Here is a 115,343-nt window from a genome sequence, read left to right as displayed (position 1 = left end):
TTACGGCAATATTGGTCGTTATGCACTAGAAGCTGTTCAAGCCGCTGATGATTTCGAATTAGTCGGAATTGTACGTCGTAATACCCAAGATATTCCAGCAGAATTAGCCGGATATAACGTGGTTGATGACATCGAAAAATTAGATGGCGTGGATGTTGCGTTACTTTGTTCCCCTACACGTGCTATCGGAACTTTAGCAGAGAAAATCTTAAGCCTAGGGATTAATACCGTAGATAGCTTCGATGTGCACTCTGATATCGTGGCATTAAAACACCAGCTTGATAGCGTCGCGAAGAAGCATAACAGTGTGTCAATTGTATCGGCAGGCTGGGATCCGGGTTCAGACTCCATCATGCGTACGCTGATGTTAGCAATGGCACCAAAAGGGGTGACTTACACTAACTTTGGCCCAGGTATGAGTATGGGGCATAGCGTTGCTGCGAAAGCGGTTGATGGCGTGAAAGATGCACTTTCCGTCACCATTCCTCTAGGCACTGGCGTTCATCGCCGTATGGTGTATGTTGAGCTGGAAGCGGGTGCAAAGTTTGATGATGTGGTGCGCGCAATCAAGCAAGATAGTTATTTCTCTTCCGATGAAACGCATATTCGCCAAGTGGATAGCATTGATGCATTAAAAGATGTGGGACACGGCGTTCAAATGACCCATAAAGGGGTTTCTGGTGCGACACACAATCAGTTATTCGAATACTCAATGCGTATCAATAACCCTGCATTAACGTCGCAGTTTATGGTATCTGCCGCACGTGCAACCATGAAACAGCCTGCGGGGGCGTATACCGTCATTGAAATTCCACCGGTGAATTTCCTGCAAGGTGATTTAGACAGCTTAATCGCTAAGCTGGTTTAATTTTCAAATAGCGTTAATCACTGATTAATGGTACGCAGCATAATGAATAGCATTGTGACAGCGTGCCATTTTCTCTCCTCGTTTTTTATTTTATTCCCCTTCAGAATAACGCCATTATTTAGGATTGGTTCGACACCAGCATAGAAGAGTGTCAACGGAGAAATAGAATGGAAACACCCAAGGAAAAGAAACCGGTTACGAATAAAAATAGAGGGCGCCAATCCTCATCAGCAAGTTTTTTCCCTAAGAAGAAAGCGGTAAAAAGCGTTAAAGAGACCCACAATTCATTTAGCGTCGTTCGTGCTTTTTCGAAAATGATCAATTATGGTTTTTCAATATTCTATGTGGGTTTTATTATTTCGGTTTGGTTTTTCCCTGAAAATTACAGTGTAGAGATTATTTATAACCTCACGCTGATCCTTATATTCGAATTTATTCTGGTGCACTCCGGTGTATTTATGTCGGTATTTAAGAATTTTTTTGTGATATTAGGATTTGCCTTGGTTTATGGTCTTTTTGCGCTGGCCATTAATATGTCAGTGCTGGGAGATTCTCCCGTCATTTTATATCTCTACAGTGCGACAGTGGTAAACCGAATGCTGTTTGGATTAACTAGCCGAACCGACCAAGAGCGCCAAGAAAATATGGGTTATTCCGCTTTAATGGCAATGAACTTTATGTTCAGTATCTTTACTGCGCTGTTGTTATCGTGGATGGTGCCGTATGGTGGGCTAACGCCAGCGTATCTGGAATCCATTCATTATTTAGACTCTATCGGTACGGGTGGGGAGTTTCCTGAAAAGCCGCATGTGGCGTTTGCGTTTGGCGTGCTCTATTTTTCGTTGCCTGTTGTCTTGCCTGCGTTATTTGGGCTACTGAGTTTACGCAAAAAGAAAAAAGCCCAAATGGCCGATGTGGACGGTCAATAGGTTGGATAGCCAATAAGTTGAATAATAAATAAAAAGAAAAACGCCTACCGAAGTAGGCGTCCTGGTGTTGGCAAAAATAAAGTAAAACAAAAAATACAGAATGAAAACTAGCGAGTTATTGATTTAAATTGCTGTGTGGTCTCTTTCAATGCCACTTCTGTCGGTAAACGTTCCATGGAACTTGCACCGTAGAAGCCGTGGCAGTCTGGGCAGTGCGCTAAAATATATTCTGCATCTTCAGGGGTGGCGATAGGGCCACCGTGGCACAGAATAATCACATCATCACGCACAGATTTTGCGGCTTTCGCCCAATCATTGATAAGTTCAACGCAATCCGCCAGTGTAACAGCGGTTTCCGCGCCGATGTTGCCGCCAGTGGTCAGTCCCATGTGTGGCACAATAATATCTGCACCTGCTTGTGCCATTGCAATGGCATCTTCACGGCTAAAGACGTATGGCGTGGTTAATAACCCTTTTTCATGGGCCATGCGGATCATATCGACTTCTAAACCGTAACCCATGCCTGTTTCTTCTAAATTGGCACGGAAGTTACCGTCAATCAGTCCGACGGTTGGGAAGTTTTGCACCCCAGCAAAGCCAGTCGCCTTGATATCATCAAGGAATTTATCGAACTGACAGAATGGGTCGGTACCATTAACCCCCGCGAGTACAGGGGTGTGCTTCACGACAGGGAGAACTTCTTTTGCCATATCCATCACGATTTCGTTGGCATTACCATAAGCCAGCAGACCGGCGAGAGAGCCACGACCTGCCATACGGTAACGACCTGAATTATAAATAACGATTAAGTCGATGCCACCGGCTTCTTCACATTTAGCGGACAGACCAGTACCTGCGCCACCGCCAATGATGGGTTCTCCACGAGCAATCATCTCTCTGAAATTTTTCAGTAAGTCTTCGCGGTTATGTTTCATTGATGAGCCTCTACTTGTTTACTATTTCCTGGTGTAATTCAATAATCTGCTCACAGAATTCAGGGGAATTAATGTGATGCGGGCTTAATATTAATTGTCGTTTTTCTGTTGTGACTAAGTGCTGTGTTAATGCGTCGATAAAGGCTTGGTCTGCCTGCGGATCCCAAAATGGTGCGCCGTCGATGTCTAATGCGGAAAAACCGGCTGTTGGGATAATAAAGCGAATTTCACCCTCACAAGCATTCAGCTTTTCTGCTATCCAATGTCCCATCTGACGGTTTTCTTCTACGGTCGTTCTCATCAGTGTGACTTGGGCATTATGGTGATAAAACTGTCTGTCTTTATACTGTTCTGGCACGGTGGAAGGGCGACCAAAGTTCACCATATCCAACGCACCGCAAGATAATACGCAAGGTGTTTGAGTTCGCGCGATGGCACCAAAGCGGTCTTCATCGCAAGCCAATACGCCACCAAATAGGTAGTCGCACACTTCCGTGGTGGTGATATCCAAAACGGAATCTAATAAGCGGCTATCAATCAATTTTTCCATGGCTTTGCCGCCACTTCCCGTTGCATGGAACACTAGGCAATCATGGTCATGTTCTAATTTTGCTGTCAATTGCTGGACGCAAGGGGTGGTGACACCAAACATGGTCAAGGCAATGGCGGGTTTATTTTCAGCGGTATCGGCTTCACCGTTATCAAACCAGACAGCACCGGCAATTTGGTTGGCTGCATTTTTCAGGACTTTACGTGAAATGACATTGAGTCCAGAAACATCCGTGACGGAGTACATCATGGCGATATCACTTGCGCCGATATACCCGGAAATATCGCCCGAGGCCATGGTGGAGACCATAAGTTTTGGCACACCGACAGGTAAAATTTGCATTGCTGGTGTAATCAGTGCCGTACCCCCTGAGCCGCCTAGCCCAAGTATTGCGGCGACGTCAGTTTGTGCAGCAAGATAGAGGCTGAAGGCTTGCGCCATCGCCTCTATCGCTTTCCCGCGATCTCCGCAGAAAATGGCGCCAGTACCTTGAGGGTGGAAACTGGCAACCATTTCGGCGGTGACATCAGCATTTTTTTCTAATAATGATGGCTGAGTACTCAAATCAACGGTACGTACAGCAAGCCCTGCATTTTTAATTAAGTCACTGACATAAAAAAGTTCAGCGCTTTTGGTGTCTAGGGTGCTTGCGACATAAATAAAACCCTGATGCTTTGGCATAGAAAAATCCTTTGGTTTTTATGTAACTTTGTTTGGTTACTTAATATGTGTAGGGTATGTTGAATTTTCCATCTCAATGAGACTATAGTATCATTTACGATAAGTCAATAATGAGACTGTAGTCTCATTATTTGGCGCTATCTGCTTGGATGTTTAGAAGATGATTTGTATCTTATTGATTAAACATTATAAATAGAGTGGTTATCATAAAATAGTTAAAACAGATTAATGGTTTTTGTCCATGAATATTTAAATATAATGATTTACCGTGCTGTATTTATAGCGTAATTTCGAGAGCGAACACACAACATACTCGTCAGATGATTAAGAATGCTTATCGGAAAATATGTACTGTGAAAGATATTGTCTACACTCATAGAAAGGCGATTTTAAGGATAAAGACATGCCACTGAGCCATCTCATGCCAGATTACAAAGGAACGCGCAAACGTACCTATAATTTACTCGTGTCAACGGCAGTTGATCTATTTGAAAAAGGGGCAATGCCGTCAGTGTCTGAGTTAGCGATGGAGGCGGGCGTTTCGCGTGCGACTGCTTATCGTTATTTTCCAACACAAAGTGACCTGATTGCCGCGACAGTGAATGTTAGCCTTGGTCCTATTTTGACGTGGAAACCGCAAAGCGAAAAAACAGAAGAGCGGATCGATGAGCTGTTACGTTATGCGTTCCCGCGTATGTTTGCTCACGAAGGGGTTTTGCGTGCAGCGTTACAAACATCACTTCAACAGTGGGCGCTTGGGCGTTCATCACCTTCACCGGAACCCGAAGAGAAACGATTAGAGCGTGGTAATCGTAAAGATATTTTGGTGATGGTCACATCACCGATGAAATCTGATTTCCCGGATGAAGTCATTGATAAAGTCATCAAAGCGTTTTCCGTGATCTACGGATCGGAAATTTTCTTGGTATTAAAAGATATCTGGAAATTGGATAACGATCAGGTAACAGAAATCGCACAATGGATGGCAAAAGCGATTATTAATCAAGCGACTGCGGATAAGCAGCAGATTGAAAAACCATAAACATTAACCCCCTCTCAAATTCACCTAATATCCTCCTGTCTATAGGGGGATTTTATGTACCTCATAGGATTATCGGTTAAACCTTCACGAAAAACAGACATGATGAACATTTCAGCATTCTTAGCCTTATGATATTGAATGATTGTGATATAACTTAATCTCATAATTAATTATATCAATGGTTACTGTCCGATGATAAAGCTGATAAAAATGAGTGTTGGGATCATTCTTTGTGCCATTATTGGCGGTGCACTCACTTATATCGGCATTCCCTTAGCATTGATGTTTGGCCCTATTATCGCCATTATCATTTTTCATCGTTTTGGCTTCTCATTCCCTATCCCTAAACATACCATTACTTTTGTTCAAGTGACGCTCGGAACCTCTGTGGGCTTGATGTTTAATCAAGTGTCGCTGAAGGATGCAGATAACTTATTGCTACTGTTATTGATGCTGGTGGTCTGTTTGGCCGTGCAGTTTTCATTTAGCTTTTTCTGGTTTCACCGCAAGGTCGGGTGGACAAAACAGGAAGCGATGTTGGGCTCGGTACCGGGAGCAATGGCCGCTATCCTTGCTTTAACGGATCACACCCATACTCCGCCGCAAAAAATTGTTATCTCCCATACTATCCGTTTGATTATCCTTATTTTATTGGCAGGATTGGTGGTGGGAAGTGAGGGCGATCCTCAGCCGTTAATTGAATGGCCTACGTTAACGCTCAAATCCACGTCCTGGTTATTGGTGATAGTGACGGTGGGGGTGGTGGTTGGGATGTTTTTGCAACGCCTGCGAGTACCGGCGCCTTTTATGTTAACGTCCCTCGGGGCGGCAACGTTAATTCAAGGTTGGATTGATGTTCAGCTCCATTTCCCATTGATGCTGACTGAGCTGAGCATGGTTTTAATTGGGATGAATATCGGAAATCATTTCATTGTATTCCCGCTATCCGCGCTGATAAAAAATATCTACTCTTCAGCTCAAGTGGTGATCATCAATATTATTTTGACCTTTTTGATCACGGTGTTTGCTGCGTGGATCACGGGGTATGATATTGCGGTGTTATTGTTGGCTTGGGCTCCGGGAAGTATGGAAGCGATGACTTTCGCAGCAATAACGATGAATTTAGATGCGGGCTTTGTCATGTCGAACCATATTATTCGGATGGTGATTATCCAAACGATTCCATCGATAGTTTTGTTTTGGCAGGAGCGAAAAGGGAAGAAAGAGGGATAAGAAGGAAACATGTATCGATGTGGGTTATAAGGGGCATCGACATGTTTCCGCAGAGATTTCAGGCTTATTTTACGTAAGCAAATAGCCCTAAAGAGTCTCTCGCCAAAGATTGACATTTAAACTCTTGGGTCAGTGGAATACTTTTTAAATCATCGTAGCTTTCTTTATTTAGTTTGCTCATTTTATCGGAGTTGTAGTTTCCCAAATCCCACTTATTACTTTTCGCAAAGTAAACAATGGCGCGTTCAATTTCTCTGTCAGGAATTTGGGAATAGCCGCAATCATATTTTAAATAAATAAATACAGCGGTCAGATCAGCGAGGTCTTCAGCTTCATTGGTAGAGAGTGCTTTGGCGGTATTGGTTAGCCCCAAAAGCATCATTAAGCATGACATCAATATAAATTTTTGCATTCGATATTCATCTGGTTTTTATGTCAAGTAACATTAGCATAAGAACATACTCGCATTACATCAAGTTGCCTGATTTCTTTATGGCTACGATGTACTCTATAGAGACTAAGTACTTTAGATTATTTTGTGTATAGATTCGTTAGTCAATTCTAACTTTCTTAAATCTATGTAATAAACCCATATTAGATCCATGGGTTTATTGACCTTCCTGTAAGGGGAAGCTTTATCATTCCAAACATTAAACCACGTTTTGCTTGGCAAGGGCAATTTCAGACTTGTCATACCGTGCTCACTGATTGTTGATTTTGATAAATAAAAGGAAGGTTATCTATGTTACGTCGTGATTTTCTGAAGCTGAGTGCTATCGCTTATGCCGCGAGCGCACTGCCAGTTTGGAGCCGCATGGCTGTTGCTGCGGGGAATTATCCCTCATTGGCTATTCCACCACTTGTAGAACCGGATGCACAAGGGAATATTCAAATCGCCATCAAGCAAGGTATTTCACAGTTTGTACCGGGCAAGAAAACCACAACGTGGGGATATAATGGTGATTTATTGGGACCCGCACTTAGCCTGAAAAATGGGCAGTCAGTTAACATTAATATCACCAACCAATTGCCCGAAGAGACAACCGTACACTGGCATGGTCTGGAAATTTCCGGTGAGCAAGATGGTGGACCTCAAGCAATTATCGCACCCGGTGCTAGCCGTAAAGTCAATTTCACTCTCAATCAACCTGAAGCCACTTGCTGGTTCCATCCTCATACTCACGGAAAAACAGGTTACCAAGTGGCGATGGGATTAGCGGGATTAGTGCTTGTTAAAGATGAAGATAGCCAAAAACATGGCTTACCGAGCGAGTGGGGTGTCGATGATATTCCCGTTATTCTGCAAGATAAGCGCTTAAAAGATGACGGACAAATTGATTATCAATTAGGCGTCATGAGTGCTGCCGTGGGCTGGTTTGGGGATATGATGCTGACCAATGGAGCGGTTTATCCTAAACATGTTGCACCGAAAGGCTGGATCCGCCTGCGGTTATTAAACGGTTGTAACGCACGTAGTTTGAACGTATCGACCAGTGATGGACGAAAAATGTATGTGGTGGGCAGTGATGGTGGATTGCTGGCTGAACCTATCGCATTAACTGAATTGCCGATTTTAATGGGTGAACGCTTTGAAGTATTGATTGATGCCTCAGATGGACGTTCCTTTGACCTTGTCACTTTACCTGTTGGGCAAATGGGCATGACCATCGCGCCATTTGATCAGCCACTGCCTGTTTTACGCATTGAAACTACTTTGAGTACGGGAGCTGGAAAATTACCTGAGCAATTAGCAACGATTGCTGCCATTCCTTCACTGACGGGGCTAAATCGCCGTAAATTCCATTTGATGATGGATATGCGCTTGGATATGCAAGGCATGATGATGCTGCGCGAAAAATATGGTCCGCAGGCGATGGGAAGCATGGGAGGTCATGGTGGTATGATGGGGAATATGGATCATTCCAATATGAATGGTGGCAATATGGGGAGTGGAAACATGAACCATGGCAATATGAATAACAGCAATATGGGTCATGGAAGTATGGATCATAGTAATATGGATCATAGTAATATGGCTGGCAGCATGCAAAACAGTGGCGGTCATTGCGGTATGGGCACGGGGGATCTGGATATTCATAATGCGAACACCATCAATGGACAGGTTTTCTCAATGACCCATCCTGCGTTTAATGCGCCGCTAAATCAGCAAGAGGTATGGGTGATTTCAGGGCGTGGCGATATGATGCTGCACCCATTCCATGTTCACGGAACGCGTTTTAGGATCCTCAAAGAAAATGGTCGTCCAGTTGAACCGCATCGCCAAGGTTGGAAAGATATTGTGAAAGTAGAAGGACAAGTGAGCGAAGTCTTAGTGGAATTTAAGCATACTGCGACGCCACAGCACCCTTATATGGCACATTGTCACCTACTGGAGCATGAAGATACCGGCATGATGATGGGCTTTACCGTAGGCTAAGGTTATCGAAACTGGCAGTGGCGATGTGGTCACTGCCATTTGTTTTGTCGTCGCGTCTTTGTGTGGCTTATGTTAAAATTACGCGCTTTCCTTTCCCATATATGCGTAATAGATGATGAAACATACTCTGGATGTAATGATCTCTGAAGAAGAGATTGCTCAAAGAATCAGTGAATTAGCAGACAGCATTAGTGCTCATTACCAAGAAAAACAAGGTGATTTAGTGCTGGTTGGTCTGTTAAAAGGCTCTTTCATTTTTATGGCGGATCTGTGCCGTAAAATCACCGTACCTCATGAAGTTGATTTCATGACCGTATCAAGCTACGGCAATGCAATGACATCAAGCCGTGATGTGAAAATCGTGAAAGACTTAGATGAAGATATTCGCGGTAAGCATGTGCTGATTGTGGAAGATATCATTGACTCAGGCAACACCTTAAATAAAGTCCGTGAGATTTTTGGCCTGCGTGAGCCTGCATCTGTCGCAATTTGTACTCTGTTGGATAAGCCTTCTCGCCGTGAAGTGGATGTACCGGTTGAGTGGATTGGTTATTCAATCGAAGATAAATTCGTTGTCGGTTATGGTATCGACTACGCGCAGCAGTATCGCCACCTGCCGTACATTGGGCATGTCACTCTGCTGGAAGAGTAAGTTTTTTAAACTGTATTCTTAGCAATAAAAAGAGCAGCCTAGGCTGCTCTTTTGCTATCTTATTTTCGAAAAAATTATTTTTTCTGTGTGAGCTTAGAGATAGCCTCACGATAACCTAACTCTAACTTCTCACGGCTATCTGAGGTAATGTGTAAGTCGTGTAAGCGACCATTATTGATACCGTAAACCCAGCCGTGGATCATGATTTTCTGACCACGTTTCCATGCGGATTGCATAATAGTGGAGTGACCTAAGTTATACACTTGCTCAACCACGTTTAATTCGCAAAGACGATCTAAGCGTTCGCACGGTTTTAGTTCACCTAACATAGAGCTATGGCGATACCAGATATCTCGAATGTGTAATAACCAGTTATTGATCAGGCCCAATTCGGTGTTATCCACCGCTGCTTCAATACCACCACATCCATAGTGACCACAGATAATAATGTGCTCGACTTCCAGAACATCAACCGCATACTGAATAACTGATAAACAGTTTAAGTCCGTATGGATAACTAAGTTCGCCACATTACGGTGAACGAAGAGATCCCCAGGGGCTGCGTTGATCAGCTTTTCGGCAGGCACTCGACTGTCTGAGCAGCCGATCCATAGAAATCTTGGTTTTTGAGCTTTTGATAATTCTTTAAAGAATTCAGGATCTTTTTCTTTTACAGACGCTGACCATGCTTCGTTATTAGCAAACAGCTCTTCAATTTTTCTCATCATGACTTATAGCCTAGTTGTGTGACTTTGCGATAAAATCTTATACAGCATTTATTGATTAAATAATAATTAGTTATACTAATTTCACATCTATGATGAACCACTCATTTATACATGACAACCCTCATTAAGGGGGATGTTGAATAATATATTGTTAAATTATTATCACTTTTCTGCATAACATCCGACAGGAAAAAGTGGCATCATTAATCTATATTGCCTCCAAACAGCCCCAAGAATAAAGGTATTTTTAATATATGACTTACGCACTCGAACTATCGCAGCTGACCAAAACCTATGCAGGTGGCGTGAAAGCGTTGCGTGGCATTGATTTAAGCGTGGAAGATGGTGATTTCTATGCCTTACTTGGACCGAATGGTGCAGGAAAATCAACAACGATTGGTATTATTAGCTCACTGGTCAACAAAACCAGTGGCTCAGTAAAAGTGTTTGGCTATGACTTAGATAAGCAAGTTGTCTTGGCTAAACAGCAACTTGGATTAGTGCCTCAAGAGTTCAACTTTAACCCGTTTGAAACAGTCTTACAGATCGTTTTAAACCAAGCAGGTTATTATGGTGTTCCTCGTCATGTGGCAAACCAGCGTGCTGAGCAATATCTTACTCAGTTAGATTTGTGGGAAAAACGTAATGAGCGTGCACGTAATTTATCTGGTGGGATGAAACGCCGCTTGATGATAGCTCGCGCTTTGATGCATCAACCAAAACTGTTGATCCTCGATGAACCGACAGCCGGTGTTGATATTGAGTTGCGTCGTTCTATGTGGACGTTCCTGAAAAAGCTGAATGCACAGGGTACTACCATTATTTTGACCACTCACTATCTGGAAGAAGCGGAAATGCTGTGCCGTAATATCGGGATTATTCAGCATGGTGAGCTGGTGGAAAATACCAGCATGAAGCAGCTTTTAAGCCAGCTAGAGTCAGAAACCTTTATTTTCGATTTGATGCCAAAGAGCCCAATTCCAAGCTTAACGGGGTATGAATCCCGCTTAGTGGATACGTCAACTCTCGAAGTTGATGTGAAACGTGAGCAAGGGCTCAATGGGGTCTTCAGTCAGTTAAGTGACCAAGGAATTCAAATTTTGAGTATGCGCAATAAGGCTAACCGCCTTGAAGAGCTGTTTGTCAGCTTAGTGAAAAAAGATAATCAAGTTTCAGAGCAGGAAGGTGCGCAATGATCTCGCTATATTGGGTTGCCCTAAAAACGATTTGGATCAAAGAGGTCACTCGCTTTGGTCGTATCTGGGTGCAAACATTGCTGCCACCTGTAATCACGATGTCGCTCTATTTTGTGATTTTCGGTAACTTAATTGGTTCCCGAATTGGTGATATGGGCGGCGTAGATTACATGCAGTTTATCGTCCCTGGCCTTATTATGATGGCGGTGATCACTAACTCATACTCTAACGTCTGCTCGTCATTCTTTGGGTCTAAATTCCAGAAAAATATTGAAGAACTATTAGTTGCTCCCGTACCGACTCACGTGATTATTGCCGGTTTTGTTGGCGGTGGGGTTGCACGTGGGATTTTAGTCGGATTCTTGGTGACTATTGTATCTCTGTTCTTTATCCCATTGCAGGTTCATTCATGGTCAATGGTGGTGATCACGCTGTTATTAACGGCGATTGTGTTCTCCCTTGCAGGTCTGTTAAATGCGATTTTTGCCAAAACCTTCGATGATATCAGCATTGTTCCAACCTTCGTTTTAACGCCACTGACCTATCTAGGTGGGGTGTTCTATTCACTATCTTTACTGCCGCCATTCTGGCAAGCGGTTTCTAAGCTCAACCCGATTGTGTATATGATAAGCGGTTTTAGATATGGCTTTTTAGGCATTGCGGATGTGTCTATCGTCGTGACTTTGAGCGTATTAATGGTGTTTTTAATTATCTTCTATGCTTTGACATGGTATTTAATTGAACAAGGTCGCGGATTAAGAAGTTAACCTAGCAAATAGGTTGCGTTGAGGGTGAAATGGGACTTTTCGCCTAATATATAAAGAGGGAAAATCACGCGTTTATCCCTCTTTATATGTCACTTTAAATGCCTCTAATAGGGGCTTTCTATATTAAATTAAGCCACTTGAACAGGCACGGCTTTAGCAATGCGGCTCATTGTGTTGTTCGCATCAAAGTAAGCCACTTTGGGTTGATGTTGGCGGGCCTCTTCATCAGGTAACATACCGTAAGTGCAAATAATCAACTTATCGCCAACCGCAGCGCGACGTGCCGCAGCACCATTCACAGAGATAATTTTAGAACCGCGTTCCCCTGCAATCGCATAGGTTGAAAAACGTTCGCCATTATCCACATTATAAATATCGATAGCTTCGTATTCTAAAATGCCAACGGCATCTAAGAAATCCTGATCGATAGCGCAAGAGCCTTCATAGTGGAGGTCTGCTTGGGTGACAGTGGCACGGTGGAGCTTACCTAGTAGCATTTTTCTTTGCATTTCTTCTTCCTCATTCAAGCCACAGCGTTGTTGGCTGCGCGCTCTTGCCCTAGTCACATACTTATGTATGCTCCTAGGGTCGCGTTTACTTGCCGCCTAGCTGTGACATGAATGAGTTTGAATAAATCTCAGGTTATTTTTTCTCATTCAAGCTCAGCGTTGTTAGCTGCGTAATCATATTTATTCTTACTCATTGTATGCCACAGCGTTGTTGGTACGTTCTCTTACTACCTGGCTGTGACATCAATGATGTTTAAATTAGTTAAGCGATATCGAGCGGTAACTCGACTTGCAGATTGTCGATTAAACGGGTTTGACCTAGCCATGCAGCCATTAAAATCACGGCGCGGCGGCTGGAAACCGTCAGTTCACCGAGGTTATCGGCATCGCGAATAAAGAGCTCGTCAGGGGTAAATCCTGCTTGGCGCAAAGACTCTTCCATTTCACCAATTAAACGGGTTGCTGCCGCGGGAGAGTCCGTGAGCTTCTCACCTGCTTTTTGCATAATCGCAAACAGCTGAGGGGCGATTTTTAGCTCATCGGCAGACAAATTATTATTGCGTGAACTCAGGGCTAAGCCATTCTTAGCGCGAACGATAGGGACACCGACAACCTGAATATCGAAAGAAAGGTCAGTGACCAATTTACGGACTAACTGAAGCTGCTGATAATCTTTTTCACCAAATAATGCAATATCAGGCTGCACGAGATTAAATAGCTTGGTCAGCACTGTCGCAACGCCACGGAAATGCCCTGGACGGCTAGCGCCTTCTAACATGGTAGAAATTTCAGGTACTTCAACGTAACTTTGGTTGTCCATACCTTCAGGGTAAAACTCGGCGGCAGACGGTGCGAAAACTAAATCAACACTTTTACGTTTCAGTTTTTCGCAATCTTCCTGCAAGGTACGAGGGTAATTGGCTAAATCGGATTGACGGTCAAACTGCATTGGATTGACAAAAATACTGGCAATGACAATGTCGGCTTGCTGTTTAGCCTGGTCAATCAGTGTCAGGTGTCCATCATGTAAATTGCCCATCGTTGGGACAAACGCAATACGTTTGCCTTCTTGTTTCCAGCGACGAATTTCACGGCGCAAGATTGGCGATGTTTCAACGATCCGCATACTTCCCATCCTTATCGTTATATTTCATACAGAATTACGAAAATGAGTGAGCGTCACTCGGGTAAATTTCTTGCTCAACTTCTTGAATATAGAGGCTAATTGCATCGTGAATATTGCCCGCTTCAGCCAGAAAGTTTTTGGCAAACTTCGGTGGTTTCGCGGTGATCCCTAACGCATCGTGCATCACCAGAATTTGCCCGTCAGTGCCATTACCCGCACCAATTCCAATGACTGGCAACAGTAATTCTTCAGACACTTGGTTCGCAAGGGATGTCGGTACACACTCAAGAACCAGCAGCTGAATACCTGCATTCTCGAGGGCAATTGCATCTTTGATAAGCTGATTGGCGCTAACTTCATCACGACCTTGGACTTTATAGCCTCCAAGGACATTCACCGCTTGTGGGGTTAAGCCTAAGTGGCCGCAGACTGGTACGGAGCGTTCACACAGCATTTTGACGGTTTCACATAGCCAGCTGCCACCTTCGATTTTCACCATATTCGCGCCAGCTTGCATCAAAATAGCGGCATTGGCACAGGCTTGCTCCGGTGTGGCATAACTCATAAAAGGCATGTCGGCGATGATGAATGCGTTAGGGGCGCCTTTACGTACGCAGCGAGTGTGATAGGCGATCTGCTCGATGGTCACTGGTAGGGTGCTGGTTTCGCCTTGGATAGTCATACCTAAAGAGTCACCAACCAGCATCACTTGGATACCTTGCTCAGCAAACAGTTGAGCAAAACTGGCATCGTAGGCCGTAATGGTCGCGAATTTGTGTTTCTCTTTTTTATATTGACACAAATCAGCGAGAGTAATGGGTTTCATTAAAATAACCTCCGGAAATGATTTCTCTTATGACCATACCTGAACGAGGTTAAACACATTAGGAATTTATTCCCAAAGCATTAGGCCATTTTGAGGGACGTGTGTAAGTCTTTCTGACAGTTTTTCACCATCGGGAAAAATCAGGGAAGGGGTAATATCACTGAGCGGATAAAGCATAAACTCACGCTCTTTTAGCCCATAATGTGGAACAGTTAAGCGCTCGGTGTGGATCTCTCGATTGCCAAACAACATGATATCGAGATCTAATGTTCTCGGCCCCCAGCGCTCATCTTTGCGAACGCGCCCTAAATCTAATTCAATTTTCTGGGTGTAATTGAGTAATTCTTCAGGTTCGAGTTCAGTTTCCAGCAAAACTGCCAGATTGAGATAATCAGGTTGATCCTGTGGACCGAGGGGTTTAGTTCGATAAATAGAGGAAGTGCTCACAACGCGAGTGCTTGGAATCGCATCTAATGCGGCAATTGCTTGTTGTGCTTGCTTCAGTGGCTCGCCTAAGTTGCTGCCAATGGCAATGTACACTTGCTCCATCTCTTTATCTCTCTATCTTAATCTCTCTATGGTGATCGCAACGACCGCTTAAGCCGCTGCGATTGAACCGTTATGATTTATTCGGTTTTCTATTACCGGATTGTGATGAACGATGAGGGCGCTGGCGGCGGCGAGTTGGCGCACTACCGAGTTCCGAGATCATTTCACGTTGTTTCTGGGCATTGGCTTGTTGGAAGTCATTCCACCATAAAGCGAGTTCTTGTAGCTCATTACGGTGTTCTACATTGGCTCTAAGCTCTAATAAATCAAAGGCAGCACGGAATTTCGGGTGCTCCATCAATTTATTAGCACGACGCCCTTGGCGACGTGGTAAGCGTAATTGCAACATCCAGATATCACGCATGGTGGTGGTGATGCGTTTTGGTATTGCAATAGAGCGGCACTGTTCATCCAATACATCGTTCATTGCTAGCGCAAAGGCATCATAGTAAGCGAGACCGCCTTCTTGTGATAGTTTCTCCGCGTGCTCAGTGACGGGATACCATAACATGGTTGCAAATAAAAATGCAGGGTTGACGCGCTTATCATTTTTTAGTCTGAAGTCAGTGTTTTTTAACACCTGTTCAATGACTTTTTCCATTGGTGAGTCACCATTCTCAGTGAAGCGGCTCGCAATCACTGGGAACAGTTGTTCAAACAGATGATACTGATTCAGCATTTTATAGGTGGCGTAACCATAACCTGCTTGAAGTAATTTTAATGACTCTTCAAACAGTCGCGCAGAAGGGATTTCACGCAGCAATGGCGCTAAGCGATGAATGGGCTCTGCAGTATTTGGCTCGATACGCATATTTAGCTTACAGGCGAAACGCACGGCGCGGATCATACGAACTGGATCTTCACGGTAGCGAGTTTCTGGGTCGCCAATCAGACGAATAACGCCATCTTTTAAGTCTTGTAATCCATTGACGTAATCGCGTACGGAGAAATCATCAATGTTGTAATATAGGCTATTGACAGTAAAGTCGCGGCGGATAGCATCTTCTTCAATGGAACCGAAAATATTGTCGCGAAGCAGCATGCCATTTTGCGCTTGAGATGACAGGTTTTTATCATCGACTTCTTGGTCGTGGTGACCTCGGAAGGTGGCGACTTCAATAATTTCTGGGCCAAACATAATGTGCGCAAGGCGGAATCGGCGACCAACCAGTCGGCAATTACGAAATAGCTTGCGAATTTGTTCTGGGGTTGCATTGGTGGTGATATCGAAATCTTTTGGCTTTTGGCCTAATAATAAATCACGTACACCACCGCCAACTAAATAGGCTTCATAGCCATTTTTATTAAGGCGGTACAATACTTTCAGTGCATTTTCACTAATGTCATCACGCGAGATTATGTGTTGAGCGCGTGGAATAACGGTAATCGATTCTTGTTTCGTCACGGATGTTCGCTTCTGTGTTTGAGCATCGGAACGTTTAGAGGGACGAACCGCTTTCTTTGTGTGTCTCGTATTCTGGTCATGTCTAGTATTCTGCTCATGCCGAGTTTTCCTCTCAGATTTTTTCTCTGATGCAGAAGGAGTGACTGGCCTTTCACCGGCTGCCTGTGTGTCTCGCGCACCACGCTTTGGCATCGATTCCTGTTCTGCGGACGATGCTGGTTCATTGCGAGATAAAATGTTGCGGCAGAAATTTGCTACTCGGTTAAAAATAGTACACCTCGATGTCATTACATAGATTCATTAAACAAAATAAGCGGCTAATCATAGCTCACTGAAGTTTCTTTGAGAATGGTTAAACGAATAAAAGTCATGGCTAATTATTTTTTATATCAATTAACTCAGTGAATATTATACAAATTGTAGCTTTTTGCGCGAGACGCAAACGATAACAAATGTAGAGAAAATGAGAGAAATAAAGATGAGGAAAAGGGGAGTTTAAACATTTTTGAGGGTGCGAATCCTTATAACGGCGCAGGGTTAATGCGCCGTTGAGGACTCCCAAAACAACAATTAGCCAGCCATCTGCTTTTCGCGGATCTCTGCTAATGTTTTACAGTCGATGCACAAATCTGCTGTTGGACGCGCTTCCAAACGACGGATGCCAATTTCCACACCACAAGATTCGCAGTAGCCAAAATCTTCATCTTCAACTTTCTTCAGCGTCTTTTCGATCTTCTTGATCAATTTACGTTCGCGGTCGCGGTTACGTAACTCGAGGCTGAATTCCTCTTCCTGAGCGGCTCTATCAACGGGGTCTGGAAAGTTAGCTGCCTCATCTTGCATATGAGTAACAGTCCGGTCCACTTCATCTCTGAGTTGATTGCGCCATGCTTCGAGAATGAGCTTAAAATGCGCCAATTGGGCTTCGTTCATGTACTCTTCGCCAGCCTTCTCATGATAGGGCTCAACCCCGGCAATGGCGAGAATGCTTAAGGACGATGTCTTACGTTTTTGCCCTTCTTGCATAATGCTTCTCCTACACACGCAAATTTTACAAAAACCCCAAGGGGGAAAATTTAAGGTCGCTATAAATATCAGAAGACAGCCGTCTTGGCAATCGTTCATGTGATGAGTTTTGTAACGCTGTGAGGACAAGCGTGTTTCTTCCCTTCACTAGCACTCCTAACTCGATGACCTTGTTTAAATATCGACTAATCTAAAATGACTTAGTCGGGGTGAAGCGAATTGATGTCCCTATTTGCATTTTTTGTTTAGATATATCCACTTGATAACACAGAACTTCGACGCCATTGGCTATAGCTTGTTCTAACAACGCTGCATATTGAGAGTCAATATGTGCAGCAGCGGATACTACGTGGATACCGCTATGTAAAATGACAAACATAAGTATGGCGCGTTTTCCTTCTTTCGCAATCAAAGTCAGCTCTCTAAGGTGTTTTTGACCTCGGATTGTCTGAGTATCAGGGAAATAGCCATGGTTGTTTTCCAGCAAAGTCACTGATTTTACTTCAATAAAACAATCAGCTAAGCCCTCTTGAGTGAGTAAAAAATCAATTCGACTGTTTTCACTGCCATACTTCACTTCAGGGGTCACTATACTGTAGTCAGATAATTCTGGAATATGCTTTTTTGCCAACGCTTCTGCCACTAATTGATTTGCTCGCAGCGTATTAATACAAATTAGATGGTTGTTTTTGGTTTGTGTTAACTCCCAGCTGTACGGATATTTTCGTTTTGGATTATCCGAGGTGGAGTACCACACGGTATCCCCAGGAGTTGCACAGCCTGTCATCGCCCCAGTGTTTGCGCAGTGTATCGTCATTTCCTCACCCTCGGGGGTGACGACATCCGCTAAAAAACGTTTATAGCGTTTAATTAAGATGGCTGATTTTAAAGGGGGGATAAATTCCATGTATTCTCCGTTTACCGCGTTGTTCGTGACATAACATAGCACCATGCTATAGATGGGCTTGGATAATAGACAGTATTAATGCGTCATATTCGTTAATGCGACAATTTGTTAATGCTACAATGCTTCTCATAGAAAGTTAAACCTCATGGAGTTACCCCTTAGTGTTCCCTATCTTAGAAGTAAGTGATGACTTACTCGCTGCTCTAGCGAAATCCTCTCAAGTTCTGTTGCATGCGCCGACAGGGGCTGGGAAATCCACGGTATTGCCGCTAGAAATCCTCAAAAGTGAGCAGATAGAAGGGCGAATTATTATGTTAGAGCCGCGGCGTATTGCAGCGCGTTCAGTCGCCACTCGCTTAGCGCAGCAGTTAGGGGAATCGGTAGGGGAAACTATTGGTTTACGTATGCGCTCAGAAAGCAAAGTGAGTGCTAAAACGCGTTTAGAAGTGGTGACGGACGGTGTGCTGACTCGCCAATTACAGAATGACCCGATGCTTGAAGGTGTCGGATTGGTCATTCTGGATGAATTTCATGAGCGTAATTTGCAGGCCGATTTAGGGTTAGCGCTGTTATTGGATTCTCAGCAAGCACTGCGGGACGACTTAAAAATTCTACTAATGTCCGCTACGCTGGATGATCAAGGGCTTAGCCAGTTATTTCCTGATGCGCCAGTGATCAGTTCACAAGGGCGGGCATTCCCTGTTCAACGGGAATATAAGCCCATCAATCCGAATAAACCGTTTCATCAAGAAGTCGCGAGCGCGGTTTGGCAGCTGATGCAGCAACAAGCTGGCTCTTTGTTACTCTTTTTACCGGGTGTAGGCGAAATTGAGCGGACGAAAAGCCAGTTAGAAGGGTTAGTGACTGACGATGTGATGTTGTGCCCAATGTATGGCGCGCTATCAATTCAAGCCCAGCAACACGCGATTCTGCCTGCCCCTGAAGGAAAACGTAAGGTCGTGCTGGCGACCAACATTGCGGAAACCAGCCTCACCATCGAGGGGATCCGTTTAGTGGTGGATAGTGGTTTTGAGCGAGTGGGACAATTTAACCCGCGAAGTGGGCTTACAAAGCTCATTAAAAAACGCATTAGCCAAGCCTCAATGACTCAACGGGCGGGACGGGCTGGGCGCTTAGAAGCGGGTGTATGCTGGCACCTCATGAGTGCAGAACAAGCTGAACGTGCAGCGCAATTTAGTGACGCGGAAATTAACAATAGTGACTTAAGCGGATTATGGTTAGCGCTCCTTCAATGGGGCTGTCACGATATTTCTCAACTCCAATGGTTAGATGTTCCCCCTGAGGCGGCATTATCGGCAGCGAAAACCCTGTTATTCAAATTGGGTGTCACCGATGCCCAAGGGAAACTCACGTCGATGGGCAGTAAAATGGCGGGAACGGGGACGTCGGTGCGTACGGCGGCGATGCTGTATCACGCGCAGCAAATTCAAAATAAATCCGTTATTCAACTTGCTGCATTATTAACAGCAATTATTGAAGAGCCTCCCCGCGGCGAAGTGATTGACCTACATACCCATTTAGAACGTCCGACGGATAACTGGTGCAAACGGGCATCTATCTTAAGTGGTGACAAGGTTACCCATTCTTTAGGAAAAACCGCAGGGCTGATTAGTGAGTGGTTACCAACATTACTTGCCGCAGGGTTTCCAGACTACATAGCGAAATCCCGAGACCATCAAACTCGTTATCAATTAGCCTGCGGGTTAGGGGCAACACTGAATGATAATGACCCACTAATGGGCAATACATGGCTGATGGTAGCGGCATTATGGCAGTCAGAAACCTCGGCAGATGCGCGTATTTCCTTGGCATATCCTATTGAAATTGAAAAGCTTCAACAGGACTGCCCGCATCTTTTTAGCACTCAAGAGACGGTGGAATGGGATGAGCTGCGGGGGAGCTTGCTGGCATGGCGGCGCTTACAATGTGGGCAGTTAGTCGTGAAATCTCAACGGCTGACTAATCCAGAACCGGAAGAGATTAAAAAAGCGCTGGTTTACTGGCTTCAGCAAAATGGTTTGCAACAGTTAAATTGGCAAGAAAATACCCTACAGTTGCGCATTCGTTGTGAATTAGCGGCGCGTTATTTTCCTGACTCGCCATTGCCTGCAATGGATGATGAGACTTTACTCGAGACGCTTGATGAATGGTTAGCCCCTTATCTTAATGGCGTGACAAGCAAGAAAAAGCTGCAAGAAATTGATTTAATGAATTTATTATTGAATCGATTGGATTGGCAGCAACGCCAATGGCTCGACAGCACTTTCCCTATGAGCTATGTCGCCCCTTCTGGGAGCGAGGTAAGTATTCACTACGCGCTAGACAAGCCTCCGGTGGTTGAAATTCGCCTGCAAGAAGTGTTTGGTGAAAAAGCCAATCCAACCGTGGCAAATGGCAAAGTGACATTAACATTATCATTGCTTTCACCGGCAAGGCGCCCTATTCAGATAACTCAAGATCTCGGTGCATTTTGGCAAGGGAGCTATAAAGAGGTACAAAAAGAGATGAAAGGGCGTTATCCAAAACATCCTTGGCCAGATGACCCTGCGAATGCCGAACCAACGCGACAAACAAAAAAAGCGATGATGAGTGCGAAATAACCTAATTTTGTGCTCTAATAACGGGCTGTAAATTAGGCAATGGCGCCCAATAGACAGCGTAAGGAAGTGTAATTAGGAGCTTTCTTCCGTGAAATTCTTTGAATTATGAGCCAAAATTAGCCTTATGTTACATCTACGCATCTGTAATTGTGCTTACGCACATGTCGTTATGTTTGCGCATACATAGTTAGATTTTAATGCCTATTTAGGTATAGGAGATATGGAGCGACCATGTCCGGTAAAGATTTTGAACCCATTGGCAGACGTAAAAGACGCGCTGCTGAGAAATCGTCATCCTCTTCACGCCGCCGTAGACGCCGCGATGATTATGATGAAGATCTGTATGATGACGAAGATATTGATGATGAATATCTTGATGATGAAGACGATGAAGAAGAGCAAATGACCAAAAAAGGCTCAAAAAAGAACAAACCTCGCAAGAGTAAATGGCGCTGGTTTTGGCTGCTAGTTAAATTAATGCTGGTACTCGCCGTGATACTGGCGGCTTACGGTTTTTACCTAAACCAACAAATTAAAGAGCGCCTTGATGGTAAGGTGTGGGACTTGCCTGCGGCAGTATACGGACGCATGGTAAACCTTGAGCCGGGTATGGATTACAGCCAAGCTGAAATGACCAACCTGCTTGAAGGGATGCAGTACCGTAAAGTCAGCAAAATCACCACATCCGGTGAGTTTGTGGTGAAAGGCAATACCATTGAAATTTTGCGTCGTCCATTTAATTTCCCAGACCAAAAAGAGGGGCAAGTCCTCGCGCGTCTGGTGTTTGAGAATGGCATGTTGAGCAAGATTGAAAATATTGAAAATGGGCGCTCGTTCGGTTTCTTCCGTTTAGATCCGAAACTGATCACCATGATGCAATCTGCGAATAATGAACAGCGTTTAGTGCTGCCAATGGCGGATTTTCCTGAATCCTTGGTGAAAATCCTCCTCGAAACGGAAGATAGAAACTTTTATGAGCATGATGGTGTTAGCTTATATTCTATCGGTCGTGCGGTGGTGGCGAACGTCACCGCGGGTCGCTCCGTGCAGGGGGGAAGTACCTTAACGCAGCAGTTGGTGAAAAACCTATTTTTAACCAACGAAAGAACCCTGAAACGTAAAGCTAACGAAGCCTTTATGGCATTGATTTTAGACTACAACTACAGCAAAGAACGCATTCTTGAGCTGTATTTGAATGAGGTCTATTTAGGGCAAAATGGTAATGACGAAATTCGTGGCTTCCCGCTGGCGAGTTTGTATTACTTTGGCCGACCAATCAATGAGTTAAGTTTTGACCAACAAGCATTGCTGGTGGGAATGGTGCAAGGTGCATCGACCTTTAACCCGTGGACTAAGCCACAAAATGCGATTAAACGCCGTAACATTGTGCTTAAAATCCTCGAAACCCGCGGTGTTATCGACAATGAGATGTACCAAGTTCTGAGCGCTCGACCACTCGGTGTGAAAAACAAAGAAGGGTTAGTCGCATCTCAACCCGCATTTATGCAGATGGTACGACAAGAGCTGAGTGAGAAGCTTGGGGATAAAGTTAAAGATCTCTCTGGTGCGAAAATCTTTACTACCTTAGATCCTGTGGCGCAAACGGCGGCGGAAAACGCGGTCGAGTTCGGTGTGGCTGATTTACGTAAAGCACGTAAATTGGATGATATCGAAGGTGCCATGGTGGTGGTTGACCGTATTAATGGCGAAGTGCGTGCAATGGTCGGTGGCTCTGATCCACAATTCTCAGGCTTTAACCGAGCGTTGAATGCTCGTCGTAGCATTGGTTCTTTAGCAAAACCACCAGTTTATTTAACGGCATTAAGTGAGCCAGACCGCTTCCGTTTAAATACGTGGCTATCCGATGAACCACTGACCATCAAAGTCGGTAATCAAAGCTGGAGCCCACGAAACTATAGCCGTAATTTTAACGGTCGTATGATGCTGGTGGATGCGCTTGCGAAATCACAAAATATTCCAACCGTAAACTTAGGAATGGAAATTGGTCTTGACCAAGTGATGAACACCTTTATCCGTTTAGGTGCGCCAGAAAGTGCGATGGAAAAAGTCCCTGCGATGTTGTTAGGTGCGGTGAACTTAACGCCAGCTGAAGTGGCGCAAGTGTACCAAACCATTGGTGGCGAAGGTAATCGTGCAAAATTATCTGCATTACGTTCAGTGATTGATGGTGATGGCAAAGAGCTGTATCAAAGTTATCCATCCGCAGAGCGTGCCGTACCATCTCAAGCCGCTTATTTGACCCTGTTCGGTATGCAGCAAGTGGTACAGCAAGGTACTGGACGTGTATTACTGAATAAATATGGTAAATACAATCTGGCGGGTAAAACGGGTACCACGAACGACCTGCGTGATAGCTGGTACGCGGGTATCGACGGTAAGGAAGTGGCTATAGTCTGGGTCGGTCGTGATAACAACGGACCAACACAGTTAACAGGCTCGACAGGGGCATTGCGTGTTTATCAGCGCTATTTAGATAACCAAACGCCACTGACACTTATCAACCGAGCGCCAGAAGGGATAACCGACATGCGCGTCATGATGGATGGCCAATTTAGCTGCTCTGATTTAGGTGGCGGTAGAATGTTGCCAGTCTGGACAGAAGATCCGCAAAGCCTATGCCAAGGATCAGCATCGCAAGATCCGGTGTGGAATTTGAATGGGAATGGTGAGGCGCCACAAGAAGATGGAGCTGCTCCTGACTGGGTTAAGGATATGTTTGGCGATTCTCCGTCATCCCGCACGCCGTAGCGTTGTTGGCTTCACTCGGATACTCGGGTCACATACTTTTGTATGCTCCCCGAGATATCCTAGTTTGCCGCCTAGCTACAGCGCACGGGATTTAGGAGAATATTGAGTTTGATTGAAGAAGAAAACAGATCAAAAATATATTCAGAAAAATAGATAAAAAATAGGCGCCGTCTTTTGTAGATGGCGCCTATTTTTTTGAGCGGATTATTGCGGGGATTATTCGGCTTTGATTTTTGCCAGTGCAATTTCCGCAGCATCGATGGTGCGCTGGATATCTTCATCGCTGTGGGCGACAGACATAAAGCCCGCTTCGAATGCGGATGGCGCTAAATAAACGCCTTCTTCTAACATGTAGTGGAAGAATTTCTTAAAGCGAGTCACGTCGCATTTCATCACGTCTTGGTAGCAAGTCACAGACTCAGCGTCAGTGAAGAACAGGCCAAACATCCCACCCACATGGTTAATGACCATAGGCACGCCTTGCTCTTTAGAAACACGGGCTAAGCCACGCGCCAGCTTATCCGTGAGTTCCGTTAAGCGTGCATGAACCCCCGGTTGAGAGACTTCATTTAAGCAAGCTAAACCCGCCGCCATAGCAACAGGGTTACCAGAAAGTGTGCCTGCTTGGTAAACCGGGCCGATTGGCGCTAATTTTTCCATCACTTCATAGCGACCGCCAAAAGCGCCCACTGGCATACCGCCACCGATGATTTTACCTAAACAGGTTAAATCCGGTTGTACGTTGTAATGATCTTGAGCGCCGCCGAGTGCAACACGGAAGCCTGTCATGACTTCATCGATGATCAGTAGTGCATTGAATTCATCACATAATGCACGCAGACCCGGCAGGAATTCTGCGGTTGGTGGAACGCAGTTCATGTTGCCCGCGACAGGTTCAACAATCACACATGCCACTTCTTCAGGGTAGTTTTCGAAAGCTTGGCGTACAGAGGCTAAATCGTTGTATGTGCAAGTTAATGTATGCTTAACGAAATCTTCAGGTACGCCCGGAGAGTTAGGCTCACCCATGGTCAGTGCACCGGAACCGGCTTTTACTAATAGGCAGTCAGCGTGACCGTGGTAGCAACCTTCGAACTTAATAATTTTATCGCGACCTGTATAACCACGAGCAAGGCGGATCGCGCTCATGGTGGCTTCAGTACCGGAGTTAACCATACGGATCATATCGATAGATGGCACTAACTCACACACCAGTTTTGCCATTTCCACTTCAGCAGCCGTTGGCGCACCAAAGCTTAAGCCTTTATTGACAGCTTTAATCACCGCATCGCGGATAGCCGGATGGTTGTGACCCAATACCATTGGACCCCAAGAACCCACATAGTCAATGTAAGCTTTGCCATCGACATCATAAATGTAAGCGCCATCAGCGCGTTCGATAAATAACGGAGTACCACCCACACCATTAAAGGCGCGAACAGGGGAGTTAACACCGCCAGGGATCAGCTGTTGGGCTTCATTATATAATTCTTCGGAATGGTGCATTACAGGGCTCCTGAAAAGAGACTAAATAAAAAGTTGCCGCTATTCTAAAGCACAAGGGCGATTAAACCAATGCTATCAATCACAATGATGGATCAATCATAAAGATGAATAGTAACTCTGTGCTCAATTGTGTAACAACACTTGAACCAATGAGTCAGGTGACGGATAATTGAGAAATTGATCTAAGTAGGCTTTGCCTTACCTATGAATTTACCGGTCACCGGTCTGGAGTAATAAATGAGTGATGATGTAGCTCTGCCTCTGCAATTTACCGATGCAGCTGCAACCAAAGTAAAAGACTTAGTTGCCGATGAAAATAACCCAAATCTGCGTCTGCGCGTCTATATTACGGGCGGTGGTTGCAGCGGCTTCCAATATGGTTTTACCTTTGATGACCAAATCAACGAAGGGGATATGACCATTGAAAAACAAGGCGTTGCACTAGTTGTAGACCCAATGAGCCTGCAATATTTAGTGGGTGGAAGTGTGGATTATACGGAAGGGCTGGAAGGGTCACGCTTTATTGTGACCAACCCAAATGCTAAGTCTACATGTGGGTGTGGTTCGTCCTTCAGCATCTAAAATCTTTCGTTATATTTTGCGCTGTGGCGGTGTTGGCTTCGTTCAGCTACTCGGGTCACATACTTATGTATGCTCCCCGAGATATCCTCACTTGCCGCCTAGCCACAGCACAAACTATTTAGAAAGATTCTTTCGTGATATTCAATTCTTAACTTCTTAACTTCTTAACTTCTTAACTTCTTAACTTCTTAACTTCTTAACTTCTTGTCTTAGTTTGGTAATGCGTTTAGCTGGTTGCATAGCTGCTCGGTGGCATTGATGATGCGAGGGCCGGCGCGGTGGAACCAATCCTCATTTAAGCGAATGATAGGGACATTGAGTTGAGTGCCCCAGAAAGCTTTGACGGCATTTTCTTGCTCTGGTGAGCCAGTCATGATGATGGCATCGGGCTTGCGGGTAAGAACTTGCTCACGGCTGACTTGAGGCCATTGGACAGCGCTGTTTTCAAAAACATTCTGAGCACCGCAAGTCTTAACCACATCATTTTGAAGGGTATGATTACCAGCACTAAATAATGGCTGAGTGCCGAGTTGGATAAATAATTGCTTAGGTTTCTTATTAGTATCTAATTTATCTTTTTGTATCTTTAGCGCGCTGCGCATTTGGCTGATATTTTTCTCTGCTACTTCAGGACGAGGGCTGTATTGTGCAAGTTCCTCCAATGAGCCGATAACGCCATCAATGCTTTGCGGATCAAAATAGACAATTGGAATCCCCAACGACGCCAGTTGATCTAATGGTCTCTGTGGGTTACCGCCTCGCCACGCTAAAATCAAATCCGGCTTTAAGGCAATAATTCGCTCCACATTTAACCCTTGCCAATCCGCAACTTGCTCAAGCTTTTTGGCAGAGTCGGGATAATCGGAATAGGCGCTCACGGCAACTAAGCTATCTCCCAATCCCACGGCATAAGCCAGTTCAGTATTCGCTGGCGATAAACTAATGACTCGGGATTTGGGGGCGGCGAATGCACTATTGATTAGGGTTAATAAAAATAGAAAACCAATCAGTGAGTGCATGAGTTTGGTCGTTAGATTCATAGCATTACTTCACAAAGAGGTATTAGAAAAGGCATAAATGAAGGTCAGTTATGCCTTAGAAAGTGATAAATAAATTACGCTAATGCTGTGACAATCGCAGCAACCATCAGGGATGATTGACGTGCAGCGACAGGTAAGAACTCGTCAAAGCTAGTGTGAGACTCTTTGTCTGCTACATCTGAAATTGCGCGAACCACCACAAAAGGTACTTTAAACTGGTAGCAAACATGACCGATAGCAGCGGCTTCCATTTCAACGGCAGCAACGTTCGGGAAGGTGGCTTTGATGCGCGCTAAAGGCTCTGCACCATTGATGAATGCATCACCACTGCAAATCAAACCACGCACCGCATTCATATCTAAGGCTTTGACACATGCTTCGGTCGTTTCAATGAGTTTTGCATCGGCAATAAATGCAGGTGGGCACTGTGCCATTTGACCGGGTTCATAGCCAAATGCGGTGACATCCGCATCGTGATAACGTACTTCTGTAGAGACAACAATATCCCCAACATTTAAACGAGGATCTAAACCACCCGCTGACCCTGTGTTGATCACTACATCTGGTTTACAGTGTTCTAACAGTAAAGTAGTACCGATTGCCGCAGCGACTTTACCGATGCCTGATTTTAATAAGGCAACATCAACGCCGTTCATTTTTCCAGTGTAAATTTCACAGCCAGCAAGGCTCAATGTTTGGCAACCTTCAATTTTTTCGCGCAGGGTCGCAACTTCTTGCTCCATCGCACCTATGATACCGATTTTCATTATGTCATACTCACTGTTGATTAATTAGACACTTATGTCGTAGATGGCTAAAGTGTAACATCGAAAGGTGGGTTTTCCTCTGCCTTTTCTTTGGGGATTTAGGAATAAAATGGTAAGGCGCAGAGGCTAGCATGGCGGGAAAAGAGATTAATTTTGTTAAAAAGCTGAGTTTCCAACGTAACTATATGAGTAGCGGGAAAAATCAAAGAGTCTCACCCGATGATGAAGATGCCGTAAATCGTCTATTTGAAAGTGACCGTGGGCGGATTATTAATTCGGCAGCCATTCGTCGTTTACAACAGAAAACCCAAGTTTTTCCCCTTGAACAAAACTCCGCCGTACGCAGCCGTTTAACCCATTCTCTTGAAGTTCAACAAGTCGGGCGCTACATCAGCAAAACGGTGTTGGGTGAATTGAAAAAGAAAAAATTGCTTGATGAATATGGGTTAACCGACCGTTGCGATGCCTTTGAGAGCCTCGTAGAAATGGCGTGTTTGATGCATGACATTGGCAACCCGCCGTTTGGGCATTTCGGTGAAGCAGCTATTCAACGCTGGTTTAGTAAATTATTAGCGCCAGACTATTTGTTCACGCCTGAGTCTGAAGACCCATGTAAAATTAAAGCGTTACAATTGACTGGTAATGAAAAGCAGGATCTATTTCGTCGTCAGCTTAAGCGTGATTTATGCTCGTTTGAAGGGAACGCTCAAGGGCTACGCATGGCGCATCGCCTGCTCAAATTGAATTTAACCTACGCCCAAATTGGTTCTATTTTGAAATACACTCGCGGCGCTTATGACCTTGAGCCGATCCCGCCAGAGTTTGATTATTTAATGAAAAAACCGGGTTATTACTGGTCTGAAGCGGATTTTGTCAGCGAGTTAACTAAAAAGTTGGAAATGACTAAATATTGCCGTTTTCCGCTCTCCTATATTATGGAAGCGGCGGATGATATTTCTTACTGTATTGCGGATTTAGACGATGCAGCAGAAAAGGGCATTTATACCGTTGAGCAACTAATTGAGTACCTAAAAGCAGAGTGGGGTGAGGTAAAATCAGGGGATCTCTTCGACCAAACTATTTTGCGGGCATTCAATAATATCAGCGATAACCACACGAGGCGCATTCAGCAAGATCAGTTTTTCATGTATTTACGCGTCAATATTACGGGAAAGCTTGCACATTACAGTGCTCAACGCTTTATTCAAAACCTACCTGAAATTTATCACGGTAGCTTTAACAGCGCGTTACTTGAAGATAAAAGCCAAGAGCATCGCCTATTAAAAGCTTTAAAAACAGTGGCGTTTAAGCATGTGTTTAATCACCATGAAGTGGAAGAACTAGAGCTACAAGGCTACCGAATTATCAGCGGATTATTAGATGTTTACAGCCCACTGTTGATGATGGATAAAGAGGATTTTGCAGCATTAGTGGCGCAAAATTACCATAAACACTTTTTTATCGAAACTCGCCTATTTCATAAGTTATCGAATAAACATCGACTCTCGTATAACGAAGCCTTGGAGAAAATTTCAGTCACCAGCGATGCGGATAAATCGATGCTAGAGTTTTATTATCGAGCCAGACTGATTCAAGACTACATTAGCGGAATGACTGACCATTATGCTTATGAAGAGTATCGAAAATTTATGGTGACAAATTAATGCTGATAAAAAAAGTCAGTATATAGCGTGACAAAAAAACTAAGTGGTCACTAATTTTGGTAAAAAAAATGCTATGATAGCCCGCTAATTTGTCTACCCAATTATCAGGCAGCCGCAGTGATAAAGTAAGCCGTTATAAAGTAAATATGGGTTTACCAACCTGTGGCTTGAAATAGAAATTATTTAACCCCGTTTAGTGACTACTTATGGCCCAATTTTACTCGCCAAATCGCCGCACCACCCAACGCCGTCAAATCACGGTTCATGTCGACAGTCTAGATGCCGCAGGGCAAGGCGTAGCTCGCCATGATGGCAAAGCCATATTTATCACTGGTTTATTACCAGGGGAAGAGGCGCAAGTCGAATTGACTGAAGATAAGCGCCATTTCGCGAAAGCCAAAGTCATTAAACGCCTCAGCACTAGCCCGCAACGTGTGAAACCCCGCTGCCGTTATTTTAATCAATGTGGCGGATGTCAACAGCAGCATGTGGAGATTGGGCTTCAACGTGAAAGCAAAGCGCAGGCTTTACAGCATTTAATGGGACGCGAAACTGGGTCTGTATTGCCTCCTATTTCGGTGATTGGCGGTGAAGAATACGGTTATCGCCGCCGCGCGCGTTTGGGGCTGCAATATCAAAATAAATCCAATCACTTAATGATGGGGTTTCGCCAAACGCAAACCAATACGCTGGTGGACATTAAAAGTTGTTCTGTATTACACGCTGAACTCGATGCGCTGCTAGCGCCACTGTCCAGTTGTTTAAATCAGTTATCGATTGCTAGTAAATTAGGGCATGTAGAGCTAATTCACGGGGATAACGGTAATCTTATCCTGTTACGCCATTTAGCCCCTGTTGACGTATCTGATAGAAAATGTTTGCTAGAATTTGCCAAATCTCATGAGCTTAGTATTTGGTTAGCGGGGAATGAAGGGCAATTATTGCCGCTTGAGATTGACTCCGCGTTACCTGAATATCAGGTGGCGGGTGAAACCTTGCAATTTAGCCCTGCCAATTTTATTCAAGTGAATGGCGAAATTAATCAGCACATGGTGGTGCAAGCCTTAGCATGGTTAGATCTAAGCCCAGAAGATAGGGTATTGGATCTTTTCTGTGGGATGGGTAACTTTACGCTGCCAATTGCCCGTTTAGCAAAAATGGCGGTTGGTGTTGAAGGTGTTGAAAATTTAGTCACTCAAGCGAGATATAACGCCCAGCGCAACTCAATTGAGAATGCGGCGTTCTATAATGAGAACTTGGAAGAACAGATCCACACTCAGCCGTGGGCGCAAGAAGGTTTTAATAAAGTGCTGTTAGATCCTGCTCGAGCAGGTGCCGCTGGTGTAATGGAACATTTAATTAAACTGATGCCAGAAAAAATTGTCTATGTTTCTTGTAATCCAACAACGTTAGCAAGAGACAGTAAAGTTCTGCTTGAAGGCGGGTATCAGTTATCTCAATTGCGGATGTTGGATATGTTTCCGCAAACTAGTCATCTGGAATCTATGGCGCTATTTGTTCGTAGCCCAAAGGTGTAACAGGTAGGGAGAATATATGGTTGCAGTAAGAAGTGCGCATTTAACCCCAGCAGGTGAATTTGCCCCCGAAAAGTGGGTTAATGATTTGGGTTTGAATAACAAACAATCAGAAGAAAAACTCATCCATACCTGGCAGTATTGTCACGATAAATTATCGGGGCAGGATATTGCGCCTCTGCTACTGTGGCGCGGCATTGAAATGACCGAAATTTTATCCACGCTCAGCATGGATATCGGTAGCTTACAAGCTGCGTTACTGTTCCCTTTAGTTGAAGAGGGAAAACTCGACGAACAATCCGTTATTGATGATTTCGGTCAATCTATTCATGCGCTGGTAAAAGGTGTGATTGAGATGGACGCCATCCGCGAACTTAAAGCCACGCAATCTAACGAAACCAGTTCCGTACAGGTGGATAATATCCGCCGTATGCTGCTGTCAATGGTGGAAGACTTCCGCTGCGTGGTCATTAAACTCGCCGAGCGTATCGCCCATTTACGGGAAGTCAAAGATGCCAGCGAAGATGAACGCGTCTTAGCGGCAAAAGAGTGTTCCAACATTTATGCGCCGTTAGCAAACCGCTTAGGGATCGGGCAATTAAAATGGGAATTAGAAGATTTTTGTTTCCGTTATCTGCACCCCGATGAATACAAAAAAATTGCGAAATTGCTGCATGAGCGCCGTATTGACCGTGAAGAATACATCGACAATTTCGTCAGCACACTGCGCAAATATATGCTCAAAGAGCAAATTCAAGCCGAAGTGTATGGTCGACCAAAACACATTTACAGTATTTGGCGCAAAATGCAGAAGAAATCCTTGGCATTTGGTGAATTATACGATGTGCGTGCGGTGCGCATTGTGGTTGAGCGCCTGCAAGATTGTTATGCGGCACTGGGGATTGTGCATACCCATTTCCGTCATTTACCCGATGAGTTCGACGACTATGTGGCGAACCCAAAACCCAATGGCTATCAGTCGATTCATACGGTGGTTTTAGGGCCGAATGGTAAAACTTTAGAAATTCAAATCCGTACCCGCCAAATGCATGAAGATGCAGAGTTGGGGGTTGCTGCGCACTGGAAATACAAAGAAGGCGCAAGTGGTGTTGGTAAAGGCAGCAGCTACGAAAACCGTATTGCATGGCTGCGTAAACTGATTTCATGGCAAGAAGAGATGGCAGATTCTGGCGAAATGCTGGATGAAGTGCGTAGCCAAGTGTTTGATGACCGTGTGTATGTGTTTACGCCAAAAGGCGATGTGGTGGATTTACCAACAGGTTCTACACCACTCGATTTTGCTTATCATATTCACAGTGATGTTGGACACCGCTGTATTGGGGCGAAAATTGGTGGGCGCATCGTGCCATTTAGCTACCAATTACAGATGGGTGACCAGATTGAAATTATCACCCAAAAACACCCCAACCCGAGCCGTGACTGGCTTAATCCTAACCTCGGTTACGTGACGACCAGCCGCGGACGGGCGAAAATTCAAAACTGGTTCCGTAAACAAGACCGCGATAAAAACATTCTGGCGGGACGCCAAATTCTCGACAGCGAATTATCCCATCTGGATATCAGTTTACGAGACGCAGAGAAACAGTTGATTGCCCGTTATAACGTACACTCACTGGATGAAGTCCTTGCTGGAATTGGCGGCGGTGATATTCGTATCAACCAATTGGTTAACTTCCTACAAGCCAAATTTAATAAAGCGACGGCAGAGGAAGAAGATCGCGCGGCGATGAAATCACTGGAGAATAAATCCGGTGTCCTAAGAGCGCCATCCCACGGCAGTGGTCGCGTGGTGGTCGAAGGGGTTGGAAACCTGATGCACCATATTGCGCGTTGCTGCCAGCCAATTCCGGGAGATGAAATCGTCGGCTTTATTACCAAAGGTCGCGGAATTTCGATTCACAGTGCGGATTGTGAACAGCTTGCCGAGCTGCAAAGCCACGCGCCAGAGCGTGTGATTGATGCCGTTTGGGGTGAAAACTACTCGAGCGGTTACTCGCTGGTGGTCAGAGTGATAGCTAATGACCGCAGTGGATTACTGCGTGATATCACGACTATCTTGGCGAACGAAAAAGTCAACGTGTTAGGGGTAAGCAGCCGCAGCGATGTGAAGCAGCAGCTCGCTACCATCGATATGACCATCGAGCTGTATAATATCGAAGTGCTGGGAAGGGTGCTTTCGAAACTGAATCAGTTGCCGGATGTTATCGAGGCGAAACGCCATTCCTCCTGATTTTCTTCATATTTCGAGCTGTAGGGGTGTTGGCTGCATTCACTAACCCTAGTCACATACTTATGTATGCTGCTAATTTTCTTCATATTTTGGCGTGCAGCGTTGTTGGCTGCGCGCGCTCGCCCTAGTCACATACTTATGTATGTTCCTAATTTTCTACATATTTCGTGCTGTAGGGGTGTTGGCTGCATTCACTAACCCTAGTCACATACTTATGTATGCTCCTAGGGATTAGCTCAATTGCCGCCTACCTACAACACGAACTATTTTGAAAATACTTTTTGACGGCTGCTATAACAAAAGCTTGAAAGATTTAGCGTATTCAATTTAATTTCGTTAAGGTATAACCCTCATTAAATCACCATGTAATTATTTTTTGATAAGGGTTAAATATGCAGCAGGGCAATAAACAAATTGAACGGTTACTCACTATTATGGCGCGTTTGCGTGACCCGCAAAATGGCTGTCCGTGGGATACGCAGCAAACGTTTAAGACCATTGCCCCTTATACCCTTGAAGAAACCTATGAAGTTCTAGATGCGATTGAACGAGAAGATTTTACCGACTTAAAAGGCGAGTTGGGGGATCTCCTCTTTCAAGTGGTGTTCTACGCGCAAATGGCACAAGAGCAAAATCTATTTGATTTTGATGATATTTGCCAAGCCGTCAGCGACAAACTTGAACGTCGCCATCCTCATATTTTCGACGAAAATAACCAACTCAGCAGCCAAGAAGCCATTGCAGGTTGGGAACAACGCAAAGCCAAAGAGCGTGCAGAGAAAGACCAATACTCAGTGTTGGATGATATCCCGAATGCACTTCCTGCCTTAATGAAAGCCTATAAAATTCAAAAACGTTGTGCCTCAGTAGGCTTTGATTGGGATACGCTGGGTCCTGTAGCTGGCAAAGTCACTGAAGAGTTAGCGGAAGTGATGGAAGAGGCCACTCAAGCAGTCGTGGATGAACAGCATCTTGAAGAAGAAATTGGCGATTTATTATTTGCGACCGTCAATCTATCTCGCCATTTAGGACACAAACCTGAGCTTGCCTTACAAAAAGCGTGCAGTAAGTTTGAGCGCCGTTTTCGTGAAATCGAAAGACGATTAGCAAAAACTGGCAAATCGACAGAAACTGCTACACTTGATGAGATGGAAACATTGTGGGCGTCTATCAAATTAGATGAATGACCCAATCTAGACAGCTAGATTTTTGCAAAGAATGCTCGTGGATAATGATAGTCACGGATTGAAATAGTTATTCAAAATCAAACAATCGGCAAAATGATGTTTTTTCAGTGATAGATTAAGCTGAAAGGATTTAGCATTTACACAAAAATGTGTTAATCTTGCAAAACAGTTGAATAGCACCCTAGAAAGTGACTATTTATCAAACGATAAATATTTTTATTTTTAACTTGCTGATTTATTTAAGGTATTAATGAAAACTAGCCTTATTGCGCTTAGAACATTTGTAGGAGATTTAAGGTTCGGGTATACTGTTTTCCCGTCCTGTTATATCCATCATCTTTTAAACCTAAACGTTCAGGTTCAGCATGAAAACTAATTATATTTTTGTGACCGGCGGGGTCGTATCCTCTCTGGGTAAAGGCATTGCCGCAGCCTCCTTGGCGGCTATACTCGAAGCCCGTGGACTCAATGTGACCATTATGAAACTGGATCCCTACATTAACGTAGATCCAGGCACAATGAGCCCAACCCAACACGGGGAAGTTTTCGTTACAGAAGACGGCGCTGAAACTGACTTGGATTTAGGTCATTATGAGCGTTTTATTCGTACCAAAATGACACGTCGCAACAACTTTACGACTGGACGTGTTTATTCTGAAGTCCTGCGCAAAGAGCGTCGTGGCGACTACTTAGGCGCGACCATCCAAGTTATTCCTCATATCACTAATGAAATCAAAGATCGCATCATCCGTGGTGGTGAAGGTCATGATGTTGTATTAGTCGAAATCGGCGGTACAGTCGGTGATATCGAGTCTCTGCCATTCCTAGAAGCTATTCGTCAAATGGCTGCGGAAGTGGGCCGTGAGCGCACACTGTATATGCACTTAACGTTAGTGCCATACTTAGCGGCTGCGGGCGAAGTGAAAACAAAACCAACACAGCATTCTGTGAAAGAGTTACTGTCAATTGGTATTCAGCCTGATGTGCTGATCTGCCGTTCAGATCGCGTTATTCCTGCGAATGAGCGCGCGAAGATTGCCCTATTCTGTAATGTTCCAGAAAAAGCGGTTATCTCTCTGAAAGACGCAGATTCAATCTATAAAATCCCTGGCATGCTGAAAGCGCAAGGTTTAGATGAATACATCTGTAACCGCTTCCGTCTTGAATGCAAAGAAGCTGATTTATCTGAGTGGGAACAAGTTATTTACGAAGAAGCCAATCCAGCAGGTGAAGTTACCATTGGTATGGTGGGTAAATATGTTGAATTACCAGATGCATATAAGTCAGTTATCGAAGCACTGAAACATGCAGGTTTGAAAAATCGTTTAACGGTCAATATTAAGTTAATTGATTCTCAAGATATTGAAACCCGTGGGGTTGAGCTGCTCAAAGGTCTGGATGCGATTTTAGTACCAGGCGGGTTCGGTTCTCGTGGTATTGAAGGAAAAATTCTGACGGCACAATATGCGCGTGAGAATAAAATCCCTTATTTAGGTATTTGTTTGGGAATGCAAGTGGCGCTGATTGAGTTCGCACGTAATGTTGCGAATATGAAAGACGCGAACTCCACTGAATTTGATGCAGATTGCAAATTCCCAGTTGTTGCGCTGATTACTGAATGGCGTGACGAAGATGGCAACGTTGAAGTGCGTTCTGAAGAGAGCGACCTTGGCGGTACAATGCGTGTTGGTGGTCAGCAATGTCATTTAACCGATGGCAGCTTAGTGCGCGGTATGTACGGCGCAGAAACGATTGTTGAGCGTCACCGCCACCGTTACGAAGTGAACAATCTGCTGTTGAAACGTATCGAAGATGCGGGTCTGAACATTGCAGGTCGTTCTGTGGATAATAAACTGGTTGAAATCATTGAAAATCCAAACCACCCATGGTTTGTGGCTTGCCAGTTCCACCCTGAATTCACTTCGACCCCAAGAGATGGTCATCCGTTGTTTGCAGGTTTTGTTAAAGCCGCTGGTAAGTACCAGAAAGGTGAGTTGAAATAAGATACGGGGAAGTCGGCAATTTTCGCCAACTTCCCGAAATTTAACTTGTACTGAGGAAAACCTAATGTCCAAAATTGTTAAAGTGATCGGTCGTGAAATCATTGATTCTCGTGGTAACCCAACTGTTGAAGCTGAAGTACATTTAGAAGGTGGTTTTGTTGGTTTAGCTGCGGCTCCATCAGGCGCATCTACAGGTTCTCGTGAAGCACTGGAACTGCGTGATGGTGATAAATCACGTTTTCTGGGTAAAGGTGTTCTGAAAGCTGTTGCCGCTGTTAACGGTCCAATCGCTCAAGCAGTTATCGGTAAAGATGCTAAAGATCAAGCAAATATCGATAAAATCATGATTGACTTAGATGGTACTGAAAACAAATCTAAATTCGGTGCAAACGCAATTCTGGCAGTTTCTTTAGCAAACGCAAAAGCAGCTGCTGCGGCAAAAGGTATGCCTCTGTATGAGCATATTTCTGATCTGAATGGTACTCACGGTCAATACTCTATGCCTCTGCCAATGATGAACATCATCAATGGTGGTGAGCACGCAGATAACAACGTTGATATCCAAGAATTCATGATCCAACCAGTTGGCGCACCGACACTGAAAGAAGCGGTACGTATGGGTTCTGAAATTTTCCATCACTTAGCAAAAGTACTGAAATCTAAAGGTATGAACACGGCTGTTGGTGATGAAGGTGGTTATGCACCTAACTTAGAATCTAACGCTGCTGCACTTGCTGCTATCAAAGAAGCGGTTGAGCAAGCGGGCTACGTTCTGGGTAAAGATGTGACTCTGGCGATGGACTGTGCAGCTTCTGAGTTCTACAACAAAGAAACGGGTAACTACGAGCTGAAAGGCGAAGGTAAAACCTTCACTTCACAAGAGTTCACTCACTACTTAGAAGAACTGACTAAACAATACCCAATCGTTTCTATCGAAGATGGTTTAAACGAATCTGACTGGGATGGTTTCGCATACCAAACTAAAGTTCTTGGTGACAAAATCCAATTAGTTGGTGACGATTTATTCGTAACTAACACTAAGATCTTAAAAGAAGGTATCGAGAAAGGCATCGCTAACTCAATCCTGATCAAATTCAACCAAATCGGTTCTCTGACTGAAACATTAGCTGCGATTAAAATGGCGAAAGATGCTGGCTACACTGCCGTTATCTCTCACCGTTCAGGTGAAACTGAAGATGCAACTATCGCTGATTTAGCGGTTGGTACTGCAGCAGGTCAAATTAAGACTGGTTCTATGAGCCGTTCTGACCGTGTTGCTAAATACAACCAACTGATCCGTATTGAAGAAGCTCTGGGTAACAGCGCACCATTCAACGGTCTGAAAGAAGTTAAAGGCCAAGCGTAATTTATATTCGCTGAAATTAACGCCTAGAATGGGTCGAGAAATCGACCCATTTTTTTTTGCCTGAAATAAATGTGCTAGATAAATAGTTTTGAAAGTATTTAAGCCTTATAGATAATGCGGAATAACTCCATCTCGTCCTTTTTAATTTTTATGCTACTAATAGAGCCACAATCAAATAGTGATTGCTTGGATAATTAACATGAATATTAAATAAGGAAATTATTATGGGGAAGGATAGCCATGACTCGCTATTTACCGCAGCAAAACAAGTATATGCATATGTAAAAAAAAATGCAGATTTAATGAAGTGCGTTGCTACAATAAAGTTAGGTTATCAGCAAAATGGTGCATGGAATGAATCCCTGTCAAATCTAAAAGCGGCATTAGAAGAGAAAATTACTGATGTTACCTATATTAATTATAGCCGCACTATTCCTTCGGGTATCGAAGGCTTAAATATCATTGAGCAGAAACAATTCTTAGCCGATTTTAAAAAACATTTCTCAGAAAATACGCATATTGAAGTTAAAGTTCAGGGGCAAAATGATAATAATTTTTCATTGTTAAATGATGATGAATTGTTAGATGGTTCTGCATATCGAGTATTACCGAAGAATTATCGTGAGCGATATAATAGCCGCTCAATGTTAATGTCTCGATTAACAGTTAATGTGAAGAAAGAATATTTCTCAGACTTAGCCAAGGCATTAATGCAGCTTTATGAGAATGATCCCCATAAGAAAGTGATGCAAGCGAAGATCATGGGCCCTAAAAAATTAGGACGAATAACTGATCAAGCGGTGATTTATTTTTCTGAAGCGAACCTACAAAGTGCCACCGAGATTAGCCAGCAACTAAAAGCATTATTACCCGAAGATGCGATGATTGAGCACGTTCCGATGGGAATGTATCGTGTTGATAAAGGCTTTTCTTATTCAGAAACCCTTGAAGGGCAATCCAGTAGTCATGGTGAATCAAGATCTGAAATGATATCTAAAGGGATTGTTTCATCACTGATTTCAGATAAACCGTTAGAACAAAGCCTTTCAAAAGAATTAAGGATACAAGGCTACGATGTGGAACAGCCCGCTTTGTTGTCTCAGTCTGTTAAGGAAACGTATTTTGACATTTCGATTACTGGCGGCGGCACGAATTCAGATAATCAGCCTAGTATAGATATTGAAAAATTTAAGCAAAACCCAGTTGAATTTGCCCGTGACTACAATATTAATACCAAAATACTTAACTCTATTTTGCAAATACCCACGGAAGGTAAAATATTATTCAGTAAAAATTTTGGTAAAGGTTATCAAGTTGAATATGTGGACGCCAGTGATGAACAAAATCAGCGTTACATAATAGATTGCTATCTTTTAGATTCAAAGGTGCGAAATAAAGAAAGCAAACGCGTCGAATATGTGGATATTCCTAAGAATCATCCGGAGAAAGCGTTTTTATTCACAGGGTTATTGCGTGGCGAGTCGGTTGTGGTGATTGAATTAGACCACGAAAACTACCGTGTTTATCGTGATAACCGTGCTGATGCTTCATTACTTTATGATAATGTTGTGATGGCTGTTGATGCGCGGGACTACACGATAGTCGAGCAAAATATTAGTAAAGCTAGCGCATTTATGCATTTTAATGGTGATGAGTGGAAATTGATTGTTCAACCCCAACGCAATCGAATCGCCCTCAGTGCAGAAAAAAATATGGTTAGAGTCCAAAAGGCGGGGGACTATAATCTTTCCGATAGAAAGCTGCGCTTTGAAAATGTTAGGGAGAGACTTCATAGTGAATTAAAAATGCTGGCCAAAAAAGCCAATGTGAAAATTGGTGATATTCCAAATGAAGAAGTACTCACTTCAGAACCACTGACTGAGCCCTTTGAAAAACATTCATCATTAAAAACGTGGCTGGATATTGGTAGCCAAGTCAAACAAAAATTAGATACTAAAATTCAAGAGTTAAAAAAAAATCGCCGGTTACTAGAGGAAAGTTTAATTGGTGTAACGGATATAGCAGAAAAAAAGAAAATAGAAAATGCCATTGAAATGAATAAAACTATTGTCTCAATGCAGAATAAACAATATGGCGAGCTTTTTTATCATTTGCGTGAAGTGGAATACAGTTGGTTATGGCAATGTATTAAAGAAAACCAAGGTATGAACGCAGTGGTTAAAATTAAAGAATTTGATCCTAATATGGGAATAAACTCACCTTATGCTTATCATTTAACAATTAATGAACGGTATGAAAATTTAATTTATCTGCACAAATTAACACGAAATATGCGGTTTAAAACTGAGTTTAGTAAGGGAATTAAGCAATATAAAGAAATTAACATACAGGATGTGAATGATAAAATACCTTCACAATTATTGAAAAAAATGTATGTAACAAACGAGTATACAGCGAGAGAACGAGGTGCACTGTATCGTGTCATTCAAGAAACCATGTACGCAGAATATATTACCAACGTACTGACTCAAACTGGAAAAATTAGTGAATTCTTCGCTGAATCTGGTAGTAAAACGAATCGATTAATTCCTCAAGATTTTTATTTATCATTAGTGAGAAGTGAATCAGGTGGGCGCTGCTATCCATTGGTAAGAGGTATGTCTGTGGGATTAGCGCGAGAAGGACACCTAGGTGCGGATAAACTCATAGGTAAGCTATATATTGCCGCAGCCAATCCTGAGGGCCGTGATGCACTTTTATTGCAAGATTCTCTGAAAAGATTACATTCCAATGTGGAAGCGGTAGAAGCCTCCTTTTCTCATGGGATTATGGAGCTGAAAAAGATCCAAACTCTGTTGGAATTAAAGTCTGAAACCATGATGTTCGCTATCAATAGTAAAAGCCACTCAATGTTAGTGGGTAAAACGGTAAGTGGAGAGCAAAGTACTTATTATTTTTATGATCCTAATTTTGGTCTTTTCTCATTTAAAAACAGTAAGCGACTATTTTCATCTTTAAACAAATTTTTTAAGGAAAAGAAAATGGCCGATTACTATTCAGCCTATGAAGTTGAGAATAAACCTGCATTTGAAGTGGTCTTTATTAATACAGATGAAATGGCAAAAGTACCTATTGGTAACTATCTAACGGTTAATGATTTAAGTGGCGAAGAGGAATTATCTGATTTAAGGGATAGGGGGAAAAAAGTCGAAGCATTGATTTTTAAACAAAAAGAAATTATTGAAGATACGAGATTGAAAGCTTCATTAACGATATTAGATGCTCAGCAGTGGGGGGAGAAAATTAATGATGCCACACTAAAACTCTCAGCAGAAAAACAGCTTAATGAAAAATGGGTTCCACTGTTTTCAAGTGTGGAGCAAACATCAGATAACCTATATCGAATTAAATTTATCCATATTGAAAATCCGGATCTTACCCACTGGGTTGAGACTATGGACAAAACATTTATGGAGTTTCACCAATATTCTCTCGAGCAAATGAGGTTATTCAGTAAATATTATCGTTTTGAAGAAGATAAAATAAAAGCACAACTTAATGAGGCTGATGCTAACTCAGTTGATGGCTTGAATGTGGGCATTGCTGTCCAATCGATTATTCAGTGGATAGAAAATAAAAGCCGTAATGAAGCTTCAGAGAGAGAAAACTCACCGAATTTATTGTTAGCGCTAAAAATTCATACCTATGTGAATTATTCTATGATGGCATATGGCGCCGCCAATGATATGGCGAAAATCAATAAAATTATTAAAATCGGTTTAAAAACAGGACGTGAAATCACCGTAACGGAGATGAACAGTTTCTTTTCATCAATGGCAAAAACAGCGAATGAGGGGTTGGCGGTCATTTTTAGTGGGGCGCTAGTGGGGTTTGATATTTATGAATTATCAAATGCGGAAAGTGATCCTGAACGCATTATATTTGGTACTCAACTCGCTTTTGATTCTGCAAGTTTGGCCGCAGTCTCAGGTGGAATAGGGGTAGGTGCTGCCGGGTATGCGGGGGCGGCAACCGCATTAGGTGGTGCAAGTGTTCTTGTGGCAGGGATTGGGATCGGATTTATTGGTTTAGCACGCAATTTTGCGATTATCGGCGAAGATGCAAAAGCCGTCGGTCTCTATTTTTCTAAGTTGGATAGCGCTTATAACGGTAATGGCTACGATTTTATGGTAGATAAAAAGTTACTGATTCCTAAATTTGGCGCTGTATTTAATTCGCTTAACTTAAGAACTAACCAGATTCAATTTGATAGCCAATATATTTATCGAACAAGTTCAAGCTCTTCGGGTGGTGGACGCCATAACTATATATTTTGGGCAGGGAACTTCCCAACGATGGTTAAAGACCGAGAGCAAGCTATAAATATCCGTCAGGGTATTGGCTATCAGTCCGCGACGCATGAATTAGATTTTAGTCATGCCTATTCCGTTATGTTACCTGTTATTCCTAAGTCCTATATTAAATATAATTACAACTTATGGCCGGGATGTACATCGCGCCACGATAGTGGTTTTGATGTCATTCGTCGATTAGAGCAGAAGGATAATTTTGATTATGATTTCTATATATTCCCTAGCGAAAATACGATTACACAGATTTTCCATGAATATGTGGATACCCCAATTGATGTGATTTTAGATGAAAAAAATCGTACATTAATTGTTCCTCAATTAGCGAGGGAATGGCATGGGAAAATTGAATATAAAATAAAAGGCAATGGCGGAACGTATAAACTTAGCTTAAATCATGGGATTCGTATCAAATTAACGGATGATGTGCAGAATAATCAAAATTCGAAATGGATTATAGATGCCAGCCAACTGGAAAATAGCGCGATCAAAATACAGAATAATCAATTAATTGTTGGTGATATTAAAATCGATGTTGATGTTGACAGTGTACAAGGCCAAATCATCGTCGTTAATAAATATAAAGAAGTGCAGAAAATTGATTTGTCATCGTCTCAGTCAACGATTTTAAGCGAAGATGAAAAATTATGGCAAGGCGATGAAAAAGATCTAGAACAACATTTGAATCATTATGCAGAGCAGCATAAAGCACATGGGCAATTTATTGTTATCGCTAATCACCAGTACAACGGTAAGGATGTGGGGCGTGCATTCTATGATGTAAGCAATCAGCGCTATATTTTTATCGATACTCTTGATACTAATAAACAGTACGCTATTTTAAGTTCAGTGGTAGGTGACATTGCGTATTTTTATTTGCCAACACAAAAGCAAATATGGGCAGTAGATATTGCGACTGGCGCTATCAGTTCTGAATATCAATTAGAAAATCAAAATAATCGTCCATTTGAAATATTACAATTGTGGAAAGGTGATGGGCATATTTTTTTTTCATGCAGATATACTGATACCAATGAGGTCGTTAATTTTCAAATCGAGAAAAATATTATTAAATTAATTAGCTTCGATGCAGATTCAACATTATTAGAGCGCTTAGCTCAAACTCCTACCCAGTTTTCAGGGATATCACCTCAGACGTTCCTACGAAATTATATGTTAAGTAGTACTTACAAAACTAACGATAAACAAGCTGTACAGATTGAAGCCGATTTAGGACAAGTAGTGGCTATTTCAGGTGTAGATAGTAATCAAGTTTTGCATCGTTATTGGTTAAGAGTGAGTGACAGCCTACTCATTAAGCCCAATTTGTCCTCCTCTCTTGGTTATGGAGAAACGCCGACCAATATCCGGTTACATCAGAGCCATTGGGCTATTCCACCTGATTTGGCATTAATGGGAAGCTTATTTGATGACAAAGGAACGGAAATTTTTTATTTTTACAGCCATAAAAATAAAGAACTGTATCGTCAAGAAGGTCCAGGGCAGGATATTTTAAATGTCACGAAACCAACGGCATGGCTTTTAAATACCCCGCATGGCTTACAAAATGCTGTCTTTTGGCAAGGTAATTTATTTATATCTAATATTGATGGTGTTGTTTGTCAAATTGATGATAAAGGAAAATACCATCCATCCGCATTAACTGAAAATTGGTTCAAAGATCGTGCAAATTGGTGGAAAGAATTGGGAGATCACTATTGCTGTAACACAATAACATTGATAGGGCTAAATAAAGGAAGCACCCAGAAAGTAATTCCTGCTTGGTCTATAAATGGAAAAGTGATTATTGCTCATGAATTATCATTAGAAAATAATATCCAGCTTTTAGGTTTAGATGCGGATAATTCAGGGGCGTTGATTTTCGATCCGACCACTCAAAAATTGTATCGCCAGCCATTTGCGATGGAGAATCAATTATCTTCCGCATTTGGACAAGGGCGAGAGCTTCTTGATGAATCAGCATTACCAAACGTTGTTGATGTTTACCCGAGTTTGCAGTTCTCGAGTGTGAAAAATGTTGGTAATGGATTATTGATGTTTGCAAAAAGCGGTGAAATTCTGTATGTCGATATTTTAGCGAATGAAAACCAATCACAAAGCACTCATATCAGTTCTTCATTGATTATTCGTGGTGGCAAGCAAAATGATAGATTATCGCCCGCAATCATTCAGAATGTGGAAAACATCGTGCTGAGTGCTGGAGATGGGCAGGATACTTACAGGATTTCGAAAGAAGCATGGGCGTATTACCACTCTATTATTATCGATAATCATGCGCTTGATTCTCAGTTAGATACGCTAATTTTACCTGTCTCGGAGAGTGATGAATTGGTGATGAGCCAGCACGATGATGATTTAATTATCACCGATATGAGCCAAAATACCACTTTAGTGTTGAGGCAAGTTTTTGGTGATCAAAAACAGGCTCATCAACATTTGCAGTTACGTTTCATCAACCAAACAAAAGATGTGTCATTAGAACAATTTATTCAGCGTCACTCACTGGATTTAACGATTGATCTGGCAGAAACGCATATTGAGCTTAAGGATTATCAGCGTATTGAAAGTGATGTTCATTTTTCGTTGTTGTCGGAACAGGCTGCAGGTTTTGCACAAAAAGATTCATTAGGAATGCCTAGAATGGATACCCAGTGGTTACCGAACATGACATTGCATAATGGTTTGTTAGGCCATTCATCCCAAGGATAACTCATAAAAATGTAAGCCAGCCTGAATTACATAGTCAGCTGGCTTACAGCTCACAAAATAGAAATGGGATTATTTATCTGAACTATCAAATTGTTATATATTTCTGGTGAGGGGAGTTTATAGAGGAACGTCGCAGTTAGTCATTCTTACCTATGCATTGTCTTAAGTAATTAATTGCCATTTTTGTGAATTAGCAGTGAGATTTTTACGATTTTCACCATAAAGTGAGTAAATTACGGGGTGCAGATCGCAATTTTGGGCTATCTACATTTTCATCCCATTCAATTAACTCTATATTTTACTCCTCTTAAAAAACGATTAACAAAAATTACTCGAAAACTTAAATTGCTTCCGAGCTATGGAGTTAACATGGATGCTTCTGAATCTTTGACACCATCGGCTTCTCCAACCCCTTCAAATAAGCGTGGTTGGATTATCCTAGCGGTTGATATTGTAGTTTTACTTTTACTGTTGAAATTTTTGCCTTTTGATCCAAAAGCAAATGCAGGACTGGCTTTAATGGTCTTTGTGGGCGTGCTTTGGTTAACAGAGGCTATTCACGTCACAATTACCGCACTTTGTATTCCGTTGTTGGCGGTAGGGCTTGGCTTGATGGGAACGGGAGATGCGCTAAAAGCTTTTGCGAACCCCATTATTTTCTTATTTTTCGGTGGGTTTGCGCTAGCAACCGCACTGCATATTCAAGGTCTTGATCGCCTGATCGCTAACCGCTTGTTGATGGCTGCTCGTGGGCGTTTATCGGTTGCAGTAATTTTGCTGTTCGGGGTGACCGCAGGGTTATCTATGTGGATCAGCAACACGGCAACTGCAGCAATGATGTTACCGCTGGTTTTAGGTATTCTTTCTAACCTTGATGTTCGCCATGAGCGCAATACATTTGTATTTGTGTTATTGGGGGTGGCTTATAGTGCCAGTATTGGTGGTTTAGGAACCATTGTCGGTAGCCCGCCGAATGCGATTGCCGCTTCTGCGCTTGGTTTAGATTTCTTATCATGGATGAAATACGGTATTCCAATCATGGTCGTTTTACTGCCAATGATGTTTGTTCTGATGTATATGATGCTTCGTCCGAACTTAAAACACCGTTTTGATATTGAATTAGAAAAAGTGGAATGGAATGGTAAACGTATTACCGCAATGGGCATTTTCTTGCTAGCGGTTGTTTGCTGGATCACCAGTACATTTATCAGCGAAGCTTTAGGTGGTGTGAAAGATTTAGATACCATCATCGCATTGAGCGCGGCAGTATTAATTGGTATTACGGGCGTGGCGAGCTGGTCACAAATCCAAAAAAATACCGAATGGGGCGTATTAATGCTGTTTGGTGGTGGTTTGACACTAAGCGCAATTTTAAGCTCATCTGGCGCAAGTAAAATCATGGCAGACTGGATGCAAATGACATTTGGTGAAAGCCATTGGTTTGTGATCATTCTTGCGGTGACAACCTTTATTATCATCCTGACGGAATTTACCAGTAATACAGCCAGTGCGGCACTGTTGGTTCCAATCTTTGCAACAGTTGCGGAAGCATTAGGTATGCCAGTCATGGCGTTAACCATGATTATCGGTATCGGTGCATCTTGTGCCTTTATGTTACCTGTCGCGACACCACCGAATGCGATTGTGTTTGGCTCGGGTTATATTCGACAAATTGAAATGGTACGTGTGGGTGCTGTATTGAACGTGGCATGTATCATTGTCATCTCTCTATTTGCTTGGTTCTTCTGGCTGTAATAGCAACCAGAAAATTCGACAAATAAATAGTACGGCCTCAGAGAATGAGGCCGTTTTTTATTTCTGATGCTGTTGATATGACAAGCATCTATTGGTTCTTCCCTAGCTGAAAGGCTCCTGATCTGAATATTGAAATCTCACTATTTCCACGCAGTGAGGAATTTCTGGTTTGAGTGAATCCTTTAATATCAATTATATTTTGCAGGCAAAGAGTGCATACTTTGCATAATGTTTGATGGCTTTCAAGAGGGCGGGTATTACCGAAAGTCGTGACGTCCTTGTCTGTCACAAGATGGTGTGCTTGTTGATGAAAAGTCTCGATTTTCGTATAACGACCTGCACTCAAAATACCGTCATGAAGGGGAGTAAAAATGGTGTTTGATGGATTGAAGTTGTGTTGTTTTGAAGAAGTGATAAAAGGGGCGTTTTGGTGATTGAAGCGATTAGCAAACAAGACAGGTTTTGCTAATGGAAAAGATGAGGATGATGAGGATTGGCTAGATGAATTTGAATTAACTAGCTTGATGACTCGTTGTTTTGGAGAGCGTCCCTCCATTTGGGTGACTTTCGCCCACATCATCTTGGCGATTTGAATAGTCAAACTCCGCTGACCATGGTTTTCATTGCTCAAGAAAAAATGATGCTCAATAGCCGTTGTTGAACGAATATTCCGACTGAGCAGAAAGGGTCTAGTTAGCATTATTGTATGAGTCATCTGTTATAAGTTCCTTGCTATTAAATGTCCTTAACGAGAATGACTATAACGCTAATTTTCTATTCTGAAGCTATCAAAAAATAAGAGGGAACTATTAAAAATCTCAATAACATTTGATTTTTCTATTTTTTAATAAGAATTAATTATTCTGGTTTTATATTTAATCTTAAATTTAAGCCTGTAGATGGTTTTTATTATTAATTTAATGCTGATGTGAAATAATTAAATTTAGAATAATTTTTTAATCATTGAATATTTTTATTAAATAAATGGAGTTATAGAAATGAGAAGTGATTTTTATTATTCACCTGTTTTTTTTTCTAAAAAAAATAGTATTAACCCTAGAGTGATATCTCAAGCATTACGCGATCTGGCGTTAAAATCCCCTTTGTGGTGGGGCTCATCAACTAAAGATACGCCAGCAAGTCGTGATATCAAGCTATTTAAGGAAAATACGATAGTGTTTTCTCATGCCAATACGATTAGCGCTGATGAAATGACTCATATGGGGAAATTACCCTCACAAGGTTTAGTCAAATTCACGCAAAAATCACCCAATACTTATGCTATTAATCCTATATCCAGTGCTTCATATCTTGACCCAGAGTTAACGGTGAATGCTTACTTTTTAGGTTATAACGGCGCTAATCAATCAAGTACAAAACCGGCTTATATTGATATCCCTATGCAGGCAGCTGAAAACAGTTTTCTCTTTACGGGTTCTTTAACGGGATGTTCAGTTATCGTTACAAAACATAATGATACAACATATCGAGTGTACCATGATGGAAGAGTGAATAGTTCAGTGCTCTATGACAATGTGGTAATGGCATTTGATTTTCAAGATTACCAAGTTATCGGTACTGATGAAGGTCTTGCAATGGTTTATATGAAGTTTCATGAAGGTCGATGGGCATTAATTTTACAGCTCCAACAATATGAGGCGGTGAATGGCATTCCTACTCCACAACGCCGAATACAAGATGAACCCGTTATCTTGCTATATCCGGATGAAGCATTTTATCAATCACGTTTAGATAAATTTAATCGATACCGTAGTGATATTCATCAAAAATTATTTAATCTTGCTCGGGAGATTGATATTGATACGAAAAATTTTAAACAGGGTATTTATACAGATGGCGATTTTTCATTAGATCATCCAGCGATTCTTTCTTGGATAGAATTACGTAATAAAATAAAAAAACATCTCAATATTGAGAGAGAAAAAATAGATATAAAAATAAAGAGTGCGCGAGATGAACTTATTGAACTGCAAGATAAAATAAAGCAATCAAGTAAAAAAACACCTACAGAGGAAGATAGCATTAGAATAGATGAATTAAAAAAAACAATCGAGTTGAATAGACACCTAAAAGAATATTATAAGCAAAAATATGATGTGGTTTTATCTGAAAGCGCATCTGTCGAACGTAGCTGGTTATGGTTGCAAATTAAAAACCATGATGGGAAAGATGTGGTTCTTAAGATAGATGAACAAAGTATTAAATCAGGTATTCAATCCGAATCTGTAAGTAATAGAGAAAAATACACAGTTCTATTAAATAATGATATATGGAATGGTCATGGTGATTTCAAACAAGGTGTTAAAAATTATAAAGAATTAAGCATCACTGGTTTTCATGATGAAATGTCAGCATCAAAAATGCGAGCGCTTTATATTCATGGAGAATTAAGTGTTAAAGAGCGTGGCGCATTGTCTCAATACATCCAGATTAAGGAACAGTCGGAATATGTGGAAAATATTTTAAACCACACGCTAAAAACAAATACCTTATTCCAAAATGGTGGAAGTATTTATCAACGCCTTGCTCCTCAAGATTTTTATTTACCATTAATGGGCGATCATGAAGGAGGTCGTTGTTATCCATTAGTGAGAGCGATGTCTGTTGCATTAGCTCAACATGATGATGTTAACGGTGCCAACGCGCTTTTCAATAAGCTGTTTATTGCCGCAGCATCACCGGAAGAAAAAAACGCAATCCTATTGAAAACATCACTGCAAAATTTACATTTTAATACGGAAGCTGTAGGTGCATCTTATTCAATTGGTTTACTTAATTTAAAGGATATAAAAAAACGAGTCATTGAATCTAATGGGACTCAGATGTATGCCTTAAATACTCAAAGTCATTCAATGTTAATAGGAAAAAAAGTTCATAATGGTGAGGTACGCTACTGTTTTTATGATCCTAACTTTGGGCTTTATATTTTTGATAACCCTAAAAAATTTTCTAAGTGTTTAGATGCTTTTTTGATTAAAGAGAAAATGGCATATAAGTATGATGCCTTAATGGAGAAATCTGAGCCTGTATTTGATCTCGTCTCTATTGATACTGAGCAAATGGCAAATGTGAATATTGGTGCAGGAATAAGAGTGGAAGATTTAGTCTCTTCAACTGAGTTATCTGAGGTCATCCCACGACGTCAAGAAACAAGAGCTTTCATAGAGAACCAAAATTTATTAGCAAAAGATAGGCAAATCAAATCATCTTTGAATATTTTAAACGCAGAGCGGTGGGGTAGCCGTTTAGAGTCATCACTAGATAAAATCACTCAAAAACACCCGTTAGATGAATATTGGCTACCTGTTCTTACGAGTACCGAGCGATTAGAGGATGGGCGATATAAAATTCAGTTCGTTCATAAAGGCGATGAGGAGGAGGCTCGTTGGATTGAAACTGATGACAAAACATTTTTTGAATTTAAAGAATATTTTAGTGAATCAATCGACTCTTTTAGCCAGCACTATGCGTTTAAGGATTTAGCGCTACAGCATGAGGATATCATAGGCGGGGGGACTGAAGCTGAACATGTTGATGGACTGAATTCTGCGATGGGGATTAAGGCTCTGATTGAATGGGCTGGAAATCGTAATCGCCAATCAGTGGCTTCAGGAAATCCATCTAACCTAGGTACCGCATTGAAAATTCACGCTTATGTGAGTTATACCATGATGGTTCATGGGGCTGCGAACGATATATCACGAGCCAGTCGATTGGCGAGTGCACTTTGGAAAGAAGGCGCAGAAATCATTAAAACCGAGATGAATAGTTTTTCATCATCGATTTTACGTACCGCTAATGAAGAGATGGGTACTGTTTTTCAGGGGGCTATGGTCGGATTTGACATTTATGAACTCGCGAATGCAGAGAATGAACAACAGAGAACGGTCATCGGTACTCAGTTGGCGTTTGATTCAGCAGCGCTAGGTGCAAGCGCTGTGGGATATGGGGCTTCGCTATTAGGGGCTGAAACCGTTGCTGGTGTTACTATGCCGTTAGCCGTGCCTTTAGCGGGCCTAGGGATTGGTATTACTGAGTTAGTCAAAATTAATGAGATTCATGCACAGGAAGCGATAGGGGTTGGTGTTATTTTTGGTCGATATAAAGAGCATTATCAGAATGCAGCTATTCATTATGATGAAGAAAAAAAATTATTAATGCCTACAGAAGGCATTGTGATTAAAGAGATTAATTTTTTAAATGCAAACTTTAAGCTTGGTAGCCAATATATTTATCGTGGCGAAGAAAGAACATGGGTTTTCAAGCATAGTACTTTAAGTGACTTTCAATCAAGTCCACGAGCAGATATAAATAAAGATGAAGCGATTAATATTCGAGAAGGAGTGGGTATTTCACAAGATGAAGTGATATTTTATCCCAATAAGTCAAATACTATTGTGCTACCCGTAGTTCCTCAATGTTATCTAAGTTACAAATATACTTCTTTTTTTGGTGGTACAACCCGTGGTGATTATGGTTTCTCAGTGCTTAGAAAAATGGAAGAAAATTACCAGTTTTATTTTGACTATTTTTATTGTGGTCTAGAGTATGTCATATCAGAATTAAAACCAGAATATGTTTTTACACCTATTTCGATTATTTTAGATTCAAGGAATAAACATTTAATTGTTCCTAATATGCCTAAATCGTGGCATGGCTATATAGAACATATTATTACAGGAAATGGAGGGGAATATCAGATTTCAATGAATCATGGTGCTTCTTTAAGGCTAACGCAATCGCCATTCGCGGTAGATAAATCCACGTGGATTATCGATACAAGTAGTATTGATGATCATAAAGATCAGGTAATTAACGTTAATGATGATAATATCCAAATTGGTAATTCTGTTATTTATGTTGATGGCACTGCTACATCTAGTGTAATTCAAATTATTAATAGCAAACATGAGATTAGGGAAGTTGACTTCAATAATAAAACAATAGGCATTGTTCGCCTAAATGGAAAACAGTGGAACTCAACGGTACACTCTATTGACTCTTTTCTTCATGATTTAGCAGAAAAAAATGAGTTACATAAACAATATATTATTATTGATGATTATTCGGTTGGTGGGCAAACTGTTGGAAGGGCGTTCTATGATGTTGCCGCTAAACACATGTTATATACCAACTCATTAAATAAAGAAAATCAATCTGCAATCTTAATTGCGACTATTGAAGATATCGCCTATTTTTATTCTAAAAGTGAAAATATCATATGGTCAACTCATGTTAATAATGGTGATTTATATGCTAGTTTTAATTTTTATAGCTTTTTAGGTGAGGATTCAAATATTGAACGAATTTCAATAAAAAATAATACAGTCATTGTTGAATTAACGAATAGAAAAAATGGGAGTGACGTGAATGTGGTTTATCATTTAGTGAAAAACCAACTAGAGTTAGTGAGTATTTCTGATGATTTCATCTTAATGGGGAGGCTGAATAAACTCGACCTCATTATTCCACTGGAAAAACATAATTATTTCTTGAATCACGATTATTTGGTAAATAAAAACTATATTAGAGTAAGCCCTGATGATAAAAATGTGTCACCTACAAGGGCATCACCAACAGCGCCATTTCCAAAATTAGCGCCCATTGTAATGATAAAAAATACCAATTATTTAGGCTTCCAGTGTATTTATTGGTTACGTACAAGTGATGGGGTAATCATAAAACCTAACTTAGCCAGACCTGATGATTATGATCAAAAAATGATAGCGAATATATCTCAGACAATGTATTGGATTTCGACTAACCCTGAAGAATTAAACTCTATGAATCGCAGGCTGGCGAATGGAGAGCCTTTCAGTCATGTATTAGATCCTGCTTATATGGGTTTTACAGATAAATCGACACTGTTAAATATTGAAGGGAGATTTAGGTTCGCAAACACAGAGCCAACATTAATAAAAATAGTTGGAGCTTGTTTTAATCAGTTTGATCCGCTTACCGACACGTGGAATTGGAAACCACCAACCGATCTGATATTGGCAGGTAGCCTATTCGATGAGAATGGAGGGGAAGTTTTTTTCTTTTATAGTAAAGAGTCCGAGACCATTTTTCGCCAAGAAGGGTTAGGGCAAAAAGATATTGATCTTAAAAATCCAACCGCTAAGCGATTAAGTTTTAGTGAAATAGACACGGTTTTTGATTGGAACGGAAATCTATTCGTTATTCACAAAAATGGAGTAGTAAAACAGCTTAATGCTAATGGCAGCGCGGATATCATTGCGATAAATAAAACCTGGTTTGAAGATGAGTCCTTTAATTGGCGTAATTTAAACGACTTTATTAATGAACCTAATCCAATCACACTGTTTGGTTTGAAAGGAAAAGATGGCAAGCAACCTTTATCCGCATGGTATTTTAAAGGAAAAGTCATTGTTAGTGAGTCCTTACCATCTGAGGATACATTACATTTTTTAGATTTTGATTCGAGTGAGGGTAGTGGGGTTATTTTTGATACAAAAACCAAAAAACTATATCAACAAACCGCAATTTCGAGTGCACTGTTAGCGGATATGTTTGATGACAATCAGTCTTTAAAGCCCTCCGAAAATTTACCAAAACTCATTGAATTATATCCAGATGTTTCTCTTGAAAATGTACGAAAAATAGGGAATGGGCTAATGTTGTCTTCTAGTGAGGGGCAACTTATTTTTCACTCGTTGTCGAAGAATGAACCGTTAGGCTCATCATTCATTATTAAAGGAACCAATAATGATGATATTCTCGCGCCAACACAGCTAAAAGACGTGCAGACATTGATTCTCAGTGGTGGGGAAGGTAAAGATACTTATCACTTGAAAATAGAGGATTGGCAAAATCATCAAGTCATTATTATCGATAACCAATCACAGGATGGCGAAATAGATCATCTTGTATTGCCGATAAAAATTGAGGGTAATTCCATTTTTGTTAATCGACTTAATGATGATTTAATTCTCACGGATTCCATTAATCAGACTTCATTAGTATTACATAATGTTTATGGTACAAACTCATTAGCTCACCAGCATTTGATGATTCATTTTGGCGATGGCGTTTTCAATATTAGTGAGCTTGCAAACGAGGTTACGTTTCACCGTGGTGCCATGTATTTATCGAGTTATTTTGAAGAGAGGCCGCAATGCAATGCAGATCTGGCATATTTAGCTGAGAGTTGCAGTCAGATAACACGTCCACATAATATGAGTTATCAGCCGAATGAAAAATTAGGGCGGAGTATATCAAGCTCAGACATAATACCAATCAGTACGCTGCAGTCTAAAATACACTAGATGACGTCAATCGTTGTCATATAAATGAAGAAACCCCCAATAGTTGGATAACTATTGGGGGTCTTTTTTAACTCATTAGTGATTAATGAGCTGCTGGTGGCTGGTTGTTATCAACGTGTTCTGGTGCCTTTGCAAAGCGGCGACGGATCACCACAAAGAATACCGGAACAAAGAAGATAGCCAATGATGTTGCTGCGAACATACCACCGAGTACACCTGTACCGACGGAGTTCTGTGCCGCAGAACCTGCACCATTACTGAATACCAGAGGGATAACACCCAGCATAAATGCCAATGATGTCATCAGGATTGGTCTTAGACGCATTTTAACGGCATCTAATGTTGCTTCAATCAATCCTTTACCTTCTTTCTCCATCAAGTCTTTGGCGAATTCAACAATCAAGATTGCGTTCTTCGCCGATAACCCAATGGTGGTTAACAGCCCTACCTTGAAGTAAACGTCGTTATCTAAGCCTCGGACGGAGGTGAAGAGTAACGCACCGATAACCCCAAGTGGCACCACTAACATAACTGAGAACGGTACAGACCAGCTTTCATACAGTGCAGCCAGACACAGGAATACAACAATCAGGGAAATCGCATACAGGGCAGGTGCCTGGTTACCAGACAAACGCTCTTGGTACGACATACCTGTCCACTCATAACCGATACCCGCAGGTAGGTTTTCTGTGGTCAGTTTTTCCATCATCAACATCGCAGCACCGGTACTTTGACCTTCTGTTGCTTGACCTTGAATGTTCATTGCTGGAACACCGTTATAACGCTCTAAACGTGGTGAACCGAATTTCCATGGGTCTTTGGATTCGTCTAAGAACGCTGAGAACGGTACCATTTTCCCTTGGTTATTACGAACATACAGGTTGCTGATATCTGACGGCAACATACGGCTTTCCGCGTCACCTTGTACGTAAACTTTCTTCACACGACCGCGGTCGATAAAGTCGTTAACGTATGAACCACCAAACACGGAGCTGAGGGTTGCGTTGATATCACTGATAGCAACACCTTGTGCCTGTGCTTTTTGTTGGTCAATATAGATTCGATACTGTGAGGTATCATCTTGACCATTTGGTCGTACACCTTGCAAAATTTCAGGGTGCTGTGCAGCAAGTCCGAGTAACTGATTACGTGCTGCCATCAGTTTTTCATGACCTAAGCCACCTTTATCGACCAGCTCAAAGTCAAAGCCGTTTGATGTCCCTAACTCAACAATTGCGGGTAAGTTAAAGGCATAAATGAAGGCGCCTTGTTTTTGGGATAGTGCTGCGTTTGCACGTGCAACAATCGCATCCACATGGTTTTCTTTCCCTTTACGTTCATCCCAGTTCTTAAGAACGACGAACGCCAGACCCATGTTTTGTCCTGCACCTGCAAAGCTGAAGCCACCAACGGTAAAGACAGACTTAACGTTTTTACCTTCATCTACTCTGAAGTAATTACTGACTTCATCCAAGATGACTTCGGTTTGTTCTTGAGTTGATCCTGGCGGTAACTGCACCATGGATAAGAACACCCCTTGGTCTTCTGCTGGCAAGAATGACGATGGCAGACGAACAAACATAAATGCCATGCCCACAACCAGTATCACGTAGATCACAAGGTAACGACCCGTGCCATTCAACATACGGCTTACGCTGTCTGTGTAATGGTGAGCTTGCTTTTCAAATACGCGGTTAAACCATCCAAAGAACCCTTTCGTGGAACCATGGCTGCCTTTTTCAATTGGCTTCAACATAGTTGCACACAGTGCAGGGGTCAGGATCATCGCCACTAATACCGATAGCAGCATCGATGAAACGATGGTGATAGAGAACTGACGGTAAATTGCCCCTGTAGACCCACCGAAGAAGGCCATTGGGATAAATACCGCAGACAGCACCATTGCAATACCGACCAGAGCACCTTGAATTTGGCCCATGGATTTTTTGGTCGCCTCTTTTGGTGGCAGACCTTCTTCTTGCATTACACGTTCAACGTTTTCAACAACAACGATGGCGTCATCCACGAGAAGACCGATGGCAAGTACCATCGCAAACATGGTTAAGGTGTTTATCGAGTAGCCAAAGGCCGACAAGATAGCAAAGGTACCTAACAGAACCACCGGTACGGCGATAGTTGGGATCAATGTTGCACGGATGTTCTGTAAGAACAGATACATAACCACAACAACCAGCATGATCGCTTCAACTAGCGTTTTAACTACCTCGTTAATCGAAATCTTAACGAATGGCGTTGTATCGTATGGGTAAACGACTTCTAACCCTTCAGGGAAGAACGGTTCCATCTCAGCTAAGGCTGCACGGACGTTATTCGCCGTATCCAGTGCGTTAGCGCCAGTTGCCAATTTAATACCGATACCTGCTGCTGGCATACCGTTAAAGCGCGCAACGGTACTGTAGTTTTCCGCACCGAGTTGAACGGTAGCGACATCTTTCAAACGAACTTGGGAACCGTCTTGGTTCACACGTAATAAAATGTTCGAAAACTCTTCTACGTTACTTAAACGGGTTTGAGCAATAATAGATACGTTCAAACGCTGACCGGCAACAGGAGGTGTTCCCCCTAACTGACCGGCGGCAACTTGGTTGTTTTGTACACGAATTGCATTAATGACATCCGAAGTTGCCATGTTGTACTTAACGAGTTGCTCTGGTTTTAACCAAATACGCATTGCATATTGCGTACCAAACAGCTGGGTTTCACCAACACCATTAACACGACTCAGTGGGTCCTTAATATTTGAACCTACGTAGTCGGCAATGTCGTATTGACCCATTGAACCGTCTTTAGAAATAAAGCCTGCAACCATTAAGAATGAGCTAGTGGACTTATCGACACTAATACCTTGTTGCTGTACTTCTTGAGGTAAAAGTGGCATTGCCAATTGCAGCTTATTCTGTACCTGTACTTGGGCGATATCGCCATCAGTACCTGCTTCAAAAGTCAGCGTGATGCTTGCTGAACCTGATGAATCACTGGTTGACGACATATACACCAAATTATCGATACCGTTCATGTTCTGTTCGATAACTTGGGTCACCGTATTTTGTACCGTTGATGCATCTGCACCAGGGTAGTTAGCTGAAATGGAAACAGCCGGCGGTGCAATCGTCGGGTACTGAGCGACAGGTAACTTGATAATTGCCAGCAGACCTGCAAGCATGGTGATAATCGCGATTACCCATGCAAAAATTGGTCTATCTATAAAAAACTTAGGCATTAATCAATAGCTCCCTTATTTAGACGCGGTTTCAGGTTTTGCCTGAGTGTCTACAATGGATTGAGTTTCTAAGTTTGCTTGCTTCGGCACAACAACCATACCTGGCTTGATTTTCTGTAAGCCAATCACAATGACACGGTCGCCATCTTTCACGCCATCAGTGACTAACCAGTTGTTGCCAATCGCTTGTGCAGCTTTCACTTTACGCACTTCAACTTTGTTTTCAGCGCCAACAACCATCACTTGCGCATCACCTTGCGGAGTACGTGCAACACCTTGTTGTGGGACTAAAATCGCATTTTCTTTCACACCATCTTCTAGAATGGCGCGAACAAACATACCTGGCATCAGCTCTTTGTTCGGGTTAGGGAACACGGCACGCATAGTGATAGAACCTGTGGTTTCATCAACAGTGACATCAGAGAACTCTAATTGTCCTTTCTGTGCGTATTCTTGCCCGCCATTAATCACTAAGCTAACAGGTGCTTTGCCTGGCTCTTTTTGCAGTGCACCCTGTTCGATTTCATTTTTTAAGCGTAAGAAATCTTCACTCGACTGCGTCACATCCACGTAGATTGGATCTAATTGTTGAACGCGCATTAGTTCAGTTGTTTGACCCGCAGAAACTAATGCACCTTCCGTGACATTGGATTTACCCGTACGCCCACTAATTGGCGATGTCACTTTCGTGTAATTCAGATTAATACGTGCGGTTTCAACGGCTGCTTCCGCTGCTTTTACCGCAGCTAGAGACTGTGCATAGGTTGAATTTGCTTGGTCGTATTCTTGTTGACTAATGTAGTTGGTACCAAGCAGTGGCTTATAACGTTTAACAGTTAATGCGGCGAGATTAGCATTTGCTTGCGCTTTGGCTAATTCTGCTTTAGCACTATTGTACGTTGCTTGGAAAGGTGCCGGATCGATTTGATACAACGATACGCCAGCCTCAACATCGCTACCTTCTTTGTAGTTACGTTTTAGGATGATGCCACTTACTTGTGGGCGAACCTCTGCGATACGAAATGCAGATGTACGGCCAGGAAGTTCGGTCTTAATGGTCAGAGGTTCAGCTTTCAGCGTAACAATTCCTACATCAGGCGCCGGGCGTTCACCGCCACCTTTCTGTTCTTCGTTACAACCAGATAACGCTAAGCCGCCTGAAAGGACCAACAGAGCCAGAGGTAACACCCCTCTGTTTTTTCGCATAAGTTAACCTCAATTAATCGATATGAGTTCAAAACAAAATTAAGAAAAAAAGCAAATTATATGATTTATCACTATGCTATAGTACAAACATACACTAATGTATGTAAATCAGCTTTCGATAAAAACGGGCGTCAATGGCACGAAAAACTAAACAACAGGCTGAAGAAACCCGTCAGGAAATATTAGATGCAGCCATCAAAACATTTTCTGAACGAGGAGTAACAGCCACATCATTAGCCGATATAGCCAAAGCTGCGGGTGTTACCCGGGGTGCTATATATTGGCATTTTAAGAATAAGGTGGATCTGTTCCATCAAGCCTGTGAATTTAGCGATAATCAAATTACTCAAGCTGAGGATTATTATCGTTCGAAATATACCAATGATCCACTTTTAATACTAAGAGAATTGCTAATATATATTCTTACCGATTTTATTAGTACTCCTAAAAATCGCGCGTTAATGGAAATCTTTTTCTTAAAATGCGAATTAGTCGGAGAAATGGCATCTGTCGTTGATTTTAAGCGTGAAAACTATCTCGCAAGTGAACAGCGGATTATTAAAAATTTACGTGATTGTGTGGACGCGGGACAACTTCCAGCAGATTTAGATTTAGCGTGTAGCGCGGTTATGATCCGTGCACTGATGTCGGGATTACTCGAAAACTGGTTATTACAGCCAGAGCGTTTTATGATAGACGCACATACCACGACGTTAGTTGATACTTTATTAGAAACGCTTAAAAATAGCGTCTCACTGCGAGTCAAACCAACGCCAAACGAATAATCGGAGAAAACCATGTCATCCATTTTGATCATTGCGAATGGCGCGCCATACGGAAGTGAAATGTTGTTTAACTCTCTGCGCTTAGCCATCACGCTAAAAGAGCAACACCCACAAACCGACCTGAAAATTTTCTTAATGTCTGATGCAGTTACTGCCGGGATCACAGCGCAAAAACCGAAAGAAGGGTATAACCTTCAGCAAATGCTAGAAATTTTAACCGCGCAAAATGTCCCTGTTAAATTATGCAAAACCTGCACTGATGCTCGAGGTATCAGTGAGCTGCCATTAATTGATGGTGTTGAAATCGGCACATTAGTTGATTTGGCTGCGTGGACATTAGACTCTGAAAAAGTTCTCACCTTTTAATTTTATCGCCATAGATTAAAAAAGCTTTTTGAGAATTGGGCTGCGGTTTGTCAAAATTGCAGCTCAAATAGCAAGTTAGAACTCAGTATATTAGGTCTAAGTATATTAGAACTAAACAATTTAAGTGCTAGATAATAGTAGGATCACAGCGAGATATCATGGGCCCACTAATGCAATACAGAAAAGCGTGGTTATATTCAATTAGAATATTTTTGGCATTTGCCATCACCTTTTTCTCTTTTCAAATTTCCGCAGCAACAATGAGTAACCTTCCCAGCAAAAACGAGATAAAAACAGAGCTCAATTCGCTAAATAAAAAAAACAATGCAGGGCAAGAAGATAAACTCGCTATCGCCGATTTGGAAAAGTCATTAAATTATTATGATGAACTGGAAAAACTCGATCAGCGTTCAGACGAACTGCAAAAAAAATTAAGTCACTCCGGTGAAGAGTTAAAAAAAGCGGTTCAGGGTTTATTACAAATAAAAAATCAGAATGAAAATCCTGATATTAACTTTCAGCACCAAATTGAAAATAGCAGCCTGCAACAATTAGAGTCCATGTTGGCAACCCATTTGGATAATTTGCAAGCTGAGCAAAATGATCTCGCCACATACAACAGCCAACTGATCGGTTTGCAAACTCAACCGGAGCGCGCCCAAGCTATCATGTTGGACAATGCTCGAAGACTGCAAGAAATTCGCAACGAGCTTAACAGCACATTGACAGACTCCAGCAAGCTGCGCACCACACAAGTGAATATGCTGCAACTTGAGCAATACCTTCTACAGCAGCAAAACGAATTTCAAAAGCGTGTTCTCCAAGCTAATACGCAACTCCAAGATGTTTTGCAGAAACAGCGTGATTACACGGCGGCGTACATTGAGCAACTCGATGCCCGAATTCAGGTGATCCAAGACGCTATCAGCAAAGTGCGTCTCAGTGATTCTCAATCGACAGTACGTGAAGCACAAAATACCTCTACGGATGATGCGGTGCAGCAAAATCCGATTATTCAAAAAGAGGTGGAGATCAATAACAAGCTGAGCAACCGCTTGATTGAAGTGACTCAAGACGGCAACAAAATGGTGCAAAATGGCATCCGAGTAAAAACTTGGTTAGAACGCGCCACTCAATCAGAACGAAACTTAAAAGAGCAAATCAACGTATTACGCGGAAGCTTGCTGCTATCACGAATTCTTTTTCAGCAACAAATTGATTTACCCGCGGATATTCTCACCAAAAATTTGCCTGTCACCATCGCCGACCTACGTTTGGAGCAGTTTGATATAAACCAGCAACGTGATGCGTTATACCAACCTACGGATTACATTAATAATCTAGAGCATGAGCAAGCGGTTAAAGTCGGAGAGCAAGAAAATACCCGCTTGTTTACCCCAGAAGATAAAGCGGCGCTGGTAAAAATCCTGGATGTTCGCCGTGAATTATTGGATGAATTGAATTTACAATTAGGCGGGCAAATTTCCCAAGCCATTAATTTGCAACTGGATCAAAACCAATTATTGAGTGTAGTTAGCTCGCTTGAGCATACTTTGGCTCAGCAGATTTTCTGGGTAAACAGTAATAAACCGATGGATATTGAGTGGTTAAAAGCGTTCCCAGAAGCGGCCAAAAATCAACTAACTCACCTCGATTTTGATTTTTCATTATCGAGCCTGAAAAAAGGCTTGCTGAGCTCGCTGTGGGTGACGATTCCGTTGTTATTGGCGGCACTAATCTTTATCTGGTTGAACCGGAAAATCACTCAGCGTCTACATGATATTGATTTACGTTTATCCAGCCTGCGTAACGACAGCGTACTGAATACACCGTTGGCTCTGTTACTCACGTTGCTGCAAACCATCCCAACTTCATTAGTGGTTATCGCCATTGGTTACTGGTTCTTAAAAACCGGTAACCTGCAAGGGGAGTTTATTTGGTCTTATTTCTTGCAACTCGCGATTTTCTGGGCGCTATTTGAATTAACGTTCAGGGTATTAAAACCTCAAGGTATTGCAGAGAAACACTTTAATATTGAGCATGAAAATGCCCAGCGCATGCGCCGTCGCATGGTGCGTTTATCGGTACCGCTGATCCCGCTTATCTTCTTTTCCACCTATGGAATGATTAACCCGCTGAAGGTGTCTGAGGATGTGATTGGGCAGCTTGTGGTTTCTATCTGTTTATTATTATTGTGTATTTTTACCATTCCGTTCTGTAAGCAGGTTTGGAAGGAAACAGGTAGCCACTTAACGCGCTCGATTTTGATCACGTTACTGACATTCTCACCGCTAATTTTAATCGGTTTGATGATTGCGGGTTACTATTACACCACACTCCGTTTAGCCAACCGTTGGTTAGATAGCTTGTACCTGCTGGTGCTTTGGTACATTACGTATAATGTTTGCTTGCGAGGCTTAAGTTTAGGCGCGAGAAAACTGGCGTATAAGCGTGCGCTTGAGCGTCGAGCGCAGTCAAAACAGCAAGAAGAGACCGAAAACGAGCCTATCAAAGAGCCACCAATGACCATTGAGTTGATTAGCCAGCAATCTCTGCGCTTAATGACAATGGTGCTGTTTATTATCTTTGCATTTGCGTTTTACGCCATTTGGTCTGATTTTATTACGATTTTCTCCTTCCTCGATAGTGTCCAACTCTGGAGCTATACCGCAACATCAGCGGAAGGGGCGAATATCATGCAGCATGTGACCTTAGCGAACTTGATTTTAGCGGTAGTGATTGTGGTGGTGGCGTGGATCATGACACGCAACTTACCAGGGTTACTGGAAGTGTTGGTATTATCGCGGCTCAAACTGCGCCAAGGTTTCACTTATGCCATCACCACCATGTTGACCTATGTGATTGTCAGTATCGGGGCAATTGCATCCCTTGGGATGATTGGGGTGACATGGAATCAGTTGCAATGGTTAGCCGCCGCCTTAACGGTTGGTCTTGGTTTTGGTTTACAGGAAATTTTTGCCAACTTCGTTTCGGGGATTATTTTACTGTTCGAAAGACCGATTCGCATTGGGGATACCGTCACCATCGGGACTTACTCGGGAACTATCAGTAAAATCCGTATTCGTGCGACAACCATTGTGGATTTCGATCGCAAAGAGGTGATCATCCCGAACAAGGCATTTGTTACTGAGCGTTTGATCAACTGGTCGCTCTCAGACACGGTCACACGAATTACGGTCTCTTTAGGTGTTGCGTATGGCTCAGATCTGGAAAAAGTGAAACGCGTATTACTGCAAGCGGCAACCTCTAACAGCAAAGTGATGACGGACCCAGCGCCAGCGGCATACTTCTTAAGTTTTGGTGCTAGCACATTAGATCACGAATTACGTTTTTATGTACGCCAGATCGGTGAGCGTACCATCACCAGCGATGAAGTGAACCGTGAAATTGACCGGTTATGTCGTGAAAATGATATCAATATCGCTTTCAATCAATTGGAAGTGCATTTGCATAACAATCAGGGTGATGAAGTGCAGGAAGTGACGAAAATTATCAAAGACAAAGATAATGATAAAAATGGAGATGAAAAATAACCTGCGTTAATTACCATTCTGACAGGCTGCTTCGGCGGCCTGTTTGTTGAGGTAATCCTGCTTAACTATCTCTAATGCTTTCAGGACGGTGTGGGTATCGACTTCAGCCGATTCTAACAAGTAAATTAAATCTACCGCGAGCTGGGTTTCGAGTGGTGCAGTGTCCAGTGTTTCCATTCACGATCCTCTAATCAAAAAATTGGTTTTCTTGGTGCTCGATGGCTTTTTCAATACGCATTAATGCTTGTCTACAACGGTATAAGCGCCCGGCTAATGCGGCGAGCTCTTTTTGGCACTGGTGCTGTAAATGTGAGTCAGTTAAGCCACTTAAATAGAGCTCTTTTTCGCTCACCATAGCCTGCAAACGGCGTTCATAATCTTGATGTTGTGATAAACGTTCATATAAATCAACCTGTTCCTTTTTCGTCCGAAAAGAATCTTCTTTTTCCCGTAATCCTTGAGTGGAGAGTTCGCGGGAAATAGCCTGCATTTGATGCACGATTTTTTCGGTTAAAAAGTTCACTTGCTGGGTATGGTTTAGCAAAACGCTATTACACAATTGCTGATACAAGGTATTGAGCTCTTTCTGGCAATCACCCAGTTTGGTGGATTTATGGCTAAATAGCTGCATATCAAATCGGGAGTGTGAAAACTCATGGTCTTTGATGGGGGCGACGCGCTCAGCTAACTCATCAATCTGCTTTTTCAATGCCTCTAACAGAGCCTGTGTTTTCATTTTTTATTCTCAATAAATGTGAAAAGTGGCGGAATATTGATATCCAACAATAAAACTTACAGCAAATAGACGGCTTCTTATTGCATTTTTATGGTAGTTTGCATAGATTCTACCCTTTCGTATTTACTATATTGGTTTTTATTATGACCGCTAAAGAGCAACAACTGCAATTAATTAAAGAAAGTATCGCGACTATCCCTAACTATCCAAAAGAGGGTGTACTGTTTCGTGATATTACCACACTGTTAAATGACCCGGCGGCTTATCAAGCGACAATCGATATGCTGGTTGAGCATTATCAAAACAAAGGTGTGACCAAAATTGTTGGTACTGAAGCCCGTGGTTTTCTGTTCGGTGCTCCTGTTGCATTACGCTTAGGCGTAGGTTTTGTGCCTGTGCGTAAAAAAGGCAAATTACCGCGTGAAGTTTTAAGTATGACGTATGATCTGGAATACGGCACCGACACACTGGAAATCCACAAAGACAGCATTACCGCACAAGACAACGTACTGGTGGTGGATGACCTATTAGCAACCGGTGGTACTGTCGAAGCAACCGTGAAAATGATCAAACAGCTAGGCGCAAAAGTGGTGGATGCTGCTTTCGTTATCGGACTGCCTGATTTAGGCGGTGTTGAGCGTTTAGCAAAAGAAGGCGTTACTTCCTATAGTCTTGTTGAGTTCCCAGGCCACTAATCTGCTCCGCACTCTTCTTACTATTTTTACTGCAGTCTCGCCCAATGGGTTGAGGCTGTGGTAGCATGGTACTATTATTATATTTATCAATGTCCCATGTTGAATAACAGTGGAATCCATGAGCTATCAGGTACTTGCCCGTAAGTGGCGCCCCCAAAAATTTTCAGACGTTGTTGGTCAGCAGCATGTGTTGACTGCACTTGCTAATGGGCTTGAGCACCAACGGCTTCATCACGCTTATCTTTTCTCGGGTACCCGCGGTGTCGGGAAAACCACGATCGCCCGTTTGTTTGCCAAGGGGTTAAACTGCGAAACGGGGATCACGGCAACGCCTTGCGGAAAATGCGCCAACTGTTTGGAAATTGAACAGGGGCGATTTGTTGACCTGATTGAGATTGACGCGGCATCACGCACTAAAGTTGAAGATACGCGAGAATTACTGGATAACGTCCAGTATGCACCAGCGCGTGGTCGCTTTAAAGTCTATCTTATTGACGAAGTTCACATGTTGTCGCGCCACAGTTTTAATGCGTTGCTTAAAACACTGGAAGAACCACCGGAACACGTCAAATTTTTACTGGCAACGACCGATCCACAAAAACTGCCTGTCACGATTTTATCCCGCTGCTTACAGTTCCATCTAAAAGCGTTGGATGTTCCACAAATCAGTGAACAGCTTGAGTTGATCCTAAACGCGGAAAATATTGAGCACGATACTCGCGCTCGTCAGTTGATTGCCCGCGCCGCAGACGGTAGTTTGCGTGATGCATTGAGCTTGACTGACCAAGCAATTGCCATGGGGCAAGGTAAGGTCACTGCGGATGTGGTGAGCCAAATGCTGGGTACCTTAGATGATGAGCAACCGCTCGCCATTATTGAAGCTTTAGTTCGTGCCGATGGTCTTGGTGTGATGGCCCAAGTCGAGCAAGCGGCTTCCCGTGGAGCTGATTGGGAAAACTTACTGGTTGAAATCCTCTCTCAGCTTCATCGCATTGCGATGATCCAACTACTGCCTGCGGAACAAGAAACCGATCCGTCATCGACGGAAGGGCGTCTAAGACAAGTGGCTCGATTAATTTCTCCAGCGGATCTTCAACTTTTCTACCAAACCTTGCTGATGGGGCGCAAAGAACTGACATTCGCGCCAGAAAGACGTATGGGCGTGGAAATGGCTCTACTAAGAGCGCTAGCCTTCCACCCAAAGAGCATTATTGAAGAAGTGGAATTGCCGCCGAAATTAGTTTCAAACGCGCCGGCTTCCACTTTTCAGCCAGAGCCAGCACCATCAACGGTAAGACGCCCAGCCCCGCAGCCTGCGAGCGCAGAGAACTTACCGGAAAATAGCCCAACATTGCAGCTATTAAAAGCCAGACAGGCACTACAAACGCCACAAAGTGAGGATCCGAGTCCAAAAAAGACTCATCCGGTGACGTCCGAAAGGGCTAAGCCGGCGGTTTCAGCACTTGAACGGCTGGCCGCGGTAACCAGCAAACATCAGCAAAATGTGATGGAAAAAGCGTCACAGAAGACCAAGCCTGCGAAGCCGAAGCCTTACCAGTGGAAGCCGCAAAATGGTGAAGTTCTTGACGCAAAAGACACAGTGACAACGCCAACGGAAATCAAAGAGGCGTTGGAATATGAAAAAACCCCTGAATTAGCAATAAAAATCACCGAAGAAGGGCGCGAGCGTGATAGTTGGTCGGGGGAAATCGCGCAATTAAATATTCCGAAGCTAGTTGAACAATTGGCTTTGAATTCATATAAAGAAGAATTGGACGAGTCGCAAATTGTATTGCACTTGCGCTCCGCTCAACGCCATCTTGATAAACCTAACGCTCTCAAAGCGTTGCAAGACGCGTTGAGTGAACATTATGGTCGCCCTGTTGAACTGAAAATCGTTCACGATGATAATACGGCGGTGAAAACGCCGCTGGAATGGCGTCAGGCGATTTATGAAGAGAAACTGGCGCAAGCCCGTCAGTCTATTATTGCGGATAAAACAATTCAAAAATTGCGCGCCATGTTTGATGCGCAATTGGATGAAGAGAGTATTCGCCCCGTTTAACGCTACAGTTGCGAATCTGTAGCCTCAGTTGTGAGAGAAAACTATGTTTGGTAAAGGTGGATTGGGTAACCTGATGAAACAGGCCCAGCAAATGCAAGATAAAATGCAGAAAGTTCAGGAAGAAATCGCTCAACTCGAAGCTACTGGCGAATCTGGTGCTGGCTTAGTCAAAGTGACCATCAACGGTTCACATAACTGCCGTCGTGTTGAAATCGATCCTAGCCTGTTAGAAGACGACAAAGATATGCTGGAAGACTTGATTGCTGCGGCATTCAACGACGCAGCTCGTCGTATCGAAGAAACGCAAAAAGAAAAAATGGCTAGCGTATCTAGCGGTATGCAACTGCCACCAGGCTTTAAGATGCCATTCTAATGCAAACGAGTCCGCTTCTTGAATCATTGATGGAAGCGCTGCGCTGTCTCCCCGGTGTGGGACCCAAGTCAGCGCAGCGAATGGCTTTCCAACTTCTGCAACGTGACCGTAGTGGCGGAATGCGTTTGGCTCAGTCTCTGACTCGTGCAATGTCCGAAATCGGGCATTGCCGCGATTGCCGCACATTTACTGAGCAAGACACCTGCAATATCTGCGATAACCCGCGCCGTCAGCAAAATGGGCTGATTTGCGTGGTGGAAAGCCCCGCAGATATTTACGCTATCGAGCAAACTGGTCAATTCTCAGGTCGCTATTTCGTACTCATGGGGCATCTGTCACCATTAGATGGCATTGGACCGATGGATATCGGGCTAGATAGGCTCGAAGAGCGACTGGCATCGGAAAACATCACTGAAGTGATTTTGGCGACCAACCCAACAGTAGAGGGGGAGGCGACGGCAAACTATATTGGGCAGATGTGCGCGCAGTATGGGGTGGCGGCGAGCCGGATTGCGCATGGGGTGCCTGTCGGCGGGGAGTTAGAGATGGTTGATAGCACGACGCTTTCTCATTCGTTGTCAGGCCGCTCGAAGTTGTAGCATCCTCGTCATATTTCAAATTGTAGGGGTGTTGGCTGCACAACCTCACCCTAGTCACATACTTCAGTATGCTCCTAGGGATAAGCTTGCTTGCCGCCTACCTACAACTTTGAACTATTTAGAGGAAGGTAGGTAGCTACCTTATAAAAGCAAAACCCTCAAACCAAAACTCTCGTAGCCTTCCATAATTTCCTTTCGTTCATATTAATTTGGCTGCTAATTTGTGGTTAGTGGTTGAATTCTATTTTTTTGTCCCCAAATTAGTTTCCATCGATAAGTCAAAACTAACTATTAGATTGATGATATAGAGGCGATTAATGAGTATGAAAGGACAAGAAACTCGTGGGTTTCAATCAGAAGTCAAACAACTGCTACAGTTGATGATCCACTCTCTTTACTCAAACAAAGAAATTTTTCTGCGTGAGCTCATTTCCAACGCATCCGATGCGGCGGATAAACTGCGTTTTCGTGCATTATCTAAGCCTGAACTGTATGAGAATGACGGCGAACTGCGTGTGCGTATTAGCGCAGACAAAGACAAAGGTACTCTAACTATCAGTGACAATGGCATCGGTATGAGCCGTGAAGAAGTCATTGAAAACTTAGGTACTATCGCTAAATCAGGCACCAAATCATTCTTAGAATCATTAGGCAGTGACCAAGTCAAAGATAGCCAAATGATCGGCCAATTCGGTGTGGGCTTCTACTCCGCATTTATCGTTGCCGATAAAGTCACCGTACGCAGCCGCGCAGCGGGTGCTGATGCGAGCGAAGGGGTATTCTGGGAATCTGCTGGCGAAGGTGAATACACTATCGCAGATATCGAAAAAGCCGATCGCGGAACCGAAATTACCCTGCATTTACGTGATGATGAAAAAGAGTTTCTAGATAACTGGCGTTTACGTTCTGTTATCAGCAAGTATTCTGACCATATTGCTCTGCCTGTTGAAATCGAAGAGAAAAACGAAGAAGACGGCTCCGTTACTTGGGAAAAAATCAACCAAGCGAAAGCACTGTGGACGCGCAGCAAATCTGAAATTTCAGACGAAGAATATATTGAGTTCTACAAGCATATCTCCCACGACTACGCTGATCCATTAACGTGGGCACATAACCGTGTGGAAGGGAAGCAGGAATATACCAGTCTGCTGTATATTCCATCTCAAGCCCCATTTGATTTGTGGAACCGCGACCAGCGCCACGGTTTAAAACTGTATGTTCAACGTGTCTTTATTATGGATGATGCAGAGCAGTTTATGCCTAATTACCTGCGCTTCGTTCGTGGGGTATTGGATTCCAACGATTTACCGTTGAACGTTTCCCGTGAAATTCTGCAAGATAGCGCATTGACGCGTAACTTACGCAGCGCACTGACAAAACGTGTTCTGCAAACACTGGAAAAACTGGCGAAAAATGACGCAGAGAAATACCAAACTTTCTGGCAGCAATTCGGTCTGGTTATGAAAGAAGGTCCTGCGGAAGATATGGGCAACGGTGAGGCGATTGCAAAACTGCTGCGCTTTGCAACCACCCATAACGACAGTAGCGTACAAAATGTTTCGCTGGAAGATTACGTAAGCCGCATGGTGGAAGGTCAGGATAAGATTTACTTTATTACTGCCGATAGCTACGCTGCCGCGAAAAGCAGCCCGCATTTAGAGCTGTTCCGTAAGAAAGGCATTGAGGTTCTCCTGTTATCTGATCGCATTGACGAATGGATGATGAACTACCTCTCTGAGTTTGATGGCAAACAGTTCCAATCTGTGAGCAAAGCTGATGAATCGTTAGACAAGTTAGCGGATGAAAACAAGGCTGAGCAAGAAGAAGCCGAGAAGCAGTTAGAGCCATTTGTTGAGCGCGTAAAAACCTTCTTGGGTGACCGTGTGAAAGAGGTGAAACTGACTCATCGTTTAACCGATACACCAGCCATTGTGACCACCGATGCGGACGAAATGAGTACCCAAATGGCGAAATTATTCGCGGCTGCGGGTCAAGCGGCGCCAGAAGTGAAATATAACTTCGAGCTGAACCCGAGCCATGCATTGGTGAAAAAAGCGTCTGAAGTGGAAGATGAAAGCGTGTTTGCAGATTGGGTGGATGTACTACTCGACCAAGCCTTGCTGGCAGAACGCGGTACGCTGGAAGATCCAAACTTATTCATCAAAAAAATCAACGAATTACTTTTAAAGTAGTCCATTAAGGTATTTTCGTTTTCGAACATAAACCACGTAAAAAAGCGATTTTTTGCGTGGTTTTTTTCTTTTGCGAAAAAAGATAAATGGGAAAACGTTTACGTGTCTTCTTGAGTCAGATGCCATGCTAATGGTATGGTAGAGCGTTTTCTTTTCAAATTATAAAAAACTAAATAGCAAGGGGTTTACGCAATGCGTATCATTCTGCTTGGCGCTCCAGGCGCTGGTAAGGGCACTCAAGCTCAATTTATTATGGAGAAGTTTGGGATCCCTCAGATTTCAACTGGCGACATGTTACGTGCCGCTGTAAAATCAGGGAGCGAATTAGGTTTACAAGCTAAAGAGCTGATGGATAACGGCAAATTAGTGACTGATGAACTGGTTATTGCATTAGTGAAAGAGCGCATCAAACAAGATGACTGTCGCAATGGCTTCTTGTTGGATGGGTTCCCGCGTACCATTCCTCAAGCGGATGCAATGAAAGAAGCAGGCATCAACGTTGATTACGTTTTAGAATTCGATGTTCCTGACGAAATCATTGTTGAGCGTATCATTGGTCGCCGTGTTCACGCACCATCAGGTCGCGTATACCACGTCACTTTCAACCCACCTAAAGTTGAAAACAAAGATGACGTAACTGGCGATGAATTAACTATCCGTAAAGACGACCAAGAAGACACGGTTCGTAAACGTTTGGTTGAATATCATGCACTGACAGCGCCATTAATCGCTTACTATCAAAATGAAGCGAAAGCGAGCAGCACTCAGTACTTCAAGTTAGACGGTACTCGCAAAGTGACTGAAGTGAGCGCAGAGTTAGCAAAAATTTTAGGCTAATTTTTCTGAGCGTAATCTAAATAGATTCAAATAAACAAGGCAGCGCAAAAACGCTGCCTGAGGTTGTTGACAAAGCAGGATAAAAGCGTGGTTTTTCCTGCTTTGTGTTATCAGCCGAAAATCACTAAATTGATTTTCCTTGTTAATTTTACAACCCCAAAAAGCCATTTCCAAACCTAGTAGGTTTGGAAATGGACTGAGGCAGCGTTAATCGCTGCCTTTCTTTTTGTGCCACAAGTTGGCAAAATTAGTTATTAAAACCTGTTATTGTTGGGAATAATTATCAATTAGGAGCTGTTCTAATGTTAGAAAAAAAATATGGAATTCTATTGGTAAATTTGGGAACGCCCGATGCCCCAACAACAGCAGCCGTTAAACGCTATTTAGCTGAATTCTTAACTGACCGGCGTGTTATCGATGTTTCACCATTGATTTGGAAACCTATTTTACATGGTGCTATTTTGCCAATCCGCGCTTCCAAAGTGGCAAAACTTTATGGCTCAATTTGGATGGATGAAGGTTCGCCATTATTGGTTTATTCACAGCGCCAGAAAGAAAAATTATCTGCATTTTTTCCTAATACGCCGATTGAGCTGGGAATGACTTATGGCTCGCCGTCAATAAAGAGTGCTATCGACAACTTGATTGCACAAGATGTGACGGAATTAGTGGTTTTACCGCTGTATCCGCAATATTCATGCACCACTACCGCCGCCGTTTATGAAGCTATCACACGTGCTTTTAAACCTATGCGGACTATCCCGTCAGTGCAGTTTATTCGTAGCTATGCGACGCACCCAGCGTATATTCAAGCCTTAGCGGAATCTATTGAAGCCAGTTTTACGGAACATGGTGAGCCGGATAGGTTGATCCTCTCTTTCCACGGTATCCCGCAGCGTTACTGCGATTCAGGGGATATTTATGATAAAGAGTGTGAGCAAACCACAGAATTATTAAAGCAGGCCCTGAAATTTCCAAGTGACCGAGTGTTAATGACTTACCAATCTCGATTTGGTCGTGAACCGTGGTTAAGCCCATACACGGATCAGACGATGAAAAAGTTACCGTCAGAGGGGGTTAAGTCAGTTCAAGTGGTTTGCCCTGGTTTTTCGGTGGACTGTTTAGAAACCTTAGAAGAAATTAGCGAACAAAATAAAGAATTTTTCTTACATAATGGTGGTGAGCAATATCGTTATATTCCTGCACTGAATGACAGCGATATCAGCATCAATATGATTCAGTTAATTCTGAAAAATCACTTAGAAAGAGTGATTTGATAGGTAATTTCATAAAGAAGGTTAATGGTTATATCCAAAACTTAAATTTTGACTATAATTATGACCTCAATATTCAATGGTTCAATTTAGAGTGCGTTGTTTGGAATTAACATGACTGAAAAAACCAATTTATCTCCAGAATTAAAAAAACAGCTAGAGCAAGATCCGCAATATAAATTGCAGCACAATGATGAGATCGATCTCATGGCGCTGGTAGCGGTTCTGTTCAAGAATAAATTATTGATTATTATAGCAACAGTCATTGTTACCGCATTGAGTATTGGGGTTGTCAAAATGTTACCTCAGAAGTGGACGAGTGAAGCGGTTATTATTCCGCCAACGTCTGAAGAGGTAAAAGAAGTTAATGAATTTTCAGCGCGCTTAAATGCATTAGGCATGGAAATTGACTTGGGTTCTCAGCGTATTTATAACGAATTTATCGTTCAATACCGTTCTAAAGTTAACCAAGAAGCCTTCGTTAAAAGCACCGATTATTTTAAAACACAGCTCGAGAAACTCGATAATAAAAACGATCCGCTTGAGGTTCAACGTTTAGTGAATCGCATCATCGCGGATTCGATTAAATTGAAATATAACGGTAAAGAAAAAGACAGCGACGATAGCGACGTCGTTCTGTCATTTACGGCACCAACAGCGGTTGAAGCCCAAGATTTAATGGATGGGTATATTCGTTATACGGCGAGCCAAGTCCGTAAAAAAATGAAAATGGATGTGGATAATGCGATTGCACGCCAACTGATTTATAGTGTTGAAGCATTAAAACAAGATACTAACAAAATCCAGATTGCTTATGATGTCAAAATTGAGCATTTAAAACGTGCTATTACTATTGCGAAAGCCGCTGGAGTTGCACGTCCAATCGCAAGGGATTCTGTTGCCATCAATGATGACCCTGATTACCCAATTGCATTAGGTTCTGAAGCGTTGGAAGAGAAACTGGGCATCGAATTAAAAAACCGTGATTTAGCGTTAATCAGTGAGAAACTGCAAAATGCGCAAGTGTACATTGATAATTTAAACTCATTGACGACCACTGAGTTAGAGTTTGAACCCGTCAGATTTATCATGACTCCAGATTTACCGATTGCGAAAGATTCACCTAAATCGATGCTGATTGTCGCATTAGGCGCTATTCTTGGCTTTATTATGAGCTGTGCGTTTGTGCTAGGTCGTGACCTATACCGTAACTATAATCAGCAAAATACTCGTCGTAAGTAATCACTCTAAAGCGTTATAAATACCTAACCGGCACCTTTTTATCGAAGGGTGCCGGTTTTGTTTTATCGTGTTAGAATACGGAAATGTTCCTTTTTTAATGTTCCCAATATGAAATTCCCCGGTCAACGTAAATCTAAACATTACTTTCCCGTCTCTCTCAGAGATCCTCTTTTACAACCGATGAAAGAGATGCTCTCTGATGATGAAAACTGCAAATCGTATATTGTGGGTATCGACCAAACACTCGTCGATATTGAAGCCAAAATTGATGATGAATTTATTGAACGTTATCAATTAAGTAAAGGTCACTCTTTAGTCATCGAAGATGATGCGGCTGAAGCGCTCTACAAAGAGCTCACCGATAAGAAACTGATCACCCATGAGTTTGCAGGCGGTACAATAGGGAATACGCTCCACAATTACTCTGTCTTAGCCGATGACCGCTCCGTCTTATTGGGTACGATGTGCAACAATATTCAGATTGGTAGTTATGCTTATCGCTACCTTTGCCATACTTCAAGCCGTATGGATCTAAACTACTTACAAGGGGTAGATGGCCCTATCGGGCGCTGTTTTACGCTTGTCACTGATAACGGTGAACGTACGTTTGCTATTAGCCCAGGGCATATGAACCGCTTACACCCCGATAGCATTCCTGAAGAGATTATTGCAGGGGCATCAGCGCTGGTATTAACGGCTTATTTAGTGCGTTGTAAGCCGGGTGAAACCATGCCGGATGCGACGATGCAAGCTATCCATTATGCGAAAAAACATAATGTTCCCGTGGTACTGACATTGGGAACCAAGTTTGTTATCGCTCAAGATCCACAATTCTGGCGTGATTTCCTTAAAGAAAATGTCTCAGTGGTCGCCATGAACGAAGATGAGGCCTTGGAATTAACTGGCTTTAGCGATCCTCTATTGGCATCCAATATGGCATTGGATTGGGTTGACCTTGTTTTATGTACAGCGGGGCCTTCAGGGCTGTATATGGCTGGCTTTACGGAAGAAGAATATAAACGTAAAACGCAGCATCCATTACTGCCGGGAGCTATTGCTGAATTTAACCTGTATGAATTTAGCCGTGCGATGCGTATGCAAGATTGCAAACAACCTCGTCGAATTTTCTCTCATATTGAACCTTATATGGGCGGTCCAGAAAAAATCATGAACACCAATGGCGCGGGTGATGGGGCGTTATCTGCGTTACTGCATGATATTACGGCTAACTCTTATCACCGTTCAAATGTGCCGAATTCCAGTAAGCACGAACGCCAATATCTCACATACTCCTCACTGGCGCAGGTGTGTAAGTATGCGAACCGTGTGAGTTATCAAGTGCTTTCTCAGCATTCACCGCGCTTAACTCGCGGGCTACCAGAAAAAGAAGATAGCTTAGAAGAGTCCTATTGGGATCGCTAACTTGACGTTGGTAGTTAGAAATAAATAACACAGAAATTAAAAACACCTCGAATGAGGTGTTTTTGTTTTTATCATGATGAGAACTATTAAGCTTCTTTGGCGATCCCCGCAGGGTGCTCAGCTTTAACCGCCTCAACGGCTTTTTCATCTTCTTGTTCATAGCGCATAGCTTGTGGAACAGAGATTTTAATCGCAATAAATACCGCTAAGAAACCACCCACTAATTTACCTAACAGGATTGGTAGCACCAATGTTGGTTGGAAGTTTGCGGTAAAGGCTAAGTGGTCGCCAATTGTCGCTTGAGCACAGACTCCAAAGGCCACGCACAATACTTTATCCCTTGCACGCATTTCTTTGAATAAGTGGTAAGTTGCAATGATATTTGCCATCACCATGATGAAACCCAGTGAACCCGTATCGCTCAGCTTTAATCGACGGCTGAGTGCGCTGACTAGCGGTTTGCAGTAGCGTTGGAACAGGTAGCAGATAGGGAATGTACCTGCGAGCATGATCCCGATATAACCTGCAATCTCGATCGCACGGAATAACTCATTTTGATCGGCAAATAACGGATCGAATCCCCAAGCCCCAAAGACTTTACTAAATACGCCTGTAAAATGTTCCACAATGGAGAAGGCTAATACTAATTTTACGAATGCATCCATGATCTTACCGAAGATCAAAAAGCCTGTAACCATTAGCATTGGACGATATTTTAAGCCGGCTGCCAGCAAGAAACAGAAAACGAATAGCGGCATTAAATATTGCAGCATCGTCAAGAAATCAAGGGTGAGCTGATGCGTGGCGGGGGAGTTCGTCGAAATAATATCGCGAACCGGGATATTATTGAGTGTGATCAACAGCAATGAAGCCAGTACCCCGAATGGGATTGAGATCAATCCTGCCATTGCCCCTAAGGCTAAATATTTGTGATCTTTACGGTTCAACATCGTTAAACCAACAGGGATCAGATAAACAATGGTTGCACCAGAGGTATAACCGATCAACATCGCGGTGATCCACATATCACGATTCGTGGTTAAGGCATCGGCTAACTGATATCCGCCCATATCCACAGCGATAATAGACAGCGCTGCAATGGAGACATCTGAGCCTACTGAGCTAAATATTGGCCCTAAGATGTAAGATATTAATTGTGAAAGTAGTGGAACGGCTGCCATGATCCCAGCTTGAGCGAGAAACACGGGACCAATAGAAAAAATACCGTTTACAAACTCTTTTCCGAGGTCGCTGGCAGGCCTGACAATCGATGCAACGGCACCAATCACGGCACCGCACATGATTAAGTAGATAATATAGTTTCCGAATTCGGCCATAGTAGGGTTTCCTTTCTTTTTTATTGTTGGAAGAATTAATTTCTGAGCTGGCGAGAACGGGCAATAATGTCGCGATACTGTTCCATTACGCCTTGCATGTTGGTTCCATCAGGGCGTGTGACGCTAGTATTGCGCCGTATCGCCATTTCATGGCTTATTCCCAAACCTTTACGAGCAAGCAAGGCAGCCCCGAGTGCTGTGACTTCACGATTTGCTGGTGCTTCAATGTTTTTTTGTAATAAATTAGCTAAAAACTGCTTAAAGTACTGATTTGACGATAACCCTCCATCGACTGAAATGGACTGACCTAATGGAGAGATTTTCTCCATTGCGAAAATAACTTCGGCGGAGCGGGCGGCTATTCCTTCTAAGACTGACTGCATCATATCTTTCTTATCGGTATCTAATGAGAGTCCTGCCCATAGGCCAGCAGCGCTGCGATCCCAATAAGGGCAACCTAAACCTGAGAGCGCAGGCACAAATGCTAAGCCACGTTTAATCGCGGATTCATCGCGAAAATCTGAAAGCTCATCAAAATCCTCAAATAGACCGATTTTACGTGCCCAGTTGATTGCTGAGGCGGCGTTATACACGCCACCATCTAAACCAAAAACAGGGGCTTCTCCTGGAAATTTCCAGCAAAGTGTGGGTAATAATCCGCTTTGATGAGTTTGTGGGATATCGCTCCCCGTCAAGGCTTGCAAAAATGCGCCAGTACCAAAGGTAATTTTGGCATCCCCTTTTTGGCGACAACCATGACCAAAGGTTCCTGCAAATTGGTCGACAATAATCGCGGTGACTGGCGTGAGATGCCCGTCGAGATTGACGGCGCCAAAGTCACCAATATTGTCGCGCAGTGGTGGCAAGCAGTGGATTGGTACACCAAAAATCTCACACAGCTGTGGATCCCACTCTAGCGTATGAATGTTGAGTAAAGAGGTACGTGATGCGGAGTTATAATCCGTCACGAAAACATCGCATAAACGATCAAGGAAAAATGCATCCATAGTGCCTATGCGTAGGCGGTTTTTATCCGCAAGGGATTTGGCCCCCACCACATTCTCCAAAATCCACCCCATTTTACTGGCCGAGAAATAAGGATCTAAGGGCAGTCCCGACTTTGCTTGGACAAGCGGTTCAAGTCCCGCATCTTTAAGTTGCTGGATGGTTTTTTCAGTACGCAGATCTTGCCAAACAATTGCGTTATAAAGGGGGCGCTTAGTCTGAGCATCCCACGCAACAATACTTTCGCCTTGGTGACAAATACCAATAGCATCAACGACTTCACAACTATTCAGACACTTGATGATGTTTGTTAGGATCTCTTCAGGATCGTGCTCAACCCAACCACTGTTTAAGGTGATTTGCTTGTGTGGAATACTCATCGGGGAATGGTAATGGCCGCCTTCTTCAAAGACGACGACCCGGGTTCCCGTTGTTCCCTGATCGATAGCGGCATAACGTTGATTGAGCATCGCTGAATTTCCCAGTGTTATAAATGTTGTAAATAGGTTTGTTTTTTTGCTTACTATCGTTTAATCGGAAATAAAATCCACAAAAAACTCACAATAACTTCTGTGAATGTGAGAACTGTCACAATAAGATAACAATGTGAGAAGTGTTTGGGGTGTTATTGTGATTTGTGTTGTTTTATTTATTGAGGTTGTGGGAATTATGTGGTTTTATGTGTCCAAGTTTTATATTAAGGATTTCAGCCATGAATGCTAATAATAAAAAAATGTGGGATGTCATTGTCATCGGTGGGGGTGTCATTGGCTGTGCAGTGACCCGAAAATTCACATTGATGGGCGCTAAAACACTGCTGTTAGAGCGTGGTGGCGATATTTTATCAGGAGCAAGCAAAGCAAATAGCGCGTTGTTACATACCGGTTTTGATGCCACACCAGGGACATTAGAATTGGAATGCATGCAAGATGGGTATCAGGAATTCATTGATATTAGAGAAAAAATGAATTTGCCGTTACTCAAAACTGGCGCGTTAGTCGTGGCTTGGAACGAAGAGCAGCTCAATAAGTTGCCGGGCATTGTAGAGCAAGCACACACTAACAACGTCATGGATGTGGGCATGATAGATAAAGAAGAGCTTTATCGTCGAGAACCCCATTTGGCGGAAGGCGCTCTGGCAGCGGTTGAGGTTCCAGGTGAATCGGTAATTGATCCATGGAGCACGCCACTGGCGTATTTAACTCAAGCCGTGAAGCACGGAGCTGAATATCAATTCCATTGTGAAGTGACTGCGGGTGAGCTAAATGGGGGAATTTGGACATTATCCACATCAAAAGGTGAGTTTTCTGCCCGATTAGTGATTAACTGTGCTGGGATTAATGGGGATATCGTGGAATCGATTTGCCACCCATCTCCATTTGAGATTAAACCGCGTAAAGGTCAGTTTTTGGTATACGACAAAGCGGCGGCGGCCGATATCAATGCGATCATTTTGCCTGTACCCACAGCGATTACTAAAGGTGTCCTGCTATCGAAAACCATTTTCGGCAATTTACTGTTAGGTCCCACAGCGGAAGAACAGCAAGACCGCTGGAAAGCGGAAGTGAAGCAAGAGGTTTTGCAAGATTTAATCGACCAGGGCTCACGCATGTTGCCATCACTGCATAATTACAGTGTGACGGCCACCTATGCGGGATTACGTCCTGCCACGGAAGAAAAATATTACCGAATTAATGATTACCCCGAAAGGCAGTGGATTTGTGCTGGGGGAATTCGCTCAACGGGCTTAACGGCTGCGTTGGGGGTCGCCAATCACTTAGGGAAACTTTACCAAGAGAATTTTGATGCATTATTTGAGCTATCACCGCCAACTGAATTAATTTGGCCTAAGATGCCGATGCTCTCTGAATATGATGAGCGTGATTACCAATGCAAAAATAATGGTGGCATTGTATGCCACTGTGAATTAGTGACTCAACGAGAAATTGAAGCCGCGTTTGATTCTGACATTCCACCAGAATGTTTAGGCGCACTTCGTCGTCGAACTCGCGTCATGATGGGGCGTTGCAACGGTTTTTATTGTAGTAGTCAGGTCGCTGAAATTATTAATGACCGCTTTGATAATACCTTAGCGGTGGAGGCAGTGAAATGAGCTTAAATTACGATGTGATCATTATTGGCTCAGGGCCGGCAGGTATCGCGGCAGCACAAACATTGCGTCGCCGTGGTATTCACAATATTGCGATTTTAGAGCGTGAAGCCCACGCGGGTGGTGTCCCACGTCATTGCCAACATCCCACTTTCGGTTTGTTAGTATTCAAACGCCCAATGAAAGGCAACCAGTTTGCGGAAAAAATTGTTAAAGACTTGGGCGATACACCAATACTAACGCGTTGCACTGTGACGCAATTACAACCTAATGGCACTTTAACAGTCACAACACCAGATGGGGTGGTTGAAATGCGCGGTAAGCGTATTTTGATTGCCACAGGCGTTCGAGAAACGCCACGTCATCCTCGATTGGTGTCAGGCTTACGTCCTCAAGGTATTTTAACCGCGGGTGCACTGCAGCAATTTGTCTATTTAAAAGGGCAAAAACCGTGTTTGAACCCAGTGATCGTTGGCAGTGAGTTAGTCAGTTTCTCCGCATTATGGACATTAAAAAATGCGGGCGTAAAAGCCAAAGCCATGATTGAAAGCGGCGAACGAATTCTGGCATTCAAACCTGCCTCATTGTTTGCTAAAGCCATGGGAACTCCAGTGTATGTGAATAGCAAAATTACGGAAATTGGTGGATTAGAGCGCGTGGAATATGTGATGGTGGAAACCGCAGGACAAATACGCAAAATTGAGTGCGACTCCGTGATTTTCACAGGGGGTTTTGTGGGTGAAAATACGCTAATTCGTAAAAGCCACCTGAATTTTGAGGCCAATACAGGCAAACCCGTCACTGACCAGCGTAGCCGCTGTTCGGATGGCAGCTATTACGCGGCGGGTAACATGCTGCATCCTGCGGATATGGGGGATCAGTGCTATCAAGAAGGGGTGATCACCGGCGGGTATATTGCGGATGATTTATTAGCTAATCATCATCAAATGGATGTACAGCAAGGAAATAGATTGCCTGTTCGGTTTGCTGAGCCAATTCGTTTTACGGTACCTGCATGTATTAATATGTCCGAAAATACGGCGAAAAATGTGGATTTCAACATTCAAGTCAACACGGCAATAACGGGAACAATCCGTGTGATGGCGGGTAATACCGTGCTGTATGAAAAACGTCGTCGCTGCTTACCGACACGTCGTATTTTGCTGAAAAATATCGATTTAACAAAAATCCAAGCGAGTGCTACTGAAATTACTGTCACTGTTGTATAGTGCTGGAAATGTTAAATGGTCAGAAGGATTAAACTATGTGTGAGGGACGCTCCTCAAAAGTACGACACCAAACCATCATTGAGATGTTATCGACTCAAGGTCAGGTGTATGTACAGGAGCTTGCAACGCATTTTAATGTGGCGCAAGAAACTATCCGCCGTGATCTGAGCAAGCTTGAAACTCAAAAATTATTGAAGAAAGTTCACGGTGGGGCTGTCAATATTCAGTCCAAATTTGAGCGTAATTTTACAGAACGAGCGCAAGCTGCTGTTGATGAAAAGAAAGCGATAGCAGCAAAAGCAGCGGAATTAATTAAGCCCGGAGACACACTGTTTATTGATTTTGGTACGACGACCTTTGAGTTTAGCCAACGCATTAAGTCGATTGATAATATTACGGTGATAACAAACTCACCGTTGTTAGCGAGCACATTGCAGGAAAACCCGACCATCGAAACGATTTTGATTGGTGGGCAATTTAATGCGGCACAAAATGCCTGCTTAGGCGCAATCGCATTAAAGAATATTACGGAATTTTTCGCGGATTATGCGGTTATCGGCGCTGGTGCTTTTCATCCTCAGCATGGTGTAATGGATCAACACGTTGATGAGGCAGCCATTGCGCAAAAAATGCAGGAAAATAGCGATAAGCTGATGGTGTTAGCTGATGGAACAAAAGCCCATAAGCATGCGATTAATTTTGTGGCAGGATGGGAGAATATCGATTATCTCATTACTACCACTAAAGACTTTAAATTAGCTGAAAATAAAAAGCGCCCGAAAACCAAAATTATTATTGCAGATATTCTGTAAGCCATAGAAATCAAAGTATTACTCATTTAATTTATACCCTATGGAAAATAATTCATTTATTTTTCATAGGATTACTTTGCTTAAAATTCGTTAAATACGACACTAGGAATTAAAATGAAACTCTATTTTATTGCGTGCCCATACTCTGATTCTGATAGTAATGTTGTGGAAATGCGTTTCCAAGCTTGTACCCAATATGCCGCGGAATTAGCGCTTAAAGGAATTGCAACTTATAGTCAAATTACTATGACTCATCCAATCAACCAGTACTTAGCCTCTCAAGGGCAAAAAGTGGCATGGTCAGAGATTGATATGGCGTTTTTAAAGCGCTGTGATGGTTTGATTGTTCTGACGCTGGCGGGATGGGAAAAAAGCAGTGGTGTTGCCGCAGAAATTCAATTCTTCAAAGATAAAGGTTTACCCGTGTGGACGGACAGTGAATTTGCGGAACAAATGCTGAATTCATAATAAAAAAAGCCGTAACGTTAATCAGTTACGGCTTTTTTGTTTTCAATTAAAAATAAACTTAATTGATAATGAACTTAGTGGCTCGGTTTTAGATATTCATCCAAATTTTTACCCTCTGAGTTGTGATTATCTTTATCCTTATCATCCGGGATAGAGCAACCAAATTCGGCCACATCATTGCACATTAACGTGGTGATAGATTTTGCAATCTCATGTTCACCAATAATAATGTGGTCTGCACCGCGCTCTCTAATAAAGCTGACTTCATCATCATAGTGGGCGCGTACGACCACGGTGATATTCGGGTTCAGCTCTTTGGCGGTAGCCACAATTTCACCTGCTTCATAACCGTTTGGAATGGTCAGTAACAGGGATTTTGCACATTCAATGCGGGCCAGACTTAGGATATCTTTACTTGCACCATTACCTAAGATGGCACAGAAACCATTTTCAGCCAGCTCTTCAAAGCGTGCACGGGTATCTTCAATCATCACCAATGGGATTTCACGACGACGCAGTTTATCAGCCAGCATGCCGCCAACACGACCGTAACCAACTATCACTGCATGACCACAAATATCCACAGGGATCTGAGTCTCTTCTTCCAGTGTTTCTTCCAGAAGCTGTTCTTCGATGGTCTCGGTTTTTTCCAGATATTTATCCAATAGGCTGAATAACACTGGGTTTAACATGATAGAGACAATCGCACCGGCTAATACCAAGTTTTGCGCGTCTTTATCCATGACTCCGAGTGCTAGACCCATACCGGCCAAAATAAAGGCAAACTCACCAATTTGTGCCAAACTGACAGAAATGGTTAATGCGGTACGGCGTGAGTGCCCAAACATTCGTACGAGTACCAGCGCGGCGGCGGATTTACCAATGATAATGATACCGAGAACAGCGAGGATCCCTAACGGTTGCTCAATGAGAACCTCTGGGTCGAATAACATCCCGACAGACACGAAGAACAGTACCGCAAATGCATCACGTAACGGTAAAGTATCCTGAGCCGCACGATGGCTCAGCTCTGATTCATTTAGCACCATGCCTGCGAAGAATGCACCTAGTGCGAAGGAAGCGTCAAAAATCGCGACAGCAGCATAGGCGATACCTAATGCAAGCGCTAAAACCGCAAGCGTAAACAGTTCACGGGAACCTGTTGATGCCGTGCGAGATAAAATCCATGGGATAACTTTTCGCCCGATGACAATCATAATGACAATAAAGGCAATGACTTTACCTATTGTCCATCCAAGGCTCATGGCTAATTCGCCAAAACTGGCTTCATTGCTATCCATGATCCCTGCGGCAGCAGGTAACAGTACCAAGGCGAGAACCATGGCTAAGTCTTCAACGATCAGCCAGCCAATAGCGATTTGCCCGCGTTGGCTTTCAATCAGTTGTCGCTCTTCAAGTGCGCGTAGTAATACAACGGTACTGGCGGTTGAGAGACACAGACCGAAGACAATTCCCGTAAATACGCCCCAACCGAATAACATCGATAAGCCAAGGCCTAATAAAGTCGCGACGGCTATTTGAGCGATGGCGCCGGGGATGGCAATCGATTTTACGGCTAATAAATCTTTTAATGAGAAATGTAGACCAACACCAAACATCAAAAGAATAACCCCAATTTCAGCGAGTTCAGGGGCTAGGGTGGTGTCTGCAACAAAGCCGGGGGTAAAAGGACCCGCTAACACACCCGCGGCAAGATAACCGACAAGTGGCGAAATTTTTAAGCGCTGCGCGAGCATGCCTAATATATATGCAAGGGCGAGACCACCAACAATGGTTGTAATTAAGGGCGTTGAATGCTCCATTAAGTCTCCTCTGGTTTGTTTATGAATAGAAAGGTGGGTACATGCCTTTGGCTTTCAAAATGTTGATGACGTTAATCACCATTTTGAAATACAAATTGCGTGTTCATCTATTTTAGCGGTTTTGAAAACAAATTTCTTTAAAAAATTGGCTGGTTTCTAAAAAAAAATCGAGCTGATAGGGCTAAATCGTTACAAGCTTTTTATTTTAGTCGTTTTTATGGAAGTCTTTTGTAAAATAAAGGAAGTGTTATCCATACTTATAAAAATATAAGTATGGATAAAATAAGGTAATAAGGCTATTTATTGTTTATATTTGGTAACAACACAGTAAAGATACCCAATAATGGTAGAAAGGCACAATATTGATAAACTTGCTCAATACTGGTTTGGTCTGCAATATGACCCAAGACAGCAGCACCAACGCCTCCCATACCAAAGGCTAAACCAAAAAATAGCCCTGAAACCATCCCCGTTTTACCTGGGATCAATTCTTGTGCGTACACCAGAATAGCCGAGAATGCTGAAGCTAAAATCATCCCGATGATCACTGTCAGGACGCCGGTCCAGAAGAGTGACGCGTGAGGTAAAATCAACGTAAATGGGGCAACGCCAAGGATAGAAAACCAGATAACATACTTGCGTCCAATTTTATCGCCAATAGGGCCACCAATCATGGTACCCGCCGCAACGGCGAATAAAAATACAAACAAGTGAATTTGGGCGTTTTGTACCGAAACACCAAACTTATCGATTAAATAGAAAGTGTAGTAGCTGCTAATACTCGCTAAATAGAAATATTTTGAGAAAATTAAAACTAATAAAACGCTGAGAGAGCCAATCACCACTTTGCGAGGCAGTACTTTAATTTCTCCGTGAATAACGGGTTTTTTCTTTGCTGCGCGATGCTGCTGTTTATACCAACTGCTAACTTGCAAAAGAATAATAATGGCGAGTAGTGCTGCGAACGAGAACCAGCCGATGTTGCCTTTGCCATAAGGTTCAATAATCAGTGCCGCGAGTAGAGGACCTAATGATGCGCCGAGGTTGCCACCCACTTGGAAAAAGGATTGAGCTAAACCATGGCGTCCACCGGATGCCATCCTCGCGACTCTTGACGATTCGGGGTGGAAGACAGAAGAGCCTGTACCCACTAACGCAGCGGCAATCAATATGGTTGGGAAGGTTTCTGCCATTGCTAATAACAGTAAGCCCGACAAGGTAAAGCTCATGCCTATCGGTAAAGAGTAGGGTTGTGGGTGTTTATCTGTGTAATAGCCAATAATCGGCTGTAAAAGTGATGCCGTGACTTGGTAAGTGAGGGTGATCATACCAATTTGAGCGAAGCTTAGGGAAAAATCAGATTGTAATAGGGGATAAATCGCTAATATTAGCGACTGGATCATGTCATTTAGTAAGTGGGAGACACTGATTGCCGTCAAAATACTGAAAACGGTTTTTCCCGTTTTATTGGCGGGTTTGGCGCCGCCATTCGCTGCTGTTTGCTCGCTCATCATCGTCACTTTAGTTTGTTGCGTAATTGTAACCAATATAACTAATATAGAAATTATTTAAATGGCAATATGAGTGGCATAGGTAAATTGATGGAAAATATTAGTCGATCCAGATCTCATTTCTTTGTAACAGCGTTCTGTTTGTGCATAGCCACTCAGATCTTGCCGTCATTTTTATGCTATAAGACTGAGTCTATTAACACATGGCTTATTACCTCATAACAAACTACGTAATCGGTAGAGATTTCTATACCAGCAGGGAGAATGTATGAAACTGACATTTAAGGCATCCGCATGCGCATTAACTGTCTCGTTAGTGCTGCTACCCGCAGCGATGGCAAATGCGTGGGAAAAAGATAAAACCTACAACATCACTATTTTGCATACTAACGATCACCATGGCCATTTTTGGCACAATGAAAAAGGTGAGTATGGCTTAGCGGCACAAAAAACTGTGGTTGATGAAATTCGTGACGAAGTTGCGAAGCAAGGCGGCAGTGTTTTATTACTCTCGGGTGGGGATATTAATACGGGTGTACCAGAGTCTGACTTACAAGATGCTGAGCCTGATTTTAAAGGGATGAATTTAGTGGGCTACGATGCAATGGCGCTTGGTAACCACGAATTTGATAACCCGCTAGAAGTTCTGAAGCAGCAAGAAAAATGGGCAACATTCCCATTCTTATCTGCCAACATTTATCAAACCAGCACAGGTAAACGTCTGTTTAAGCCTTATCAGGTTTTTGATAAGCAAGGCGTGAAAATTGCAGTTCTGGGTTTAACCACAGATGACACGGCAAAAATCGGTAATCCGGCAAACTTCCCTGATGTTGAATTCCGTGTTCCTGCCGCTGAAGCTAAAAAAGTGGTGGAAGAGTTACGCGCAACTGAGAAACCGGACATTATTATCGCAGCAACCCATATGGGGCATTACGATGACGGCAAACATGGCTCTAACGCACCGGGTGATGTTGAAATGGCGCGCAGTTTACCTGCTGGCTACTTAGATATGATAGTGGGTGGTCACTCACAAGACCCTGTTTGTATGTCTCAAGAGAATAAAAACTACAAACAAGAAGACTATGTGCCGGGAACGCCGTGTGCGCCAGACAACCAAAATGGCACTTGGATTGTCCAAGCTCATGAGTGGGGTAAATATGTGGGTCGTGCCGACTTTGAGTTCAAAAACGGTAAATTCACTTTAAAACACTATCAGCTGATCCCAATTAACCTGAAGAAAAAAGTGAAGAAAGACGACGGTTCATCGGATTACGTCTACTACACACAGGAAATTGCACATAACCCTGAAATGACAAAATTGCTAACCCCTTATCAAGATAAAGGTGACCAGCAATTAGGCGTGAAAGTCGGTTCAGTGGAAGGCAAGCTGATGGGCGACCGTAATAAAGTGCGCTTTGAGCAAACCAATATGGGGCACTTACTGCTGGCAGCTCAAAAAGAGCGTGCAGGGGCGGATTTTGCCATCATGAGTGGCGGTGGCGTGCGTGATTCCATCGAAAGCGGCGATATCACCTATAAAGATGTCCTGAAAGTTCAGCCATTTGCTAACGAATTAGTGTATGTGGACTTTAAAGGCGAAGAAGTTCTGCCGTACCTGCAAGCGGTCGCTAACATGAAACCTGATTCTGGTGCTTACGGTCAGTTCTATAATGTGAGCCTGACTCTGAATGCGGATGGCACAATCAGCGACGTGAAGATTGATGGCAAACCAGTCGATAAGAACAAAACTTACCGTATGGCGACATTAAACTTTAACGCGATTGGCGGCGATGGTTATCCAGCTATCGATACTCATCCAAACTACGTGAACACTGGCTTTGTGGATGCGGAAGTGCTCAAAGGCTATATTGAGAAACATTCCCCATTAAAAGCTGCTGATTACGAGCCAAAAGGCGAGATTGTTTATAAAAATAAATAATCCGGACTAGTGACTGGAATCGGTAATTAAAAACATCGAAATCTTGGTTTTAGATATAAAGCACTCAATGAAAATTATCGAGTGCTTTATTTTTCTGCTTACTGATGACTTTTTATCTCCGGTGGGTTCAATGAGACCTAAACAGGGAAGGCTTGTACCAAGCAAAGAAAAAAGATCCCAGTTTTTGTTTGGCTGATCTGTTTAGCTAACATATCGATCACTATTTCTTATTTTTATTATAAAAATCATCGCCACAAACGGCTGTCGTAAATGTATCTTAGAAAATCCAACTAACAATTTGTAATAATTACATTCACTCAAATCGCTGTTCACGTCCTTCAGTATCCTTACGTTCATGGACTCTTTCATTCTCTATACAGCGAGTCAGTTTTTCATTTACCGACTTTGCAGCTATAGAAATGTCGGTACGCTTATGGGTAATTAGCTGGCTAATTGCATCTGCTCTACATTGCATTATATTAGCCAGACTACCAGACCAACAAGAAGGAGTCGTACACTCTGCAAATGCCTCTAAAACAACCTTTGGTTCAGGTGCTAGTTCTAATAATTTAGTTGCCACCTCAGACAAGATCGTTGCTGATGTAGTCTCATCTTTTACCCAAAGGTTTATACCTGTCGCTACAGCCGCAAATATGCTGCTATCATTTTTGGTACGGCACCACTCAAGCAGTAAATCCTTATCTATTTTTTCAAGAGCAGATCCATTCCTATCATTACTACGGATAAAATATAATCGTGACTGTTTTTGCCTATCTGTCCCCTCAAAAATACGACAAAGAAATTCTTCCGGCATCAATGAAACAGTCTTTTCAATAACAGTTTCAAATGAATAAAGGTAGCCATAGCTGTTGTCAATAACATCAAAAATGGTATCTAACCACTCTAGTTTTTCTGGTTCGTTACCATCAAAACGTAAAGCAGCATTAATCACACGCTCCATGTTATAATCGCTCATACTACCAGAATCATTATCATTCCTCTTAAGTCGTGATATTCCAGCTTTTAGGCCCAGTAATCTAAATTCAGCGCCAAGAATATCGATTGATTCGTCTTTGTCATGTAACCTCATGCTAAGGCCTTCTAGAACTACATCATCGCCGTTTGGCTTGCTTAAAAGCCTTGAAGTAAGGTCAAGAATGCACTCCCTAGGTAAATCAGCATATTTAGCCGCCCACAAGATTGCTCCGTACATGAATGGGTTAATATCTGAATCATCTAAAATTGCGATGCAGCGATTAAAATCATTTATAGTGAATTCTTTCCAGGGATGTAAATCGACCAATACCTTTTTAAGCTCACTATGTTGTGCACATTGATCCAGTATCTCCTGCGCTAATTCCCTATTTATAGAATCAACTTCTTCAATAAATCCCTTAAAAACTGAGAAATCTGTATTAATTTCGGGATATTTTTTCAACTCATCAACAAGATTCTGCCAATAGATTTTCTGGTCGCAAGTTCCTTTAGCTAACCCTTTCCCAAACGCAGCTCGATAAGGCATCCATTCTGAAGAAAACAAATTAGAACCTAGCTCATAGAGCTTATGATTTGAAATAGCAAAAATTTTACCTAGTCGTTGAGCATTAGCTTCAAGCCGTTTTTGAGCGTCTGTATATTTATCGCCAGCATTATGATTAAAGTCATTATCAAGAGCCCAATAATTCCTTCCCCCACTTAAGACAAAAGTTATTATTTTTGAAATCAAGTTATTAGGTTCTAACTCTTTCTCTAAGACCACGAGGTTATTTGGTATCTGTTTTAAATTTTGACTATCTTGGCTCTTAGAGTAATTAAAATAAATAACTGAACGAATCGCCTTCCAACCTTCACTCCAAGGGGTATGAGCATGTAACTTACGAGCTGCATCGACAAGTATTTCTCTCATCGCTTCTTGATGCCACATCCCTCTAAATTGATTCGCTAGAATCTGCCGGGCACTATTTTTCAATTCTAGATCATTCGAATTTCCTAATTGTAATGCAACATTAATAAAAGCATGACGCCAGTCAATCAGTTCATTGTAGTTAGGTTCAAATCCAAAATCTCTTGGCTTAGCCCCAAACTCATACAACCCAATTCCTGACCAAAGCCCACCGTTGAGAGCTGTAGAAAGCATTTTTAGCCCTAAAGATCTACGAGCAATGGTATCTGAAATAAGACATTCATTTAGAATCTTAATACGTTGTTCTATTGAAGCGTGAGTGCCTGATAAATACGGCTGGAAGAATTTAGTGAGCTTCTGTCTTGCATCATCGTGGTTACTACTTTCTTTTTCATCATCAGCAATGCTAATTAATAACTTAGCACATAGCTCAAAGTTTCTAGGCTCATATGCTAATGCTTGTAATAGTTTGAGAGTCGTTGTTCGGCGGGGGTCGTAGTGCGTTAACTCGTTGAAATTAGAGCTAGTGAGTACTATCTGAATTCGGTTTAATAACGCATCAGGTGCCACCGGAGCGATATATTCCAACATTCTTATTTGCGAATCATCTAGCTCTAAAATTTTCCCTAACAGTCCTTCAGGTTGTAACCAACCTTCAACAATCTCGATGGCTACAGAATGGTCATGTAACAATCCTAACCGATGAGCAAATGACATTAATAAACGTTGATTGTTCGATGCTTCAAAGGTTGCCCTAAGCTGTTCGGTGGGGATGCTATCAAGTGCTGATGATGCTAATCTGTTCGCAATAGCATGAGGTAAAATAGCTCGCCAATGAGCTCTTTTTTGTACAATATGCCTATCTATTAATTTTTTGACTGTGCGGAATAATTGGTTTTTAGAATACCCAGAAAGAGAGCTCAATACTTCTAATTCACTTTCCCCTACATCGGGATCAGAAATCGAAAATGAATATACTAAAGATAATATTTCCGCTTGCTCCTTTAAATCGTCATTCTGGTGATTACGCTGATCGAATAAACGGTTAAACAATTGAGCGTCGGATAGTTGAGCCAAACTTTCCCCCTCTTCCACCCTCTCAGCAATTGCCAAAGAGATCCTTGCATTACCATCGGCGAACTCTGCTATCCTACGAGCATTATTCTGGCCTATATTAGGAAAACGACGAAGCAGTAATTTTTCAGCGACTTCCGGTCCAACTGTCTCTATGTGAATTACCTCTGTGGTCTGTGGCTTATCATCCCTAATATCGTACTCAATAGTAATGAGTTTTACATTGTCACATGCAGTAGAAACCCTTTTAGCCAAGTCTGCATGGAGGTCTGATGGACAATTATCAAGGATCATAATTGAATGTCGGTTTTCAGAAATAAGCCTCTCCAACATGACTGTAGCCGACGGCTCTGGTTTAGCACCAGTATCAACATAAACAGCAATTGTTCTATCAAGAGCATCTGTTCCAACTGTATTTACAGTTTCATCAAAAAGCGCCTGTACGATACGCGTTTTTCCTACCCCAGATAACCCAGTAATACGAATTGCTTTATTAGTCGTTCGTACAAGGTCTCTCATCGGTCCGATTGCATCTTCAATACTAAGATTCTGACCTTTTCCTGATGGCAATGAGATCTTCACACCTTGTGCGAAAATTATAGTATCTACCGCTCCTTGCGGTGGATTGCTCCATGCCCCATACGGCTGCCAGCCAGAGTATCCTCGACCCAACTTCCTTTTCACCCATAACATCACTGACGGATGTTGGCGTACCCACTGAGTTAGCTTAGAACGGTCATAGAAGCTTAAATGCAAATTACTGCCATTAGGGTCTCTATTCACTGCATCCTGCATGGCTTCAATACGGTCTTTTAGCATTGGAGGAGAGCAATCATCAGCTAAGCTGACAATAATATAACTTCCTCCTTGTGCAGCTAATAAAGAAATCGTTGATGACAGTTTCCCACCAGTAACCATCTCTTTTGTAATAGCCATTTTTGGCATTGAGTGTTTTTTTGATTGAAGGATCGTATTCGGTCTTTCAAGAAACCCTGTAGTTAATTGCGCTACAGGAACATTAACATGAACATCAATGCCATCATCTGGAGCATTGATTGAGCCAGACCAATTTACCCTAGCGGGGCTATGACCATGTGCTGCTACCTCTGCCTCAGAAAGACGAGCGATTAGTTCTTCTAACTGAACATCAGATAGCCCGAGTAATTCATCTTTTTCAATATCAAAAATGGCCATGTTTTAGTCTTTTCAAGGAAAATATTGGCGATTAAATCGCCGTAAGTGAAACTATTATATCAAGTTGGACTAATAGTGCATGCTATAGGGTATGGAATGACAACCTGAATTGAGTTTATCAAAGATTAAATCAAGGTTTATCGTAGATAGTTAGAAAACTCTAAGTTGGCGTGTCTCAATTAATGGGGAGTGGACAGTAGTTTTAGAAATAAAGCACTCGATGAATTTCATTGGATACTTTATTATTTTTAAATTAGGGAGTTTGTATTTTAAGTGATTTTATCATTGTGGATGAATTCTTGCTGTTTTACTTAGCTTTTCGAGGATAATTATGAACTACCAAGTTGTTCCTTTTTGGTTATATTCAGGGCAAATTGCTTTCTTGGTGTTATGTGCATTCGTTCTTGGTTTCTTGGATATGAATGCCTTTGCTTTTTACCTATTATTCATGGGTATTGCTTGGCAGCTTTTTGTTTCTTTAAATATTCATTCGATGAAAGAAAAGTATCTCATCTTGAAAGATTCTGACATTGCAAACTGGTTAGTCTATATCAATGGGATACCCGTCAAAGAAGCACGAAAAGAGCTTAAAAACCCAAGCTTTGCTATTGAAAAAGATGCAGTTAACTTTTTTTTATGGCGTTTTATGGCTAAAGGTATGATTCAGCTATTTTTTATTGTATTGCTTATTTATCAATACATATCTAGTCATGGCTCAGCAATATTGGGTATTAAAATTACATCTATTATTCTGTTAGCTCTTATTGTTCTTTTTTTATGCTATTCACTTTTTAGCACAATAAAAAATATAGTTTTTATCAAGCAGGGTAAGCAAGTTATTGAAACATTAGTATCGCCAAGTAGTTCACAATGGTATCAAGTTCACTTTACTTATGATGACAAGTTATTGGTACCTGCACTTTCTAGGTTACTTTCAATATAGATAAATACGTAGATGAAATTGGCAGAAAATGAATAGTTTCTGCCAATAAGTTTTTTGACAATAAAGTGTTTAGCGAGTATTCACTAATACACTGAAGTGAGAAATTAAGCCTTCTTAATATCCGCAAAGCTGGCATTTAGTACACTTGCCAGATCGCTTGGGGCGAGTTCTAAATCCAAACCACGCTTGCCGCCGGAAATAAACATAGTTGTAAATTCTTGGGCTTGGCTATCAATTACGGTCGGAAGGCGTTTTTTCTGACCTAATGGGCTGATCCCACCCAGCAAATACCCCGTAGTTTTTTGGGCAATTTGCGGGTCGGCCATTTCGACTTTTTTGACTTTAAATACCTTGGCGACAGATTTGAGATCGAGCTGCCCAGAGACTGGAGTGACAGCCACGGCTAAGGTTTTTTGATCGCCATTAAGCGCGACTAATAAGGTTTTGAAGACTTGCTTGGCATTTAAGCCTAATTTTTGGACGGCTTCATCACCAAAATTACTCTCATTAGGATCGTGATCATAGGGGTGTAGCGTGAATTTAATCTTTTGTTTTTCCAGTAATTTAACTGCCGGAGTCATAATTATTCCTTTTCTTTTTTCATGACTGGGTTTTATCAATTATCGTTTCGTAAATAATCAATTAAGCTCTGTTCACCAAATAAATGCAGCGCCCCCACGGCGACAACATAATTGCCCGTAGGCAAGGTTTTCAGCTTGCTCGCCCATTCCTGATTACGCTGGGTCATCAGCACATTATAAACCCCTTCGCTAAAGGTATTGGGTAATGTAACGCAATTTTCCGGTTGAAAATCCAGCCACCAGCTGATCATGGTTTGCAAGGAGCGGGCATTGGCACGCCAATGGATTAAGGTATCTTGCAATAATGGCAAACCATCATCGGGTAAATCGAGCAGTAATTGCACTTGGGAGTCTACACCTTCTAGCTCGATGATGGGCTTATTTTGGGCTAACGAGTTATGGATCAGTTGGTAGTCAATCCCGTAGTGACCTCGTAAACCCAATAACTGCGCTTGGGTGGCTTGCATGGTCAGGGCGACTTGCCAAGAGGGAAGGTGGTCAAATTGAGTTGGGGGTTGGCGTATCTCTTGGCAGTACTGCAAAAACAGGGAAAATTCGGCGTCCGTTAATCGCTGTGAAATTGGTGCTATCAAGGCTGTAGACGTTGGAAAAGGGGAGTTTGCTTGAGTGATATCCGCCTCAACAATCAGCCCATCTGCGTGGTTGATTTTATCGAGCAAGGTTGCGGATAAGGGAAACATATTTTCAGTTCCCATATGAATACTGCCAACAATGTGCAGCTTTATATTATTAGGTAAGCGAACATCAACAGCAGGGTAAGGATAATTCGGTGCCACTCCCCGATGTAGCCAACTCTTTAAGTTTTCGAGTAGTTTTCCCATTTGATATTTATCCTGATTTAACGACTGAGACAAACAGAGTAAACAATCTTGTGGGAATTTGCGAATTACACCGCACGATATTGTCTATTACTAAAATAATGTCTATTACTAAAATAATGTCTATTACTAAGCAGACGAATTGCAGATAAAAAAATAGCGCCTCATCATTAGGCGCTATTTATTATATTACGTGAGCCATTATGCAAATTAGTCTTTGCGCTTTAAAAGGCTTAATAGAGAGAATAAACCAAACGCACTGAAAATTAATTCGATACCGATTAATGCGGTTAACAGCGCAATTGAGGTAATCGGACCATTGCCAATTAATAAGTAAGCAATAAAGAAGTCCAGAACCCCGATAATAATCTGCATCCAACCACCCGCAGATTTAATTTGCTGGATACCGGCATATAGGCGCATTACCCCGCCAATAATAAACAGCGCTGCAATCACCATTGCCATGGCGATTAAGCCCTGTAAAGGCTCTTTGATAAAAGCATAACCGACGATGCAGTAAATAATCCCGATGACAAATCCAAAGAGACGAGACCAACCTGTATAGATAGTGGTGCTCAGGATGCTCACAATGGCACCGACGCCACTTAAGATTAATAACACGCCCACAATAGCACTGACGGCAATACCAGAGGCAACCGGATTAGCTAAACAGGCGATACCACCTAGCAGTAATAACACGGCGAGAACCGCCAAAATATTACGTTGCTTTTTCACATCACCATTGGCTAAGTTGGTGAGTTTTTCGCGATTAATATTTAACATGGAACCCTCAAACAGTGAAAATAATTAAAATCACTTAATTATAGAACAGGAATGATGAAGTCACTGAGGTATTCGGGCGATTTATTGCGTTGAGTCAAAATGTTGGAAAAGCCACCTTTAAAGAATAAAGGTGGCTTGATGCGGCTATTTTTCAGGTTTGAAACGTAATAAACGGTTGGCGTTGCTGACGACGGTAATGGAAGAGAGCGCCATGGCTGCTCCTGCCACAACAGGGTTCAATAACGTACCAGTAATTGGGTATAAAATACCGGCAGCAATCGGAATACCTAGCGAGTTATACACGAAGGCCCCAAACAAGTTCTGTTTCATGTTACGCAGAGTTCCTTTGGAGATAGACACTGCATCGGCAACACCATGTAGGCTCTGGCGCATCAAGGTAATTGACGCAGTTTCAATCGCAATATCACTGCCGCCACCCATGGCAATCCCGACATCAGCACGAGCGAGAGCGGGAGCATCGTTGATACCATCACCCACCATTGCCACTTTATGGCCTTTGGCTTGCAAAGCTTCAATCGCCGCAGATTTTCCGTCTGGCATCACACCCGCAATCACTTCGTCAATGCCTGCCTCTTTGGCGATTGCTTTGGCTGTGACTGGATTATCTCCGGTTAACATTACTAAGCGAAAGCCTTGTTTGTGCAGACGGGCGAGGGCGCTAACACTGTCCTCACGCAATGGATCGCGAATAGACAGCAGTGCTGCAATCTGACCATCAACCGCCAATAGCACCGGCGTAACCCCAAGAGATGCTTGTTGATGGAGTGTTTCATCGATTTCACGGGTATCAATCTGGTTTTCAGCCAGCAGTTTTTGATTGCCGAGTAAAACGGTTTTACCCTCAACAACTGCGGTGACACCTAATCCAGCCAAAGTCCTAAATTGCTGATTGGCAACAATATCCAGACCTTTTGCTCGGCTAACAATTGCTCGAGCTAGTGGGTGGTTAGAACCACTTTCGAGGGACGCCGCAAATTGCAGAGCTTGTGACTCGCTAAAGCCGTTAAATAGGTGGATGTCGGTAACTTGCGGCATGCCTTCCGTTAAGGTGCCCGTTTTGTCAAAGACGATAGTATCTAGTTCGCTCGCTTGCTGTAAGGCATCGGCATCACGCACCAATACCCCAAACTCCGCAGCGCGACCGACACCGGATATAATTGACATTGGCGTTGCAAGACCTAAAGCACACGGGCAGGCAATAATGAGTACCGTGGTCGTGATAACCAGCGCGTAGGTAATTTGCGGAGCTGGGCCCACGAAATACCAAATTGCCCCTGAAATCACTGCAATCGCTACCACAACTGGGACAAACACTGCCGAAATACGGTCCGCTAATTGCCCGATTTGCGGTTTACTGCTTTGCGCTTGGCGGACTAAGTGAATAATACGCGCTAACGTGGTTTGGCTACCCACAGCGGCAGCGCGGAATAACACGGTACCATCTTGCACAACAGTTCCTGCGTGCACGGCATCGCCACGGCTTTTTTGCTGCGGGATAGGTTCACCCGTTAGCATCGCTTCATCCAGCCACACTTCGCCTTCAATGATTTCGCCATCGACAGGGACACGATCCCCAGTGGTTAAGCGTAAAACCATGCCTTGTTTCACTTGAGCGAGGGGCATATCGACCTCCCCTTGTTCGGTGACAACGCGGGCCGTTGGTGGTGTTAAATCTAACAGCCGCTCTAAGGCTTTGGAGGAACGCTGGCGTGCGCGCTGCTCAAGGGCATGACCTAAGTTAATCAGACCAATGATCATGGCGCTAGCTTCGTAATAAAGATGACGAGCTTGCTCAGGGAACAGTTCAGGCCAAATATTGACGACGATGGAGTAGAGCCAAGCCGCTCCAGTACCTAAGGCAACCAAGGTATCCATGGTGGCGCTGCCATTTTTTAAGCTTTGCCATGCACTGCGATAAAAATGCCCACCTGCAAAAATCATCACCAGCAGCGTTAAGACCCCGATAGTGAGCCAAATGTTGTGGTTATCAGCGCTTAACATCATGTTGTCGCCGATCATTCCCCAAATCATCACGGGCACACCTAAAGCAAGAGCTAGTGCAGATTGCCAACGGAAGCGACGCATATTGGCTTGCGCCACTTCTTGCTGGCGTTCACGGCGCTTCGCTTCATCTTGGATGATTTCCGCGCCATAACCTGCTTTTACGACCGCTTCAACGAGGTCATCGGGCTTCGCAGTTCCGGTGACTAACGCACTGCGTTCCGCTAAGTTCACTCGCGCGTTTTCCACGCCAGGTACACTATTAAGTGCTTTTTGCACTTTACTGACGCAGCTGGCGCAGGTCATGCCATCGAGTAATAATTGAATACTGTCATCGGTCACGGCAATATCAGGTTGTTCGCCGAGGTCAGACTCTTGTGCCGGAATATCACAAACTGCCGCTGAATCCGTTTCCGGCTGTTCAATTGATGTCTTCAGCGGCTCAGTTTTTGGGGAGCTAGCACCTTCTTGGGCAAGTTCTGCGTGGAATCCAGCGCCTTCAACCGCCGCGATTAAATCCGCTGCGGAGGCAGTGCCATAAACTTTCGCCAGTTGAGTGTCTACTACTGCGGCAGCAACGCCTTCAATGGCTTCTAATGCTTGCTGGGTTTTCCCTGCGCATTTCATGCAGTTTAAGCCAGAGAGTTGCAATTCTACATTTGGCACAGTAGCTTCAGTGGCTTCATAACCTGCATCCACAATGGTTTGAATGAGGGATTCGGCGCTAGCGCTGCTTTCAATCACGGCGTAATCAATCGTAACGTTGACTGATTCAACATCAGGGCGTGCTTGCAGTGCTTTTGTCACGGAGTCGACGCAATGCATGCAGCTCAAACCTTGTAAGGATAGAATTATTTTCATTTTTGATTCTCCGGGCCATCCCATAATGAGGGGGCTATAATTTGTACACAAAATCAGTCTATAATCCGCTATGTAGTTAAGGTTAAACCTTCCCACAAGGGGAAGGTCAAGGGGAATTATGAATATTAGTGAAATTGCCAAAAAAACCGGTCTGACTGCTAAAGCAATTCGTTTTTATGAAGATAAAGGGCTGATCACACCACCGGAACGCGGGGATAATAGTTATCGCTATTATCAAGCCAGACATCTCGATGAGCTGATGCTTTTAAAGCAAGCCAAAGATGTGGGGTTTACGCTAGACGAGTGCGGGGAATTACTGGGATTGTTTCGTAATCCAAGCCGCCACAGTGCGGATGTGAAAAGTGCGACGATAGCGAAAATTGATGAAATTCAGCAGACGATTTTAAAGCTATCGGCTATTCGGGATACGTTACAAGAATTAGTGGATGTCTGCCCCGGTGATGAAGGGGCAGACTGCCCGATTATTGATCATCTGGCGCGTGGCTGTTGTCACCATGGTAAGGCTTAACTTTTAGGGTATTTCCGTCTACGGCGGTTACTTCCACTTCAGCTTCCGCTTTTAATGGGACGTCGCTGTATATGCGCCAACTGCCATCTGCGAGACGCACACGGCTAAACCCCTCTTCGGTATCAGTTAGCAAGCGTGCCCTGACACCAACCAGCTGGTGGCTGATTTGGTTGACATCATCGGCACGGCTAGCTTTGCGGTGGCTGAGCCATTTTCGCCATAAAATCGCAGAAACGACGGTAAATACCGCGAATAAGATACCTTGCCATTCCCAACTGAGGAATGGCAATGCAAAGGTGAGCACCCCAACGGTGACGGCGGCAATGCCGGACCAAAGTAGGTAGCCACCTGTACCAAGAAGTTCAGCAATCAGCAGTAATCCCCCAAGACATAGCCAAAACCAGACGGGTTGAGTGCTGATAAATTCTATCATTCTTTAGCCTGCTTTTTGTTTGCGCCCATTTTTTTGCTTTCGCCAATGAGTTCAGTGATCCCACCAATCGCGCCCATTAAGTTGCTGGCTTCTAATGGCATCATGATCACTTTACTATTTTCCGCGGAGCCAATGCTGGTAAGGGCGTCAGTGTATTTTTGTGCCACAAAGTAGTTGATAGCCTGCATATCACCGGCTGCTATCGCTTCAGAAACCATTTGAGTCGCTTTGGCTTCCGCTTCAGCCGCACGCTCACGCGCTTCTGCTTGTAAGAAAGCGGATTGACGTTCTCCTTCCGCTTTCAGAATTTGTGACTGTTTCTCACCTTCCGCTTTCAAGATTGCCGCTTGACGAATACCTTCAGCTTCTAGAATATCGGCACGTTTGGTTCGTTCCGCTTTCATTTGGGCGTTCATCGCACTGACCAGTTCTTTTGGCGGTTTGACATCACGAATCTCAATACGGGTGATTTTTACACCCCATGGGTTGGTGGCTTCATCCACCACGTGCAGTAAGCGGCCATTGATAGAATCACGCTGGGAGAGCATTTCATCCAGCTCCATCGCCCCAAGAACCGTACGGATGTTGGTCATGATGAGGTTCAGAACGGATAACTCTAAATTACTGACTTCATACGCAGCACGCACGGGATCAATGACTTGAATAAAGCAGACCGCATCAATGGTCACGTTGGCGTTATCACGGGAGATCACTTCTTGGGATGGAATATCAAGGACTTGTTCCATCATATTGATACGGCGACCAATTTTATCCATAAATGGCACTAAAAGGTGTAACCCCGGCTGTAACGTGCGGGTATAACGCCCAAAGCGCTCAACTGTCCACTGGAACCCTTGTGGTACCGTTTTTACGCAGGTGGTAACGATAACAACGGCAATAATGACAAGAATAACAACTGGTAACGCACCAGACGCGAACAAATCCATAGGTAATCCTTAACTAGTAAAGTAATGAATAAACTTGGCGACGGAACTTGCTCGCAAGTGCATCACCTGTTCCCATTGCTGACATGATATCCATCATGGTTTTCTTGATTGCGCCATCCCCTGCATTTAAGTCTTTGCGTAAGAAGGTGAGCAGCATGTCTAATGCCTCTTCATTACGATTGACTTCGTGAAGCTTTAACGCCAGTTGAACGGCTAACGTGGTATTTTCTTGATCTTGATTGAATTCTTTAATCAGCTGCTGAATTTCTGGGGTATCCGCAGCTTGCTTAGTTAATTCGATTTGAGCTACTAACCCTTGATAACGGCTGTCTTTATCTTGCATTGGCACGGTTGCTAACAAGGCTTCGGCATCATCAATTAAATGTAGACCAATTTGTACTTCTGCTAATAAGAACGTGATATCGCTATTTTTAGGCGCAAGTTGGTTGGCTTCTTTCAGTAATGGCAGGGCTTCTTGAAGTTTGCCTTCCGCCACTAATTCAGCAGCTTGCGCTGCTTTTAACTCTTCAGGGCTTGGTAATACGCGAGAGAGTATTTGCAGCACCGCCTCTTCAGGCTGTGGGCCTTCGAAGCCATCAACTGGGCGACCATTTTGCAGCACATAAACCGTCGGAACGCCTTTTAAGCCAAACTGGCTGGCAATCATTTGTTCTTCATCGCAGTTAACTTTTGCGAGGATAAATAGCCCCGCGTAGTCTTGAGCAATACGCTCTAACATGCTGGTGAATTCCAAGCTTTGCGGGCTGCGTGGTGACCAAAAGTAGAACATGACAGGCATGTTCATGGATTGTTCGATGGTCTGGTGTAGGTTGGTCTCGTTAATATCAATAATTTGTGCGTTAGTTAACATAAACAGTCTCTTTAAAATTCGTTATTAATCATGTCAATGAAATGGGGGCTTAGTTCTATTTTTTCAATCTTTCTTGCCCTGACCCGCGAGGACTTTGTCCATCAGCTTATCGGGTAATACACGTTTTAGTATACGCACAAAAACCGTTAATAATGTGACGGAGTAGCGTACACGTGGACGCGGACTCTCTAATGCCAAAATCAATTTTTTGACCACATCTTCAGGATATAACGTAAATTTTGCGGCAATTCCCGGATTCTTAACTGGCTTATCTTGCTGCGTTTGCGCCACATTTTGGGTAAAGGCACTGTGGATTGGGCCAGGCTCAATTAAGCTGACGTGAATACCAGAACCTTGTAATTCTAAGCGCAAGGCATCTGACCAAGCTTCCAGCGCATATTTGCTGGCGGCATAGGCTCCACGACCCGGCGTCGAAATAATGCCCATTACAGAGCTAGTTTGCACAATGCGACCTTCATGGTGCGGCAGCATGGCGGGAAGTAGCAGGAAGGTCAATTGGTGAACTCCGAAAAAATTACTGGAGAATTGGGATTCCAATTGCTGGCGGCTCACGGTGTTCAATGGGCCATAGACTCCGAATCCGGCATTATTGAATAATCCGAAAAGTTTCCCATTACAGAGAGTCAGAACCTGCTGAGCAGCGGCTTCAACACTTGCAGGGTCGTCTAAATCTAACGCCACGGTTTCGAAGCCAAGTGATTGTAATCGTTCAATATCAGCCTGTTTTCGACAGGTGGCTATCACGCGATAACCACGCTGTTTTAAAGTCTGCGCAGCGCACAACCCTATGCCACTTGACGCCCCTGTTACTAATACCGTTTTTTGCATAACTTTACCTACTCTGGGCTAAATGTTCGCTATCATATTGGTTTATTATAATTTATTTACCTAACAAATTTATTTGGCGAATAACTTTATTTGGTTAATAACATTATTTGGCTAATAAATAGGGTGATAGCTGTTTTTCCATAAAATCTGCAATCGTAGGCTGAGCTTGCTCAGTTGGATGGATACCATCAGGTTGGATCCATTCCGGTTTGGTGATCACGCTCTCCATAAAAAATGGGATCAGCGGAAGGTGATTTTTTTCAGCCAGCGTTGGGTACACTTTTTCAAAGCTGGATGTGTAGCGTTTACCGTAGTTTGGCGGGATGCGAATTTGCATTAAGAGCGGTTTAGCACCATTTTGCTCTATTTGGTCAATAATCTGTTGTAATGTTATACCTAACTGTTCAACAGATAGTCCTTGCAAACCATCATTAGCTCCCAGCTCAATCAGTACCCAGTCTGGTTTGTGCTGGGTAAGCAGTGTGGGGAGACGCTCTAACCCTTGAGAGGCGGTATTACCACTGATACTGCCATTAATAACTAAAATTGGTGGCGATTTTTTTTGCCAACGTTCGGCAAGTAATGTTGCCCAAGCTTGCTCGGCGGGTATTCGATAGCCTGCACTAAGACTATCACCGAGGATCAATAGTTTCGTTGCCGCGAGTGTTTGTCCACTGGCGGTAACTAACAGGAGAAAAACCAATATATGTCGGCGCAAAATATTCTTGAAGTTCATCATCTCATTAAACGTGTTGGTCAAGGTGAACATGAACTGACTATATTGCAAGGAGTCGAGCTAATTGTCGAGTCTGGTCAGACAATTGCCTTAATTGGTGAGTCAGGATCAGGAAAATCCACCTTACTAGGCATTATTGCTGGGTTGGATGATGGCACTAGCGGCACCGTGAAGTTGCTTGACCAAGACTTAACGACCATGGACGAAGAAGCGCGGGCGCGATTACGGGCGCAAAGTGTCGGTTTTGTTTTCCAATCCTTTATGCTTATTCCAACCTTGAATGCGCTTGAAAACGTTCAATTACCTTCATTACTACGTGGCGAATCCGAAACCAAAAGTCATCAACAGGCGGTGAATTTACTGACGGATTTAGGGTTAGGAAATCGCTTAAAGCATATGCCTGCGCAGCTTTCAGGCGGTGAGCAGCAGCGTGTGGCATTGGCTCGGGCATTTAATGGCCAACCTCAAATCTTATTTGCTGACGAACCCACAGGAAATCTGGATCGTCATACGGGGGATAAAATCGCCGATTTGTTATTTGCGATGAATAAAGAGCACGGTACTACGCTAATTTTGGTCACTCATGACAATGAGTTAGCCGCCCGTTGCCAACGTCGATTACGGTTAGTTGATGGGCAGCTGAGGGAAGAGTCATGATTTGGCGCTGGTTTTGGCGTGAATGGAAAACGCCGTCTCTGTTGATTGTGTGGCTCGCGTTAACCTTGGCGGTAGCCTGCGTGCTGGCGTTAGGGCGTATCAGTGACCGCATCGAAAATAGCATGAGCTACCAGAGCCAAGAGTTGCTGGCGGGGGATTTGGTACTGCGTTCATCTCATCCGAGCGATCCAGCTTGGCTTGATGCTGCAAAGCAAGCTGGGATGACTTTGAGCCAGCAGATTGCATTTTCGACCATGGCGTATTCTACTGCTGATGAAGAGGGGCGCCCGCAGTTAGTGTTAGTGAAAGCAGCAGATGCGAGTTATCCCTTATACGGTGACTTAGTGACCGAGCCTGCGGGATTAAAGCCCACCAAAGGGCATATTCTCGTCGCCCAGAGATTATTGGAATTACTGAACTTAAAGGTTGGCGAACAGATTGATATCGGCGATGGGACGTTCACGATTTCAGGAACGTTAATTCAGGAGCCGGATAGTGGTTTTAACCCCTTTCAAATTGCACCGAGGGTGTTGATCTCGATTGAGGATGCGCCATTAACTGGGGCGATTCAAGTCGGAAGCCGCTTAACGTATCGCGATATGTTTGCGGGTTCTCGCCAAGCGATTGATGCATTCAAAGAGAAATATGATGCTCAGTTACGTAGCGATCAGCGCTGGTATGCTTTGGATGATGATAGCGGTGCGGTGGGAAAAACCTTTAAGCGCGCTCAGCAGTTTTTACTGTTATCGGTGTTGCTAACGCTGTTATTGGCGATCGCGGCGGTGGTGGTGTCGATGACCCATTATTGTCGAAGCCGTCATCAGCTTATTGCGGTTTTGAAAACACTGGGGGCAGGCCGCAGTGCGCTACGTAAGTGGATTATCGGCCAGTGGTTAGTGATTTTAGTGGCTGCGGCATTATTAGGGTCTTTGCTGGGACTGGCTTTTGAAGGCATTTTAATGCAGATATTGTCGGCAATGTTACCTAAAGCCTTGCCGAGCGCCAGTCTTTGGCCGTGGATCTGGGCGGTGGCCACGCTGTTTATCATCGCGATTATTGTGGGGAGCCGTCCTTACTATCAATTGATGGGTACTCAACCTTCTCGAGTGTTACGGGAAGATGCCAAATCACCAATTTGGCCACTGTATTATTATCTGCCTGTGGTTACGTTGATTGTGGTCGGCGGGTTATTCCTGTTTGCGGGGGTAAACCCACTGTTATGGTCAATCTTACTGGGGATTGTCGTCGTAGCGGTGCTTCTGGCATTGATTGGTTGGCTAGGGTTGTGGTTGCTGAGAAAAATGCAATTTCGCCAGCTAAGCTTGCGTTTATCAGTCAGTCGCTTGTTACGCCAACCATTGCAAACTATTACGCAGATGAGCGCATTTTCACTGTCATTTATGCTATTGGCGTTGTTGATTTTGGTTCGAGGGGATCTTTTAGAACGCTGGCAGCAGCAGCTCCCTGCGGATAGCCCGAACTATTTTCTGATCAATATGACTCAATCTCAGCTTGATCCTGTGACGCAGCTTTTGAAGCAGTATCAAGTCACGCCAACAGAGTTTAATCCGGTTGTGTTAGCGCGTTTATCGGAAATAAATGATCAGTCTGCGATTGAGTGGGCGGATGCTCGCGATCCCAATAATAACACGGTTAGGCGAGAGCTTAGTTTAACGTGGCAATCAACATTGCCGCCTGCAAACGAGTTAGAGCAAGGGAGTTGGCCGCCGAAAGCGGGAGAAGTTTCCATTGAGCAAACTGTCGTTAAAGAGTTAGGGTTAAAAATCGGCGATAAGCTAACATTCAATGCAGGTTCGCAGATTTTCACGGCAAAAGTGAGCAGTGTTCGTAAAGTGGATTGGGAAAGTTTGCGTCCTAATTTCTACTTTATTTTTGCGGAAGAAACGTTATCACCAATGCCAGAAACGTGGTTGAGTAGCTTCCATTATGATGGTGATGGGCAACTGTTAACTCAGTTGAGCCATCAGTATCCGACGATTAATGTGCTGGATACTGGTGCTATCATCACGCAAATTCAGCAAATTTTACAGCAGGTAAGCCAAGCTTTAGAAGTGATGGTGGTCTTGGTGATTTTCTGTGGCTTATTATTGTTACTCGCACAGATTCAAGTGGGTATGAGCCAACGAGAGCGGGAGCTGGTGGTGTATCGCACCCTCGGTGCAAGCAAAAAATTGATGCGCCGTACTTTATGGAGTGAATTTGCCTTACTCGGTGGAATGGCAGGGCTAGCTGCGGCATTTGGGGCTGAAGTCGCACTATGGTTATTGCAAACTAAGGTATTTGATTTCCCGTGGCAGCCAGAATGGCGCTTGTGGGTATTGCTGCCTCTCTGCGCAGGGTTCTTATTATCCGTATGCGGTGGCTGGTTAGGGCTGCGATTATTGGGTACGGGTAGCCAACATCGCCGTTTGTCTAATAGTTGATAATACGGCTCCGTTGTTTAATGGGCATCTCATGATGGATGCCCATTAAACTAACTGTCTCTAATCCTTCACAAAACCTTCATTCGCCATGGTTATTATTTGGCTATCAATTATTGATGGCATGAAAAATAGGAAAATAACAATGGCTCGCCTTAATCGAAAAAAATTCAAGCTGACATCTCTTTCTTTAATTCTTGGTTTAATCTCATTTAGCACCGTAGGGATCGCTCAACAATCATTAGTTCAAAAGCAGGTGCCCGCCACACTTGCTGGGCATGCTGTTTTATCGGTGGATGCGACAGTGCCAACGCCGGAAAATGCACCTTCGGATATGCAACACAGTGGCAAATACACCACAGGAACTCGCGTTGATACTCTGAGTAAAGTCGAGGGAAAATCCGATGGGCGTCCAACGGGCAAGTTTGTTCCAATCAAGGGGCAACCGTTACAAGGTCATTCGGGTATTAAGCGTATGGATGATGGTACCTATTGGGTGCTCACAGATAACGGTTTTGGGAATAAAATGAATTCCCCTGATTCTATGCTCTATTTAACTCAATATGATATTGATTTTAAAACGGGAAAAGCCAACCCGTTGAAAACAATTTTTTTCCACGACCCCAATAAAATCATTCCTTTTCATATTATTAACGAAAGCAGTGAGCAGCGTTATTTAACGGGCAGTGACTTTGATCCGGAAAGTTTTCAATTTGCAGATGGAGCCTTGTGGGTGGGAGATGAATTTGGACCTTATCTCATCAAAATGGATTTAGATGGCAAAGTATTGGCGCTATTTGAAACGCAAGTTGAAGGCAAGAAAGTCATTTCTCCTGATCACTACACACTGACAACACCAGGTAAACCTGCGGATAAAGTCGCCTTCCAAGTCAATCGCTCAAAAGGTTTTGAGGGAATGGCATCATCGCCGGATGGCACCAAACTTTATCCAATGCTGGAAGGCACTTTGTGGCAAGAAGATAAGCAAGATTATGAGAATGTGAACGGCAAGAGAGCTGCGCGTATTCTTGAATTTGATGTGAAAAAACAGGATTGGACGGGGCGCAGTTGGTTATATGTTTTTGAAGATAATCAAAATGCGATTGGTGATTTTAACTTGATTGATGACACTCACGGTTTGATTATCGAACGTGATAATGGCGAAGGTACTGCAGATAAAGCATGTGCGGAAGGTGCAACAAACAAAGAAAATTGCTTTAGCAATTTAGCCAAATTTAAACGTGTTTATCGTATTGAGTTTTCGGATAAAAATGTAGGCGGTGCAGTGGATAAGCAAGCCTATATTGACCTGATGAGCATCCAAGATCCTAATAATCTAGCCAGAAAACCGCTAAATGATGGGGTATTTACCTTCCCATTCTTTACGATTGAAAACGTGGATGTCGTGGATAATGAACATATTATCGTCGGTAACGATAATAACTACCCGTTCTCTTCCAGCCGTGAACCCAATCAAGCGGATGATAATGAATTTATTTTGCTGAAAGTACCCGAGTTATTGAAGTAATTCGTCATCGGTTATATCGGTATGAAGTAGAACGTGTAAATGGATCCTTGTTTTTCCCTTGGTTTGATATTTGCTCGGGTTATCCCCGAGCGTTTTTCTTTTTAGGGATTAATCTTTTTTACTTCTAAAGCAGGTGGCTTCATCATTAAAGTAAAAAATAGGATCACGATAACCGGAGCGGCAATGGTCAAAAATGCAGGAGTAAAGCTGCCTGTAATATCCTTAATTGCCCCTGCGATAAATGGTGCTAAACAGGCAATTGTTGAGATTAAATTGACGACGGAGAACAACTCTAAATAAGGCCCGCGACCAAAATAATTAGACAGTAAAACACTGGAGGCTAAGAAGGTCATGCCGTAGCCGACACCCACACAAATCACGAATAAAATCAGCCAGAACCATGATGTGGAGATACTCAGTGCCACTACGCCAAGCACCATGATAATTAGGCTACCAATCAATAAACGTTTCGGCTCCAGCCATTCACCTGCTGCGCCCCCTAAGAAGCGCGAAAATGCATTTACAAACGCCATGGTACTTAGCAAGGAAACTGCGATGGTCATGCCAAATCCGCGTTCTTCAATATGTGCAACGGCAAAACTATTCACGGTGATCCCGCACCATAAGAAAGAGGTATAAGTTGCGGCAATTAAATAGAATTGCCAAGTGCGTAATGCGCGGCGAACGGTCCAAACTTCAGCGGTACGATAAATAGGCTTATTCGCATGACTGACTTGTTTTTGCATTATTTTCTTGGCGTGGTCTTGTTCTTTTTTCCCTTCACGCAATGCCAAGATAGTGATGATGGTGACAATACTCAGATAAACTGCACACAATACCCAGTGCATCCGCCAAGAGCCTAATTGATTCGATGCGTAGAAGTAAATCCAAGGACCGGCAACGCCGCCTAATCCACCAATTGTGAAATACAATCCAAATGCCAGAGATTGTTTTTCAAATAGGCGAGAAAGTACATAGGTGCCCGGAACGGTCGCTAATAGTGTAAACCCGATGCCAATCAAGGCGGTTCCTAAGAAATAGGTGCTGATAGCTTCGGTGGAATAGAGGCTATAGAAGCCAGAGCAGAACACCAGCATACCTAAAAGCAGCGTGAGACGAACACCGACTTTACGTATTAGCAATGAGGGTAGAAAGCTCGCTAAACCGCAGGTTAACCCGAGTAAAGTAAAACCAAAGCCTGCCTCAGTCCAACTCCACTTTAATTCGCCGATCATACTCGGTAATACTACGCCTAATGAGGTGAAGGTGGTGGCAGTAGCAAGGAAATAAACCAGTCCGAGGAGAATAAGAATCGACCATTGGTATAACGGACTAAACGGTGAGGCTTGTGTTTCTGGCATATGCACTCCAGTGGCGCCCTAGTGAGTTAGTCATCACTCACAAGTAATCACTATAAAAGTAGGGCAAAAATAGCACAATGCCCGAAATATCACTTTCGGGCACGAATAGCGCTATTTTCCCTATTTTTGGCGAGAGTACCAGCCTAATTTTGTTTTTGCCCACTCAATGCCACTTTTATACTCATTTGGCAGCATTGGGATCAAATTATCGAGGGTATTTTCGAGCTGATGGACATCGCTATGAGTCAGATTTAAGTGACCCACTTTACGTACAGGGCGCACTTCTTTCTCATACCAATGTAAATGGACTAAAGGCAGATTTAACCATTCTTGGTTAACATCAGTGCCAATTAAATTGACCATCACAGCAGGGCTGAAAACTTCTGGCGTCGGCATCGGTAAATTTAAAATTGCGCGTAAGTGAAGCTCGAATTGGCTAATAGATGCGCCGTTTTGAGTCCAATGTCCACTATTATGAACGCGTGGGGCGATTTCGTTGATCAGCAGTTTATCGCCAACCACAAAACATTCCATTGCCATCACACCGACATACCCTAACTCATCCATCACGGCACTGAGCATCGCCTGTGCTTGTCGTTGCTGGGCAGGGTTTGCATCAGGGAAAGCGACGCTGGTGCGTAAAATCCCTTCTTGGTGAAGATTATGGGTGATTGGGTAGAATACGGATTCGCCGGATTGACTACGAGCACCAATCACGGAGACTTCAGCATCAAATGGGATCCCTTGCTCTACGATACATTCACCGTAAATTTCTGCTGGGAGGTTTTGTTCGTCACCGGGGCGAACACGCCATTGGCCGCGGCCATCGTAGCCACCTGTTCTGCGTTTCACGATCAAAAAATCACCCAGAGTGGCGAATAGTTCTGGCCATTGGTCTAGTGATTCTAATAGTGCCCAAGGCGCTGTCGATAAATTTAACGAGTCGAACAGGCTTTTTTGTGGGAAGCGGTCAGCTAACCGAGGAAAAATATCACGGTTAATAAATGCATTATGACGTGCTAACTCTTTGGTTAATGGGGTTTCAGGCCAGCGCTCAATTTCAGCCGTGATCACACTTTGCTGATAAGGAACGGCTTCAGGCTCGGCATCTAACCCAACCGGAAAGACAGAAATGCCTAGCGGTTCGCCTGCTTGGCGCAACATGCGACCTAATTGACCGTTACCAAGGACACAAACCGGTTTCATTACGCTTCCCTCGGATCTGGGTTATTTAATACGTCGTTGGTTTGTGCTTCACGCCATGCGGATAAGCGATTGAATAGCTCGCTATCATGAGTGGCTAAAATTTGTGCGGCTAGCAGAGCGGCGTTAGCTGAGCCTGCTTTCCCAATAGCAAGTGTGCCAACGGGAATGCCTTTTGGCATTTGAACGATAGAATACAGGCTATCGACACCACTTAATGCCGCACTCTGTACAGGGACACCAAGGACGGGAACCAGCGTTTTGGCGGCTAACATTCCTGGTAAATGAGCTGCACCACCGGCACCTGCGATGATCACATCAAAGCCATTCTGTTTGGCATTTTCAGCAAAAGAAAACAGTTTGTCTGGCGTGCGGTGTGCAGAAACAATCTCAACATGGAAAGGCAGTTGCAGTTCGGTCAGCACGTCAGCAGCATGCTGCATGGTTGTCCAATCACTTTTAGAACCCATAACAATGGCGATTTTTGCCGCAGATTGAGCAGGAACTTGGGCAGTCATTTGGTGTGATCCCTGTATTGAAAAATATCACCCTGAGGGTGGGAATGTGAATTGCCCCGATCATATCACGGTAATTGGACAAGGAAAACGTTTGCGTGATTATAAAGTAAGCAAACGGTCGTACTGACGACCAACAATTTACCTAGGTGTCTTTATCAAGATAGAAATGCTAAAAAGGAACTGTGTTAAAAAGGAACTATGTTAAAAAGGAAAGAAAATAAGCTCAATGCCGTTTTCGTTGATCACAAAGGCGGAACCTTCGCTGTGCCATGCGCCTAAAACTCCACGAAAATGAAGTTGACCACCGATATTAATCTCGTGGATAGCAGGGCGATGCGTATGTCCGTGGATCATCCATTGTGCTTGGTGGCGGTTTAAGGCATCAATCACTGCGTCAGAATTGACGTCCATAATGGCTTCGGATTTCATACTGCTGGCATATTGGCTATTGCGACGCATCTTTTGCGCAATACGGCGGCGAATAAAGAGCGGTAGAAGTAAAAATACCCGTTGGATCCAAGGAGTATGGACTTTTTTACGGTAGTTTTGATAAGCGGCATCGTCGGTGCATAACGTATCGCCGTGCATAATTAAAATACGCTTATCATAAAGTTCAAGTAAAGTTTCTTGGGGCAAAATAGTCATGCCACACTGCTTTGCATAACGTTGACCCAATAAAAAATCGCGATTGCCATGAATGAAATAACAAGGAATTCCACGTTCACTCAGCTGTTTTAAGGCTTGAGCGATTTGCTGATGCAAGGGGGTATTATCATCGTCGCCAATCCAATAATTGAAAAAATCACCGAGGATATACAGGCTATCGGCGTGGATGGCTTGCTGTTCAATAAATGCAAGAAAACCGGCGGTGATCGCCGGTTCATCTTCACTTAAATGCAAGTCTGCAATGATATAAGTGGACATAAATTCAGGGATTACTCACTGACAGTCACTTTTTCAATCACTACGTCTTCGCGAGGTACGTCTTGGTGGAAACCACTGCGACCTGTTGAAACGCCTTTGATTTTGTCAACAACATCCATGCCTTCAACCACTTCAGCAAATACGCAGTAACCCCAGCCATCTGGGCGCTCTGAACGGAAGTTTAAGAAGTCATTGTCAGCGACGTTGATGAAGAATTGTGCTGTTGCTGAGTGTGGATCGTTAGTACGAGCCATTGCTAATGTACCGCGGCTGTTTTTCAGTCCGTTATTAGCTTCGTTCTTGATAGGCGCTTTAGTGTCTTTTTGGTTCATGCCCGGCTCAAAACCACCGCCTTGGATCATGAAGCCGTTAATAACACGGTGGAAAATGGTATTATTGTAGAAACCTTCGCGGCAGTAGGTTAAAAAGTTTTCGACAGTAACGGGTGCTTTGTCTGCGAAAGTTTTGATAACGATGTCACCGTGATTGGTATGAAATGTAACCATAATAGCTATCCTGAATAATTGTTTTTTATGCGCTAACTTGCGAAAGCGTTGAGATCAGCAAGTTTATATCACAGATAAAACCTGACTTGAAGCGACAGTGTGTTTGCAAAATAGGTTATCCCATAACAGTGACCTAATAAATAAGGCGATAAAGTCAGGCGCTAACCTTGCTTTCTTCGGGTGATCGCGATTCAATACCGTGCTATTTTCGTAAGGTTGAATCTGGATATTTTATCCTCAACATCGCGATAATCTGATGTATGATAGATATACACGTACTAATAAAATGGAAATAAAAAGATGCTACAGATTTTCAATACACTGAGTCGTCAAAAAGAAGAATTTAAACCCATCCATGCTGGAAAGATTGGGATGTACGTGTGTGGCATCACCATTTACGATTTGTGTCATATTGGTCACGGTCGTACCTTTGTGGCTTTCGATGCAATTAGCCGCTATTTACGCTATTTAGGCTATGACCTGAATTATGTGCGCAACGTGACGGATATTGATGACAAAATCATTAAACGTGCCGCTGAAAATAATGAAAGCGTGGAAGAGTTAACGACGCGCATGTTAGCGGAAATGCACAAAGATTTTGATGCATTAAATATCCTACGTCCAGACAGCGAACCGCGTGCTACTCGCCATATTCATGAAATCATTGAGCTAACTGAAAGCTTGATTGAGCGCGGTCATGCTTATGTTGCAGATAATGGCGATGTCATGTTTGAGGTCAAAACTGATCCAAATTACGGCTTATTATCTCGCCAAGATTTAGACCAGCTTCAAGCGGGTGCCCGTGTTGAAGTGGCTGATGTAAAACGTAATCCAATGGACTTCGTGTTATGGAAAATGTCCAAAGAGGGTGAACCAAGCTGGGAATCGCCTTGGGGATTAGGTCGTCCAGGTTGGCATATTGAATGTTCGGCAATGAACAGCAAAACATTAGGCAACCATTTTGATATTCATGGCGGCGGTTCAGATTTAATGTTCCCGCACCATGAAAATGAAATTGCACAATCTACTTGTGCCCATGATGGTCCGTACGTTAATTACTGGATGCACTCCGGTATGGTGATGGTTGATAGAGAGAAAATGTCTAAATCTCTTAATAACTTCTTTACCATCCGTGATGTATTAGAGTACTACGATGCAGAAACTGTACGTTATTTCCTGCTTTCGGGTCACTATCGTAGCCAATTGAACTATACCGAAGAGAACTTAAAGCAAGCCCGCACCGCGTTAGAGCGTCTGTATACCGCACTGCGTGGTACGGATAAATCGGCTGCTCCGGCAGGCGGTGAAGTGTATAAGAGCCGTTTCTGTGAAGCGATGAATGACGACTTCAATACACCAGAAGCTTATTCGGCATTGTTTGATATGGCGCGTGAATTAAACCGACTGAAAACTGAAAATATGGATGCAGCAAACGGCATGGCAGCTCAATTACGTGAGCTGGCAAAAGTGCTGGGGCTGTTAGAGCAGGATCCTGAAACTTTCTTGCAAGGTGGTGCACAAGGCGAAGATGATGCGGAAGTCGCAAAAATCGAAGCGCTGATTAAACAGCGTAACGATGCGCGTCAAAGTAAGGATTGGGCGCTGGCGGATCAGGCGCGCGATGCTTTAACGTCAATGGGAATTGTGTTAGAGGATTCGTCTGCGGGCACTACGTGGCGTCGCAAGTAGTTCGTCATATTTCGTGCTGTGGCGGTGTTGGCGTCACTCGGCTACGGGTCACATACTCATGTATGCTCCCCGAGATATCCTTGTTAGCCGCCTAGCCACAACACGAACTATTTAGAATACTATTCTTTGGTATATTTTGTACGGTGGCGCCTTGCTACAATTCGAATAATTTAGGTAAATAGAAAATTTTAAGTGAAATATACACCCTAAAAATACAACTTTTTAGTGGTAATATTTAGATAGATGTAGGTTAACAAATAAGAACAAAACCCACTAAAAATGATCTGTTTTTGGTGGGTTTTTTTATGGATGCTGCGGCTAAATTTGCAAGCGTGAGGTGGGGCGGTTATCGATACTGTTAAGTGAAATGTTAACAATGGATTTTAATATTGGGTCATCGAAACGGTGAATTCACTCACGATGAAAATAGAGATAAGGCTAAATATGCTTCCAATAAACGCTAATCGACTAACTGTATCGCAATCGACAGAATTTCCAGCATCATCACACACAAGCCATTTCCCTGAACGCATTAAATCCATCCAAAATATCTCCGAACTTAGCCCTCATTTGTCTGAAACAAAATCCGTCAAAAGAAATAGACTAAAGTTAAAATTAGATATTTTAGCCACTGTTCAGCGCTCTGAATTTGATAAGCTGTTAGAGAAAACGAATGCACTTATTGATGAAAAAAACATTGAATACGACACGGAGAATAGAGGGCAGCGATATCCCAATATTGGTAGTGCGAAACACACGCAGATATCAATACGGAGTGCCAATAAATCCATTGTGAGCCTTGCTGCTAATCGGCTACAAGTGGGGAGTGAAAATTTAGCCATTCGCTGCCAATACCCCCAAGATAATGCTCAAGCCATTGAAAATCATCTATCTATGCTTATGGCAAACAAGACTCCGATATTAGTCGTCTTAGCATCAAAAAATGAGATCCACGGCTCTATTTTTCAAAAAGATAAGCTGCCACCTTACTTTATGAGTAATCAAAAATATGGCGCCATTGAAGTTACCACTAGGCGAGAAAAAAAAGACTATAAAGTAGTCCCTAAACAAATCAATGTAGGAGAAAAATCATTGGAGTTTAGCCAATATAAAATGGATATTTTTAATGGCTATAAAAAGCATTCAATCCCTGTGATCCACGTGACTAATTGGGATGATGGGGGAACGGTGACAACGGAGGAGTTAGTTAAATTAAACCAGCTCATTAGAGTCATCAATGAAGGTCGCTTATTTGAACTCTATAAAAATCAAGGAGTAGAAATAGAAGGAGAAAATAAACCGCTTCCCGTTATTCATTGCAAAGCTGGCGTTGGCCGAACAGGGGTATTAGCGGCATGCATGCAGTGGAGAAAGGCAGAAAATAAACTATCGATGGAAAATATCGTATTAGCGTTACGGGAAACAGGAAGCCCGAATATGGTCCAGAATGAAGCACAATATCGGCAATTACAAGAATTCACAAATGCACCATTATCCCCAACAAAAACAAGCAGTAAGTGGGCTTTTTGATTGGGTAACAAAAGGTAAGCTGAACAGAGCTCAGCTCACCTCTATCAAGGGTGCTGTGAGAACTACTCTTGCACCTTGATTTGTTCGCTTCCCATAGAAACGACTTTGCCTGCGACAATTTTGCAGCGTTTACGTGTTTCAACAACGCCATCAACTTGCACTAAGCCATCAGCAATCATTGATTTTGCCATCGCGCCACTTTCCGCCCAACCTTCAATTTTTAGCAGGTCGCATAGCTCAATATGGGGATGACCATCAAGATGAAAAATATCCATTGTGACTCCAAATTACATTAAATATCGTGGTACTCTTCGCACGCTTGTAGCGTGTTTTGAATCAGTGTAGCCACGGTCATTGGCCCAACACCGCCCGGTACGGGTGTGATCCATGCAGCGCGTTTTGACGCTTCATCGAAGTCAACATCTCCAGTCACTTTGCCATTTTCTAAGCGGTTAATACCCACATCGATAACGATAGCGCCCGGTTTGATCCATTCGCCTGGAATAAAGTTAGGTTTACCCACAGCCACGACCAGTAGATCCGCATTACGGACATGCTGTTCGAGATCTTTGGTAAAGCGATGGGTGACGGTGGTGGTGCAGCCCGCTAATAATAATTCAAGGCTCATCGGACGACCAACAATATTTGATGCGCCAATGATAACGGCATTTAAACCGTAGGTATTAATGTCATAACGCTCAAGTAAGGTAACAATCCCTCTTGGCGTACAAGGACGCAGGCGAGGGGCACGTTGACATAAGCGCCCGACGTTATAAGGGTGGAAACCATCGACGTCTTTATCGGGATGAATGCGTTCGATCACTTTGACGTTATCGATGCCAGCAGGTAATGGTAACTGAACTAAGATGCCATCAATTTCATTATCTTGGTTAAGGTCATCAATCAGCTTGAGCAATTCAGCTTCAGTGGTCGTGTCTGGTAAATCATAGGAGCGAGAAATAAAGCCAACTTCTTCGCAAGCACGTCGCTTACTGCCAACATAAATTTGAGAAGCGGGATTAGCGCCTACGAGAATAACGGCAAGCCCTGGAGCTCGTTTACCATTGGCAATACGAGTTTGTACTTTTTGAGCAACTTCCTGTCTAATTGCTTGCGCAATCGTTTTCCCATCAATAATTTTTGCTAACATCTGTAACTTAATCCATATATGAGACACGGGGGATGCCTCTATTTTGTCAGAACTTGCTAGCAATGTCAGGTCTATCTGATAGATAAAGTAACCATATCGTTATTTAAGTAGTGAAAAGCCATTGACTCGGCGCTCAGCAACCGTATAATTCAACGCCATCAGCCAGATAGGCTGTCTGCGCACACAATGCGCCCTTAGCTCAGTTGGATAGAGCAACGGCCTTCTAAGCCGTAGGTCACAGGTTCGAATCCTGTAGGGCGTACCATTTAAAATCAATGAGTTATGTGATTTTAAAAAGAAACCCGCAAGAGGTGCGGGTCAAGTAACGGGTCAAGTTAGTATTACAGCTTTTCGCTCCTGACCCACTCTTCATAAACGTGCTCTGGCCAACCTAAAAACGTACCACCTTTCGTTCTTTCTGGCTTAGGAAACTCATTTCGTTTAGCGTACATTCTCCATATTGTAGGTTTACTCTTTCCAGTTAATTGGATCATCTCTTTCCATTTAATGTATCTTGTCGTTGTGGAAGTCACTTATCACCTCCTTTCACATATCCATTCTTTAACACCATTGCCGCAACTTCAGCGGGTACACCCAAAGACATAGCATCATCGATAATGGTGTTTAAATTTCCTTTGCTAAGATCCTCGACGGTTGTTGGCCATAC

86 protein-coding genes and 1 tRNA gene (2 of these 87 cut by a window edge) are annotated in these 115,343 nt (G+C 43.1%); 45 read left to right on the top strand and 42 right to left on the bottom strand.

The window, feature by feature from the left end; genetic code table 11:
• Both GKR48_RS07205 and GKR48_RS07200 read left to right on the top strand, forming a co-directional pair.
• A protein-coding gene (locus tag GKR48_RS07205) for a diaminopimelate dehydrogenase (RefSeq protein WP_154627581.1) crosses the window boundary here: on the top strand, positions 1 to 868 show its 3' portion. It extends 29 nt beyond the left edge of the window; the window shows 868 of its 897 coding nt (coding positions 30-897); its start codon lies beyond the left edge, outside the window; the stop codon is at positions 866 to 868.
• Positions 869 to 1,035: 167 nt separating this feature from the next.
• Positions 1,036 to 1,797 (top strand): hypothetical protein, encoded by a 762-nt coding sequence (locus tag GKR48_RS07200; protein WP_154627580.1) that lies wholly within the window; start codon positions 1,036 to 1,038, stop codon positions 1,795 to 1,797.
• Positions 1,798 to 1,904: 107 nt separating this feature from the next.
• Here the strand turns inward: GKR48_RS07200 and GKR48_RS07195 are convergent, their stop codons facing one another.
• Together GKR48_RS07195 and GKR48_RS07190 are read right to left on the bottom strand one after the other, a co-directional pair.
• Positions 1,905 to 2,732 (bottom strand): phosphoenolpyruvate hydrolase family protein, encoded by an 828-nt coding sequence (locus GKR48_RS07195; protein WP_036955608.1) that lies wholly within the window; start codon positions 2,730 to 2,732, stop codon positions 1,905 to 1,907.
• A 10-nt stretch (positions 2,733 to 2,742) separates the two neighbouring features.
• The gene (locus GKR48_RS07190) at positions 2,743 to 3,963 is read right to left on the bottom strand and encodes a Tm-1-like ATP-binding domain-containing protein (RefSeq protein ID WP_154627579.1); all 1,221 of its coding nucleotides are present in this window, start codon (positions 3,961 to 3,963) and stop codon (positions 2,743 to 2,745) included.
• 403 nt (positions 3,964 to 4,366) lie between these two features.
• Here GKR48_RS07190 and GKR48_RS07185 point away from each other — a divergent pair, with 403 nt between their 5' ends.
• Complete coding sequence (locus tag GKR48_RS07185) at positions 4,367 to 5,005, top strand: TetR/AcrR family transcriptional regulator (protein WP_154627578.1); 639 nt, start codon at positions 4,367 to 4,369, stop codon at positions 5,003 to 5,005.
• A 192-nt stretch (positions 5,006 to 5,197) separates the two neighbouring features.
• Complete coding sequence (locus GKR48_RS07180; protein ID WP_154627577.1) at positions 5,198 to 6,238, top strand: AbrB family transcriptional regulator; 1,041 nt, start codon at positions 5,198 to 5,200, stop codon at positions 6,236 to 6,238.
• A 64-nt stretch (positions 6,239 to 6,302) separates the two neighbouring features.
• On the opposite strand, the gene GKR48_RS07175 is transcribed toward GKR48_RS07180, so the two are convergent.
• Positions 6,303 to 6,650: a YacC family pilotin-like protein gene (locus tag GKR48_RS07175; RefSeq protein WP_154627576.1), complete on the bottom strand. Its 348-nt coding sequence runs from the start codon at positions 6,648 to 6,650 to the stop codon at positions 6,303 to 6,305.
• A 330-nt stretch (positions 6,651 to 6,980) separates the two neighbouring features.
• On the opposite strand from GKR48_RS07175, the gene cueO reads away from it, so the two are divergent.
• Together cueO and hpt are read left to right on the top strand one after the other, a co-directional pair.
• Entirely contained in the window at positions 6,981 to 8,675 is a 1,695-nt protein-coding gene (cueO, locus tag GKR48_RS07170; RefSeq protein ID WP_154627575.1) for a multicopper oxidase CueO, read from the top strand.
• A 115-nt stretch (positions 8,676 to 8,790) separates the two neighbouring features.
• Positions 8,791 to 9,327 carry a hypoxanthine phosphoribosyltransferase gene (hpt, locus tag GKR48_RS07165; RefSeq protein WP_154627637.1) on the top strand — a complete coding sequence of 179 codons (537 nt, stop codon included), beginning with the start codon at positions 8,791 to 8,793 and terminating at the stop codon, positions 9,325 to 9,327.
• A gap of 74 nt (positions 9,328 to 9,401) precedes the next feature.
• Here the strand turns inward: hpt and can are convergent, their stop codons facing one another.
• Positions 9,402 to 10,055 (bottom strand): carbonate dehydratase, encoded by a 654-nt coding sequence (can, locus tag GKR48_RS07160; protein ID WP_036955599.1) that lies wholly within the window; start codon positions 10,053 to 10,055, stop codon positions 9,402 to 9,404.
• Positions 10,056 to 10,309: 254 nt separating this feature from the next.
• Between can and GKR48_RS07155 the strand changes: the two genes are divergently transcribed.
• Positions 10,310 to 11,251 carry an ABC transporter ATP-binding protein gene (locus tag GKR48_RS07155; RefSeq protein ID WP_154602409.1) on the top strand — a complete coding sequence of 314 codons (942 nt, stop codon included), beginning with the start codon at positions 10,310 to 10,312 and terminating at the stop codon, positions 11,249 to 11,251.
• A complete protein-coding gene (locus GKR48_RS07150) occupies positions 11,248 to 12,018 on the top strand; it encodes an ABC transporter permease (RefSeq protein WP_108478347.1) in 771 nt (256 codons plus the stop codon). The genes GKR48_RS07155 and GKR48_RS07150 overlap by 4 nt, the downstream gene beginning before the upstream one ends.
• Before the next feature lie 128 nt (positions 12,019 to 12,146).
• Here the strand turns inward: GKR48_RS07150 and panD are convergent, their stop codons facing one another.
• The 7 genes from panD to sfsA all read right to left on the bottom strand — a co-directional run bounded on the left by panD (position 12,147) and on the right by sfsA (position 18,366).
• Complete coding sequence (gene panD, locus GKR48_RS07145; RefSeq protein ID WP_006659325.1) at positions 12,147 to 12,527, bottom strand: aspartate 1-decarboxylase; 381 nt, start codon at positions 12,525 to 12,527, stop codon at positions 12,147 to 12,149.
• Positions 12,528 to 12,789: 262 nt separating this feature from the next.
• Positions 12,790 to 13,653, bottom strand: a complete 864-nt coding sequence (gene panC, locus GKR48_RS07140; RefSeq protein WP_154627574.1) for a pantoate--beta-alanine ligase — start codon at positions 13,651 to 13,653, stop codon at positions 12,790 to 12,792.
• A 34-nt stretch (positions 13,654 to 13,687) separates the two neighbouring features.
• Entirely contained in the window at positions 13,688 to 14,479 is a 792-nt protein-coding gene (gene panB, locus GKR48_RS07135; RefSeq protein WP_154627573.1) for a 3-methyl-2-oxobutanoate hydroxymethyltransferase, read from the bottom strand.
• Positions 14,480 to 14,545: 66 nt separating this feature from the next.
• Positions 14,546 to 15,028 carry a 2-amino-4-hydroxy-6-hydroxymethyldihydropteridine diphosphokinase gene (gene folK / locus GKR48_RS07130; RefSeq protein WP_154627572.1) on the bottom strand — a complete coding sequence of 161 codons (483 nt, stop codon included), beginning with the start codon at positions 15,026 to 15,028 and terminating at the stop codon, positions 14,546 to 14,548.
• 70 nt (positions 15,029 to 15,098) lie between these two features.
• Positions 15,099 to 16,625 (bottom strand): polynucleotide adenylyltransferase PcnB, encoded by a 1,527-nt coding sequence (pcnB, locus tag GKR48_RS07125; protein ID WP_230088622.1) that lies wholly within the window; start codon positions 16,623 to 16,625, stop codon positions 15,099 to 15,101.
• A gap of 378 nt (positions 16,626 to 17,003) precedes the next feature.
• A complete protein-coding gene (gene dksA, locus GKR48_RS07120) occupies positions 17,004 to 17,459 on the bottom strand; it encodes an RNA polymerase-binding protein DksA (RefSeq protein ID WP_006659320.1) in 456 nt (151 codons plus the stop codon).
• Positions 17,460 to 17,649: 190 nt separating this feature from the next.
• Entirely contained in the window at positions 17,650 to 18,366 is a 717-nt protein-coding gene (gene sfsA, locus GKR48_RS07115) for a DNA/RNA nuclease SfsA (RefSeq protein WP_154627570.1), read from the bottom strand.
• Between the two features lie 161 nt (positions 18,367 to 18,527).
• On the opposite strand from sfsA, the gene hrpB reads away from it, so the two are divergent.
• Both hrpB and mrcB read left to right on the top strand, forming a co-directional pair.
• Entirely contained in the window at positions 18,528 to 20,987 is a 2,460-nt protein-coding gene (gene hrpB, locus GKR48_RS07110) for an ATP-dependent helicase HrpB (RefSeq protein WP_336431130.1), read from the top strand.
• Positions 20,988 to 21,218: 231 nt separating this feature from the next.
• The gene (gene mrcB / locus GKR48_RS07105; RefSeq protein WP_154627569.1) at positions 21,219 to 23,756 is read left to right on the top strand and encodes a bifunctional glycosyl transferase/transpeptidase; all 2,538 of its coding nucleotides are present in this window, start codon (positions 21,219 to 21,221) and stop codon (positions 23,754 to 23,756) included.
• 216 nt (positions 23,757 to 23,972) lie between these two features.
• Here mrcB and hemL read toward each other — a convergent pair whose 3' ends face one another.
• The gene (gene hemL, locus GKR48_RS07100) at positions 23,973 to 25,262 is read right to left on the bottom strand and encodes a glutamate-1-semialdehyde 2,1-aminomutase (protein WP_154602416.1); all 1,290 of its coding nucleotides are present in this window, start codon (positions 25,260 to 25,262) and stop codon (positions 23,973 to 23,975) included.
• Positions 25,263 to 25,499: 237 nt separating this feature from the next.
• On the opposite strand from hemL, the gene erpA reads away from it, so the two are divergent.
• Positions 25,500 to 25,844, top strand: coding sequence for an iron-sulfur cluster insertion protein ErpA (gene erpA, locus GKR48_RS07095; protein WP_132496746.1), 345 nt, complete (start codon positions 25,500 to 25,502; stop codon positions 25,842 to 25,844).
• A gap of 209 nt (positions 25,845 to 26,053) precedes the next feature.
• On the opposite strand, the gene btuF is transcribed toward erpA, so the two are convergent.
• Entirely contained in the window at positions 26,054 to 26,863 is an 810-nt protein-coding gene (gene btuF / locus GKR48_RS07090; RefSeq protein ID WP_154627636.1) for a vitamin B12 ABC transporter substrate-binding protein BtuF, read from the bottom strand.
• Between the two features lie 95 nt (positions 26,864 to 26,958).
• Positions 26,959 to 27,651, bottom strand: a complete 693-nt coding sequence (mtnN, locus tag GKR48_RS07085; RefSeq protein WP_154627568.1) for a 5'-methylthioadenosine/S-adenosylhomocysteine nucleosidase — start codon at positions 27,649 to 27,651, stop codon at positions 26,959 to 26,961.
• Positions 27,652 to 27,782: 131 nt separating this feature from the next.
• On the opposite strand from mtnN, the gene dgt reads away from it, so the two are divergent.
• The 8 genes from dgt to GKR48_RS07045 all read left to right on the top strand — a co-directional run bounded on the left by dgt (position 27,783) and on the right by GKR48_RS07045 (position 46,473).
• A complete protein-coding gene (gene dgt, locus GKR48_RS07080; protein ID WP_154627567.1) occupies positions 27,783 to 29,315 on the top strand; it encodes a dGTPase in 1,533 nt (510 codons plus the stop codon).
• Positions 29,316 to 29,521: 206 nt separating this feature from the next.
• Positions 29,522 to 30,853 (top strand): 23S rRNA (uracil(1939)-C(5))-methyltransferase RlmD, encoded by a 1,332-nt coding sequence (rlmD, locus tag GKR48_RS07075; protein ID WP_154627566.1) that lies wholly within the window; start codon positions 29,522 to 29,524, stop codon positions 30,851 to 30,853.
• 16 nt (positions 30,854 to 30,869) lie between these two features.
• The gene (relA, locus tag GKR48_RS07070; protein WP_154627565.1) at positions 30,870 to 33,101 is read left to right on the top strand and encodes a GTP diphosphokinase; all 2,232 of its coding nucleotides are present in this window, start codon (positions 30,870 to 30,872) and stop codon (positions 33,099 to 33,101) included.
• Between the two features lie 392 nt (positions 33,102 to 33,493).
• Complete coding sequence (gene mazG, locus GKR48_RS07065; RefSeq protein ID WP_154627564.1) at positions 33,494 to 34,288, top strand: nucleoside triphosphate pyrophosphohydrolase; 795 nt, start codon at positions 33,494 to 33,496, stop codon at positions 34,286 to 34,288.
• 365 nt (positions 34,289 to 34,653) lie between these two features.
• The gene (gene pyrG, locus GKR48_RS07060) at positions 34,654 to 36,291 is read left to right on the top strand and encodes a glutamine hydrolyzing CTP synthase (protein ID WP_154602423.1); all 1,638 of its coding nucleotides are present in this window, start codon (positions 34,654 to 34,656) and stop codon (positions 36,289 to 36,291) included.
• A 64-nt stretch (positions 36,292 to 36,355) separates the two neighbouring features.
• Positions 36,356 to 37,657, top strand: a complete 1,302-nt coding sequence (gene eno / locus GKR48_RS07055) for a phosphopyruvate hydratase (protein WP_006659306.1) — start codon at positions 36,356 to 36,358, stop codon at positions 37,655 to 37,657.
• 224 nt (positions 37,658 to 37,881) lie between these two features.
• The gene (locus GKR48_RS07050) at positions 37,882 to 44,718 is read left to right on the top strand and encodes a TcdA/TcdB pore-forming domain-containing protein (RefSeq protein WP_154627563.1); all 6,837 of its coding nucleotides are present in this window, start codon (positions 37,882 to 37,884) and stop codon (positions 44,716 to 44,718) included.
• A gap of 369 nt (positions 44,719 to 45,087) precedes the next feature.
• Complete coding sequence (locus GKR48_RS07045; protein WP_154627562.1) at positions 45,088 to 46,473, top strand: DASS family sodium-coupled anion symporter; 1,386 nt, start codon at positions 45,088 to 45,090, stop codon at positions 46,471 to 46,473.
• A gap of 88 nt (positions 46,474 to 46,561) precedes the next feature.
• Here the strand turns inward: GKR48_RS07045 and GKR48_RS07040 are convergent, their stop codons facing one another.
• The gene (locus tag GKR48_RS07040) at positions 46,562 to 47,188 is read right to left on the bottom strand and encodes a hypothetical protein (protein ID WP_154627561.1); all 627 of its coding nucleotides are present in this window, start codon (positions 47,186 to 47,188) and stop codon (positions 46,562 to 46,564) included.
• Positions 47,189 to 47,471: 283 nt separating this feature from the next.
• Between GKR48_RS07040 and GKR48_RS07035 the strand changes: the two genes are divergently transcribed.
• On the top strand, positions 47,472 to 53,783 hold the full coding sequence (locus tag GKR48_RS07035; RefSeq protein WP_154627560.1) for a TcdA/TcdB pore-forming domain-containing protein: 6,312 nt from the start codon (positions 47,472 to 47,474) through the stop codon (positions 53,781 to 53,783).
• Between the two features lie 82 nt (positions 53,784 to 53,865).
• On the opposite strand, the gene GKR48_RS07030 is transcribed toward GKR48_RS07035, so the two are convergent.
• Both GKR48_RS07030 and GKR48_RS07025 read right to left on the bottom strand, forming a co-directional pair.
• Entirely contained in the window at positions 53,866 to 57,024 is a 3,159-nt protein-coding gene (locus GKR48_RS07030) for an efflux RND transporter permease subunit (protein ID WP_154627559.1), read from the bottom strand.
• A gap of 15 nt (positions 57,025 to 57,039) precedes the next feature.
• On the bottom strand, positions 57,040 to 58,230 hold the full coding sequence (locus tag GKR48_RS07025; RefSeq protein ID WP_154627558.1) for an efflux RND transporter periplasmic adaptor subunit: 1,191 nt from the start codon (positions 58,228 to 58,230) through the stop codon (positions 57,040 to 57,042).
• A gap of 134 nt (positions 58,231 to 58,364) precedes the next feature.
• Between GKR48_RS07025 and acrR the strand changes: the two genes are divergently transcribed.
• The 3 genes from acrR (at position 58,365) to mscK (ending at position 62,935) form a co-directional block, all read left to right on the top strand.
• A complete protein-coding gene (gene acrR, locus GKR48_RS07020; protein ID WP_132496735.1) occupies positions 58,365 to 59,015 on the top strand; it encodes a multidrug efflux transporter transcriptional repressor AcrR in 651 nt (216 codons plus the stop codon).
• 12 nt (positions 59,016 to 59,027) lie between these two features.
• The gene (locus tag GKR48_RS07015; protein WP_154627557.1) at positions 59,028 to 59,381 is read left to right on the top strand and encodes a DsrE/DsrF/TusD sulfur relay family protein; all 354 of its coding nucleotides are present in this window, start codon (positions 59,028 to 59,030) and stop codon (positions 59,379 to 59,381) included.
• Positions 59,382 to 59,539: 158 nt separating this feature from the next.
• Positions 59,540 to 62,935, top strand: a complete 3,396-nt coding sequence (gene mscK, locus GKR48_RS07010) for a mechanosensitive channel MscK (protein WP_154627556.1) — start codon at positions 59,540 to 59,542, stop codon at positions 62,933 to 62,935.
• 6 nt (positions 62,936 to 62,941) lie between these two features.
• Here mscK and GKR48_RS07005 read toward each other — a convergent pair whose 3' ends face one another.
• Both GKR48_RS07005 and priC read right to left on the bottom strand, forming a co-directional pair.
• Positions 62,942 to 63,112, bottom strand: a complete 171-nt coding sequence (locus tag GKR48_RS07005; RefSeq protein ID WP_154602431.1) for a DUF2496 domain-containing protein — start codon at positions 63,110 to 63,112, stop codon at positions 62,942 to 62,944.
• Between the two features lie 10 nt (positions 63,113 to 63,122).
• Positions 63,123 to 63,671 carry a primosomal replication protein PriC gene (gene priC, locus GKR48_RS07000; RefSeq protein ID WP_154627555.1) on the bottom strand — a complete coding sequence of 183 codons (549 nt, stop codon included), beginning with the start codon at positions 63,669 to 63,671 and terminating at the stop codon, positions 63,123 to 63,125.
• Between the two features lie 143 nt (positions 63,672 to 63,814).
• On the opposite strand from priC, the gene apt reads away from it, so the two are divergent.
• The 9 genes from apt to GKR48_RS06955 all read left to right on the top strand — a co-directional run bounded on the left by apt (position 63,815) and on the right by GKR48_RS06955 (position 74,370).
• Positions 63,815 to 64,366, top strand: coding sequence for an adenine phosphoribosyltransferase (gene apt / locus GKR48_RS06995; protein WP_036952557.1), 552 nt, complete (start codon positions 63,815 to 63,817; stop codon positions 64,364 to 64,366).
• A gap of 118 nt (positions 64,367 to 64,484) precedes the next feature.
• Positions 64,485 to 66,431: a DNA polymerase III subunit gamma/tau gene (gene dnaX / locus GKR48_RS06990; RefSeq protein WP_154627554.1), complete on the top strand. Its 1,947-nt coding sequence runs from the start codon at positions 64,485 to 64,487 to the stop codon at positions 66,429 to 66,431.
• Between the two features lie 43 nt (positions 66,432 to 66,474).
• The gene (locus tag GKR48_RS06985; protein WP_006659291.1) at positions 66,475 to 66,804 is read left to right on the top strand and encodes a YbaB/EbfC family nucleoid-associated protein; all 330 of its coding nucleotides are present in this window, start codon (positions 66,475 to 66,477) and stop codon (positions 66,802 to 66,804) included.
• A complete protein-coding gene (recR, locus tag GKR48_RS06980; RefSeq protein ID WP_036952553.1) occupies positions 66,804 to 67,403 on the top strand; it encodes a recombination mediator RecR in 600 nt (199 codons plus the stop codon). Before GKR48_RS06985 ends, recR begins: the two co-directional genes overlap by 1 nt.
• A 317-nt stretch (positions 67,404 to 67,720) precedes the next feature.
• Positions 67,721 to 69,595, top strand: coding sequence for a molecular chaperone HtpG (gene htpG, locus GKR48_RS06975; RefSeq protein WP_154627553.1), 1,875 nt, complete (start codon positions 67,721 to 67,723; stop codon positions 69,593 to 69,595).
• A gap of 192 nt (positions 69,596 to 69,787) precedes the next feature.
• Positions 69,788 to 70,432, top strand: coding sequence for an adenylate kinase (adk, locus tag GKR48_RS06970; RefSeq protein WP_036952549.1), 645 nt, complete (start codon positions 69,788 to 69,790; stop codon positions 70,430 to 70,432).
• A gap of 302 nt (positions 70,433 to 70,734) precedes the next feature.
• Positions 70,735 to 71,709 carry a ferrochelatase gene (gene hemH, locus GKR48_RS06965; RefSeq protein WP_154627552.1) on the top strand — a complete coding sequence of 325 codons (975 nt, stop codon included), beginning with the start codon at positions 70,735 to 70,737 and terminating at the stop codon, positions 71,707 to 71,709.
• A 111-nt stretch (positions 71,710 to 71,820) separates the two neighbouring features.
• Entirely contained in the window at positions 71,821 to 72,948 is a 1,128-nt protein-coding gene (wzz(fepE), locus tag GKR48_RS06960) for an LPS O-antigen length regulator Wzz(fepE) (protein ID WP_154627551.1), read from the top strand.
• A gap of 108 nt (positions 72,949 to 73,056) precedes the next feature.
• Complete coding sequence (locus tag GKR48_RS06955; protein WP_154627550.1) at positions 73,057 to 74,370, top strand: inosine/guanosine kinase; 1,314 nt, start codon at positions 73,057 to 73,059, stop codon at positions 74,368 to 74,370.
• An 86-nt stretch (positions 74,371 to 74,456) separates the two neighbouring features.
• Here the strand turns inward: GKR48_RS06955 and eutH are convergent, their stop codons facing one another.
• Positions 74,457 to 75,707, bottom strand: coding sequence for an ethanolamine utilization protein EutH (eutH, locus tag GKR48_RS06950; RefSeq protein ID WP_154627549.1), 1,251 nt, complete (start codon positions 75,705 to 75,707; stop codon positions 74,457 to 74,459).
• A 35-nt stretch (positions 75,708 to 75,742) separates the two neighbouring features.
• Positions 75,743 to 77,182, bottom strand: a complete 1,440-nt coding sequence (locus tag GKR48_RS06945) for an FGGY family carbohydrate kinase (protein ID WP_154627548.1) — start codon at positions 77,180 to 77,182, stop codon at positions 75,743 to 75,745.
• Positions 77,183 to 77,424: 242 nt separating this feature from the next.
• Between GKR48_RS06945 and GKR48_RS06940 the strand changes: the two genes are divergently transcribed.
• The 4 genes from GKR48_RS06940 to GKR48_RS06925 all read left to right on the top strand — a co-directional run bounded on the left by GKR48_RS06940 (position 77,425) and on the right by GKR48_RS06925 (position 81,331).
• The gene (locus GKR48_RS06940) at positions 77,425 to 78,825 is read left to right on the top strand and encodes an NAD(P)/FAD-dependent oxidoreductase (RefSeq protein ID WP_154627547.1); all 1,401 of its coding nucleotides are present in this window, start codon (positions 77,425 to 77,427) and stop codon (positions 78,823 to 78,825) included.
• Positions 78,822 to 80,051 (top strand): NAD(P)/FAD-dependent oxidoreductase, encoded by a 1,230-nt coding sequence (locus GKR48_RS06935; protein WP_154627546.1) that lies wholly within the window; start codon positions 78,822 to 78,824, stop codon positions 80,049 to 80,051. Before GKR48_RS06940 ends, GKR48_RS06935 begins: the two co-directional genes overlap by 4 nt.
• 35 nt (positions 80,052 to 80,086) lie before the next feature.
• Entirely contained in the window at positions 80,087 to 80,863 is a 777-nt protein-coding gene (locus GKR48_RS06930) for a DeoR/GlpR family DNA-binding transcription regulator (RefSeq protein WP_154602441.1), read from the top strand.
• Between the two features lie 114 nt (positions 80,864 to 80,977).
• Positions 80,978 to 81,331, top strand: coding sequence for a DUF1937 family protein (locus tag GKR48_RS06925; RefSeq protein WP_154627545.1), 354 nt, complete (start codon positions 80,978 to 80,980; stop codon positions 81,329 to 81,331).
• Positions 81,332 to 81,405: 74 nt separating this feature from the next.
• Here GKR48_RS06925 and ybaL read toward each other — a convergent pair whose 3' ends face one another.
• On the bottom strand, positions 81,406 to 83,154 hold the full coding sequence (gene ybaL, locus GKR48_RS06920) for a YbaL family putative K(+) efflux transporter (RefSeq protein ID WP_154627544.1): 1,749 nt from the start codon (positions 83,152 to 83,154) through the stop codon (positions 81,406 to 81,408).
• 296 nt (positions 83,155 to 83,450) lie between these two features.
• Positions 83,451 to 84,665: an MFS transporter gene (locus GKR48_RS06915; RefSeq protein WP_154627543.1), complete on the bottom strand. Its 1,215-nt coding sequence runs from the start codon at positions 84,663 to 84,665 to the stop codon at positions 83,451 to 83,453.
• Positions 84,666 to 84,933: 268 nt separating this feature from the next.
• Between GKR48_RS06915 and ushA the strand changes: the two genes are divergently transcribed.
• Positions 84,934 to 86,604 carry a bifunctional UDP-sugar hydrolase/5'-nucleotidase UshA gene (gene ushA, locus GKR48_RS06910; protein ID WP_154627542.1) on the top strand — a complete coding sequence of 557 codons (1,671 nt, stop codon included), beginning with the start codon at positions 84,934 to 84,936 and terminating at the stop codon, positions 86,602 to 86,604.
• A 313-nt stretch (positions 86,605 to 86,917) separates the two neighbouring features.
• Here ushA and GKR48_RS06905 read toward each other — a convergent pair whose 3' ends face one another.
• Positions 86,918 to 90,775 carry a hypothetical protein gene (locus tag GKR48_RS06905; protein WP_154627541.1) on the bottom strand — a complete coding sequence of 1,286 codons (3,858 nt, stop codon included), beginning with the start codon at positions 90,773 to 90,775 and terminating at the stop codon, positions 86,918 to 86,920.
• Positions 90,776 to 91,106: 331 nt separating this feature from the next.
• Between GKR48_RS06905 and GKR48_RS06900 the strand changes: the two genes are divergently transcribed.
• A complete protein-coding gene (locus tag GKR48_RS06900) occupies positions 91,107 to 91,718 on the top strand; it encodes a hypothetical protein (RefSeq protein WP_154627540.1) in 612 nt (203 codons plus the stop codon).
• Positions 91,719 to 91,822: 104 nt separating this feature from the next.
• Here GKR48_RS06900 and ybaK read toward each other — a convergent pair whose 3' ends face one another.
• The 4 genes from ybaK to copA form a co-directional block, all read right to left on the bottom strand.
• A complete protein-coding gene (gene ybaK / locus GKR48_RS06895; RefSeq protein ID WP_154627539.1) occupies positions 91,823 to 92,299 on the bottom strand; it encodes a Cys-tRNA(Pro)/Cys-tRNA(Cys) deacylase YbaK in 477 nt (158 codons plus the stop codon).
• Positions 92,300 to 92,334: 35 nt separating this feature from the next.
• Positions 92,335 to 93,141, bottom strand: coding sequence for a TraB/GumN family protein (locus GKR48_RS06890; RefSeq protein ID WP_154627538.1), 807 nt, complete (start codon positions 93,139 to 93,141; stop codon positions 92,335 to 92,337).
• A 207-nt stretch (positions 93,142 to 93,348) separates the two neighbouring features.
• On the bottom strand, positions 93,349 to 93,921 hold the full coding sequence (locus GKR48_RS06885) for an HdeD family acid-resistance protein (RefSeq protein WP_036952163.1): 573 nt from the start codon (positions 93,919 to 93,921) through the stop codon (positions 93,349 to 93,351).
• Between the two features lie 144 nt (positions 93,922 to 94,065).
• A complete protein-coding gene (copA, locus tag GKR48_RS06880; protein ID WP_154627537.1) occupies positions 94,066 to 96,804 on the bottom strand; it encodes a copper-exporting P-type ATPase CopA in 2,739 nt (912 codons plus the stop codon).
• A gap of 118 nt (positions 96,805 to 96,922) precedes the next feature.
• On the opposite strand from copA, the gene cueR reads away from it, so the two are divergent.
• Positions 96,923 to 97,333, top strand: a complete 411-nt coding sequence (cueR, locus tag GKR48_RS06875; RefSeq protein ID WP_036952159.1) for a Cu(I)-responsive transcriptional regulator — start codon at positions 96,923 to 96,925, stop codon at positions 97,331 to 97,333.
• Here the strand turns inward: cueR and GKR48_RS06870 are convergent.
• The 5 genes from GKR48_RS06870 to tesA form a co-directional block, all read right to left on the bottom strand.
• Entirely contained in the window at positions 97,287 to 97,766 is a 480-nt protein-coding gene (locus GKR48_RS06870; RefSeq protein WP_108478322.1) for an NfeD family protein, read from the bottom strand. The two genes, cueR and GKR48_RS06870, sit on opposite strands and share 47 nt — an antisense overlap.
• A complete protein-coding gene (locus tag GKR48_RS06865) occupies positions 97,763 to 98,713 on the bottom strand; it encodes an SPFH domain-containing protein (protein WP_132496720.1) in 951 nt (316 codons plus the stop codon). Before GKR48_RS06865 ends, GKR48_RS06870 begins: the two co-directional genes overlap by 4 nt.
• Positions 98,714 to 98,726: 13 nt before the next feature.
• Entirely contained in the window at positions 98,727 to 99,584 is an 858-nt protein-coding gene (locus tag GKR48_RS06860) for a co-chaperone YbbN (protein WP_154627536.1), read from the bottom strand.
• Positions 99,585 to 99,647: 63 nt separating this feature from the next.
• Positions 99,648 to 100,433, bottom strand: coding sequence for an SDR family oxidoreductase (locus GKR48_RS06855; protein WP_154627535.1), 786 nt, complete (start codon positions 100,431 to 100,433; stop codon positions 99,648 to 99,650).
• Between the two features lie 103 nt (positions 100,434 to 100,536).
• Positions 100,537 to 101,172, bottom strand: a complete 636-nt coding sequence (gene tesA / locus GKR48_RS06850) for a multifunctional acyl-CoA thioesterase I/protease I/lysophospholipase L1 (protein WP_154627534.1) — start codon at positions 101,170 to 101,172, stop codon at positions 100,537 to 100,539.
• On the opposite strand from tesA, the gene ybbA reads away from it, so the two are divergent.
• From ybbA to GKR48_RS06835, 3 genes are all read left to right on the top strand, one after another.
• Positions 101,140 to 101,826, top strand: a complete 687-nt coding sequence (gene ybbA / locus GKR48_RS06845; RefSeq protein WP_154602453.1) for a putative ABC transporter ATP-binding protein YbbA — start codon at positions 101,140 to 101,142, stop codon at positions 101,824 to 101,826. The two genes, tesA and ybbA, sit on opposite strands and share 33 nt — an antisense overlap.
• Positions 101,823 to 104,270: a putative ABC transporter permease subunit YbbP gene (gene ybbP / locus GKR48_RS06840; RefSeq protein ID WP_154627533.1), complete on the top strand. Its 2,448-nt coding sequence runs from the start codon at positions 101,823 to 101,825 to the stop codon at positions 104,268 to 104,270. Before ybbA ends, ybbP begins: the two co-directional genes overlap by 4 nt.
• A 142-nt stretch (positions 104,271 to 104,412) precedes the next feature.
• Positions 104,413 to 105,795: an esterase-like activity of phytase family protein gene (locus GKR48_RS06835; RefSeq protein ID WP_154627532.1), complete on the top strand. Its 1,383-nt coding sequence runs from the start codon at positions 104,413 to 104,415 to the stop codon at positions 105,793 to 105,795.
• 101 nt (positions 105,796 to 105,896) lie between these two features.
• Here the strand turns inward: GKR48_RS06835 and GKR48_RS06830 are convergent, their stop codons facing one another.
• The 5 genes from GKR48_RS06830 to ppiB form a co-directional block, all read right to left on the bottom strand.
• Positions 105,897 to 107,156, bottom strand: coding sequence for an MFS transporter (locus GKR48_RS06830; RefSeq protein WP_154627531.1), 1,260 nt, complete (start codon positions 107,154 to 107,156; stop codon positions 105,897 to 105,899).
• A 120-nt stretch (positions 107,157 to 107,276) separates the two neighbouring features.
• Entirely contained in the window at positions 107,277 to 108,362 is a 1,086-nt protein-coding gene (gene purK, locus GKR48_RS06825; RefSeq protein WP_154627530.1) for a 5-(carboxyamino)imidazole ribonucleotide synthase, read from the bottom strand.
• The gene (gene purE / locus GKR48_RS06820; RefSeq protein ID WP_154627529.1) at positions 108,362 to 108,877 is read right to left on the bottom strand and encodes a 5-(carboxyamino)imidazole ribonucleotide mutase; all 516 of its coding nucleotides are present in this window, start codon (positions 108,875 to 108,877) and stop codon (positions 108,362 to 108,364) included. Before purE ends, purK begins: the two co-directional genes overlap by 1 nt.
• A gap of 201 nt (positions 108,878 to 109,078) precedes the next feature.
• A complete protein-coding gene (gene lpxH / locus GKR48_RS06815; RefSeq protein WP_154627528.1) occupies positions 109,079 to 109,801 on the bottom strand; it encodes a UDP-2,3-diacylglucosamine diphosphatase in 723 nt (240 codons plus the stop codon).
• A gap of 11 nt (positions 109,802 to 109,812) precedes the next feature.
• Complete coding sequence (gene ppiB / locus GKR48_RS06810; protein ID WP_006659258.1) at positions 109,813 to 110,307, bottom strand: peptidylprolyl isomerase B; 495 nt, start codon at positions 110,305 to 110,307, stop codon at positions 109,813 to 109,815.
• A gap of 300 nt (positions 110,308 to 110,607) precedes the next feature.
• On the opposite strand from ppiB, the gene cysS reads away from it, so the two are divergent.
• A complete protein-coding gene (gene cysS, locus GKR48_RS06805) occupies positions 110,608 to 111,996 on the top strand; it encodes a cysteine--tRNA ligase (protein WP_154627527.1) in 1,389 nt (462 codons plus the stop codon).
• A 420-nt stretch (positions 111,997 to 112,416) separates the two neighbouring features.
• Positions 112,417 to 113,526, top strand: a complete 1,110-nt coding sequence (locus GKR48_RS06800; protein ID WP_154627526.1) for a protein-tyrosine phosphatase family protein — start codon at positions 112,417 to 112,419, stop codon at positions 113,524 to 113,526.
• Positions 113,527 to 113,588: 62 nt separating this feature from the next.
• Here GKR48_RS06800 and ybcJ read toward each other — a convergent pair whose 3' ends face one another.
• The gene (gene ybcJ / locus GKR48_RS06795) at positions 113,589 to 113,801 is read right to left on the bottom strand and encodes a ribosome-associated protein YbcJ (RefSeq protein ID WP_108478314.1); all 213 of its coding nucleotides are present in this window, start codon (positions 113,799 to 113,801) and stop codon (positions 113,589 to 113,591) included.
• Between the two features lie 17 nt (positions 113,802 to 113,818).
• The gene (gene folD / locus GKR48_RS06790) at positions 113,819 to 114,676 is read right to left on the bottom strand and encodes a bifunctional methylenetetrahydrofolate dehydrogenase/methenyltetrahydrofolate cyclohydrolase FolD (RefSeq protein ID WP_036952132.1); all 858 of its coding nucleotides are present in this window, start codon (positions 114,674 to 114,676) and stop codon (positions 113,819 to 113,821) included.
• A 188-nt stretch (positions 114,677 to 114,864) separates the two neighbouring features.
• Here folD and GKR48_RS06785 point away from each other — a divergent pair.
• Positions 114,865 to 114,941: transfer RNA gene (locus GKR48_RS06785), tRNA-Arg, on the top strand.
• Between the two features lie 76 nt (positions 114,942 to 115,017).
• Here the strand turns inward: GKR48_RS06785 and GKR48_RS06780 are convergent.
• A complete protein-coding gene (locus GKR48_RS06780; protein ID WP_041701684.1) occupies positions 115,018 to 115,170 on the bottom strand; it encodes a helix-turn-helix transcriptional regulator in 153 nt (50 codons plus the stop codon).
• Positions 115,171 to 115,205: 35 nt separating this feature from the next.
• Positions 115,206 to 115,343 carry the end of a hypothetical protein gene (locus GKR48_RS06775; RefSeq protein ID WP_154627525.1) on the bottom strand. Its footprint extends 180 nt past the window's final position, so only the last 138 of its 318 coding nucleotides appear in the window; the start codon falls outside the window, past its right edge; it ends in the stop codon at positions 115,206 to 115,208.

The organism is Providencia sp. wls1943 (genome assembly GCF_009706275.1).
Taxonomy (GTDB): Bacteria; Pseudomonadota; Gammaproteobacteria; order Enterobacterales; family Enterobacteriaceae; genus Providencia; species Providencia zhijiangensis.
The sequence above is the reverse complement of the archived record's forward strand: the minus strand, read 5'-3'. Positions and strand labels throughout refer to the sequence as shown.

What these genes read in the sequence shown, in the direction of transcription:
- GKR48_RS07200 (WP_154627580.1), top strand. Translation starts at nt 1,036, where the DNA reads ATGGAAACACCCAAGGAAAAGAAACCGGTTACGAATAAAAATAGAGGG.
- GKR48_RS07195 (WP_036955608.1), bottom strand. Translation starts at nt 2,732, where the DNA reads ATGAAACATAACCGCGAAGACTTACTGAAAAATTTCAGAGAGATGATT.
- GKR48_RS07190 (WP_154627579.1), bottom strand. Translation starts at nt 3,963, where the DNA reads ATGCCAAAGCATCAGGGTTTTATTTATGTCGCAAGCACCCTAGACACC.
- GKR48_RS07185 (WP_154627578.1), top strand. Translation starts at nt 4,367, where the DNA reads ATGCCACTGAGCCATCTCATGCCAGATTACAAAGGAACGCGCAAACGT.
- GKR48_RS07180 (WP_154627577.1), top strand. Translation starts at nt 5,198, where the DNA reads ATGATAAAGCTGATAAAAATGAGTGTTGGGATCATTCTTTGTGCCATT.
- GKR48_RS07175 (WP_154627576.1), bottom strand. Translation starts at nt 6,650, where the DNA reads ATGCAAAAATTTATATTGATGTCATGCTTAATGATGCTTTTGGGGCTA.
- cueO (WP_154627575.1), top strand. Translation starts at nt 6,981, where the DNA reads ATGTTACGTCGTGATTTTCTGAAGCTGAGTGCTATCGCTTATGCCGCG.
- hpt (WP_154627637.1), top strand. Translation starts at nt 8,791, where the DNA reads ATGAAACATACTCTGGATGTAATGATCTCTGAAGAAGAGATTGCTCAA.
- can (WP_036955599.1), bottom strand. Translation starts at nt 10,055, where the DNA reads ATGATGAGAAAAATTGAAGAGCTGTTTGCTAATAACGAAGCATGGTCA.
- GKR48_RS07155 (WP_154602409.1), top strand. Translation starts at nt 10,310, where the DNA reads ATGACTTACGCACTCGAACTATCGCAGCTGACCAAAACCTATGCAGGT.
- GKR48_RS07150 (WP_108478347.1), top strand. Translation starts at nt 11,248, where the DNA reads ATGATCTCGCTATATTGGGTTGCCCTAAAAACGATTTGGATCAAAGAG.
- panD (WP_006659325.1), bottom strand. Translation starts at nt 12,527, where the DNA reads ATGCAAAGAAAAATGCTACTAGGTAAGCTCCACCGTGCCACTGTCACC.
- panC (WP_154627574.1), bottom strand. Translation starts at nt 13,653, where the DNA reads ATGCGGATCGTTGAAACATCGCCAATCTTGCGCCGTGAAATTCGTCGC.
- panB (WP_154627573.1), bottom strand. Translation starts at nt 14,479, where the DNA reads ATGAAACCCATTACTCTCGCTGATTTGTGTCAATATAAAAAAGAGAAA.
- folK (WP_154627572.1), bottom strand. Translation starts at nt 15,028, where the DNA reads ATGGAGCAAGTGTACATTGCCATTGGCAGCAACTTAGGCGAGCCACTG.
- pcnB (WP_230088622.1), bottom strand. Translation starts at nt 16,625, where the DNA reads ATGCCAAAGCGTGGTGCGCGAGACACACAGGCAGCCGGTGAAAGGCCA.
- dksA (WP_006659320.1), bottom strand. Translation starts at nt 17,459, where the DNA reads ATGCAAGAAGGGCAAAAACGTAAGACATCGTCCTTAAGCATTCTCGCC.
- sfsA (WP_154627570.1), bottom strand. Translation starts at nt 18,366, where the DNA reads ATGGAATTTATCCCCCCTTTAAAATCAGCCATCTTAATTAAACGCTAT.
- mrcB (WP_154627569.1), top strand. Translation starts at nt 21,219, where the DNA reads ATGTCCGGTAAAGATTTTGAACCCATTGGCAGACGTAAAAGACGCGCT.
- hemL (WP_154602416.1), bottom strand. Translation starts at nt 25,262, where the DNA reads ATGCACCATTCCGAAGAATTATATAATGAAGCCCAACAGCTGATCCCT.
- erpA (WP_132496746.1), top strand. Translation starts at nt 25,500, where the DNA reads ATGAGTGATGATGTAGCTCTGCCTCTGCAATTTACCGATGCAGCTGCA.
- btuF (WP_154627636.1), bottom strand. Translation starts at nt 26,863, where the DNA reads ATGCACTCACTGATTGGTTTTCTATTTTTATTAACCCTAATCAATAGT.
- mtnN (WP_154627568.1), bottom strand. Translation starts at nt 27,651, where the DNA reads ATGAAAATCGGTATCATAGGTGCGATGGAGCAAGAAGTTGCGACCCTG.
- dgt (WP_154627567.1), top strand. Translation starts at nt 27,783, where the DNA reads ATGGCGGGAAAAGAGATTAATTTTGTTAAAAAGCTGAGTTTCCAACGT.
- rlmD (WP_154627566.1), top strand. Translation starts at nt 29,522, where the DNA reads ATGGCCCAATTTTACTCGCCAAATCGCCGCACCACCCAACGCCGTCAA.
- relA (WP_154627565.1), top strand. Translation starts at nt 30,870, where the DNA reads ATGGTTGCAGTAAGAAGTGCGCATTTAACCCCAGCAGGTGAATTTGCC.
- mazG (WP_154627564.1), top strand. Translation starts at nt 33,494, where the DNA reads ATGCAGCAGGGCAATAAACAAATTGAACGGTTACTCACTATTATGGCG.
- pyrG (WP_154602423.1), top strand. Translation starts at nt 34,654, where the DNA reads ATGAAAACTAATTATATTTTTGTGACCGGCGGGGTCGTATCCTCTCTG.
- eno (WP_006659306.1), top strand. Translation starts at nt 36,356, where the DNA reads ATGTCCAAAATTGTTAAAGTGATCGGTCGTGAAATCATTGATTCTCGT.
- GKR48_RS07050 (WP_154627563.1), top strand. Translation starts at nt 37,882, where the DNA reads ATGGGGAAGGATAGCCATGACTCGCTATTTACCGCAGCAAAACAAGTA.
- GKR48_RS07045 (WP_154627562.1), top strand. Translation starts at nt 45,088, where the DNA reads ATGGATGCTTCTGAATCTTTGACACCATCGGCTTCTCCAACCCCTTCA.
- GKR48_RS07040 (WP_154627561.1), bottom strand. Translation starts at nt 47,188, where the DNA reads ATGACTCATACAATAATGCTAACTAGACCCTTTCTGCTCAGTCGGAAT.
- GKR48_RS07035 (WP_154627560.1), top strand. Translation starts at nt 47,472, where the DNA reads ATGAGAAGTGATTTTTATTATTCACCTGTTTTTTTTTCTAAAAAAAAT.
- GKR48_RS07030 (WP_154627559.1), bottom strand. Translation starts at nt 57,024, where the DNA reads ATGCCTAAGTTTTTTATAGATAGACCAATTTTTGCATGGGTAATCGCG.
- GKR48_RS07025 (WP_154627558.1), bottom strand. Translation starts at nt 58,230, where the DNA reads ATGCGAAAAAACAGAGGGGTGTTACCTCTGGCTCTGTTGGTCCTTTCA.
- acrR (WP_132496735.1), top strand. Translation starts at nt 58,365, where the DNA reads ATGGCACGAAAAACTAAACAACAGGCTGAAGAAACCCGTCAGGAAATA.
- GKR48_RS07015 (WP_154627557.1), top strand. Translation starts at nt 59,028, where the DNA reads ATGTCATCCATTTTGATCATTGCGAATGGCGCGCCATACGGAAGTGAA.
- mscK (WP_154627556.1), top strand. Translation starts at nt 59,540, where the DNA reads ATGGGCCCACTAATGCAATACAGAAAAGCGTGGTTATATTCAATTAGA.
- GKR48_RS07005 (WP_154602431.1), bottom strand. Translation starts at nt 63,112, where the DNA reads ATGGAAACACTGGACACTGCACCACTCGAAACCCAGCTCGCGGTAGAT.
- priC (WP_154627555.1), bottom strand. Translation starts at nt 63,671, where the DNA reads ATGAAAACACAGGCTCTGTTAGAGGCATTGAAAAAGCAGATTGATGAG.
- apt (WP_036952557.1), top strand. Translation starts at nt 63,815, where the DNA reads ATGACCGCTAAAGAGCAACAACTGCAATTAATTAAAGAAAGTATCGCG.
- dnaX (WP_154627554.1), top strand. Translation starts at nt 64,485, where the DNA reads ATGAGCTATCAGGTACTTGCCCGTAAGTGGCGCCCCCAAAAATTTTCA.
- GKR48_RS06985 (WP_006659291.1), top strand. Translation starts at nt 66,475, where the DNA reads ATGTTTGGTAAAGGTGGATTGGGTAACCTGATGAAACAGGCCCAGCAA.
- recR (WP_036952553.1), top strand. Translation starts at nt 66,804, where the DNA reads ATGCAAACGAGTCCGCTTCTTGAATCATTGATGGAAGCGCTGCGCTGT.
- htpG (WP_154627553.1), top strand. Translation starts at nt 67,721, where the DNA reads ATGAGTATGAAAGGACAAGAAACTCGTGGGTTTCAATCAGAAGTCAAA.
- adk (WP_036952549.1), top strand. Translation starts at nt 69,788, where the DNA reads ATGCGTATCATTCTGCTTGGCGCTCCAGGCGCTGGTAAGGGCACTCAA.
- hemH (WP_154627552.1), top strand. Translation starts at nt 70,735, where the DNA reads ATGTTAGAAAAAAAATATGGAATTCTATTGGTAAATTTGGGAACGCCC.
- GKR48_RS06955 (WP_154627550.1), top strand. Translation starts at nt 73,057, where the DNA reads ATGAAATTCCCCGGTCAACGTAAATCTAAACATTACTTTCCCGTCTCT.
- eutH (WP_154627549.1), bottom strand. Translation starts at nt 75,707, where the DNA reads ATGGCCGAATTCGGAAACTATATTATCTACTTAATCATGTGCGGTGCC.
- GKR48_RS06945 (WP_154627548.1), bottom strand. Translation starts at nt 77,182, where the DNA reads ATGCTCAATCAACGTTATGCCGCTATCGATCAGGGAACAACGGGAACC.
- GKR48_RS06940 (WP_154627547.1), top strand. Translation starts at nt 77,425, where the DNA reads ATGAATGCTAATAATAAAAAAATGTGGGATGTCATTGTCATCGGTGGG.
- GKR48_RS06935 (WP_154627546.1), top strand. Translation starts at nt 78,822, where the DNA reads ATGAGCTTAAATTACGATGTGATCATTATTGGCTCAGGGCCGGCAGGT.
- GKR48_RS06930 (WP_154602441.1), top strand. Translation starts at nt 80,087, where the DNA reads ATGTGTGAGGGACGCTCCTCAAAAGTACGACACCAAACCATCATTGAG.
- GKR48_RS06925 (WP_154627545.1), top strand. Translation starts at nt 80,978, where the DNA reads ATGAAACTCTATTTTATTGCGTGCCCATACTCTGATTCTGATAGTAAT.
- ybaL (WP_154627544.1), bottom strand. Translation starts at nt 83,154, where the DNA reads ATGGAGCATTCAACGCCCTTAATTACAACCATTGTTGGTGGTCTCGCC.
- GKR48_RS06915 (WP_154627543.1), bottom strand. Translation starts at nt 84,665, where the DNA reads ATGAGCGAGCAAACAGCAGCGAATGGCGGCGCCAAACCCGCCAATAAA.
- ushA (WP_154627542.1), top strand. Translation starts at nt 84,934, where the DNA reads ATGAAACTGACATTTAAGGCATCCGCATGCGCATTAACTGTCTCGTTA.
- GKR48_RS06905 (WP_154627541.1), bottom strand. Translation starts at nt 90,775, where the DNA reads ATGGCCATTTTTGATATTGAAAAAGATGAATTACTCGGGCTATCTGAT.
- GKR48_RS06900 (WP_154627540.1), top strand. Translation starts at nt 91,107, where the DNA reads ATGAACTACCAAGTTGTTCCTTTTTGGTTATATTCAGGGCAAATTGCT.
- ybaK (WP_154627539.1), bottom strand. Translation starts at nt 92,299, where the DNA reads ATGACTCCGGCAGTTAAATTACTGGAAAAACAAAAGATTAAATTCACG.
- GKR48_RS06890 (WP_154627538.1), bottom strand. Translation starts at nt 93,141, where the DNA reads ATGGGAAAACTACTCGAAAACTTAAAGAGTTGGCTACATCGGGGAGTG.
- GKR48_RS06885 (WP_036952163.1), bottom strand. Translation starts at nt 93,921, where the DNA reads ATGTTAAATATTAATCGCGAAAAACTCACCAACTTAGCCAATGGTGAT.
- copA (WP_154627537.1), bottom strand. Translation starts at nt 96,804, where the DNA reads ATGAAAATAATTCTATCCTTACAAGGTTTGAGCTGCATGCATTGCGTC.
- cueR (WP_036952159.1), top strand. Translation starts at nt 96,923, where the DNA reads ATGAATATTAGTGAAATTGCCAAAAAAACCGGTCTGACTGCTAAAGCA.
- GKR48_RS06870 (WP_108478322.1), bottom strand. Translation starts at nt 97,766, where the DNA reads ATGATAGAATTTATCAGCACTCAACCCGTCTGGTTTTGGCTATGTCTT.
- GKR48_RS06865 (WP_132496720.1), bottom strand. Translation starts at nt 98,713, where the DNA reads ATGGATTTGTTCGCGTCTGGTGCGTTACCAGTTGTTATTCTTGTCATT.
- GKR48_RS06860 (WP_154627536.1), bottom strand. Translation starts at nt 99,584, where the DNA reads ATGTTAACTAACGCACAAATTATTGATATTAACGAGACCAACCTACAC.
- GKR48_RS06855 (WP_154627535.1), bottom strand. Translation starts at nt 100,433, where the DNA reads ATGCAAAAAACGGTATTAGTAACAGGGGCGTCAAGTGGCATAGGGTTG.
- ybbA (WP_154602453.1), top strand. Translation starts at nt 101,140, where the DNA reads ATGTCGGCGCAAAATATTCTTGAAGTTCATCATCTCATTAAACGTGTT.
- tesA (WP_154627534.1), bottom strand. Translation starts at nt 101,172, where the DNA reads ATGATGAACTTCAAGAATATTTTGCGCCGACATATATTGGTTTTTCTC.
- ybbP (WP_154627533.1), top strand. Translation starts at nt 101,823, where the DNA reads ATGATTTGGCGCTGGTTTTGGCGTGAATGGAAAACGCCGTCTCTGTTG.
- GKR48_RS06835 (WP_154627532.1), top strand. Translation starts at nt 104,413, where the DNA reads ATGGCTCGCCTTAATCGAAAAAAATTCAAGCTGACATCTCTTTCTTTA.
- GKR48_RS06830 (WP_154627531.1), bottom strand. Translation starts at nt 107,156, where the DNA reads ATGCCAGAAACACAAGCCTCACCGTTTAGTCCGTTATACCAATGGTCG.
- purK (WP_154627530.1), bottom strand. Translation starts at nt 108,362, where the DNA reads ATGAAACCGGTTTGTGTCCTTGGTAACGGTCAATTAGGTCGCATGTTG.
- purE (WP_154627529.1), bottom strand. Translation starts at nt 108,877, where the DNA reads ATGACTGCCCAAGTTCCTGCTCAATCTGCGGCAAAAATCGCCATTGTT.
- lpxH (WP_154627528.1), bottom strand. Translation starts at nt 109,801, where the DNA reads ATGTCCACTTATATCATTGCAGACTTGCATTTAAGTGAAGATGAACCG.
- ppiB (WP_006659258.1), bottom strand. Translation starts at nt 110,307, where the DNA reads ATGGTTACATTTCATACCAATCACGGTGACATCGTTATCAAAACTTTC.
- cysS (WP_154627527.1), top strand. Translation starts at nt 110,608, where the DNA reads ATGCTACAGATTTTCAATACACTGAGTCGTCAAAAAGAAGAATTTAAA.
- GKR48_RS06800 (WP_154627526.1), top strand. Translation starts at nt 112,417, where the DNA reads ATGAAAATAGAGATAAGGCTAAATATGCTTCCAATAAACGCTAATCGA.
- ybcJ (WP_108478314.1), bottom strand. Translation starts at nt 113,801, where the DNA reads ATGGATATTTTTCATCTTGATGGTCATCCCCATATTGAGCTATGCGAC.
- folD (WP_036952132.1), bottom strand. Translation starts at nt 114,676, where the DNA reads ATGTTAGCAAAAATTATTGATGGGAAAACGATTGCGCAAGCAATTAGA.
- GKR48_RS06780 (WP_041701684.1), bottom strand. Translation starts at nt 115,170, where the DNA reads ATGATCCAATTAACTGGAAAGAGTAAACCTACAATATGGAGAATGTAC.